This window comes from Hymenobacter arcticus (genome assembly GCF_054779975.1).
Genome location: NZ_BAAGXF010000008.1, coordinates 1 through 115,343, shown reverse-complemented (window position 1 = coordinate 115,343; position 115,343 = coordinate 1). Strand labels below are relative to the sequence as shown.

Sequence of the window (115,343 nt, the reverse complement as noted above, 5' to 3'; positions counted from 1 at the left end):
AGCCGGTGCCCTGAATTTCGGGTGAGGGCAGCGAGCCAAACGCGAAGCCCTGCACCGTGAGGCCCTTGTCAAATTTATAGGAGACGTTGAGGTTGATGCCCGCCGTGAAGCCGCGGCGCTCGATACCCAGGAACGGGCTGCGGCGCACGATGTACTGCACGTCGGGGCCGGCGCTAAGGTCCATTTTGGCCAGCGGCTTGGCCGAGAGGTACACATTGAACTGGTAAAAGGTGTTGGCCGCCACGTTGGCGAAGGTTTGGGCCGTGATGCTGGGGTCGCTGGGCACGCCGGCGGGCAGCGGCACGCTGGGGTTGGTGGTGCTGAAGCGGATTTGCTCGATGGCGTTGCCGGTGTGGCGCACCGAGGCGGCGGCATTGATGGTGGTGGTTTTGATAGCCGTGCTGTAACTCAGCTCGTACGAGTCGGTTAGCTCGGGGTCGAGGTTGGGGTTGCCGAAGGTGATATTCTTGGCATCGGAGCGGTCCACGAAGGGGTTGAGGTAGTCGATAAACGGCCGAGTGATGCGGCGGCTGTAGGCAAAGCGCAGGCTGTTGGCGTCGGTGAAGGCGTAGCGGGCGCTGCCGTTGGGCAGCAGCGTGAGGTAGCTGCGCGGCTCAAACGGCGTGGGCGTGGTGCGAAACTCGGCCCCGATGGCCGTGCGCTCCAGACGGGTGCCCAGGTTGGCGGTGAACTTCTTGCCCACGCCCAGCGAGTAGATGCCGTAGGCCGACTGCACATCCTGCGAGTAGCTGAAGTCGGTGGCGCGCCCGGCCAGCGGCACGAAGTCGGTGTTCTGGGTTAGCGTGAGGCCATCGACGGTGGCCACGGAGCCCGTGCGCCGGAAAATGGCCTTGAGGCCTACTTCCAGGGCGTTTTTATCGCCGAAGGGCTGGGTGAAGTCAGTTTGAAATGTGACCTCGTGGCCGGGGGTGCGGCCGCGGCTGCGCTCGCGGTAGCTGGCTTGGCTGGTTTCGAGGGCGATAGTGGAGTTGTTGTACTGGTCGAAATCGTAGCCGAAGGTGCCGTTGTTGAGCGCGTACTGGGCCAGCGTGCTCCACTCCTTGCGGGCCGTGGCGAAGGTGCGGGTGTAGGTGCCGGTGGCCTCCACGTTGAGGCCGCTAAACACGTTTTTGGTGTCGCGCAAAAACAGCTGGTTGGCCGCCGGGTCATACGAGGTGTAGCGGTTGAGCAGGTTCTGGGTGGTGTTGCCGCTGTAGCCGTTCGCCGAGCCGGCCAGCGAAAAGGTGTGGTGCTCGGCGGGGTCGTAGTCGAGGCCCACCGTGCCATAGTACCAACCGCCCTTGTTATAGGTGCTGCCTTGCTGGTTTAGCATATTGATACCTACAAACTTGGTGCCCACGAACGAAGAGTCCCGCCGGTCGCGGGTGAAATCGCCGGGGTTGTACCACGCCCCCGCGCTGGCCGAGGAGGTGAAGCCCACCTTGCCCTTCTTGAAGTTCAGCGACGAGTTGAAGTTGCTGTTGCGGTTGCCGCTACTGGCCCCCACGCGGCCGTTCAGGCCCTGGTCAACGCCCTTCTTGAGCACGATGTTGATGATGCCGGCCGTGCCTTCGCCATCGTATTTAGCTGATGGCGTGGTAATTACCTCCACGCTCTGAATTTGCTCGGCCGGAATGCTTTTGAGGGCCTCGGCCAGGTTGCGGGCCAGCGTGGGCGAGGGCTTGTTGTTGACCAACACCTTGAAGTTGCTGGAGCCGCGCATTTTCACGTTGCCGTCGCCATCCACGGCCAGCAGCGGGGCCTTGCGCAGCACGTCCTGGGCGGTGCCGCCGGCGTTACTCACGTCCTGGTCGGCATTATACACGAGGCGGTCGGCGCGCACTTCCACCACCGGCTTGCTGCCGATGATAACGGCCTCGCCCAGCGCCTGGGCGGCGGTGGGCAGCTGAAAATTGCCCACCGCCGTGGGGCCCATACCCACCGTGACGGTGCGGGTGCGGGTGCCGTAGCCCACGTAGCTGGCCCGCAGCCGGAAGGTGCCGGCCGCCAGCTTGGTGAGGCTAAACTTGCCCGCGTCGTCGGCGGCCACGCCGGTGATGGCTTTGTCGCCGGTGGCCGGCAGCAGCACCACCGTGGCGTAGGCCACCGGCTGGCGGCTCAGCGAGTCGAGCACCGTGCCGGTGAGCGCGCCGGTGGCGGCCGAGGCTGGAGCAGTTGGTGTTTGGGCCACGGCGGGCCGGGTAGCGAATACCAGCACCAGTAAGGAAAGCAGTAATTGAGTAGTTGTTTTCATAAATAAAGTTGACCGCACGTGTATGCTGCCAGAGATGCCCGAAAGGGCTGTTTGGTTGCTTGCCCCGCGCGGCGCGGTGCCAGAACGGCCCCGACTATCGGCACTGGGGCCCTTTCGTTACCGAGGGGATATGTTATTTTTTTGTTACTGGGGCCGACTACTTGCGCAGCCCCTCATACTCCATGCCCATGCCGAAGGAAACGTCGCCGGTAAGCCGCACATCCAGCACTGCCGGGCGCTCGCCCAGGTTGCGCACCAACGCCGCCGAGCCGGCCCCCAGCGCCAGCGTGAGGCGCTGGCCAGGTTCGAGGCGGCCCCGCTCCTGCACCGCACCGCCGGCCAGGCGCTCGGCCACGCTCACCGGCACGGGCCCCACATTGTGGGCCGCCAACCGGAAGGCGCCGCGCTGCTGCCCGCCCAGCACAAACTGCTTGCCGGCCTCAGTAACTGTTTGGGAAGTGATACCGCCGCAGGCCGCGCACAGCGCGGCACCGACTACTAGCAGGGAAAGAAACAGGGTACGCATGGCCAAGAGGGGGTAGCGGGTGAATGACTGGTCCAAAGGTCCCCCGCCCCACCAGACCCCGCGCTTCAGACTATGCCTTGCCCCGCCCCAACTTATGATTTGGGACGCATCACCTCACTGGGAGCCTGGTCCAGCAGCTTCTTAAACACGCGGTTAAACGTTGATTTAGAGTTGAATCCGCTTTCCAGGGCCACGCCCACCAGCGAGTAGTGGGCAAAGCGCGCATCGGCCAGCTTGCGGCGCGCTTCCTGCACCCGGTAGGTGTTCACAAAGTCGTTGAAGTTCTGCCCGCAGCCCGCGTTGATGACTTTGGAGAGCAGGCCGGGGTTGGTGCGCAGGCGCTGGGCCAGCTCGGTGAGCGTGAGCTCGGGCTCCAGCCAGGGCTGCTCGGCGGCCATGAGGGCCAGCAGCTTTTCGCGCCAGGCATGCAATTCGGGTGGCAGCGCGGGCGAGGTGGGCGGCGCCGACGGAGCAGTGGCGGCGGGAGTTTCCGCTGGCTCGGCGGCGGCAGCGGCCGGCGGGCTGCTCGCCGTTACTACGGGGGGTACACCGGCCGCTGCTGGGCCTCCCACGGCTGTGGCCGGTGGGGCCAGCTCTGCGCCGGCCTCATCGGGCAGGGCATCGGGGGTGAAGCGCAGCGGGCTGGTGGCCGCCGCGTAGTTGGCCTGAATACCCACCACAATGAGCCCATAGATGAGCACCCCGCGCAGGGCAAAAAGGTACCAAGCCGCGTCGTAGCTCAGGTCGAAGAGGTAGTTGAGCACCGAGCCGCCCAGGCCCAGCAGCAGTACCAGCGCCTGCAGGCCCAGCAGCTGCCGCAGCCCGGCAAAGCGAAAGCGCTCGGGGTCGGAAAAGTTGTCGTCGAGGTAGCGGGCGTAGCGGCGGTAGTCGGCCAGCATGCGCAGGCTGTAGCCCACCAGCAGGGCCACGCCCAGCCAGTTGAGGGGCTCAAACAGGTTGTCGCGCCAGGTAGCCGCTGCTCCTTTAGTACCAAAAAAATCGGGCAGCACTTCGTGGTGCAGCCCCCGCCGCCAGCCCAGGTCGAGCAGGGCAACGGCGGCAAACAGGCCCACCTGGGCCAGCCCCGGCAGCAAGTGCCGCCACGCGCGGGGTACCAGCCGAAACTCCTGGTTGGTGAGGCTGCGAAAGTAGAGGTAGTAGCCGGGCCCCATAAGCAGGCTCAGCTGCCAGGGCACGTAGAACATGATGGTAGAGTAGCCGTCGTGGCTATCGAACCAGCCGGCGTAGCCCAGCATCCACTGGCTCACAATGCAGGTGGGCAGCAGCAGCAGCAGGGCCAGTAGGGCATCGGGGGTACTGCCGCGCCGCAGGGCCCGGCCCAGCAGCCACAGCGTGGCCACCGCCCCCGGCACCACAAACGGCAACAGCAATGCGCTACGGGGGCCAAACTGAAACAGCATAGGGGCAAAAGTACGCCGCAGCTCCCTAGGCTTTCCCACTATATTCGCTTAGCTTTGGGCTACCCCGCCCCGCTTTTTCTGGCTCCCATGCACATCCTGCGCCACGTTGACCTCACCCGCATTTTCTTCGTCGATATCGAAACCGTGCCCGGCCACGCCACCCACGCCGAGCTGCCCGCCACCCACCAGCCGCTGTGGCAAACCTTCTGCGAGAAGCGCCACGCTAAGGAGCTGGCCGAGGGCCAGACGCACGCCGAGCTGTTCCGCAACGGCGGCCTCTACGCCGAGTTTGGCAAGGTAGTGTGCATTTCGGTGGGCTACTTCCGGCCGCTGAAGGACGAGACGCTGGAGTTCCGCACCAAGTCGTTTGCCGACGACGACGAGTGCGAAGTGCTGCGCAGCTTCGGGCAGTTTTTACAGCGCTACGCACCCTACGGCCCCGCCCGCTACGCCAAGCTCGACACGGCCAGTCCCGATGGCAGCTTTTTGTGCGCCCACAACGGGCGCGAGTTCGACTACGGGTACCTGGGCCGGCGCATGCTCATTTGCGGGCAGGCCATTCCGCCCATGCTCGACGTGGCCGGCCACAAGCCCTGGGACCTGCCCCACCTGCTCGACACGATGGACCTCTGGAAATTTGGCGACAACAAGGGCCACATTTCGCTGCCGCTGCTGGCCGGCTTGTTCGGCATCCCGTCGCCAAAGGACGATATCGACGGCTCGCAGGTGGGCCACACGTACTGGGTTGAGAAAAACTTGCCGCGCATCGTCACCTACTGCGAGAAGGATGTTATCGCCACGGCCCGCGTGTATTTGCACTACGCGGGGCTCAAAGAGCTGTGGCCCGAAGTGCAGCTTACCCAAATGCCCTGGCAGGCTAGCCCCAGCCCGGTATCACCTGGTTAATAGCTACTTATTGTTTTGTATTTAATGAAGGCTGCCTTGGGGTGGCCTTTTTTTGTGCACAGCACCCAGCTTAAATTCAAAAAAATACCCGATTACTACCATCCTACCGTTCCGTTCGTATCTTCGTGAAACCACTCTAAATAATCTCATTTTTTCTATGAAAAAGCACTTTTACTCACTAGTCACCCTGCTGGTTCTGCTCTTGCAAACCCTCAGCAGCCACGCCCAATACGCCACTGCCACCCAGGATGGCAACATCAATGGTGATGAGTACAGCGGCAACTTTTTTGCTGCCGCCAATGGCGGCAACTGGTACATGACCTGGGACGCCACCAACCTGTACGTGGCCAAAACCGGGGGCCGGAGTGAGGAGCCCATCATTGTTTACCTCGACCTCGACCCCAACCTGCCCGTGACGAGCGGCGGCAACGCCAATGGCAACGTACAGGGCGTTAGCGACTTCTTCGTAACGCCCACGCTGCCCTTCCGGGCCGATGCGCGGGTGTTGTTCAGGGGTAATACGGTTGAGGTGAGCCGCCTCAACGGGGCAGGTGGCTGGAGCACCCCCATCACTGCTGGCCTGGCTGTATCGAACACGGGCATCCAGCGCGAAGTGAAGCTGAGCTGGGCCACCCTCACGGGGGGCAGCGGCATTCCGGTGGCGTTTAACTGGCTGGGCTACGAGGTAAATGCCCAGGATGGCAACGGCAACTTTCGCTACGACCAGGCCCCGCTAAACCCGCTGTCGCAAGGTGGTAACGGCGGGACTACGCCGGCCGTTGAGTTTTACTACACGGTGGCCAACACGGCCAGCGGCAACGCCACTAAGCCGTTTGCGCTCAGAAGCTACACCTTTCCGGGCCGGGGCAATGTCAACAACTTTGGCAGTATTGAGGTGTGGGACTTCACGATGAATACCCCTGAGCAGCAAATCAGCCGGGGCGAAACGAAAGGCAACTGGCTGATTAACGGCAGCTTGGTAGTGGGCGATGGGTCAGTATTTTTTGGCAACGGCAGCAACGCCGACGTATTTGGCACTACCAACGTGGGCAACATCCGGGTGACGGGCGGCCTGCTGAGCATGAACACCACCGACAAGCCCCTGAACGTGCGTGAAAACGTGGACCTGCGCGGCGGGCAATTCTTTCTCTCGGGCCGCGAGGGCGGCGACCTCACCGTGGGCCAGGACTTTTTGGTGACCAACGGCGTGTCGTCGCCCGGCACGTTTCAGCCCAATGTGCGCACCGTTACGTTCACGGGCAATAACGCGCCGCACCTCATCCGGTCGACCAGCGCGGCGGCGGGTTACGTCATTCCCTTCAACTACCTCACGCTCAACAGCCCGGACGCGGCCGTTACGCTCAACAGCAACATCTTCGTTATCAACCAACTGAATTTTATAGGGGGCAACCTGGTAACGGGCGGCAACGTGGTGGACCTCGATGCCAACGCGCGGCTTACCAACGAGCAGCCGAGCAGCCACCTCATTGGCCAGGTTAGAATAACGCAGCCAGTGGGCGGTGGCGGCGCGGGCACCAAGGGTTTTGGCAACATCGGCTTCAGCCTCACGCCTCAAAACACCTCGGGGCCGGTGGGCAGCGTAACGGTGACGCGCACCACGGGCAGCACGCTCACGGGGGTGGGCGGCGGCGCGGGCAACAGCTCGCAGCGCTACTTTAAGCTGGACGGCCCTGGCCTGAACGCTACCAACCTCAGCGTGTTGCTGCAAGTGGGCTACCGCCTCGACGAACTGAACGGCATTGCGGAAAGCGACCTGGCCCTGTACGGCTCGGCCACCGGCACCCCGCCCTACACGCGCCTCACCACGCCGCCCTCGGCCAACACAACCGACCATACCATTTCCGCGACTCTCACGCAACTAGCTGATGGTGCGATGATTACGTTTAGCAGCGGGGCCACTCCCCTGCCGGTCACGCTGGTGAGCTTTACGGCCAAGGCTACGGCTCAGGGTGCGGCGTTGCTGCGCTGGGTCACGGCTACCGAGCTCCACAACCGGGGCTTTGGCATTGAGCGCCAGCTGGGTAGCGGCCGGGCGTGGCAGCCGGTGGGCTTCGTAGCCGCCACGGGCCAGCCGGTGGGCAGCACCTATGAGTTTACGGATAAAAGCCTGGCTACTATTGCCATGGCTAGCCCGCTGGCCTACTACCGCCTGCGCCAGGAAGACCAGGACGGCACCATCACCTACTCGCCGGTAGCCGTGGTAACCCGCCTGGCCGCGCTGGCCGCTGGCGAGTTGCAGCTGAGCCCCGTGCCCGTAACGGGCGATAACCTGTCGGTGACCCTGGCCGAAGCCGGGCAAGCTGGCCTCGAAGTAGCCGTAATCAACACCCAGGGCCAGCGCCTGCTGCACTTCACCACCCAGGCCAGCAGCGACGCCGCACTGAGCCTGCCGGTAGCGCGGCTTACGCCCGGCGTGTACATTGTAACGGTGCAGGTGCCGGGCCAGGCCGCCCGCCACGCCCGCTTCGTGAAGCTGTAAGCCCACGAGGCAGCGGTTGCTGAACAGATAAGCCGGGGGTAGCGGCGCGGCGGCTGGGTAACTCCGGCTGCCGCGCCGCTACCCCCGGCTTTCTTGCTTATGCTTGCAAGCCCTACACTAGGCACTCGCTTAGGCCCTTAGGGTGAATAACTTGTAATACTGCCTGAAAAGCAGTTGCTTTGTCTCTGAATTTCACAGGGCAAGCCAATTGCGGGTAGTATGAACGCACCTTTTTTCCGTTGGCTACCGCTGCTGGGGCTGGCGCTGTTTGCCGGGCTGGTGGTGTTGCTGATTCGGCCGCCGCGCCCGGTACCAGCCACGGCGCCGGCCACTGAGTTTTCGGCCGCCCGCGCCCTGGCCGAGGTGGCCGTGGTGGCCCGCCAGCCCCACCCGCTGGGCTCACCGGCCCAGGCCGCCGTGCGCGACTACCTGCTGCGCCGCTGCCGGGCGCTTGGCGTGGCCGCTACCATGCAGGATACCAGCATTTTAGTGGTTGACGACGGCCAGGTTACGGCCGCCCGCGTTCAAAACGTGGTAGCGCGGCTACCCGGCCGGCAGCCGGGCGGCAAGGCCGTGCTGGTGCTGGCCCACTACGATTCGCAGCCCCACGCGCCCGGCGCCGGCGACGATGGCGCGGGCGTGGCGGCCATGCTCGAAACCCTGCGGGCACTGCGCGCCGGCCCGCCGCTGGCCAACGACGTTATCTGGCTATTCAGCGATGGCGAGGAAGCTGGCTTGCTGGGGGCCCGCGCCTACGCCGCTGACACGGCCCGCCTGCGCCGCACGGTGGGCGTGGCCCTCAACTTTGAAGGCCGGGGTAACGCCGGGCCCAGCCTCACCTTCGAGGTGAGCCCCGACAATGGCTGGGTAATGCGCGAATACGCCCAGGCCGCGCCCGCGCCCATCGCGTCGTCGCTGTTTTACGAAGCCTACCGGCACCTGCCTAATAATACCGACTTCACGCCGCTGCGCCAAGCGGGCCTCACGGGGCTCAACTTCGCCTTCGTGGCCGGCTACCCGTTCTACCACAGTCCGGCCGATACGCCCGGCCACCTCAGCCTGGGCTCGCTGCAACACCACGGCTCCTACATGCTGAGCTTGGTGCGGCACTTCGGCAGCATTTCACTGGTCCACACCAAGGCCCCCGACGAAACGTTTTTCAACCCCCTGGGCACCTGGCTGATACACTACCCAGCCAGCTGGAACCTGGGCATTTCGGCTGTTACCATTCTATTGCTAGTCAGCACATTAACACTGGCTAAGTTTTGGGGTAGCCTGTGCTGGAGTAGCTTGTTGGGCGGGGCGCTGGCCTGGCTGGGCGGGCTACTGCTGGTGTTGGCGGCGGGCTGGGGCCTGCTGGCGCTGGTGGCCGCCACCTACCCGCAGTACAGCGCGTTCTACGACCACGCGGCCTACAATGCGCTGGCCTACCAGGCGGCGCTGCTGGCACTGGGCCTGGCCGTTTTTGCTGCCTACTATGGCTGGCTGAGCCGCTACGTGCGGCCTGGCGCGCTGGCGGGCGGGGCGCTACTGGTGGTGGCCCTGCTGCTGGGCCTGCTACAATGGCGGGCTCCCTCATCGGCTTTTTTGCTGAGCTGGCCGCTGCTGGCGGCCACGCTGGCCTGGGGCCTGCGGCTACGCCAAACGGCCAGCCGCACCCGGCCCCAAATGCCGGGACTGGCGGCGGGGCTGCTGGCACTACCGGCCGTGGCGCTGCTGGGCCAAGTGCTGTATTTACTGTTGATAATCTTTGGGTTGGGCGCACTGGTATTGATAGCGCTGGTGCTGCTAACGGTGCTGCTAGGGCTGCTGCTCCCGTTGCTACTGCCTGTGTTGAGCGGGCCCACGGCCGGGGGCCGGCGGCCCGCCATTGACTGGGGCCTACCGGGGCTGGCCCTAGCGGCGATGGTTGCGGCGCTGGCAACAGGCCACGCCACCCGCCAGCCCACGGCCGACCAGCCCCAGCAAACCCACCTTTTCTACGCCCTCGATGCCACCCGCGGCCAAGCCTACTGGTTATCGGCCGCCGCTCGGCCCGATGCCTGGACCAAGCAGGTGCTCACTCAGCCGCACTACGGCCCGCTGCCGACGCTCTACCCATCGGCTGCGCCCATTCTGTACCAGGCCGCGCCCCGGCTGACGCTAGCCGCCCCTACGTTTATCGTATTGGCCGACAGCCTGGTAGCCGGCCGGCGCTGGCTGCGGCTGCGCCTAACGCCCGGCCAGCCGGAGGTGAGCAGCCTGAGCCTGGTTATCAGCAATGCCCCTCAGCTGCGAGCATTGCGGGTGGCCGGCCACCCGCTGCCGGCCGCTAGCCTGCGACCGGCAGCGGGCCCGCTCACCATTTCCTTCTTTGCCCCGCGCCCAGCTGGCGAAGTATTCGTGGTAGCCCTGGCCGGACGCGGGCCGTTACAGCTGGCCGTTACCACGCGCCAGCTGGGGCTGCCACCTGGGCTTTTCTCCTTGCCGGCTACGGTGGTGCCCGCGCCGGGCTACAACAGCTTTACTACGCAGGTGCGGCAGGAATTCAAGCTATAGCAAAGAAGCCGTATTCTACATAAGTCTTTAATAGACTACCAGTTATCATCCGTGCCCTTGCCGCTCACGCGCTGCCGGATGGTGCTCACTTGCTGCCGGCCACTACGCTGAATGGCCTCGATAGTGGATTGCAGCACCGGCTGCGGGTAGCCGTTGGCGTCGAAGGTGAGGGCGTTGGGCTTCAGGTAGTTCTCGATGGGCGTGACGGCCCCCAGGCCTTTGCCGCTGTCGAAGGCAAAATCAGTGACCTGGTAGCGGAAGCGGCCGGGCTTCACCTCAATGGTGATGGTGCGCCAGAGCGGCACCTGCACGTTGGCTCCCAGGAAGCTTTGCATCACCAGCTCGCCGGTTTGGCCCACCAGGCGGCCACCCGCGGCATCATCGGTTTGCAGGGGCATTTTGGTGGTGCTGGGGGCGCTGGCAAACCATTGCTTGGCCCGCTTATACAGCTCGGCCGACGACACGCCGGGCACTTGCACCACCGCTTTGTACGACACCTTGCCAGTGGCCGAATCAACGGGCAGCGGGCTCACCCAGCCGTGCAGCTTGGGCAACTTTACCTGTGCCTGCGCGGGCACCGCGCCCAGCGCCGCCCCCAAACAAAGCATTATCAAAAGGATTTTCATACCCTTGGCTACGCAAAGCCCCTGCCAATAGTTGGTGGCCGGGGCCGGGCGGCGGGCCCCAAACGCAAGAAGGCCGCGCCACTAATGGCACGGCCTTCTACTGCGCTAGCGGGCTAGCTGCTACGCTACGGCTGCTTAATTCAGCGAAGCCACGTCGATTACGAAGCGGTACTTCACGTCGCCTTTCAGCATGCGCTCGTAGGCTTCATTAATGTGCTGAATATCAATTACCTCGATATCCGACATGATGTTGTGCTCGGCGCAAAAGTCCAGCATCTCCTGCGTTTCGGCGATGCCGCCGATGAGCGAGCCGGCCACGCGGCGACGCTTGGCAATGAGGTTGAAGGCGTGCAGCTGCGGGGCCTCGGTGGGCACACCCAGCAAAATCATCGTGCCATCGAGGCGCAACAGGTTCACATACGAGCCAAGGTCAATCTGGGCCGAGATGGTGTTGATGATGAAGTCGAAGTAGTTATTCACCGACTTAAACTGCTCCTTGTCCTTGGTTACCACAAACTTGTGGGCACCCAGGGCTTTGGCATCGGCTTCTTTGCCAGCCGAGGTGCTGAGCACCGTTACTTCGGCGCCGAGGGCTACGGCAAATTTCACGGCCATGTGGCCGAGGCCGCCGAGGCCCATTACGGCTACGCGGTGGCCGGCGCCCACTTTCCACTGGCGCAGGGGCGAGTAGGTGGTGATGCCTGCGCACAGAAGCGGGGCCACGCGGGCCAGGTCGAGCTTCTCACTCACCTTGAGGGTGTATTTCTCATCCACCACAATGCTCTGCGAGTAGCCGCCGTAGGTGGGCTGGCCGGTTTTGATTTCGCGGCTGTTGTAGGTACCCACCATGCCGGTGGTTTCGCAGTATTGCTCCAGGCCTTCTTTACACGACGAGCACTCGCGGCACGAGTCCACCATGCAGCCCACGCCGGCGAGGTCGCCTACTTTGAAGCCTTTTACGTGGTCGCCCACGGCCGACACGCGGCCCACGATTTCGTGGCCGGGTACCATCGGGAAAATCGAGCCGCCCCACTCATCGCGGATTTGGTGCAGGTCGGAGTGGCACACGCCGCAGAACAGGATATCAATTTGCACATCGTGGGCACCGGGGGCGCGGCGCTCCAGCTGGAAGGGCTCCAAGGGGATGCTAGCGGCGGGAGCCGCATAAGCTTTAGTAGTTGACATTAAACGCTTGGTCTAGAAATAGATAGTAGTTTCCTCACAAAAATGCCGCAGGAGCCCAGGGGACCACGGCGGCGCTTTTGCGTAGAGTAGGGGCTTAACCCGCCGCCCCTGGCTTTGTTTGGGGCTGGGCCAGCGCCTCGGCTACCAGCCCGCGCATCCGCCCCAGCGACTGCCGGGCAAACCGCCGCTGCAACGCCCGCCCGAACACCTTGAACCCCAGCCAGTAAAGCGGATTGCGGATGTGCCCTTTCCGCGACACGGCGTGAATGCGAAACTGCACCGCGCCGGTCGTCAGGTTTTTGTGAACCGAGAAGTTAATCTGGCCCTTCTCGAAGTGGCCTTCCAGCGTGCGGTAGCCGTAGCCCCACACCTGCTCGGAGCCATTGGGGCCGGGCTGCGCTTGCTCGTCGATAACGTCGGCCACCCGCACCCCGAAGTAAAAGTTGAACACCAGAAAGTGCGCCCGCAATACCATAACACGCTCATTCAAAGGCTTTTGCGGGTCAAAATAGCCCGTAATCAAGTTGGGCGGCGGGAAGGCGTAGCGGCGCAGCACGTCCTGGGCCGCGGCAAACGAGCCACTCGCCTCGGGTGGACCGGGGGCCTCGGCGGGCAGGTCGGTGGCGTAGTCGTCGAGCCGCCAGCCGGTAGCCGGGGTGTATTCCCGCTGGTCCTGGTAGTCGTAGTTGACCTTGGTGTGGGCGTAGGTAGCGAGCAGGTCGCGGTATTTTTCCCAGGCGGCCGGGGCGGCGGGCGGCGAGCCGGGCAGGGCAGTGAGGCTACTCATGGACAACGGTTTGGCTAACAGTACCATCCTCGGCGTGACGCGTGGTTTCGACCACTACCGGGCCTAGCGCCTGGCCGCCGATGGCTTGGGCCACGCGCTCGCAAAACTCCACCCAGGTGGCCTCCTGCATCAGCTTGCCGCCGCCAATGGTGTCGTAGGCAAAAGCCACCAGCCCATCGCGCGAGCGGGCCAGCGAGCGAATTTCGAAGCGCAGCGCATTGGGTTGGTCGTCAAGCCGATGTGCTTCGAAGCAGATGGTGCCGGCCTCGGGGTGGCCTTCCAGCGTCACCAGCTCGAAGCTGGTAGCACTCACCTTGGTCACGCGCACGCTGCCGTTCCAGGGGCCTAGTATTTTGATGTGAAACTCGTCGCCCACTTGCAGCGCGCCTTCCGCGCCCTGCGTGCGCTCAAAATCGGCTAGTAAGCCGGGCGAAAAGCTGGGTAGGTCGGCCTGCACCGCGGCCATGAGCTGCGCGGGCGACAGGCGCGGGCGCTCCACATCGAGGTAGTAGCGGCGCGTCAGCTCGGGGCCGGCGCCCTGCGCAGCGGGCTGCTCGGAGGCGTGAGAATCGGACATATTTCTAACTAATAAGTAATCAATAGCTTACCTAACGCATTGCGGCGCGTAGAAAGGTAGCGTGGCCCCTTCTTGTCGTTGCTTACGTAGCGCAATTAAAAAAGAAAGGTTGCCCAGGCGCGGTCCCGCGCCTGGGCAACCTTTAACCCGCTACTACTCACTTCTTTTCCACAACTAATGGCCTACTACCGCCCACCCGGCCCGCCGCCCGACCCCGAGCTGGTGCGCAGCCTCACTGCGCAGCAAAACGAGCTGCGCCAGCGCGTGCGCGCTGAACCCTTGGCCCATGAGCCGCGCCTGATTGCGGGCTGCGACTCGTCGTTTCCCACGCCCGACACCATTTTGTCGGTATTCGTAGTGCTGAAATTCCCATCGCTGGAGCTGGTGGAAAAAGTGTACAACTACGGCCCCGTGACTATGCCCTACGTGCCGGGTTTCCTCTCGTTCCGCGAAGCGCCCAACGTCATTCAGGCTTTCGCCAAGCTGACTACTAAGCCCGACGTGATTATGGTGGATGGCCACGGTATTGCGCACCCGCGCCGGGTGGGCATTGGCGCGCACCTGGGCGTGCTGCTCGACATGCCCACCTTCGGTGTGGCTAAGCAAAAGCTTACGGGCACCTTCCAAGAGCCCGCCCCCGAAAAAGGGAGCATCACCCCGCTCACCGATGCCAAAACGGGCGAGCTGATTGGCGAAGTTATCCGCAGCAAAGACAAGATATTACCGCTCTTCGTGAGCCCCGGCCACCGCTGCGACCAGGCCACCGCCACCCGCCTCACCCTGGCCTGCCTGCGCGGCTACAAGCTGCCCGAGCCCACCCGCCTGGCTGACTATTGGGCCGAGCAGTTCAAAAAAGAAGTGCGCTGAGTAGGGCGCGGGCCAGGTGGCCGCCCACTTCATCAGTTATCCCAAAATCCGGCCTTAGCTTTACTGTGAGCCGTTTTCGTCTGATGCGGCTTTCGTTATCAAGGCAGTTTTTATGTGGAATCGCGGCGCGGTACTGGTGGGGTTTTGGTTGGCCGTGGCGCTGTTGGTCCCGCGGGCCGGCACGGCGCAAAAGCTGCTGCCCAGCCCCGGCCCGCGCACCTGCGCCACCCAGGCCGCCGACAATTGGCAGCAGGCGGCCCTCCGGCGCAAGCAACCGGGCTATAGCTCAGCCAAGCTGGCGGGCGGGGCGGCCCCGCTGGCCCTGCGCACCGCGGCCGTTACCTACACGCTGCCGGTGGTGGTACACATTATTAATGACGGGGAGGCCGTGGGCACGGGCACTAACATCAGCCAGGCCCAGGTGCAATCACAGCTCGACGTGCTCAACGAGGACTACCGCAACCTGAACGCCGACGGAGCGCTGGTGCCCAGCCCCTTCCAGCCCTTGCGGGCCGATGCCCAGTTTCAGTTTGCCCTGGCCCAGCGCGACCCCAGCGGCGCCACCATGCCCGAGCCGGGCATCGACCGCGTAAACCGCAACGCCAAGGGCTTCGATGCCCCACCCTACACGCAGGCCTACATCGACGGCACCATCAAGCCGGGCACCGACTGGGACCCCGCGCAGTACGTCAACATCTGGGTGCTGAACCTGGGCGGGCGGTTGCTGGGCTACGCCCAATTTCCGGATAACACGGCCAACCTGAGCGGCCTGAGCCCCCTGGGTGGCACCGCCGAAACCGACGGCGTGGTGATTCTGTACTCGGCGTTTGGGCGCGTGGGCACCCTCACCACTGACTACAACAAGGGCCGCACGCTCACCCACGAGCTGGGCCACTGGCTGGGGCTGCGCCACATTTGGGGCGACGACAACTGCGGCGACGACTATTGCCTGGACACGCCCACCCAGCAAACCAGCAATACCGGCTGCCCCAGCTTTCCGCACGTCACGTGCTCGAATGGGCCCAATGGCGACATGTTCATGAACTACATGGACTACTCGAACGACGCCTGCTTGCAGCTGTTTTCGGCCGACCAAAAGAACCGGATGCAGGCCGTGATGGCCGTCGGCACCGCGCGGCGCGCCAGCCTGCTCGCTTCACCAGCACTGTGTACCAGCATATTAGCTGCCACTGCTGCCAACAGCGGGGCCGCCTGCCCCGGCAGCAGCACGCGCCTGCTGGCCACCGGCCCGGCCGGGGCCACTTACCTCTGGAACGGCCCCAATGGCTACACCAGCACCCAGCAAAACCCCACCCTCCCCGACCTCACGGCCACGATGGCCGGCACGTACACCGTCACTGTTTCCAACAACAGCGGGGCGTGCCCCGGCACAGCCCGCACCACCGTAGTGGTGAGCCCCGCGCCGCCCAAGCCCGCGCTGGCCCCGCGGCCGGCGGCCGTATGCGCCGGCGGGCAGGTTACGCTGTCGGCCACCAACCTCGCGGTGGCAGGCACGCTACCCAACGAAGATTTCAACGGCACCGCGCCCGGCTGGACGCTGGCCAGCACCGGCTTGGCCAGCACCGCCTGGCAGTACCGGACTGCGCCCTTCACCTACACCAGCCAGTACGTAGCGCTGGATAACTATTCGCTGGATGGCAGCCGCTTCGCGCTGGCCAACTCCGATATCGGCGGGGCGGGCTCCAGTACCAATACTACCCTCACCTCGCCCGCGTTCAGCACCACCGGCTACGGCACGCTGCTAGTCACCTTCCAGCACTACTACCGCAACGACCCCAGCGACCAAGCCACAGTGGAGGTTTCGACCAACGGCGGCACTAGCTGGACCGCCGTAGCCACCTACTTCGCCGACCAAGGCACGGCTACATCGCCCGCCCTGGCTACCATCGACCTGAGTGCCTATCTAAACCAGCCCCGCGTGCAGCTGCGCTGGCACTACGCCGCCAGCTGGGGTTACTTCTGGGCCCTTGATAACGTGGCAGTTACCGGCACCCCCGCCACCTACACCTACGCCTGGAGCCTGGTAAGCGGCGATGGCCTGCCGGCCGTCACCACCACGCCCACCCTCACGGTAACCCCCACGCAATCATCCGTTTACCGCCTCACCCTCAGCAGCCCCGGCCTGGCGTGCACTGCCAGCGACACCATCGGCGTGCGCCTGACCACCCCCACCTGGACCGGCGCCACCGGCAACGGCAACTGGTTTGACGCCGCCAACTGGGCCGGCTGCGTGCCCACCCGCACCACCGATGCCCTCATTCCGGCCGGGCGCACCACGCCCTACCCCACTATCGGCAGCGGCGTGGCCGAGGTGCGCACCCTCACCCAGCAGGGCGGCCTCACGCTGGCCGCCGGCGAGCTGGCCCTCTACGGCGACTACCTTGGCAGCGGCCCTCTCACCCAAACCGGCGGCACCGTGGCCACCCGCAGCACCGTAGCCCAAAGCCTGCGCCCCGCCACTTACCAAACCCTGCTCATCGGCGGTACCGGCCCCAAAACGATTGGCGCGGCCACCATTACGCAGGCCCTCACGCTGGCCGGCCCGGTGCTGACAACTGGCACTAATACACTGACTATAAGCCCAATCGCTACCATCAGCGAAACCGACGCCAGCTACGTGCTGGGCCACGTACAAACCACCCGCACCCTGGGCATCGACCCCGAGAATTTTGGTGGCCTGGGCCTGGTGCTGGCCCCGGCCTACGCACCGGGCGCTACTACCGTGGTGCGCACCACCGGCCAGCCCCAGGGCACGGCCGGCGCGGGCAGCATCGGCCGCTACTTCGATATTACGGCGGCCGCCAGCCGGGGCTTGCAGGGTACCACACTCACGCAGCAGTATTTGCCACATGAGCTTAATGGTTTAACTGAAAGTCAGTTAACCGCCTATCGCTCGACCGATGGCGGTGCTACCTGGAGCAACGAGGGCGCCACCCAGCGTGATGCCGCCGCCCGCACCGTAGCGCGCGCCTACGTCACCGACCTGCAAGGCCGCTGGACGCTGGCCAGCGCCACCGCGCCGCTCGCCCCAGCCACGCTTACCTACGCCATCAACGCGTTCCCGGTGCCCTTTGGCGACGATGGCCTGTCAATTCAGGTGACCACGGCCACCGCCGGGCCGCTCACCGTGCAGCTTTATGACGTGCTGGGCCGCGTCATCTACCACCACTCGGTGGCCACGGTAGAGGTGGGCACCAGCACTGTTAGCCTGCCCGGCTCGGGCCAGCTGCGGGCCGCCAAGTACGTGCTGCTGGTGCAGCAAGCCGCCCAAACCGCCCGCCTCAACGTGGTGCGCCAGTAGGGGCGGGTCGCACCCGCCCGCCGTTATTATCAGCCGGCCAAAAAAGCAAAAGCCCCGTTTCCAGCTTGGAAACGGGGCTTTTGCTTCAGCAGAGAAGGAGGGATTCGAACCCCCGGACCTGTAACAGTCAGCGGTTTTCAAGACCGCCGCAATCGACCACTCTGCCACTTCTCTAAAAAGTGAAATGGTAAAACGGCAATTAGATGAAGAGTGGAAGCCACTTCATCAGATTACTATTTCACCATTTCGTAGAGAGGGGGGGATTCGAACCCCCGATACCGTTGCCGGTATAACGGTTTTCGAAACCGTCGCATTCGACCACTCTGCCACCTCTCTAAAGGTCCCAAACCAGTGGTTGGGGCTGCAAAAGTAGGAACGAATCAGGAAGGAGAAATAAGGAAGGTAGAAAATTTATTTGAAATTCTGCTACTATGCTCAGTATCAAGCCCAAATTCCTTACTCCTCCTTCTTGCCTAAACCCAGCCGGCCGGTCACGGCATCGATGCTCACGTTCACCTCAAAGCCGATAATGAGCGTCATGCACACAAATTCCAGCCACACCATGAAGCCCACCAGCGCCCCAATGGAGCCGTAAAACGTGTTATAGGAGTTGAAGATGCGCACGTAGAGCGTGAACAGAAATGACACCAGAAAGATGAGCAACGTGGCCACCAGCGCCCCGTTCGAAACGAAGGGCCATTTGTCGTGCACCGGCGGCACGAAGTAGTAAATGACGCAGGTAGTGGTCAAAAAAAGCCCGATGAGCGAGCCATAGCGCAGCACCAGAATCATGAATTCGGTGGAGCTTTCGGGCACAATCTCGTAAAATACCAACGCGTCGATGATGAACGTGCCGAAAAAAATGCCAGCAATGGCAATCACCAAAATCAGAGCCAGCATGAAAGTTAAACCAGTGGCAATCAATCGTTTATGGAAATAGCCGCGGTGTTTGAACCACGGGTATTTCTTCTCAAACGCGTCGAGCAGCGCCATAATGCCGTTGCTGCTCAGCACCAGCGCCGTCACAAACCCGAACGACAGCAACCCGCCGTGCGGAATCCGCACAATGTCCTCGATGGTGCCCGCCGTGGCCGAGTACAGTTCGTGGGGCATAATATCGGCCAGAAATTGAAGTATGTCTATATCCAAGTTGGGCACCGGGATGTAGGGAATGAGCGTGAACAGGAAAATGATGGTCGGAAACAGCGCCAGCGTGAGGTTGAATGCCATGTAGGCGGCGCGCTTCTCCAGCGAGTCGTGGCGCAGCTCGTGCAGAATGCGCTCGCCTACCTCATAAAGCGAGATGCGGCCGCCGCGCATGCGCTGGCGCTTGCCCCAGGCCAGCAGCGTGCGGTAAGCGCGGTGGCGGCGCACATCAAGCACGGCGCGGCGGCGGGCGGGAGGAGCAAGCATCGGTAAATGAGTAAATGAGTAGCTGGGTAAATGAGCGAGCTGGCGAATGAGTTCAGGCGCTTCCCTTACTCATTTACTCAACTACTCATTTACCAAAAGCCGCCGGGGCGGGGGCATCGTCGGGCGTAGCGCGGCCGGCACCCAGCGGCAGGTCGGCGTCACCGTCGGCAAAGTACGGCGCTAGCTTGGCGCGCACACTTTCGGGGATGGGCACGGGACGGCCGGTGGCGGTGCTCACAAACACCATCAGCGTGTAGCCTACCGTGAGCAATTCCTCGTCCTCGTTGCGGATTTCGTACTCAAATTTCACCCGCGAGCCTTCGGCCAATTCGCGCAGCATGACCCGGATAGTCAGCAGGTCGTCGTAGCGGGCGGGGCGACGGAAGCGGGTTTGCAGCTCGCCCACCGGCATGCCCACCCCCTGCCCTTCCAGGTCTTTGTAGCGAATGCCCAGCTGCCGAAACGACTCGGTGCGGGCCACCTCAAAGTACGCTGCATAGTTGCCGTGGTACACGTAGCCCATCTGGTCAGTTTCGGCGTAGCGCACGCGGATTTGGATATCGGCTTGGTACATTTTTACGAGTAAAAGCGAGAGAGACTGGGAATACTTACTGCTAAAAGCTGCGCGCGGAGACTATTGAAAGAAGCCTAGAGCTAGCCTGCAAACTTGGCAAGCTGAGAAGCAGTGCAAGTTGCTTCAACTAGCAGAAAGCACTGTTCATCCAAAAATTTATTGTATTAAGTCAAAATTTTACAGCTGCTTCTTTTAGCCCGGTAGCTTTGCAAGCACACTCATACTAACTACTGCCGAGCCGTGAATCAAGCCCCAAACTTTCGCTATTACCTTGCCTTTCTGCTACTTACCTTGCTCGGCCTAACCGTGCATACCCAAAATGCTGCCGAGCCAGAAGAAGCGGAAAGCGTCGGGGCCGTTACGAAAGCTACGCCACCAAATAGCTCACCAATGCGCTTGTTATCAAGCAACTAGCCCGCCTGTGCTACCGGATACCCGCCCGCGTGAGCGCCGCCTGGTAGCGATGCGCATTCACGAGGTGCTGCTGCTCGTTGGCGGCGAAGGCGTGGTAGCCGCTGAAATCCTCCTTGGCGCAGAAGTAGAGGTAGTCGTTGGCTTCGGGGTGCAGCACGGCGTTGATGCTGGCAATGCTGGGCAGGTTGATGGGGCCGGGCGGTAGGCCCGCGTACTTATAGGTGTTGTAGGGCGAGTCTTTTTGCAGGTGCACGTTGAGCACGCGCTTGATGCCGAAATCACCGTTGGCGTACACCACGGTGGGGTCGGCTTGCAGCTTCATGCCGCGCTTGAGGCGGTTGAGGTACACGCCCGCAATGCGGGGGCGCTCATCGGCGTGCTGCTGCTGCTCGGCCTCCACAATGCTGGCCAGCGTGCTCACCTGCACGCGGGTGAGGCCCAGCTTCTCGCGGGCGGCGTCGCGCTCGGGCGTCCAGAATTTCTCGTACTCCGTTTTCATGCGCTGCATGAGGTTTTGGGCCGAGGTGTTCCAGTACAGCTCGTAGGTGTTGGGGATGAACATGGAAAGCACCGTGGTGGTGTCGAAGCCCAGGCTCTTGGTATAGTTGGGGCTGCTCAGCAGCGAGTCAATCTGCTTGGGTTTGGCATCAATCTGCTTGCTGAGCTTGCTGGCCAGCTCGTGGCGCAGGCGCACGTTGGTGAACGTGAGCTTGAGCGGCGTTTGCCGACCCGATTTCAACAAGTTGATTACCTGGCGGTTGGTAGCATTATGAATGAGTTCGTAGCGGCCGGGCTTCACCGCCCCGGGCTTGTTGTAGCCCATGAGCTTGCCCACGAGGTGCAGCGACAGCTTGTCGATAATAGCGCCCGTGTTCTCGGTGCTGCGCAGGGCCTTCTGCCAGTCGTCGCCCTTGTGGATGTACACGTACACTGGCCGGTCCTTGGTATCGACGTTGGCCGTGTAAAAAATCTGGAAGAAATAATACGAGAAGCAAACCAGAAATAGCCCCAATACCACGCTCACGGTGGCGAAGCGGTTGCGGCGCTTGATGGAGTCGGCGCGGTACTCGTGGGCAGACTTTTTGACAGGTTCGGACATAAAGCAAGGAAATAAATCGCTCAAAATTAACGCCCGGCCCGGCAGGGAAGCGTGCCCCGCAGAAACAACTGGCGGCACTTTTGCTTATAAGCCCTCACCAAAGGGTGCCGGGCGCGCGAAAACCGCCCGGCGTAGTACCTTTCCCGCCCCAACGGGCTGCCCTCAATTGGCCCCTTTTATTTATTTAGTCTTTTTTCTGCTTTATGGCCGCTACCCTGCTCCGCATCCATCCCGATAACCCGCCCCAAAACCGCATTCTGCAAGTTGTGGAAGTGCTGCGCAAAGGCGGGCTTATTATTTACCCCACCGATACGGTTTATGGCATTGGCTGCGATATCAACAACGCGAAAGCCGTGGAGAAGCTCTGCCGCATCAAGGGCTTGAAGCCGGAGAAAGCGAACCTCAGCTTTATCTGCCACGATTTGTCGCACATCAGCGACTACGCCCACGGCATCACCACGCCGGTGTTTAAAGTCATTAAAAAGGCGCTGCCCGGCCCCTTCACGTTCATCTTCGAAGCCAGCCCCAACGCTCCGCGCTACGGCGGCGTAAAGCGCAGCACCGTCGGCATCCGGGTGCCTGATAATCAGATTGTTCGCCAGATTGTAAAGGAATTTGGCACGCCCATCGTCAGCACTTCGGTGCGCGAAAGCGAGGAGACGCTGGAAGAATACGTGACCGACCCCGACCTGATTTTTGAAAAATACCGCTCGCTCGTGGACCTAGTTATTGACGGCGGCTTCGGCGGCAACGTGCCCAGCACCATCATCGACTGCACCAACGACGACTTTGACCTCGTGCGCTCGGGCCTGGGCGACATCGAGCAGTTCTTGTAAGCGGGAACTTGAGTTAAAAAGAACGTCATGCTTCGGCAAGCTCAGCATGACGTTCTTTTTAATTACTCACCCACTCATTTACCATTTTACCGCTTGTGCTTCCAGCGGCGGTGCGTCCACAAATACTGTTCGGGCGTGGCCCGAATATCCGCCTCCAGGTGCCGGATAAAGGCTTCGGTCACCGGGAAGCGCTGGGCTTCATCGGTCGAGTTGGCCCCGGCGGCCACGGCCCGGCCATCGGGTAACTCGGTGAATTTCACCTCGTAGTAGCCGCGCCGTACGCGCCGGATGCCCACGTAGAGCACGGCGCAATCGAGTTGCTGCGCCAGGCGGTCGGCGCTGGTGTAAAAGCCCGCATCTTGGTGCAGAAAGTCGGTCCAGTACGGGCGGTCGTCTTTACTGGCCGCTTGGTCGGTGAGCAGGCTGAGCGTGCGGCCCTGACCCCGGTGCTGCACGAGGTAGCGCAGCGTGGCCAGCATGGGCACGGCATCGGCCCCCAAACGGGTGCGCAGCCGCCGCATAAAATACTCGAAGAATCTATTGGTGAGCGGCTTATATACGCCCCCCGCCCGACCCGGAAACTCCAGGGCCGCGCCCGATAGTATCCACTCCCAGTTGCCGCGGTGCGAACCCAGCGAGAGCACCAACCGGTTATTGGCAAAGTGGCGCGTCATCAACTCGGGATTCACAAAGCGCATGCGCCGTTGCAATTCGGCCGGCGAAATGGCCCCCAGCTTAAGAATCTCAACCACCACCTGCGCAAAATGCCAGTAGAACTGCCGGCCAATGCGCCGCACTTCCGCCTCGCTTTTCTCGGGGAAAGAATTGCGCAGGTTTTCGAGCACCACCCCCCAGCGGTAGCGCACTACATAGCTTAGCAGCAAGTAGATACCGCCGGCCAGCGCGTGCAGCACTACTAGCGGCAGGTGAGCCAACGCCAGCAGCGGCCAGGCCAGGGGCCGATAATACCAAGGCGCAGGGGGGGGAGCACTCATCGGGGCACGGCCGCCCCGGCGGGGGCGTAGTCGGTGAGGCTGCGCTGGCCGTGCTGGCTCTGGGTGGCCAGCACTTTGTTGGTAGTCGCGTCGCGGGCCTCGATGGTGAGCGTAAACGAGCCGGCCGGAATGGGGCCTAGCGGAAGCTGGCCCACAATGGCGGTGGGCCGGCCACTCTGCACGGTTACGGCGGGCGCATCGGCATCGGCGGCAGTGCCGTCGGGGGCAGCCAGGTGATAATGCACCCGCACGGCCCGACCAGCGGCCACCTGATTTAACTCGGTGTAAAAGAATACGTTATCAGCCCCGCGGCCGTAGTAGCCGCTCGCCGCCCGCGTGAGCAGGTAGCCACCCCTGTTGAACACGCTTTCGGCATTGGCCTTGGCCGCGGGCCGCGCCAGGAACACGATGTCGCTGAATGCCGGACCTTTAGGTGCTTCCACTGCCAGGGGCAGCTCCACGGTAGCCTCACCGTTGGCGCTGTTGTACTGGTCGCGGATGTGGCCGCGCAGCGTGTAGCTGCCATCGGGCAAGCTCACGCGCTTGAGGAAGCTGAGCGGGTTTTTAATGGCAATGGTGGTGTCGCTGAGCACCGGCGGCTTCAGGGTCACGGTTTCCTGCCAGGCGGTGCTGCCGTCAGCTTTCAGGATAGTCAAATCAACCACCGCCGACGACTGAAATGACTTGGGCGCGCGCTGCCGGTAAGTGAGCGGCTGGGTGGGCACCGAAACCGAAATCTCAATTTCCCCGCCCTTCTTAATCTGGTCGAGGCTGCGGAAGCTGGCCACGCGCAGCAGCAGTTGCGGCGGCCCGGCGTAGGCGCTCAGCGTGGTGGCCAGGGCCAGTGAAAGGGATAAAGGCAGGATGCGCATAGGGACAAAAATAAGCGGTAAGCCTACACCAAGGCCAGTATCGTGCCGCTCACTGACTTGTAAAACGGAGTGGCACTCCGTTTCCGCCCGCGCAATTCGTTCAATGACTAACGGAGTGCCACTCCGTTTTACAGTTTTACCTTGCGCGCATGTCCGTTGTCCTTGCCGAGCTGCACTACCTGCCCTCCATTGCCTATTTCCAACAGCTGTTAACTGCCGATGCGCTGCTGCTCGATGCCCACGAACACTACCACAAGCAGACGTATCGCAACCGCTGCCTCATCCTCACGGCGCAGGGCCCACAGCCGCTCACGGTGCCGGTAGTAGATGGTGCCCGCGCTGCCAAGGTGCGCACCAGCGACATCGAAATCGACTACCGCCAGAACTGGCGGCACCGCCACCTGCGCACCATGCAAACTGCCTACGGCGCTTCGCCGTACTTTAGCTATTACGTTGATTATTTGCAGGATATCTACGGCCAGAAACATGCTCGGCTTTGGGACCTCAACCTGGCCCTGCTGCACCTACTGCTGCGTTGCCTGCGCTGGCCGCTACCCATTGAGCTCACGGCCGAGTACCTTGCTCCCACTCCTTCACTCAGTCACTCCTTCACTCCTTCACTCCTTGATAAAAGAGACTTCCTGACACCCAAGGGAAGCTCCAACGCGGGCGAACCTGACAGTCCGTCGTACCGGCCCTACCCGCAGGTATTTGGTACCGCATTTGTACCAGGGCTTAGCGTGCTGGACCTGCTGTTTATGCAGGGGCCGGCGACGGGGCAGTTTTTGTAGGGCAGGCAGTTAGCTAATTTACTTTCGCCCGAACCTTCGCCCGCAGGCGCTTGTTTTTCTCACATTCCGCATTCCCTCACTTATTCGCGTCGCGCAACTATTCGTTCCTATTTCGGTAGAACTACTATCTGCGTTTTATTTTTATCTTGCTTGCATGGAAGCTAAATTTTCAAACCGCGTCAAGGAGGTTATTTCCTTGAGCCGGGAGGAGGCCATCCGGCTGGGCCACGACTACATCGGCACCGAGCACCTGCTGCTGGGCATGATTCGCGAAGGCGAAGGCACGGCCTTGGGCTTGCTCAAAAAGCTGGGTGTGGCCACCGATGAGCTGAAGTTTGCCCTCGAGCAAGCCACGCGCAACACGGCCTCCACCCAGGGCACCAGCATCACGGGCTCGATTCCGCTGACCAAGCAGACCGAGAAGGTGCTGAAAATCACCTACCTCGAAGCCAAGATTTTCAAGTCGGAAATCATTGGTACCGAGCACCTGCTCCTCTCGATTTTGCGCGATGAGGACAATATTTCTTCCCAAATTCTTTCCAAATTCAACGTGAACTACGAAACCGTGCGCGACTCGCTCGACTACCACGGCGCCGCTCCGAACTCGACCGGCCCCAAGGCCGGCCCGGAGGCTGACGACGATGATGACCGCCTCTTTGGGCAAGGCCAGGGCGCTGGCGGCCGCGGCCAGGGTGCCCAGGGTGGTGCTGCTGGCGCTGGGGCCAAGCGCGCCGGCGAAAAATCTCGCACCCCGGTGCTCGATAACTTCGGCCGCGACTTGACCAAGATGGCAGAAGAAGACAAACTCGACCCCATTGTGGGCCGCGAAAAAGAGATTGAGCGCGTGGCCCAGGTGCTGAGCCGCCGCAAAAAGAACAACCCGATTCTCATTGGCGAGCCAGGCGTGGGTAAAACCGCCATCGCCGAGGGCTTGGCCCTGCGCATCATCCAGAAGAAGGTAAGCCGCGTGCTGTTCAACAAGCGCGTAGTGACCCTCGATTTGGCTTCGCTGGTGGCTGGTACCAAGTACCGTGGCCAGTTTGAGGAGCGCATGAAGGCCGTGATGAACGAGCTGGAAAAGTCGCCCGACGTGATTCTGTTTATCGACGAGCTGCACACGATTGTGGGTGCCGGCGGGGCTTCGGGCTCGCTCGATGCCAGCAACATGTTTAAGCCGGCCCTGGCCCGCGGCGAAATTCAATGCATCGGCGCCACTACGCTGGATGAGTACCGCCAGTATATTGAGAAGGATGGTGCTTTGGCCCGTCGTTTCCAGATGGTGATGGTAGACCCCACCACGCCCGAGGAAACCATTGAGATTCTGCACAACATCAAGGATAAGTACCAGGACCACCACCATGTGGTGTACACGGACAAGGCCATTGAGCAGTGCGTGAAGCTAAGCGACCGCTACATGAGCGACCGCTTCCTGCCGGACAAAGCCATCGACATTCTCGACGAGGCCGGTGCCCGCGTGCACATCAACAACATTGTGGTGCCCGAGGATATTCTCAAGCTCGAAGAGCAGATTGAGAACATCAAAGGTGAGAAGAACCGCGTGGTGAAATCGCAGAAATACGAGGAAGCCGCCAAGCTCCGCGACACCGAGAAGAAGCTCTTGGAGCAGCTCGAATCGGCGAAGAAGAGCTGGGAAGACGAAACCAAGAAGAAGCGCTACACGGTGAAAGAGGAAAACGTGGCCGAGGTAATCGCCATGATGACCGGCATCCCCGTGAACCGCGTGGCCCAGAACGAAAGCCAGAAGCTGCTCAACATGGGTGAGGAACTGCAAGGCAAAGTGATTGGCCAAGACAAGGCTATCAAGCAGTTGGTGAAAGCCATTCAGCGCACCCGCGTGGGCTTGAAAGACCCTAAGAAGCCGATTGGCTCGTTCGTATTTCTGGGCCCAACCGGCGTAGGTAAGACGGAGCTGGCCAAGGTGCTAGCTACCTATCTCTTCGACAAGGAAGACGCGCTGATTCGCGTGGATATGTCGGAGTACATGGAGAAATTCAGCGTATCGCGCCTGGTGGGCGCACCTCCCGGCTATGTGGGCTACGAAGAGGGCGGCCAGCTGACGGAGAAAATCCGCCGCAAGCCGTACTCGGTTATCCTGCTCGACGAGATTGAGAAGGCCCACCCCGACGTGTACAACCTGCTGCTGCAAGTGTTGGACGACGGTATCCTGACCGACGGCCTCGGCCGCAAGGTAGACTTCCGCAACACCATCATCATCATGACCTCCAACATTGGGGCGCGTGACTTGCAGGACTTCGGCGCTGGCATCGGCTTCGGCACAAAAGCCCGCCAGGACAATATGGACGAGCTAACCAAGGGTACGATTACCAACGCCCTGAAGAAGACGTTCTCGCCCGAGTTCCTCAACCGTTTGGATGACGTGATTGTCTTCAATTCGCTGGAGAAGAAAGACATCCACAAAATCATCGACATCAGCCTCGGCAAGCTGCTGAGTCGCGTATTGTCGCTGGGCTACAAAGTGGAGCTGACGGAGAAAGCTAAGGACTTCGTGGCTGATAAAGGCTACGACCCCAAGTACGGCGCCCGCCCGCTAAACCGAGCCATCCAGAAGTATATCGAAGACCCAATTGCCGAGGAAATCCTTAAAGCCCAGCTGCTGCACGGTGATATCATCACCGCCGACTATGTAGATGGTGCTGAGGAACTCAGCTTCACCATCGCCAAGAGCGACGAAGCGCCCAACCTGGCCAGCGATGAGCGACCGGAGGAAGCCCCTTCGGAGCCTGAGGCTGGCGAATCGAAGTAAGCTAGTTTAGTCCAAAGAAAAAGGCCGGTTTCGCAGTGCGGGGCCGGCCTTTTTTTTGTTTCTCCTAAATCCGAGATTCACCCTTTCTTCGCGGGCAACTCACTGCGTAACTGCTTTTTTTCTACTTTATTATGACGCGCCAAGTAGTGTTAGCCGCTGGCTTGGCAGCCGGGCTAGCGGCCTTTCCGATAGTATATCTGTGGCTCATCTGGCCGGGCATTCATGCGTTTGTTCCTACGCACTACAGCCTGGCAGGGCCCGACCATTTTGTGGGCCGAGCGTGGCTGCAAAATATTGCCTGGTACCCAGAGCTGGCCTTTGTGGTGCTCACGTTTTTACCCCAAGTGCATGAAGGGCAAAGTCTTTTTTGGAGCAGCTATCGGCAACGCATGGCCCGCTTGGTGGTGGTATTTGGTCTGGGGTTAGCCATTATCGCGTTTATGCGCAGTAGCGCCCATAATAGCCAGGATAGCCCGCGACCCTTTTCGTCACCGGCAGCGGTTCCTCGCCGCTAGCCGCCGTGCTTACTGCCGCCGCTTTTGATATCGTCGTTCTGGATGGCTTTACGCTGCTTACCGGGGCCACTTTGGTCGAAGCGGTAGGTAAATGAGAAATGGAACAAGTGCTGCAAGGAGCGGTTCTCCCTGTTTTCGGTGAAATACTGGGTGCCAGGCGCAGGCGGCGCACAACAAGGAGGCACCTCTTGCACTGCTACGCGGCACTGGTTTCTGGTACAATTTCTTTCTACAAACCTGGCACCGCTGCGCGGTGCTCTATTTCATAACTTAGGTTAATAATGTCTTCCTCAGTACCCCGTGTGCCATGACGGATACTATTGTCTTCCCTGCCTGGGTGCGCGTCACCAAGCTGCAGAGCTGCGCCGATGCCTTTTCCCCGGAGGCGATTGCCGTCGGCCGTTCTTTCGTGGGCTATGCGCCGCTCGCCCCGGCGAAAGGCCGCCGGTTTGAGCTGTTTGCGGACCAAGCCCGGCTTCGCAGGGTGTTGAGCACCTCTGAGGTACGTGAATGCCTGAGCCCCTGGATTTTTATGACCTTCAATAGCTTCTACTTAATCGAAGTAGTGGAGGCGCCCGCTGAGGCTGAAGAGCTGGTGGAGGAAATTGCGCTCGCCGGCTGAGCACCGGCCTTCCTAGTAATCTGCGGCGCGCAGCCTGGGTGCAAGCCGGACCTATTGCTGGTTCTAAATGCCCCGGGTGGCCTTGCGGCGGCCTACGAGTCAGCCGCAGGGCCGTTGCTTATCGCGCGATGCTCCTTGGCGTATTCGGAGGGTGAGCGGCCGTAAAGCTTGCGGAAGACTTCGCGGAAGTGCTTGCTGTCTTCGAAGCCCACCTGGCTGGCAATTTCGGAGACGCGCAGCTCGGAGGTGGCCAGCAGCTGGGCGGCCCGCTTCAGGCGCACATCGCGGATAAATTCGGCCACCGACTGCCCGGTGATGCCCTTGATGCGGCGATAGAACACCGACTGGCTCATGCCCATTTCGCGCACCAGCACGGGCACGCCGAAGTCCGGGTTGTCGAGGTTGGCCTCCACAATGCGCATGGCGCTTTCGAGCAGCTGCTTTTCGGCGTCGGGAATAGCTACCTGGGTGGGCTCCAGCAGCAGCTGGCGCTGGTAATACTCGCGCAGCTTACCCCGGTTGCTGAGCAGGGCCAAGGCTTTGGCGTGCAGCACCGGCGGGTTGAAGGGCTTGCCGCTGTAGTCGTCGGCCCCGGTTTCGAGGCCGGCCAGCTCGTGCATGGCGGCCGTGCGAGCCGTGAGGAGCATCACCGGAATGTGCTCGGTTTTGGGGTGCTGCTTGATTTGGCGGCACAATTCCAGCCCGTCGCGGCGCGGCATCATCACGTCGGAAATCACCAGGTCGGGCAGCAGGGCCAGGGCTTTTTCCCAGCCTTCCACCCCGTCGGCGGCCAGGGCCACTTCAAAATCGGGCGCAAAGAGCTGATGCAGGTAGTGGCGCACCTCATCGTTGTCTTCCACGATGAGCAGCAGGGCGGGGCTGGCGGCACCGGGCCCGGCAGGCTCAGCCGCCCTGTCCACTAGCGCCACCGGGGCCGCGGGCACCCCGAGCGGCGGCGCGGCGGCCAGCACATCGTCGGGCACGGCGGCTTCTATTTCGCTGAGGGCCAGGTGCGCCCGGCCAAATGGTAGGCGAAGCGTGAAGGTGGTGCCGGTGCCCAGAGCGCTGGTCACGGCAAGCTCGCCGGCGTGGCGCTCCAGGGCCTGCTTCACCAGGGCCAGGCCGATGCCGGTGCCGGGCACGGGCTGGTTGCGGGCCGAAGCCACCCGGAAATACGGGTCGAATATGCGGTGCAGGTCGGCGGGCGCCATGCCGATACCTTCATCTATCACCTTTATTTCCAGATAGTTAGCTAACAACTTATCTTTGCGGCGCAGGGCCGGGGCGGCAGGGTCGCCCACGGCGGCCACGGCCAGCCGCACGCGCCCGCCCGCCTCGGTGTACTTGAAGGCGTTGGCCAGCAGGTTAGTGAGCACGATTTCGAGCTTGTTGCGGTCGAAGTAGAGCGGCACCGCGGCGGCGGGAGCATCCAGGGTGTAGGCAATGCCTTTTTCCTCAGCTTTGAGCTTGAAAATCAGGAAAATCTCGGTGAGGAAACCCACCACGTCGCCGTGGCTGACGCGCAACGGGACGTGGCCGCCCTCAGCCCGGCGGAAATCCAGAAGCTGGTTTACCAGGTCGAGCAGCTTGCGGGTTTGCTTGTGCATGAGCGCCACTTTCTCGCCGGCCTGGCTGAGTTTTTCGGGGTGGCTCACCAGCTCCTCTAACGGGCCCAGGATGAGGGTGAGCGGGGTGCGTAGCTCGTGGCTGACGTTGGTGAAGAAGCTGAGCTTCAGGTCAGTTAATTCCTTTTCTTTTTCGACGCGGTATTCTTCCAGGGCCAGCTGGTTTTTCAGCTTTTGCTGGGCCATCTCGACGCGGCGGTACAGGGCCACCACCAACAGCGCGGCCAGACCGTAGAGCAAATAGGCCCACCAGGTGCCCCACCACGGCGGCAGCACCGTAATGCGCAGCGTGGCGGGCTGGGCCGACCACCGGCCCTCGCCGTTGCTGGCCTTCACCAGAAAGGTGTAGTCGCCGGGCGTGAGATTAGCGAAGCTGGCCGTGCGCTGGCCGGGGGCGGCCGGCACCCAGTCCTTGTTATAGCCTATCAGCTGGTAGGCGTAGCGGTGCTTGTGGGGGTTGGCGTAGTTCAGGGCCACGAACTCGATGGAGAAGTCGTTTTCGGCGGCTTTGATGACGACGGTTTGCGGGCTGGTGAGGGGCTTGGCCAGCACCACCCGGCCGTTCACGACTTCGCCCACGGCCACCGGTTTGTTGGCCAGGCGCAGGCTGGTGAGCTGCACCACCGGCGCCGACGGGTTGACCCGAATGGCGCGAGGCTGGAAATAAGTAAGGCCATTGATGCCCCCAAAATAGAGCGTGCCATCGGGCGCGGCCCAGGCCGCACCCACCTTGAAGGCGTTGCTTTGCAGGCCGTCGGCCACGTCGTAGCGCAGGTACTGGCGGGTGGCGGGCGTGAAGCGGTAGAGGCCGGTGCCGCCCAGCCAGAGGTTGCCGTCGGCATCGGCCAGCATGCTCTCGACGTCGCTCTCGGGCAGCCAGCGGCGGTAGCGCTCCACCACCTCCCGGCCCTGGGCGTCGCGCACCAGCCGGTGCAGGCCCCCGCCGATGGTACCAATCCAGAGCGTACCCTGGGCGTCGAGCAGCAGCGGCCACACGAAGCTCACGGCCAAGCCCGTGGGGCCGGTAGGATTGGCCCGAAACTGCCGCAGCAGCACCAGCGAATCGGGGGTGACGCGCAGCTTGAGCAGGCCCGCGTCGCGGGTGCTGGCCCACAGCACATCGGTGCGCCGGTCGTAGAGCAGGTAGGTAAACTGGCTGGTGGGCAGCTCATTACCTTGATAGGTGCGTAGCAGCCGGCCGTCGGCCCCAAACCGGCTCAGGCCCTGTAAAGAAGCCGCCCACACGGTGCCAAACCGGTCCTGGGCCAGGCTTTCGAAGTACGCGGCCCCGCCGCCGGGGCAGGGCGTGAGCTCAGCCTGCCCCGGCCCCCGGGGGAAGCGCAGGCGCCAGAGGCCCCGGTTGATGGTGGCCACCCACAGGGCGCTATCGGCCGTTTGGAGCAGGGCCGACACGTCGGTACCGGTCGACTTGCCGGGCTGCTCAGGCACGAAGTAGTTGCGGTAAGTGTGGCTGGCCAGGTTGTAGCACGACAGGCCGCCGCGGGTGCCAATCCAGAGGCGGTGGCGGGCCTGCTCCTCGTAAATAGCGTTGACAAAATTGTTGGCCAGCGTGGGCTGGGTTGCTACCTGGCGCTGCAGGTTGAAGAAGGGCTTCTGGCGCAGGTCTACCTTGTTGAGGCCGCCGGCCGAGGCCGCCAGCCACAGCACCTGGTCGCGGCCCTCAAACACCTGCTGCACCCGGTCGGAGTTGATGCTGGTCGGGTCGTTGTCGGCGGGCAGAAACTCGGCCGACTGGTCGAGGCGCAGCGGGGGGCCGGCCCCGGCCGCGGGGGCAGCCTCCCACAGGTGCAGGCCGTAGGTGGTAGCCACCCACAGCCGCCCAAACGAGTCGAGCAGTACCGACTCAATATCGGTGTAGGGCTGGGGCAGGGCCGTCGCCAACGGCCGCGCCGCCCGCTGCCGGGCGGCGCGGCTGAGCCACAGCACCTGGTGGTCGGTACCCACCCAAAGGTCGCCGTGGCGGTCGAGGCACAGCGCCCGAATGTTGGCGGCGGCCAGCGCCACCGGCACCGGGCGGGCCGCCGCCGCGCGGGTATCGAGCACCAGCAGGCCCGCCCCGGCGGTACCTAGCCACAGGCGGCCATTGGGGCCCAGCGCCAGGGCGCGGGCGTGGTAGTCGAGCACGGGGCGGGGGCCGGGCAGCGGCACCCGGTCCAGGGCCAGCAGGCGGCCTTGCGCATCGAGGCGCAGGGCAAACAGGCCGTGGGTTTCGGTGCCCACCCAGAGCCAGCCGCCCGGCCCGCCGGCAATCGACACCACCGTGGCCTGGGCCAGCAGGCGGCCGGCGGGGGTGGCGGGCCCGGCCACGAAGTTGAAGCGGTTGTGGCTGGCGTCGTAGTGGCTCAGGCCGGCACTTTCTACCCCGGCCCAGAGGGTGCCGTCGGGGCCCAGGTGCAGCGTCCGCACCCGGTTAGCCGGCATGGCGTTGAGGGGGTTCACGGGCAGGGCGTAGTGGCGCAGCTCGTAGCCATCGTAGCGGTCGATGCCCTTATTGGTACCAATCCAGAGGAAGCCGGCGCGGTCCTGGGCCACGGCCAGGGCGTCGGAATGCGCGAGGCCTTGGTTGACGGTAAGGTGCTCGAAGCGGAAAGCCGCCGGGCGCGGGGGCGCGGGGGCGGCCACCGCCAGGGCCGCCAGTAGCCAGAGCCCACCGGCCAGCAGCAGCCCGGTCCGGCGCGGCCCGGGCACGCACCCGGCGCACATAAGCAGAAAAGTCAGAATTGGGCTCAACTATACTGATTATTACGGCACTAGCCTTAACACGCACAAAGTAAGCCCGAAATGCCCGGCGCCAAGCAGCGTTGGCCGCGCCCGGCCGACGGCCTACCCCCCGCTTTTTGGCTGAAAAACCCCCGGCCGGCCGCTGGCGGGATTAGTACTTTTAGGACTCCAAATCTACCCACGGGTTTTGCGTTGTGCGCTGGCAATCAGGCAGTGCCGCTGAGACTTTTCTCGCAGCCGACAATACAAACGATTGCACTGTTTTTCCTCTTTCCTTTTCCATTTTTAACCCATTCCCACCCACTGTATGGTACCTCACGTTACCTCCTGTCCGCGGCCGAAGACTGCTTTGCGCCGCCCCTTTTTCTGGGTCCTGCTGGCTTGCCTGGGCGGCGGCCTCGCGCCGCAGGCCCAGGCCCAGACCACTGAACCGTATAACTGGAACAGCATCGCCATTGGCGGCGGCGGGTTCGTGTCGGGCCTCGTCATGAGCAAGACCCAGGCGGGCCTCTACTACGCCCGCACCGACGTGGGCGGGGCCTACCGCTACGATACCGCCGCCGCCAAGTGGGTGCCGCTTATGGACGGCGCCTCGGAACTGGAGCAGGGCATGTTTGGAGTAGAGTCGCTGGCGCTGGACCCGCAGAACTCCAGCACGCTCTACGCCTTTTGCGGCATCAGCTACTTCAATAATGGCCGCACGTATATCATGCGCTCAACCGACTACGGGGCCACGTTCACGACCATCGACGTGACGGCGCAGTTCAAGGCGCACGGCAACGGCATGGGCCGCGGCAACGGCGAAAAGCTGCAGGTAGACCCCAGCAGCAGCAGCACCCTCTACTGCGGCACCCGCTACAACGGCATCTGGAAGAGCACCAACTCGGGCACCACCTGGACCAACCTCACCAGCCTGCCCGTGACGGTGACGCCCAACGGCAACGGCCTGAGCTTCGTGCTGGTGGATAACACCAGCGCCGCCGCGGGCGGGGCCTCGCAGCGGGTGTTTGCGGGCGTGTCGCGCAACAGCGGCGCGGGCGCCAACTTCTACCGCAGCGACGACGCCGGGGCCACGTTCACGGCCGTGACCAACCCCAACCTGGGGGCCAGCATGATGCCGCAGCGCGCCGTGCAGGCGGGCGGCAGCCTCTACATCAGCTACGGCAACGGCTCGGGGCCCTACGGCACCACCTTTGCCGCTACCGCCACCCTGCCGGCCTCCAACGAGGCCTACGACGCGGGCCAAATCTGGAAATACGACATCGCCGCCGGCACCTGGACCAACCTCACGCCCACCACCGGCACCAACCGGGCTTTCGGCGGCATCAGCGTGGACCGCAACAACCCCAACCGCATCATCATCTCGACCTGCAACAGCTACTTGCAGCAGGGGCCCACGTCGAGCAGCCCCTACGGCGACCGGTTTTTCCTGACCACCGACGGCGGCACCACCTGGACCGACGTGGTGGCCCGCGGCTACACCTTCGACCCCAACGGCATTACCTGGATACCGGGCCAGTCCATTCACTGGGCGGCCAGCATCGAGTTTGACCCCTTCGTGCCCAACCGCGTGCTCGTGGATTCGGGCAATGGCGTGTATGCCAACGATGACATTACCGCCCCGGCCGGCATGTGGAAGTTCTTCGTGAAGGGCCTCGAAGAAACCGTGGCCCAGAACCTGGTGAGCCTGCCCAACGGCGGGCCCCTACTCTCAACCATTCTGGACTACGACGGTTTCCGGCAAACCGACGTGGCGCAGTACGCGCCCATCTACCAGCCCCGCATCGGGAGCACCAACGGCCTGGACTTCGCCAAGCTTAGCCCCGCCAACGTGGTGCGGGTGGGCAGCCGCAGCAGCTCGACGGCCGCCTCGGTGCTGCTCTACTCCACCGATATGGGCCTGACCTGGACGCGCACGGCCACCATGAACGGCTCGAATGGGCAGCTGGCCCTCTCGGCCGATGGCGGCGTGCTGCTGCACAGCCCCAGCAACGGAGCGTCGGCCAGCTTCCCGGTGGCCGACAACACCTTCGTGTACCGCACCACCGACAACGGGGCCACCTGGACCAAGGCCACCGGCGTGCCCACTACCCTCACCAGCTCGCGCCCCGTGGCCGACGCCGTAAACCCCAGCAAGTTTTACCTGCACAACACCAATACCGGCGAGATGCTGGTGAGCACCGACGGCGGCGTATCGTTTGCGGTGGCCGGCAACGTGGGGGCCACCGGCGGCTCCAAGATTATCCGGGCCGTGCAGGGCCGCGAGGGGCACCTGTGGGTAGCCCTCTACGGCGGCGGCCTCACGCGCTCCGTCAACTCGGGCACCACCTTTACCAAGCTCGCCAACGTGACGCGATGCGACGCGGTGGGCTTCGGCAAGGCCGCGCCGGGCAGCACCTACGAGGCCATCTATATCTACGGCGTCGTGGGCGGAGTAGTGGGCATTTTCCGCTCCAACGACCAGGGCGTGAGCTGGGTACGGGTCAATGACGAGGCCCACGAGTACGGCGGCCCCGCCAACGGGCAGTTTGTGATGGGCGACCTCAACACCTACGGCCGCGTGTACATGAGCACCGCCGGCCGGGGCATCATTTACGGCATGCCGGCCACCGCGCTTGCCAGCCGCCCCGCCACCAGCGGCCCCGCCGCCCTGCAAGCTTACCCCAACCCCACCGGCAGCGCCCTCACGCTGCGCCTGCCCCCGGAGCTGGTGGGCGGCACCGTTTCCGTGATTAACACCCTGGGGGCCGTGGTGCGCATCACCACCGCTTCCCGCGCCGATTACACGTTGAATTTGAGCCAGTTGCCCGCCGGCCTGTACGTGGTGCGGGTAGCCAGCGGCGCGCAAAGCGCCACGGTGCGCGTGGTGAAGCAGTAGGCTTCTGAGGGAGGCGCTGGCGCTTGTTCGCTGATGCTGTAGGTGGTCGCCCTCCGCGGGGGACCCCACCCCCGGCCCCTCCCCTCCGGGAGAGGGGAGCCTGATGTAATTGACAATGAGCAGTGAACAGTGAAAAATTACTCATTGCTCACTGCTCATTGACGCCTGGCTCCCCTCTCCCGGAGGGGAGGGGCCGGGGGTGGGGTCCCCCGTGGAGGGCGACTACTCCCCAACCCGATATAAACGTAACGACCTCACAATCTTACACTTACAATTTTTCATTCAATCTCCTTTTCCACCCAACCCCCACTCCCATGAAAAAGTATGTAATGGCCCTGTTGACGACCGCCGCGCTGGCTGGTTGCAGCAAAGAACAAGTTGCCGCGCCCACGGTAGCCACCGCCGCCCCCACCACCCAGGATGCCCAGTCCTGCGATGGCGGCTCCATCAATTCGGGGCAGTTTTTTATGATGAACGATGAGTGGGGCGCCAGCAAGGCTGGGGCCGGCTCGCAGTGCATCTACTTCAACAACATCAACGACTGGGGCGTGACGGCCTCGCACACCAACACCTCGACCGGCATCAAATCGTACCCGGCCGTGGTGTACGGCTGCCACTACACCGGGTGCTCATCGGGCACGGCGCTGCCCAAGCAAATCAGCGCCCTCGGCAACGCGCACACTAACTGGTCGCAATCATCGTCAGGCAACGCCTACGACGCGGCCTACGACATCTGGTTCGACCCCTCGGCCGTTACCGGCAACCGCGCCGCGAAGTATGAGTTGATGGTGTGGCTAACGTGGAAAAACACCAAGCCCATCGCGGCCAGTTACGACGCCAGCGGCAACGCTATCCCGTTTGCTAGCAATGTGAGCCTGAGCGGCAAAACATGGAATGTGTACCGGCGCGACAACGTGTTCTCTTTCCTGCCCACCAGCCAAACTAACTCAGTCAGCATCGACTTGAAGCCCATTATCAGCTACTGCGTGGCCCGCGGCTGGATGGGTACTTCCAACTACATGACAAGCATACAGGCCGGCTGGGAAATCATCGACGGCGGCACGTTTAAGAGTACCGCCTACGGCGTGAGCGGCATCTGAGCACTTATTGAAAACAACTAGCCAGCCCACCAGCCGACCTTTGGGCCGGTGGGTGGGCTGGTTTGTTTTGCCCCTCTAAACGACTCACATCCTTTTCCACTCTTCATTGAATACCAATAGTTTGAGCGACTTATTCTCTAACCTGACGAAACTGCGGGCGCGGCAGCTATTCAGCACGCTGTTGCTGGCCGGGCTGAGCCTCGGCGGCGGCCTGGCTACGTGGGCGGCGGCCCCGCCGCAACCCGCGCCAATGCCGCGCCTCGTGAAGCAGAATGGCCGCTACGCCCTCTTTGTCGATGGCGCGCCCTTCCTGATGTTGGGCGCGCAGGTGCACAACTCCAGCGCCTGGCCGGCGGTGCTGCCCACCGTGGTGTGGCCCGCCATGCAGGCCCTGCACGCCAACACAGTGGAAATGCCCGTGTACTGGGAGCAGCTGGAGCCGGAGCCGGGCCGGTTCGACTTTTCGGTGGTGGATGGGCTGGTGGCGCAGGCCCGCGCCCACCACGTACGCCTGGTGCTGCTGTGGTTTGGCACCTGGAAAAACGGCAGCAACCACTACCTGCCCGCCTGGATGAAGCGCCAGCTACAGCTGTACCCCAACGTGGTGGGCGCGGCCGGCCAGCCCCTCGACTCGCCCTCACCCCACGCGCCGGCCACGCTGGCGGCCGATATCAAGGCTTTTACCGCCTTTATGGGGCACCTCAAGCGCATCGACCCGGTGCGCACCGTTATCATGGTGCAGGTCGAGAATGAGCCGGGCACCTGGGGCGGCGTGCGCGACTTTTCGCCCGTCGCCCAGCTGCTGTTTGAGGCCCCGGTGCCGGCCGGGCTGCTGGCGGCGCTCGGCAAGCCGGCCGGGGCGGGCAGTTGGAAAACGGTGTTTGGGGAAGATGCCGACGAGTTTTTTCATGCCTGGTTTATTGGGCGCTTCGTGGGGCAGGTGGCGGCGGCGGGCAAGGCCGTGTACCCGCTTCCCCTCTACACCAACGCCGCCCTGCGCGACCCGCTGCGGCCCAGCCGTCCGCCCAGCTACGAGAGCGGCGGCCCCACCGACAACGTGCTGGCCATCTGGAAGGCGGCCGCCCCCGCCCTCGACCTGCTGGCCCCCGACATCTACATGACCGACGATGCCCGCTACCGCCGGGTGCTGGAGCTCTACCAGCGGCCCGATAATGCCCTGCTGGTGCCCGAAACCGGCAGCCAGTCCGCCAACGCCCGCTACTTCTACGCCGCGCTGGGCCTGGGCGCCATTGGCTTCGCGCCGTTCGGCCTCGACCTGGCCAACTTTGCCGATTCGTCGCCCGGCGCGCCCGCCCTCACGGCTGCCAACCTGGCGGCCTTCGCCCTCAACTACCGGGCCTTTGCCCCGATGGCCCGCGAGGTGGCCCGCCTCAACTTCGCGGGCAAGCTGCAAGCCGTGGCCGAAGCGCCGCCTACCCCCTCTGCCGCTCCCGACGTAGCGGCCGGCCCGGCGGCCACCGCCACCGCCACGCCGGCCCCGGCGGTGGCCCAGCTCGCGCCGCCGCTGCACTTCGCCGGCTGGGATGCCACCGTGGCCTACGGACCGCGCGAGGGCACCGGGGCCAACGCTCAGCCCATCGGGCGCGCCATGCTGGCCCAGCTCGGCCCCGATGAGTTTCTGGTAACCGGGGCCTACGCCCGCGTCAATTTTCGGCCGGCCGGGGCCGCCGCGGGCAAGCCCTGGCAGTTTATGCGGGTGGAGGAAGGGCAGTACGAAAACGGTGTTTTCAAGCCCCTCCGCATTTGGAATGGGGACGAGACGGACTGGGGCCTGCAGTTCAGCTCGGTGCCGCAGGTGCTGCGGGTGCGGCTGTACACGCGATAGGGTTTGAGTTTCAGATTTGTGGGAATTATTTCGTTCTGGCGGGTGCCTCACCCCCTGACCCCCTCTCCGAAAAGGAGAGGGGGCACCGGCTCTGCGTGGACGTTAGCGGACGGCTGGCTCCCCCTCTCCTTTCCGGAGAGGGGGCCGGGGGGTGAGGCGCCCGCCAGAACGACAAGATATTGACTGACAATTTTTTATCGTCTCACGCAACGCGCTTTCACCTCTCACCTCAAGCACCCCCAACCCGCCCCGACGAATAACCCCCCGCTTTTAAACCCCTTTTTCCCCCTGGCACTTGGTAGGGGCAGGGTACTTTTAGCCACGCTAATTTCACATGACTGCTTTCCGCTATTTCTGCCTGTTGCTGCTCGCGCTGGCCGGCCCCGTGGGGGCCCAGCCCACGCCCCAGGAATGGGAAAACCCCCTGCTTTTTGAGCAAAACAAGGAGCCGGCGCGCGCCAGCTTTATGCTCTACGACGCGCCCGCCGACGTGGCCGCCGCCGACCCCACCCGCTCGCCCTACTACCAGAGCCTGAACGGCCCCTGGAAGTTCAGCTACGTGGGCCGGCCCGCCGACAAGCCCCTGGACTTTGCCCGGCCCGACTTCGACGATGCCGCCTGGAAGACCATTGCGGTGCCGTCGAACTGGGAAATCCAGGGCTTTGGGGTGCCGATTTACACCAATATCACCTACCCTTTCCCGCGCAACCCGCCCTTTATTGATGGGCGCGACAACCCGGTGGGCTCCTACCGGCGCACGTTTGCGGTGCCGGCCGGCTGGGCGGGGCGCGAGGTGCTGCTGCACTTTGGCTCCATCTCGGGCTACGCGGTGGTGTGGGTGAACGGCCAGCGCGTGGGCATGACCAAGGCCTCGAAGTCGCCGGCCGAGTTTGACGTGACCAAGTACCTGAAGCCGGGCCCCAACCAGCTGGCCGTGCAGGTAACGCGCTGGCACGATGGCAGCTACCTCGAAGACCAGGATTTCTGGCGGCTCAGCGGCATCGAGCGCGACGTGTACCTGTGCGCCCTGCCGCCCCAAACGGTGTGGGACTTCTTCCTGAAAAGCGACCTCGACGCCACGTACCGCCACGGGCAGTTTGGAGCCGACGTGGTGCTGCGCAGCTTCGGGCCGGAGGCGGCCGCCCGCGCCGCCCGCCTCACCGTGGAGGTGCGCGATGCCGCCGGCCGCCTCGTGCTGCGCCAGCAGCAGCCGGTGGCTGCTTTCGGGGCCAGCCCTACCCAGCACGTCACCTTCGGCGGCACGCTCAAAAACGTGCGCCCCTGGAGCGCCGAGCAGCCCAACCTCTACCAGTGCCTGCTCACGCTGGCCGATGCCCAGGGCCACCCGCTGGCCCTGGCGGGGGCCGCCATCGGCTTCCGCAAGGTGGAGCTTAAAAATGCCCAGCTGCTGGTGAATGGCCGCGCCGTGGAAGTGCACGGCGTGAACCGCCACGAGCACGACCAGTACACGGGGCACGTCATCGGCGAAGCCGCTATGCGCCAGGATATTGAGCTGATGAAGCAGTTCAATATCAACGCCGTGCGCACCAGCCACTACCCCAACGCCGAGCTGTGGTACCGGCTCTGTGACGAGTACGGGCTCTACGTGGTGGACGAGGCCAATATTGAGAGCCACGGCATGGGCGACGAGCCCTGGGGCCTCGACAAAACCCAGCACCCTGCCTACCTGCCGCATTGGGCCCCGGCCCATCGCGACCGCATTGAGCGGCTGCTGGAGCGCGACAAAAACCACCCCTCGGTTATCCTCTGGAGCATGGGCAACGAGTGCGGCAACGGCCCAATATTTCACGAGATGTACCGCTGGCTGAAGCAGCGCGACCCCAGCCGCCTGGTCACCTTCGAGCAGGCCGGCGCCGACTGGGACACCGACATAATAGCCCCCATGTACCCCGGCCTGGACTCGCTGCAGCGCTACGCCACCGCCCCCAACCGGACGCGGCCCCTCATCATGTGCGAGTACGCGCACGCCATGGGCAACGGCAGCGGTAACTTTCAGGAGTACTGGGACATCATTCGCAGCAGTCCGCACATGCAGGGCGGCTTCATCTGGGACTGGGTGGACCAGGGCCTGCGGCAAACCGACGCCGGCGGCCGCGCCTGGTGGGCCTACGGCGGCGACCTGGGCGGCTACGACCGCCAGAACGACGAGAACGGTGTGGCCGACGGCCTGCTGGGTTCCGACCGTACCCCGCACCCTGGCCTGTGGGAAGTGAAAAAGGTGTACCAGGATATCCGCTTTAGCGCCGCCCAGCCCGCCACGGGTCGCCTTACGGTGCATAACGGCTTCTCCTTTAACACTCTGGCTGACTACACTTTCCGCTGGGAGCTGCTGAAAAACGGAGTGGTGACCAAGGCCGGCACTTTTGCCGCTGAGTTGGCCGCTGAACAGCAAAAAGAGGTGCGGCTACCGCTGGGGCCGCTGCCCGCCGGGCCCGGTACCGAGTACGTGCTCCAGGTATTTGCCCGTACCAAAGCGGCTACCCCCGCAGTGCCGGCCGGCCACGAAGTAGCCCGCGAGCAGTTTGTGCTCACGCCCGAGCCAGATTACTTCGCGCCGCCCGCCGTTGCCAGCGCTGCCACTACCGCCACGGCCGCCGGCGAGTTGCGCGTGACGCGTGCCGGCGACCGGCTCACCTTCGCGGCGGGTGAGGTGCGCGGCGAGTTTGATACCAAAGCCGGCCGCCTCACCCGCTACGAGCGGCGGGGGCAGCACGTCATCGACCAGTTTCCGGAGCCCTATTTCTGGCGCGCGCCCACCGACAACGACTTTGGCAACGGAATGCCCGAGCGCTTGGGCGTGTGGCGCACGGCCCACGCCCACCGCCTGGTGCAGCGCGTGGCCGTGGGCGCGCAAACCGCCGCCGGCCTGCCCATTGCGGTAGACTACCTGCTGGCCGACTTGGGCGTGCCCTACACCGTGGCCTACCTCATTGCCCCCGACGGCGCGGTGCGCGTAACGGCCGCCATCGACCTGACCGGCAAGCAGTTGCCCGAGATGCCTCGCTTCGGTATGCGCCTGGAGCTGCCCGGTCGCTTTGGCCAGCTGGCCTACTACGGCCGGGGGCCCTGGGAAAACTACGCCGACCGCCACACGGCGGCCTTCCTGGGCGTGTACCACGACTCGGTGAGTAATCAGCTCACTACCAACTACATCCGGCCCCAGGAGAGCGGCTACCGCACCGGCGTGCGCTGGCTGGCCCTCACCGATGCCGCCGGGCAGGGCCTACGCATCGAAGGGGCTCAGCCGCTGGGTTTCAGTGCGCTACCCACCCGCACCGAGTTTCTGGACCCCGGCCTCACCAAAAAGCAGCAGCACACCAACGACGTGCGCCGCTTCGATTTCGTGTGTCTGCAACTGGACCTGAAGCAGCGCGGCGTGGGCGGCGACAATAGCTGGGGGGCCCTGCCCCACGAGCCCTTCCGCCTGCTCGACAAAACCTATTCCTACACCTACACCATGCGCCTGCTGGGCAGCCCGCCCGGCAGCGCCCCGGCCGGCGCACTCGGCGCGGCCACAAGCCCGGCCGCTAACTTATCTAAGTAATTCTAAATAAATGATTTACTAGAACGTCATGCTGAACGCAGTAAAGCATCTCTACCGCCTTACTCGCACCGTTCAACGAAGCGGTAGAGATGCTTCACTGCGTTCAGCATGACGTTCTGATAAGTTGAAAAGCTTATCTCCCTACTCCCCCTGCCCTACCCACCTGCCCGGATACTCCGCCGGCGGCTTTCCCACCCACCGTTTTCCCAGCTCTTTTCGCATGAAAGTGCTTGTTCCCTCCTCCGGTGGCACTGCCCCGCGGCCCCGCGCCGACTGGGACGAGGCCGCCCTGCTCGCCGCGCTGCGCCAGGACGACGAGCTGGCCTTCGCCGAAATTTACCGCCGGCACTGGGCCGAGCTGTTGCAGGTGGCGCGCTGCAAGCTGGCCTCGCCGATGGTGGCGGAAGAGCTGATTCAGGACCTGTTTACGGGCATCTGGCACAAGCGGCACGAGCAGGCCATCCAGAAGCTGGGGCCTTACCTGCAGTCGGCCCTGCGCTACCAGATTATTGATTTTATCCGCGCGGGCACGGTGCGGGCCGATTACCTATCGTACTGCCAGTTTCACGCCCTGGCGGCCGACCACAACACGGAAGAAGCCCTCGCGGCCAACGACTTATCGGCGGCGCTGGCCGGGGCCCTGGGTCGCCTGCCCACGGTGCCCAGGGAGGTATTTCAGCTCAGCCGCTTCGAGCATCAAACGGTGGGAGAAATAGCGGGGCGGCTGCGCATGTCGCCCAAAATGGTGGAATATCACCTCACGAAAGCCCTCAAAATTTTGCGGGCCGGCCTGCGGGAGTTTATCGTGGGAGCCGTGCTGCTGGCTTGGTTTCGGGGGTAGGGGCCAGGTCGAAAGGAACTGAACTGACAAATCCTAGCAATTCAGAACAAGCGCAAAAACGTCTGTCATTGCGAGCAGCGCGAAGCAATCGCACCAGAACGTTGTCGTGCGGGTATCGTTCGAAGACGATTGCCGCGCTCCACTGCGTTACGCTCGCAATGACAGGCGTTCTTGAGTAATTCCAACAATTTTTTCAAAAAAGTAAGCACTCACTTTAGGGTCGTCGCGCCGTTGGCCGACATACAGGTAGCCGGGCATAACCGCCGGTGCCGCGCCATGACCCAGGCAGAATTTCAGGACCTATTGCAGCGCTACGGGCGGGGCGAATGCTCGGCGGCCGAGACGCAGCAGGTGGAAGCCTGGTACGCGGCCATGCGCCGGGGCCAGCCCACTAGCTGGCGTGCCGAGGAGCAGGCCCGGCTGGGTGAAACTCTGTGGCGCGGCATCGAGGCCCGCCGCCAGCGCGGCGGCCGCGGTCCGGCGTGGGTGCCGTTGCGCTGGGCCGCCGCCGCGCTGCTCGTGCTGAGCCTGGGGGTGGGGCTGCTATGGCGCGGTCAGCAGCGGGCCAGCCGGCCCACGCTGACCTGGGTAACGCGCCAAAACCCGGCCGGGCCCACCCAGCAGCTTACGCTGCCCGATGGCAGCCAAGTGTGGCTGCGCCCCGGTGGCACCCTACGCTACCAGACGGCTTTCGGGGGGCCGCGCCGGGAGGTGTACCTCACGGGCGAGGCATTTTTTGACGTGCGTCACGATGCCGCCAAGCCTTTTCAGGTGTATACCAACTCGCTGGTAACTACTGTGTTGGGTACCGCCTTCTGGGTGCGGGCCCCGGCCGGGCAGCCCGAGGCCCTGGTGCGCGTGCAGCGCGGCAAGGTGCGCGTGAGCGCCCGCACGGCCACGGCGCCCACCTTTACCAATGCCGAGGCCAACCCCACCAGCGTGGTGCTGCTGCCCAACCAGCAGGCCGTGTGCTCGGCGCGGCCGGGCCGGGCGCGGCAGCTGCGCAAAACCCTGGCCGACCAGCCCGTAGCCCTGCGGCCCAGCCAGCAGCTATTCACCAACGAGCCGGTGGGCCAGGTGCTGGCGGCCCTCAGCCAGGAGTACGGCATTGCCATCGCCTACGACCCGGCGGTGCTGCGCAACTGCACCGTGAACCTGGCTTTCACCCACGAAACGCTTTACCAGCGCCTCGACCTGCTGTGCCAGGCCCTGGATGCTTCCTACGAGCGCACCGACGAGCAGATTCTCTTCCGCAGCACCGGCTGCGCCCGCTAGCCGGCGGTTGGTAGAATTTTGGCTGCTTAATAGCACGTAAAATTCTGATTATCATTATTTTAACTCAATCTACCACCCAGGCTGGCTTACGCGCGGCCGCTTACTCAACCTGCCTATGTAAGCTAAATCTGCTTGGTTAAGTCTTGTTTTCTCTTTTATTCTTCCACATTTCCCACCCGCCATATGAAAGCTCACCTACTTCGTTCACCTTCTTTTCGTTTGCCCTGCCTGCTGCTGGCGGGGGCGCTGCTGGCCGCCCCGGCCGCCGCACGTCCGGCCGAGGCGCAGGAGCCCATGAGCCAGCGCATTACGCTGCAGCTTAATGAGCAGGAAATGAGCACCGTGCTGGCCCGGCTGGAGCAGAAAACCGGCGTGCATTTCCTGTATAGCCCGCAGCTGATAAAGGCTAACCGCCGCGTATCGGTGAAGGCCGTGGATGAGCCGCTGTCCAGCATTCTGGCGTCGCTGCTGACGCCGCTGGGCGTGCGGTTTGAGCAGGTGAGCAGCGGCATTTTGCTCAAGCCCGTTGTGACGGCCGAGGCAGCCGGCGTGCCGGGGGCGGCGGCCTTCCCCGTGAAGGGCCGGGTGGTGGACAAAGCCACCGGCCAGGGCCTGCCCGGCGTGACGGTGCTGGTGAAAGGTACCACCACCGGGGCCAGCACCGACGCCGAAGGCAATTTTAGCCTGAGCGCGCCCGATGGCAACGCCACGCTGGTTGTTTCCTACATCGGCTACGCCACCCAGGAAGTGCCGGTCAACAACGCACAAACGGTTGCGGTAACGCTGGTTACCGATAACAAGGCCCTGGATGAGGTGGTGGTGGTGGGCTACGGCACGCTGCGCCGCGAAGACGTGACGGGGGCCATCTCGTCGGTGAAGGCCGCCGATATTCGTACCGAGGGGGCCAACACGCTCACCCGCTCGCTGCAAGGCCGGGTGGCGGGCGTGCAGATTGAGAGCGGCGGCGGCGCCCCTGGCTCGGGGCTGCGCGTGCTGGTGCGCGGGGCGGGCTCATTCAACAGTACCAACCCGCTTTATGTGGTGGATGGCGTGTGGGTGGGTGATATCAACTACTTGCAGCCCAGCGACATTGCGTCTATCGACGTGTTGAAGGATGCTTCGGCCGCCTCCATCTACGGGGCGCAGGGGGCCAACGGGGTGGTGCTGATTACCACCAAATCGGGCAAGAAGGGGCCGGTGCAGTTTACGGCCAACGCCTACGTCGGCGTGCAGAAACTCACCAAAAACATTGAGGTGCTGAATGCGCAGGAGTGGGCCACCGTCAGCAACGCGGCGCATGTGAACGCGAACCTGAAGCCGCTGGATATCGCCAAAGACCCGGCGGCGCTGGGGGCGGGCACCGACTGGCAGAAGGAAATCTACCAGACGGCCCCCACCCAGAACTACACCCTGGGGGCCAGCGGCGGCGGCGACAACTACAATTTCAGCATCTCGGGCGGGTACTTCGACCAGAAGGGCATTGTGAAAACCACTGATTACAACCGCTTTAACCTGCGCATTAAGTCCGACTTCACCAAGGGCCGCCTCAAGGTGGGCGAGAGCATTATCATGGCCCAGGAGTACTGGCACTACACGGCCGGGGGCTGGGGGGGGCAGGGGGGCAACCCCACCGGCTCGGCCCTGAAGATGATTCCGGCCTTCGGCATCTATGACCCTACCGCGGTGGGGGGCTTCAGCGGGGCTTCGGGGCCGGTGGTAAACATTGCCAACCCGGTGGCCATGCTGAACCTGGAAGTGCCCGAAAACCGCAGCTACAATGCCATCATCAACGCGTATGCCGAAATCAGCATCCTCGATGGCCTGAAGTACAAGTACAACCTGGGCTATACGCCCGGCTTCGGCGCGTACTACGACTACACGTATCCCTACCAGGTGGGCTCGCTGTTCACCAACCCCTACGCCACCCTCAGCGAAAACCGGAGCCAGTCGAACACCTGGCTGCACGAAAACACCCTGACCTACGCCAAGGTCTTTGGCAAGCACAGCCTGAACGTGCTGGGGGGCTACACCTACCAGAACGGCATGTACCGGTACCTGGGCGCGGCCAAAAGCAACATCCCGCTGGGCCTGAACGTGATTGACGCCGGCAACCTGAATCCGGTAGCGAACAGCAACGCCAGCGAAAGCACGACAATTTCCTACCTGGGCCGCCTGGTCTACTCCTTCGACGACCGGTACGTATTCACCGGCACCATCCGCCGCGACGGGTCGTCGCGCTTCGGGCCCAGCTATCGCTACGGCAACTTCACGTCGGTAGCGCTGGCCTGGAACGTGGCCAACGAGGCGTTTTTTCAGCCCTTGCGGGCCGTGGTTTCTACCCTGAAAGTGCGGGGCAGCTACGGTACCCTGGGCAACCAGAACTTTGGTAACTACCTGTACTACGCCACCATCGTGCCCAACACCAACTACGTTATCGGCAACGGGCAAACGCTGTGGGGCGGGGCTACGCAAATCAGCCTGGCCAACCCCAACATCAAGTGGGAGGAAACCCGGTCGTCCAACGTGGGCATCGACTTCGGCTTTTTCAATAACAAGCTCACGCTCACCACCGACTACTTTGTGCGTAGCAGCAAGGATGCCATCATTCCGGTGCCCATTGCGGGCTCCAATGGCTCGATTGCCAACCCGGTGGTGAACGCGGGCACCATCTCGAACCGCGGGTTTGAGGCGGCCCTCAACTACACCAACACTCAGGGCGGCTTCACTTACACCCTGCTGGGCACGGCCACGGCCATCCGCAGCAAGGTAGATGAGCTTTCCTCGGGCTCGCAGCAGATTTTTGGGGGCCAGCCCACCTTCCAGGGGGCGCAGGCTACGGTGGGCCAGGCGGGCATTCCGCTGGGCGCGTTCTACCTGATTAAGGCCGATGGCATCTTCCAGACGCAGGCGGAGGTGGATGCCTACGCGAAGGAAGGCAAGAAAATTCAGCCCAATGCCAAGCCGGGCGATATCCGGTTTGTGGACTACAACAACGACGGCCAAATCAGCCAGAGCGACCGGCAGCTGCTGGGCAACCCTACGCCCAAGCTGGCCTACGGCTTCGGTGGCAACTTTGCCTGGAAGGGCTTCGACCTGAGCGTGTACTTTCAGGGCACCTACGGCAACCAGATTTACAACGGCGTGCGCCAAGACCTGGAGGGCATGAACCTGGAGCAGAACTACGGCCGGGCCACCCTCAACGCCTGGACGCCCACCAATACCAACACCGACGTGCCGCGGGCCGTCATCAACGACCCCAACGGCAACGGCCAGACTTCCAGCCGCTTCCTGGAAAGCGGCTCCTACCTGCGCTTCAAAACGCTGCAGTTTGGCTACACCATTCCGGCCTCGGCCATCAGCGCGCTGAGCATCACCTCGTGCCGGGTGTACGTGAGCGCCGACAACCTGTTTACCACCACCAAATACCTGGGCTACAACCCCGACCTGGGCCGCTCGGAAGGCGGCACCAACATCCTGGACCGGGGCGTGGATCGGGGCTACGGCGCCTACCCGCTCTCGCGCACGCTGCTGGCCGGCGTGCAGGTTGCTTTCTAATTATTCTCGCTACTCAACCCACCCATTACCATGAAACGCACGTTGTATTTTGCGCTCCTCTCCGGGCTGGCTTGCTCCTGCACCAGCAAGCTGGAGCAGCTGAACCCCAACCAGCTCACCGCCGATACCTACTGGAAAACGGAAGCCGACATCCAGGGCGGCATTGCGGGCACCTACAAAACCTTCAAAGCGCCCTTCAACGGCTACTACGGCTACAAGGGCGTGCAGCTGGTGAACGGCCGCGGCGATGACTTCTTTATCCGCAACGACTCGCGGGACATGTACCAGTCTACCACGTTTACTAACACGGCCACTACGGGGCAGGCCGATGCGCTCTGGAGCGGCTGCTACCGCGGCATTCTGCGGGCCAATGAGGTGATTGAGAAAGTACCCGGCATAGCCATCTCGGATGCGCTTAAAAAGCAATATCTGGCGGAAGCCAAATTTCTGCGCGCCCTCAACTACTACTACCTCATCATCAACTTCCGGGAAGTGCCGCTGATATTGACCGTGCCCACGGACCGGGCCCAGTACTCCAACCCCAAGGCCAAGGCCACGGAGGTATGGGCGCAGATTGAGGCCGACTTTACGGAGGCCAAAGCGGGCTTGCCGGTGGTGTGGCCGTCGCAGTTTACGGGCCGGGCCACCCAAGGCGCCGCCATTGGCTTTTTGGCTAAGTCGTACGTCTACGAGGAGAAGTGGGCCGCGGCCGAGGGCGAGTTTAAGCTGATAGCGCAGCCGTCGGGCCAGGCCAAGGCTCCTTACGGCTACGACCTGCTGGCCAACTACGAGGACAACTTCTTGAAAGACAAGGACAACAATATGGAGTCGTTGTTCGAGATTCAGATGCAGAACGTGGGCGGCAGCGACCTGGGCGGCAGTGAAAATGGCACCAGCAACGAAACCCAGGGCTCGACTACGGCCCAGGCCATGGCCCCGTCCGAAGCCGGGGGCTGGTACCAGGGCTACCCTACCCAGAAGGTTTTCAACGAGTTTCAGAAGGAGAAAACCCCCGATGGCAAACTCGACCCGCGCATGTACGCCACGCTGATTTGGGAATACCCAGGGGCCACTTTTTACCAGAAGCCCTACAGCCTCACTACTTTCCCGAACCCCTTCGGCAAAGTTTCGCGGGTGCGGAAATACCAGAACTACACGCAGGTAAACGAGTACAACACGACCGGCGTGAGCGCCATGATTTCCGACATCAACGAGAAAGCCCTGCGCTACGCGGATGTGCTGCTGCTCTACGCCGAAACCCTCACCAAGCTCGGCCGCCCGGCCGAGGCTACCCCATTGGTGAACCGCATTCGCACCCGCGCCACGCTGGCCGCCCTGCCCGCGGGCTACACCGCGGCGCAGATGCTGGCCGAAATCCAGCACCAGCGCATGATTGAGCTGTTTCGGGAAGGCCAGCGCTTTTACGATTTGCGCCGCTGGGGCATCCTGGAGCAGGAAATCAAGAACAGCGACAAGGAGGGCAAGGACTTTTTCGTGCTGGCCAAGCACGCCTACTTCCCCATCCCGCAGAGCGAGATTAACACCAACGCCAACATCGTGCAGGACCCGAACTGGTAGTTGCTACCAGGGCCGGTGGCTTAGTTTAGGGGCGGGACACTGGCTGGGGCGGCTCCCGGCCGGTGCCCCGCCACCTTATTTGCGTGGTATGCGTCTTCTGGAGCCGTTACGTTTGCGGGTCGCCCTCCGCGTTCACCCCATCCCCTAGCCCCTTCCCCGATGGGGAAGGGGGACTAGCTCTAGCTATAGTAGTCTGATAAATAATAATTTATAACTATAAACTAGTCCCCGCTCCCCATCGGGGAGGGGGCTAGGGGGTGGGGTTACGCGGAGGGCGCCCCCCCAGCACAAACAACTAAAGAATTCCCCAACTTTCATCTGTACACATGGTGCGTAGTACCCTACGAATAACGCTGCTGCTGGCCCTGCTGAGCCTGTTGCGAATGCCCGCCCAGGCGCAGCAAACAATCACGCAATACCTGTCGGGCATTGATAAGGACCACACCGTGCAGTGGGATTTTTACTGCACCAAGGGCCAGAACAGCGGCAAGTGGAGCAAAATCGCGGTGCCCTCGAACTGGGAAACCCAGGGCTTCGGCACCTACAACTACTACCGCGACGAGGTGAACCCCGACGAGCAGGGCCTGTATAAGCACGCGTTTCGGGTGCCGGCCGCCGGCCGGGGCCGGCACGTTTTTATCGTGTTTGAGGCCAGCATGACCGATACCGAGGTGAAGGTGAACGGGCAGCTGGCGGGCCCCGTGCACCAGGGCGGCTTTTACCGTTTTAAGTACGACATTACCGATAAGCTGAAGCCGGCGGGGCAGGACAACTTGCTGGAAGTCACGGTGAGCAAGCGCTCGGCCAACGCCTCGGTGAACCTGGCCGAGCGCAAGGCCGACTTCTGGCTCTTCGGCGGGATTTACCGGCCCGTGTACCTGGAGATTGTGCCTCCCGCCTACTTCGACCACCTGGCCCTGGCGGCCCAGGCAAACGGCGCGCTGCGCGTGGATGCCTTTGCCGTGAACGCCACGGCCAGCCAGACCATCACCGGCCAGGTGCAGGAGCTGAGCGGCAAGGCCGTGGGCGCGCCGTTTGCGGTAAAAGCGGTGCCCGGCGCAGAAAAAACCACCCTGCGGGCGCAACTCAGCGGCATTCGGGCCTGGAACCCGGAAGCGCCCAAACTCTACAACCTGGTGCTGACGCTGGCCGATGCCAAAGGCCCCGTGCACCGCGTGACGCAGCGCTTCGGCTTCCGCACCATGGAGCTGCGGCCGCAGGACGGCATTTACGTGAACGGCAGCCGGGTGATTCTTAAGGGAGTGAACCGGCACAGCGAATGGCCCGAATCGGGCCGGGCACTGAGCAAGGAAATCAGCCTGCTCGACGTGAAGCTGATGAAGGAAATGAACATGAACGCGGTGCGGATGTCGCACTACCCGCCCGACGCGCATTTCCTGGACGTGTGTGACTCGCTGGGCCTGTTTGTGCTGGATGAGCTGACCGGCTGGCAGGCGCAGTACGACACCATTGTGGGCCACAAGCTGGTGCGCGAGCTGGTGGTACGCGACGTGAACCACCCCAGCATCATCTTCTGGGACAACGGCAACGAGGGTGGCTTCAACCGCGCCCTCGATGGCGACTACGCCCTCTACGACCCGCAGAAACGGCCCGTGCTGCACCCCTGGGAGCGGTTTAACGGCACCGACACCAAGCACTACCCCGACTTCAACTACATCACCAACTCGGTGCTGTATGGCAAGGAAGTCTTCTTCCCCACCGAGTTTATGCACGGCCTCTACGACGGCGGCCACGGCGCGGGCCTGGAAGATTTTTGGAACGCCATGCGCCAGCACCCCTACTTCGGCGGCGGCTTTTTGTGGTCGTTTCACGACGAGGCCGTGGTGCGCACCGACCAGAACGGCCGGCTCGACGCGGCCGGCAACTCGGCCCCCGACGGCATTCTGGGGCCACACCGCGAGAAGGAAGCCAGCTTCTTTACCATCAAGGAGTTGTGGTCGCCGGTGGTGCTGGACCGCAAGTTCCTGGCCCCCGGCTTCGATGGCCGCCTGCTCATTGAAAACCGCTACGACTTCACCAACCTCCGCCAGTGCCGCTTCACCTGGAAGCTCGTGACCTTCCCGGCCCCCGGCGCGGCCACCACCGCGCCCCGCACCGATGCCAGCGGCACCGCAACCGCCCCCGCGCTGGCCCCCGGCGAGAAGGGCCTGCTCACGCTGGCGCTGCCCGCCACCTGGCACCGCAGCGACGCGCTCTACCTCACCGCCACCGGCCCCGACCAGCGCGAAATCTTCACCTGGACGCTGCCCATCGCCTACCCCAGCGCCACCCGCAAGCTGGCCCCGGCTGCGGCGGCTTCAGCCGCGCCGGCGGCGGCCGAGGAAGGCAACACCTTGACTATAAGCACCGATGGCATTCGCTATGCCTTTGATAAAACCACCGGCTACCTGTTAAAAGTGACTACTGCCAAGGGCGACGTGTCGCTGGGCGGCGGCCCGGTGCTGGCCGGCGCAAAGCAGTCGCTGAAAAGCTTCCGGCACTACGCGGCCGGCGCGGCGCAGGTGGTGGAGGCTAACTACGAGGGAGAGGGCTTTCTGCACGCCAAATGGACGGTGGCCGCCGGGCAGCCGGCCCACCTCGAATACCAGTATTCGCAAAAGGGCGAGGCCGATTTTCTGGGTCTCACCTTCACCTACCCCGAGGAAAAGCTAACGGGCATGAAGTGGCTGGGCCGCGGCCCCTACCGCGTCTGGAAAAACCGCCTCAAGGGCCAGCAGTTCGGCGTGTGGCACAAGGCCTACAACGACGCCCGCACCGGCGAAACCTGGCAGTACCCCGAGTTCAAAGGCTACCACGCCGACCTGTACTGGGCAGTGGTCGAAAACAAGGAATCGCCCTTCACGGTGTATACCGACGACCAGAACGTGTTTCTGCAAATGGGCAAGCCCGCCCGGCCCGTGGGCGCGCAGAACGAGAACACCTCCTCGGCCTTCCCCACCGAGGGCAACCTGAGCTTTCTGAACGCCATCGCGCCCATCGGCACCAAGTTTCAGGCTCCGGCCCAGCTGGGGCCGCAGAGCCAGAAGAATTTCATGCGCAACTACACGCCCACCAGCGGCAGCCTGTGGTTTGATTTTCGGTAACCCGTGCCGGGCACTAACCCAGCGTAATTGCCAAGTCTGTGCATCTGCCCCGGTCCGCCGGCCGACCGGTTGACGAGCGCGCCGCCTGCCTAGTCGTGCAGCCATCGTTTACGCGTCAACCGGTCGGCCGGCTTCGCCGGCGGACCGGCGCGGGTACCCTGACCTGGGAACCAACCCGGAAACCGCCGTAACCTTGCCCGTAAGCTGTCCCACCCCTTCCTGTCCTGACTTCAAAACGATACGATGCCACCCACCCCTTCCCTCCTTTTCCTCCTCGCCCTCGCCACCCCACTTGCGGCCGCGGCCCAAAAGCCCCAGGTGCACAAGCAGCCCGACGGCATTACCTTCACGCTGCCCGCGCCCAACGACCACGCCGCCCGCACGGTGCGCCTGCAAGTGGTGTCGGAGCACATCATTCACGTGCGGGCCAGCGTGCTCGACTCGGTTTCGTCCGAGGCCAGCCTGATGGTGGTGGCCCAGCCCACCGCGCCGGTGCGCTGGCAGTACCAGGAGAAAAAGGGCCTGGGCGTGCTGAGCACCGCCAGCCTGCGCGCCACCGTGACGCTGGCCACCGGCGAAGTCGCGTTTACCGACGCCCAGGGCCGCCCCCTGCTGCGCGAGCGGCCCAACGGCGGCAAAGACTTCGCGCCCGTCACGCTCGATGGCCAGACGTTTTACCAGGTGAGCCAAACGTTTGAGTCACCGGCCGATGAGGGGCTCTACGGCCTGGGGCAGCACCAGAATGGCTCCATGAACTACCGCGGCCAGCAGGTGGAGCTGGCCCAGAACAACACCGATGTGGCGGTGCCCTTCCTGGTGTCGAGCCGCAACTACGGCATCTTGTGGGACAACTACTCCATCACGAAGGTGGGCGACACCCGCGACTACCAGCCGCTGTCCAGCCTCAAGCTGTATTCGAAGGAAGGCACCCAGGGCTGGCTCACGGCCACCTATCGCGACAAAACCAGCCAGCAGGTGGTGGCCCAGCGGCCCGAGTCGGTTATCAGCTACGAGTACCTGGAGGACATGAAAAGCTTCCCCGAAACCGTGAAGCTGGGCCAGGTGCTGGCCACCTGGGAGGGCGCCATGGAGCCGGGCACCACGGGCCTGCACCACTTTTTGCTGAAAAATGCGGGCTATGCCAAGCTGTATATTGATGGCAAAGAGGTAGTTAACAAATGGCGGCAGGCCTGGAACCCCGGCACCTCGCTGGTGGCCCTGAACCTGGAAAAAGGCCGCAAATACACCCTCAAGCTGGAATGGGACCCCGACGGTGGCGAGTCGTACCTGGGCCTGAAGTGGCTGGGGCCGCTGGAAGGCCAGCGCGCCAACGAGTTCGGCTTCGCCTCGGAGGCCGGGCGCGGCATCGACTACTATTTCGTGCAGGGCAACTCGCTCGATGAGGTGGTGGGCGGCTACCGGCAACTCACGGGCAAGGCCCCCATCATGCCCAAGTGGGCAGTGGGCTTTTGGCAGAGCCGCGAGCGCTACAAAACCCAGCAGGAGCTGCTGGACGTGGCCGCCGAGTTTCGCAAGCGCCGCATTCCGCTCGATAACATCGTGCTCGACTGGTCGTACTGGAAGCCCGCCGAGTGGGGCAGCCAGGAGTTTGACCCCGCCCGCTTCCCCAACGCCGAGGCCATGATAAAGCAGCTGCACGACCAGCACACGCACTTCATGATTTCGGTGTGGGCCAAGTTCAACGAGGGCATTCCGGCCTTCAACGCCTTCAACGCCCAGGGCTTCCTCTACCCGCGCAACATCGCCAACCGCACCAAGGACTGGATTGCGCCCGGCTACACGTCGTCGTTCTACGACGCCCTGAACCCGCGCGCCCGCACCGCCTTCTGGAACCTGATGAATACCAAGCTCTTCGCCAAGGGCATCGACGCCTGGTGGATGGACGCCTCGGAGCCCGATATTCACTCGAATACCAACGTGGCCACCCGCAAGGAGCTGATGACGCCCACCGCGCTGGGCTCCTCCACGCGCTATTTCAACGCCTTTCCGCTGCAAAACGCCAGGGGCATTTACGAGGGCCAGCGCGGCACCGCGCCCAACCAGCGGGTGTTTTTGCTCACGCGCTCGGGCTACGCGGGCTCGCAGCGCTACGCGGCGGCCATCTGGAGCGGCGACATTGCCTCGCGCTGGGAAGACTTTAAGGGCCAGATTCCGGCCGGCCTCAACTTCTCGCTCAGCGGCATCCCGTACTGGACCACCGACATCGGCGGCTTTGCCGTGGAGCACCGCTACGAGCAGCCCCAAATGGCGCCCAAGGACCTGGAAGAATGGCGCGAGCTCAACACCCGCTGGTACCAGTTTGGGGCGTTTTGCCCGCTGTTTCGGGTGCACGGGCAGTTCCCGTTCCGGGAGATTTTCAACATTGCCCCGGCCGGCCACCCGGCCTACGAAAGCATGCTGTACTACAACCAGCTGCGCTACCGGCTGATGCCCTACACCTACTCGCTGGCCGGCCAGGTGCACCACCAAGATGCCACCATCATGCGCGGCCTGGTCATGGATTTTGGCCAGGACCCGGCCGTGCGCAACATCGGCAACCAGTTTATGTACGGCCCCAGCCTGCTGGTGAGCCCCGTGACCGACTACCAGGCCCGCACCCGGCAGCTGTACCTGCCGGCCGGCACGGGCTGGTTTAACTTCCACACCAGCCAGTACCAAGCTGGTGGCCAGACCATTACCGAGCCAGCGCCACTGGAGCGCATGCCGCTCTTCGTGCGCGAAGGGGCTATTCTGCCCTTCGGCCCCGAGCTGCAATACGCCGATGAGAAGCCCGCCGACCCCCTCACGCTCTACGTGTACACCGGCCGCGATGGCCAGTTTTCGCTCTACGAGGACGAAAACGTGAACTACAACTACGAAAAAGGGGCCTTCGCCACCATCCCGCTGAGCTGGAACGAGCAGGCCAAAACCCTCACCATCGGCGCGCGCCAGGGCACGTTTCCGGGCATGGTGGCCAGCCGCACGTTCAACGTGGTGTGGGTGAGCAAGGGCAAGCCCGCGCCAGTCGATTTCAAGCGCGCCGCCGATAAAACGGTGACCTACGCGGGGCAAGCGGTGGCGGTGAAGATGGAGTAGGGGCTTGGCTTATCTTCCTAAGCTATTAAGTTCTACATCACCCTCCGCGTAACCCCACCCCCTAGCCCCTTCTCCGCTTAATGCGCGGAATCCTCCGGGAGAGGGGGGAACTATTTCTAGCTTTAAAAGACTAGAAATTAGATTTTTAGAACTAGTTTCCCCTCTCCCGGAGGATTCCGCGCATTAAGCGGAGAAGGGGCTAGGGGGTGGGGTTACCCCCGAACAACGACCACACGATGAAACTCCCCTACCTCTCCCTCCTGCTGGCCCTGCCCCTCCACGCCCAAACGTCGGCCATTCACCTCAACCAAGTCGGCTTTTACCCCGCCGCGCCCAAAGTCGCCGTCATCACCAACGCGCCCGCTGGCAAATTCACACTGAAAACGGCCGACCTGGCCAAGACCGTTTTCACCGGCGAGCTGGGCCCGGCGCAGACAGACGAGTTGGCCGCGCAGCAAACGCGGGTGGCTGATTTTTCGGCCTTTCGGGGTACCGGCACATTTGTGCTGGCGGTGCCGGGCCAGGGCAATTCGGCCCCGTTCCGCATTCAACCCAAGGTGCACGAGGGGGTGGCGAAAGCCGCCCTGCGCGGCTACTACTACCAGCGGGCGTCCACGGCGCTGCTGCCGGCGCAGGCGGGGCAGTGGGCGCGGCCGGCGGGCCACCCCGATACGCAGGTGCTCGTGCACCCGTCGGCGGCCAGCGCGGCGCGGCCGGCGGGCACGGTCATTGCCGCGCCCCGGGGCTGGTACGATGCGGGCGACTACAACAAGTACATCGTGAATTCGGGCATTACGATGGGCACGCTGTTTTCGCTCTACGAAGACTTCCCGGCCTATTGCAACCAGCTCTCGCTCAACATTCCCGAAAGCCAAAACTACCTGCCCGACCTGCTCGACGAAGCCCTCTGGAACCTGCGCTGGATGCTCACCATGCAGGACCCGCACGACGGCGGCGTGTACCACAAGCTGACCAACGCCAATTTCGACGGCATGGTGATGCCCGCCGCCGCCCGCGCCCCGCGCTATGTGGTGGCCAAAAGCACCGCCGCCGCCCTCGATTTCGCCGCCGTTACGGCCCAGGCCAGCCGCATTTTCCGGCAGTTTGAGCAGCAGACGCCCGGCCTGGCCGACTCGTGCCTGCGGGCCTCAAAAACCGCCTGGGCCTGGGCGCAGGCCCATCCCGCCGTGCTTTACGAGCAGGACGCGCTGAACAAGACGTTTCAGCCGGCCATCGCCACCGGCACTTATGGCGACGGCACCGTGGCCGATGAGTTCATCTGGGCCGCCGCCGAACTCTACGCCACCACCAAGGACGATGGCTACTACACCGCCGTCAACCTCTACCCCGACGCCGACACGCCCCTGCCCGGCTGGGGCAACGTGCGCACCCTGGCCTACTACACCCTGGCCCGCCTCGGCAGCCAGGCCACGCCGCTGACCCAAAAAGACCTCCCGGCGCTAAAAACCCGCCTCCTGGCCGCCGCCGATAAGCTGCTGCAGGGCGCGGCCGCCTCGCCCTACCAAACGGTGATGGGCCAGTCGGCACGCGATTTCGGCTGGGGCAGCAATGCTAACGCAGCCAACCAGGGCATCGCCCTCGTGCAGGCCTACCGCATCAGCGGCCGCCGCCCCTACCTGCTGGCGGCCCTCGGCAACCTCGACTACCTGCTGGGCCGCAACGCCCCCGGCTACTGCTTCGTGACGGGCCTCGGCAGCCAGTCGCCCCAGCACCCGCACCACCGCCCCTCCGAGGCCGATGGCCTGGCCGCGCCCGTGCCCGGCCTGCTGGCCGGCGGCCCCAACCCCGGCCAGCAGGACAAATGCGCCTACCCCTCGGCCCTATCCGCCCTCTCCTACTCCGACAACGTGTGCTCCTACGCCTCTAACGAAATTGCCATCAACTGGAACGCCCCGCTGGTGTACCTGGCCGGCGCCCTGGAGGCGCTGCAAGCGCCTGGCGGCCTGGCGGCGGGAGCAAAGTGAAAGATGTAAAATTTTTATAATGAGTACGTTGTGCAGCAAGCGAAGATAGGGCATTACGACCGCTTTGTCTTGAAAGAGCTTCTGTGGGCAGAGCCAAGGCCGGTTGAAAGTTGCGCAGTAATGGTTAAAAAATGATGACTCCTTTTGAGCACTCCGCTTTTACCTTACTACTCGTTCATTTGCTGTTCCCTCTTTACTGAAAAGGGGCAGCAGATGAGGCTGACGTGGGGATGAAACGGTAGCGCCGCTTCGCCCCGCTCCGCCCAATCGCCTCTTCCCACCTCTTCCTAACACATGCCCCGCCCCGCTCTTCCCACCCTACTGCTAGCCTTGCTGGCCGGCCCCGCCGCCAACGCCCAACGCCCCGGCCTCTACCACCTGAAATCGCCCGATGGCAAGCTGGACATCACCGTCCAAACCGGCGCCGACCTCACCTGGGCCGTGCGGCACGAAGCCACGCCGGTACTGGCCCCCTCGGCCCTGGGCCTCACGCTGGGCACGGGCGAGGTGCTGGGCAAAAACCCGGTGGTGAGCCGCGCCACCCCGGCCACCAGCAACACCACGTTTGCCACGCCGGTGTACAAGAAAAGCCAGGTCGTGGACCACTACAACCAGCTCATGCTGAGCCTAAAGGGTAACTACGGCGTGATTTTTCGGGCTTATGACGATGGCGTAGCCTACCGCTTTTTCACCACCCGCAAGGGCCCGCTCACGGTGCGCAACGAAACGGCCAGCTTCAACTTTGCACCCGAAGCCCCGGCGCTAATCCCCTTCGTGCGCGACCTGCGCGACCCCAAAGACTTCTACATCTCGTCGTTTGAGGCGCTCTACACGCCGCTGAAAGTGGGCGACGCGGGCCAGAAGCAGGACACGCTGGCCTTTTTGCCAGCGCTGGTGGGGCTGGCTGATGGCAAAAAAGCCGTGGTGCTGGAATCGGACGTGGAAAACTACCCCGGCATGTTTCTCAAGGGCGGCTCGGCGGCTGCGCCGGGCCTGCACGGCGAGTTTGCGCCCTACCCGGCCGAGGAGCGCAACGGCGGCTTCCACAACATGCAACTCATGGTGGCCAAGCGGGCCAACTACCTGGCCCAGACTGCGGGTACGCGCACTTTTCCGTGGCGCGCCGTGGCGGTGAGCACCGCTGATAAAGACCTGCTCAACAGCGACTTGGTGTATAAGCTGGCTGCGCCCTCGCGCATCAAGGACACCTCGTGGATAAAACCCGGCAAGGTGGCCTGGGACTGGTGGAACGACTGGAACATCTCGCACGTCGATTTCCGGGCCGGCATCAACACCCCCACCTACAAGTACTACATCGACTTCGCGGCGGCTAACAAGCTGGAATACATTATTATGGACGAGGGCTGGTCGGAGGAAACCGACATTCTCAAGCCGTCGCCGGCCGTCGATTTGGCCGCCCTCATCGCCTACGGCCAGCAAAAGGGCGTGGGCATTCTGCTATGGGCCAACTGGCGGGCCATCGATGAGAAGCTGGACGCCGCCTACGCCCAGTACGCCAAAATGGGCGTCAAAGGCTTCAAAATCGACTTTCTTGACCGCGACGACCAGAAGATGGTGGCCTCCTCGTATGAGCTGGCCCGCAAGGCGGCCGACTACCACCTGCTCGTCGATTTTCACGGCATGCACAAGCCCGACGGCTTGCAGCGCACCTACCCCAACGTGCTCAACTACGAGGGCGTGAAGGGCCTGGAAAACAACAAGTGGACACCCAACGACGACGTGCCGCGCTACGACGCCAGCATCCCGTTCATCCGCATGATGGCCGGGCCCATGGACTACACGCCGGGGGCCATGCGCAACGCCACCCGCGCCGAGTTTCGGCCCAACAATTCCAAGCCCATGAGCCAGGGCACGCGCTGCCACCAGCTAGCCACCTACGTGGTGTTTGAAATGCCCCTGGCCATGCTCAGCGACAACCCCACAGCCTATAAAAAGGAGCAGGAAAGCACCGATTTCATCGCCGCCGTGCCCACCGTGTTCGACCAGACCGTGGCCCTCGCCGGGCAGGTGGGCGAGTACGCGGCCCTGGCCCGCCGCCGGGGCACCACCTGGTACGTGGGCGCCCTCAGCAACTGGAACCCCCACGACCTCACCCTCGACCTCTCCTTCCTGGGCCCCGGCCGCTACGAGGCCGTCATCTTCCGCGACGGTATCAATGCCGACCGCGACGCTACCGACTATCAGCGCGAAGTTGTGCCCGTCGCGGCCTCGGACCAGCTGAAAATCAAGCTCAGCAACGGCGGCGGCTGGGCCGCCCGCATTTACCCGGCCAAGTAGGCCGTTGGGTAGCAGTAACAAAATGTATTCGAAAAGTGGGGGCCGTGGTTCGACGCCCACACTAGCTGGAAAAACAAGTACGCCGCTGGCAGCTGGGAGGCGGGCGCGCCCCGGCCCCGCTTCCTGGGCAGCACCACGGTGCCGGTGCTGCTCACTGACTTCTGGCATTTGGCCGACAGCGTGTACCTCACATCCTACCTGGCTGGTGGGGCCCTGCTAAGCTGCTGGCTCTACGCCCGTGGCGTATGGTGGTGGGTGGTGGCCCTGGCTGCGGTGAAGGCGGGGGGCGGTGGCCTGTTTCAGGTTTGCTACTGGCTATTTAGAATAAATAAATAAGCTCCTATATTCGTCCATCCGGCCGCTGGCAAAGCCGAGAGAGAAACCAGAGCCATAAAAAAAGCCCAGGCCTTGCGGTCTGGGCTTTTTTTATGCGAGTTATTGTGCTACTGGCAATAGGCTGGGTTGAGGTACCCCTCTTCCATCCCATCTAAGTAGCCCCGGTAGTAGTCCTCTTGGCCAGAGCCACCCGAATTTTGATAGTTTCGCTCTGCTTGCGGATGGTAGTAATTCGAGTAGTAAGACTCAAACCGGGTACCGTCAATGCACTTGTTCTGTTGCGTTTCCCGAAACCCCTGGTTGTAGCCATCTTCATAGGTCTGGGCGGCACGACGGTATGTGCCAGTAGTGCCGACCGCTGAGGTTGCAGTTGGGGCGCTTACGCCTAATCCCAAGGCCGCGACCGTTAGGATAGTAAGTAGCTTTCTCATAAGAGTGGTGGAAAAGGAGGTGAGTATTAGCGACCTTGTTACTGGCAGCTAACCCAAATGACGGAAAGCCGTTTCGCTTTTCCAAATTATATTTTCTCTCATGAACTTCTATGCCTTCGGCTAGCTCTTGCCCGTCATGCAGCTCTACTGGGTACTCAAACACGGTACTTACCTAGCCAACCGCTGGGAAGCAGATGATGACGGCGTCAGCCTCTACCACTGCACCGATGAGGGCCGCGGCTTCTTTGTTAAGGTCGGGGTGGATAATGGCCAGGAGCAGTCACTAGTGTTGCGCAGCTTCGTGAGTAGTGTGCCGTTGGAGGATTACAGCCACTACGTGCGACTGCCGGAGGGGTGGGCATGAAAAAGCCCCGCTGGTAGGCGGGGCCTTTTTATACACTTATGTGTTGCTATAAAGCTTGAATTTGGTACGGCACACCATACTGCTGAAAAAGCTTTTGCCTGAATTCGTACATTGTGCTGCAAGTTTCCATGACTTTTATTGCCTCGTCCCTGTACTGTTCAAGCAAAACAATACCTTCCGGAGTCAAATAGTGATAAAGCTTACGCGGCCTGATACCGTTTGTAAAAGCAGGATTCACTGCTCGAAGTGCAGGCAATACTGATTTATCAAACCTTCCGTAAATAATTTCGCGTAATATTTTCCCAACAAAAATAGGTTTAATGTATACTATTGGGTCAAATTTCTCATCCGATAACCGATTTATTTCCGAGAAAAAAGGAATATCATTAGGGAACATTGGCTCATAATCAAGAGGGTTCCCAGAAACAATGGCATTTATTTGCCCAATTGTTATTTTGAAACCACTATGGAGCTCAATAACCTCACTTTCTTTTTTGCGTTTGAGGTCACGCGCTTTTAGTGCTAACTCATCAGCACCTTGAATGAGCATGCCAGCCAGCAGCAGTTGTTGCTCTTTGGACTGTTGCGACACCTCTCTCTTAGGCTTGGCAGAACTTTTTGTTGCTTTTTCCTCTACAGCAACATTATCGGGCTTTTTCATGCAGCAAAAGGTTTAAATGTAAAGAATTTTTTTAAGTGGTTGCACTAGTTCTTCAACGAGCTCACCATTTTCCAGGGCAACGCCAAATTTATTAATCATATCAGCTGCTGCTGGTGAATGATTTCTCGCTAGAGCCCAAGCATTACGACTTTTTGGCAAGTAAAAAGCACACTGAGAATAGACTACACTAGGATGCACTTGATTGTCATCGGCAAACCGTTTTACAAATGCCTCATCGTGTAGCAGCCTCTTTACCATGTCGACTTTTTCGCGTGAGAACAAATACTCTCCTGCAAAATTATTAACTTCTTTCTCGTGTTCTTGGACTGACAAATCCTTATTGCTATCATCAGTTACATGGTACTGATTTTCTTTGATTTCATCCCAGTCAAATAGAACGTGGTATAATTCATGGAATAAGGCAAACCATAATGTAGGATAAAAACCAACATAGTCAGTTACTATAACGCATGGTTTACCATCGTGATTAAAAGTGGCTCCTCGCAACTGCAACGTTGGTAATGAAGGCTGCAGAACTACTGTTACCCCTACCTGATACAATAGCCTAATTACTTCAGATAACCCACGCTCCTCATTAGTTGTGTACCAGCGCAGACGAGGGAATAATTTAACTAGAGCGTCCCTATCATAACGGTATGGATTAGCTATTTCCTCAAAACAAGCTTGAGCAGCACTAATCCAAACAGCACGTGTCAATTCATTATCTAGCTCTCTAGTTCCTACGCAAAAAGCCACATCAACTATCGGCTTTTTATACTCAAGGATTGATTTCAGCCCTAGTCGAGCAACAAGACGTTTTTCAATATGAGCAAAGTCAGTAATATTATTAATCCACTTTGCCTTACGCAAAACTGCTAAATCAAAATTTGATTTTATAAACTCAACTTTACTGGCCGATATAGTAGCTGTAGGAAAGTTCTTCTCTACTTCATCCAGATAAAGATTAACAATCTTCTCCCGAGATAACTGTAAGAAACTAGCCAGTTTGCTGATAATAGTAATATCTATCGTCTTCTGGTTTCCATCAAGAATACCGTTCAACGCGCGTAGCTGGACCCCTATAATGTTAGTGGCAGCTGTGGATGAGATGCCAAGCTCTTTTATCTTCTTATCGAAGCGCTCTCGCAGACTATCTGAGTGGAATAGTCCGCCCAGCAAAGCGTCGACTTCTCTATACTTATTGTCCATCGTTTTGCAGGGGTTTGATGCAGGATTGCATTGGCAAATGTAGTGCGTTTCCGCAACGCTACAAGTCTTTTGCATAAAAAAAATGCAGCATTGCATCACAAATTTCGTTAGCTAATCATTTCCAGTATGTTTAGCATTACGTGAAATCGCAGGCTCACCTACCACCGCTACCTCACCCGCTGGCCCCGCCGCCTCGCCTTCGTCCTAGCCATCGCGCTGTTGCTAACTGCCGTTTGGTACGGCTAGCGAGCCTGGTAGGCACGTTAGTTAAGGCAAAAAGAGTGTTTCCACCAGAGCCCAATTGCTGGGCGAACCATAACGGGCTCGGTAGGTAGATAAGCACTATCGCGGCGTGCCCGGCTGCGCGCTACGAGCGACAGCCCCTGTATTGTAGACTTGTTGGGTGAGGAGAAATAAGCCATTGTTTTACCGATGTTTTACCAGAAAACATAAAAAGGCCCCTAGCAATGCTGCTAGGGGCCTTTCAGTGGAGATGCAGGAACTTTACCCTGCCGATTCGGCTAGACGCCTTCCACTATCAAAACCCTTCTTAGAATGCCTGCAACCAGGTTTTCTTGTTTCGGTTGTCTGGATTAGTCGGGCTAAAGTATGTTCTAATCGGGTATTTTGTCCCCCGGCTGTCCCCTGAGCGGGGGACAACCTGTAGCTTTGAGTAGGCTCTCCTCCCCTACTTCATGGCCACCGTCTCGTTTCTACTCAAAGAACCCAACGCTACCAAACCTACACCCATCTTCGCCTTCTTGAGCTTCGACGGCAAGCGAGTGAAGATTTCGCTAGGCCTAAGCATTCTGCCCAAGCAGTGGCTGAAGGCCGACCAGCGGGCGCAGGTACGGGGTTATGCCGATAATGGGACGCTGAATGACGCCCTGGAACTGATGGAGGAGCAACTGCTCCAATGCTACAAAGAGCACCGCGCGCAGGGTTTGCTGCCCAGCCCAGAGGGACTACGAGCCGCCATTGCCCCTGAGCAGGCAGTCGTACCCGTGCCTCAGAAGGTAGCCACTTCCTTTTGGGGCTACTTCGACGAGTTTATCGCCGTTACCCGTGCCCAGGCTAAGATTGGCTCAGCCAAGGTGTACGCTACCGTGGCCCGGCACTTGCGCGAGTACGAGCAGAGCAGTGGCTATGCCGTCGACTTCGACACGATTACCCTCAGCTTCGGCGACCGCTACGCTACCCACCTGCTGCACAAGGTGCGGCTCACCGACAATACGGTAGCCAAACAGATTCTTACGCTCAAACGCTTTCTGCGCTGGGCCCGGGACCGCGGCTACACGGCAGCTACTGGTTTCGACCGCCTGAGCTGGAAACGGCAGGAGCCCGACATCATGACGCTTACGGCCGAAGAGGTAGCGGCCCTGGAGCAGCTGGTGCTGCCCGCCGGCGGCTATCTCGACAACGCCCGTGCCTTGTTTCTGCTGAGCTGCTACACGGGCCTGCGCTTCTCGGACCTGGTAAGCATCCGGGCCGAGCACCTACGGGGGCAGACACTGCGGATGACCACGCAGAAAACCCGCGAAACGGTGACGGTACCGCTGCGGGCGGAAGCGCTGGCTACTGTCGAGCAACTGCTGTCTGGCAAGGTGCGGGCCATTACCAACCAGAAGCTGAATGACTATCTAAAAGAGTTGGGCCAGTTAGCCAGCATAGACGCACCAACGGAGGTCATTCGCTTTCGGGGCGGCGTGCGCGAGAGCACCACGGTGGCTAAGTGGGAGCGGCTGGGCTGCCACACCGGCCGGCGCACCTTCGTTACGCTGAGCCTAGAGCGGGGCCTGCGGCCGGAGACGATTATGAAAGTGACGGGGCACCGCGGCTGGAAATCCTTTCAGCGCTACGTCAACGTGACGAGTGACGCGGTGGAGCGGGAGTTTAGGCAGTCGTGGGAGCAGGAGCTAAAAAGTAATTAACCCACTTCTTGCCAGTCTCGCCAGAAGGCTTGTTCACTCGGATAGTCTACGTAGGTACTCTCTTCTATCTCTTCAGCGCGTAGAATAACGACATGAGTGGTTTGGGGCATATATCGCCGCTCAATGGTCAGCGTGTATGTTCTACCCTTAAAAAAGGGAGGTACGCCGGTTGCAGCTTGGTAGGTAGCAGTTACTTGATGGATAGATTTACTCATAGTGCAAGATAGCTACCAGTATAGGATTCATTAATGGACTAAAACCGCTGGCCTACTAGGCGCACCGTGGCAACGTCTTCAATGAAGGCTACGGCCCGCGCCGCCAGCTGCGCCGGGAAGTCGCCGCCCACCAGCGCGCCGAAGCGCAGCGCCGCATCTTGCCGCAAGGCCTGGCGCTGGTGCGGCCGACGCCGGAGGGAGCTTATACGGGGTAGCTACGGCCACTAAAGGCTACCGGTAGATGTCGCTTCGGGGTGAGGCTATCTTCGCGGCCATGAAGAAACTCTTATTCTTAGGGGCTTGCCTGGTGACGCTAGCTTCTCAGCCAGTAATGGCGCAGACGGGTGGGGCAGAGATTGTGGTAGTACAAGTGTCTTTTGGGGTGGGCGCTGGCCTCATATCCATCAGCCGTGGGGAGGGCAAGACAGAACTAGTAGAAGTTAGGAAGCAGAAAAACCAAGGCTTTGAAGGTGAAGCCTATCAGTAGGTAATTTCTAAGCTATATCAAGAGGGTTACACCATAAAAAGCACCTTTAGCGATGGTGTGAGAAATCAGTCTACTATAGTATTTGTAAAGGGACAGTAGCTCGCAACATTCGACAATAGCAGCTTGGGTTGGCATCGACTCGGGCGGCGGTGCGAGAGGCATTAGTTTTGAAGGATGCTGCTGACGCTCTTACTCTCCGGGTATATTCCGCCGGGCCAAGACTTTTGGAATTTTTTCTTTGGGTCCCTTATTGTCTCGGCCGTCGCAATGTTCGGGCTATTGGCGCGGGGCATTTATGTGCTGCGCCAACATCATGACCAAGCGGTACAGCGTGGCTTATTATTGATTATGGCAGCTATTGTGTTGCCGTTCGTTGTTTATCTAGGCTTACTACAATTGATATAGCAGCCCCGGCCGTATTGGGTCTGGTATTCTTTGGCGGTCATAGCACGGGCTGCCCGGCATCGCGGTAAGGCGGTTCCAGCTGAGGTTTGGGTGTCGGGTGGTTGGGTATATTCGCGGCCATGAAAAAACTCTTATTCTTGGGGGCGTGCTTGGTGGCGTTGGCCTCTTCGCCGACGCTGGCGCAGACGAGCGGGCCGGATATCGTGGTGGTGAAAGTGGCGGAGTTTCAGAACAACACCCAGATAGCCATTGCGCACGGAGAGGGCAAAGCCGAAGTGATGGAGTTGGAGGGGGGCGCGGGACCCAATGCGATGAGCCAGTCGGCCAAGCGGGTGGAGCAGGTGCTAGCGAAGCTTTATGCGCAGGGGTACGTGCTCAAGAGCACTTACTCGGGCTATGGCGGCAACATGAGCACACTGGTGTTCCTGAAGGAATAGGTAGCAGTTGTTACCGCTACCAGTAGGTAGTCGGCTATTTCGCTATCCGATGCATCGGAATCATCGTAGGGGCTCATCAAGAGAATAAAGTGGTAGCCATACTTTCGCAGGCATGTATATGGTCCTGAGAGTGGTGTTTGGCTTGGTTAGTCTGGCCGGAATGATAGCAGCCTCCATACTTGTGATGTATATGGCGCTCAATCGGTCCGGTGACGTATTAGTGGATGGGCTTTATGAGGAGAAGCGCGCGTGGGCTAGAAAGTGGCTCGTTCGCATCGTAATCGGGTTGGTTATTGCCTCAGCCCTGGTGGTAATAGATGGCGAATTGAACCTTGAAGTGCTTCTCGCCTACCGTCGTCCCCCCGCGAGTACTGTTCCATCAGTCAGCAGAGGTGCGGTAGGCTAGGGTAGTTGGCTACCGACACGTGTGGGTCGTCGTAGGGGCTCATCGGCTACTTTTGGGCTATGCTGATTGTCTATGTTCCGCATGGCTCAACGACTGCTTCTCCGTGGCCTGCAATCGGAATGCTCTTTACGGGGGCCTTTATCCTGATTTATTATGCGCTATTCTATCGGAAGGCGCGACGAGTCGCAGCAAAAGAGGAGGCACGCATTGCGCGTATTAAGGCCGCGAGACAACCGGGTCGAAGACGTTAGGCTATCGTCGTGGGAATAGGCTGGCAGGAGCGAATGCCGCACTGGCCATTGCAGTAGGGCGCAGACGGGTGCTCGGGCGGTGGGGCTATCTTCGCGGCCATGAAAAAACTGATATTCTTAGGGGCGTGCCTGTGGGCACTTGGGTCAACTCCAGTAATGGCTCAGACGGGTGGGCCGCAGGTAATAGTGGTACGTATCAATACCCTTCATTTGGCAATTATTTATCCCGATGGAAAAAGCGAAGTGATACCGGTGGAAGGCCCAGGATTGACGGAAAAAAAGCTTGTTGAATCGGGTGTGACTTACCAGCGCGTGATTACGAAGCTGGTGCAGGATGGATATGCCTTAAAAAGTACTTTTAGTGGCGTATCGGGTACCGTGAGCACCTTGGTATTTGTGAAGGGCCAATAGCCCGCAGCGCTTCCACGACTGCGGGCTGTTAGCATCGACGCGGGAGGCGGTGCGTAGGGCCATAGGCTAGATTGAATAGTTACTGTGGTTTTGGTAATCGTTAGGCCTACTTTGGGGCAATGCTGCGGACAATCGAACATGAGTTATTGTATGGCTCTGGCGCTCATGTCGGGGTACTGCTCGGAGCGTTGATAGCAGGTGTGCTAGGCGTTTGGTTGCTACTATTAAGGTTATCGACCAAATTGATAGCAAGCAAAAGGCCACTGGTAGAAGTCTCGGGAGTAGCCCTGATGACGGGATTAATCGCGTTCGCGCTGTATATCCTAGTAGTAGTGCTTGCAAACCTCTCGACATCATCAGAATTCTGAGTGTTTGTGGTGGGAGTGACCAGGCGCAGCTGGTCGAGGTAGTTGGCTATTTCCGCCGCCGACACGTGCGGGTCATCGTAGGGGCTTATGCGTAGTTTTGGGGTATGCTACTGACACTATTGCTTACGCCGGTTCAGGTTTCAAAGCAGACAGCTTATGTGCTAATAGCAGTCGGCCTACTGGTCGCAGTCGGCTTGCCGGTGTTATTTAACTGGCTTCTTAAGCGGGTCTTTTTGGGCAATTGGCTCAAGTTTTTCTTGACACTCATGCTGGCAGGCACTGCGTTCGGCGTAATTGGCTTGTGTGTAGTTGGGTGAGGGAGGTTGAGCTAGTACTGGGTAGTTTTGGAAAATGGTAGTAGAATTGCTGTTGGGCTATGTGTCTTTTGCTAAGCGAAACCCAGCTGATACAGCCTCCGCGAGCGTCCTACTCACGTTTGGGGGCGGTGGCCTGCTCGTGCTGAGGCGGGGTCGAACGCTGCTGCGGAGAGGGCAGACTTGGCAGGGTAGCGGGCTGCTGGTTTGTGGGGTGCTGCTGCTGTGGATAACCTGGTGGGTATGCAGCCGACTTCCTTAATATGTCGCATGCACTAGGCCGCTTGAGGTGGTGCCGACCAGCGCGGGCGGTCGCCTCGGCCTCAGCCAGCTTGAGGCCGAGCACCTGGGCGAAGCGAGGGCCATCGGCCGAGCGGATTTCCCGGCGCCCGGCCACGGCCATCTGAAGTGAGCAGCATCTATCAAAAAATGAGGCTGTTGATGCGGCTGCGATAATCCAGAGCCTGGTAGATATTGGCTGATTGTCGGCCCGCTGGCAGATGTACGATGGCCCCGCCGGCCGTGGGGATGCCCGCCTGCCCCAGCAGGATGCGGTAGAGGCTGATTTGCAGTGAGTACACGTTGTGCTCGTGGTCAGCCAAGTCGCTGAATGGGCCCTGCATCATGCGCCAGATGGGGTCCCGGTCGGAGTTGATGGCCTTGTTGGTTTTCCAATCCAGCACATAGAGCTGCTGGGTAGGTAGATGCCAGCCCAGAAAATCCAGCGTGCCGCACAGGCCGGTTGCCTCGTCGAAGATGCGCAGCTCCTGCGCCACGGGCACGAATTCCTGCAGGCGGCCAGCGTGCAGGCCCAGAAACTTCTGGCAGCGCAACTGCACCTCCTTATCTGGCTCCCATACCGCGGTGGCCGGCGCCTGGTAGTAGGCCTCAATGAACTCGTGGGTTTTGGTGCCGACCCATTGGCTGCGGTCCCACTCGGCGAGTACTTGCTGCACGGTGAGGCCCCGCTTGGCGGCCGTGCGGGGCGCCTGACCCTCGCGGTCAAACTCCTGCTTGTAGTCCTTAATCCAGGTGCTGAACGAAGTCAGTTTGCGTTCACCCAGAAAGTAGTGGTGCGGCTCGGCTTCGAAGCGAAAACGGGGGTCAGCAAATACTTGAAGATGTTCTTTTATCCAATCGGGAAGCATGCGGCAATTTCAGTAGGGGCCTCCCCTACTAGTACTGGCTCTACTGGCGTTTAGCAAAGACCAGCGCATTCAGGTTAATGTTCGAGCCCGTAAGGGTACCATCCCCGCCCAACTGACCCAACAGCAGAACCGCGAGCGCAGGGCCGGCTGACCATCATCAGCGCCGAGCGTCCTGCCAGCTACTACGAAACGCCCCACGAGGACGGGACTTCTACTAGCTTCTGCTATTGGCCTGCTGCTGCGCCTTACGCAGCCACTGCTGGGCTTCTTCAATGTCGCTAAACAGATGCATTTTGAGCTGGCCTTCAAGCCCCAGGGCCATGGACTGCGCAGAGCTGGCCGCCAGAGATTCGGGGCTCACGACGTTGGCAAAGTGAGTGAGGCCGATGGCAATGGCGCGCGGGGCCCAGTTGGTTACAATCCACTCCACAGCGTGGTCCCAAGGGCCGATGACCTGTCGGTTGTCATTGAGTAGGTATGCGCACCGGTTTTCGGCCAGCGGCAGCAGGCAGGCGTCGGCGCCTGCTACGATGCCGACGTACGTTTGGTAGCCTATCCAATCGTTATAGACCCAGTGGTTGGCCGCATCGTAGGAAATACGCAGATAGACTTTGCCGAAGCCATTGGTCAGGTCGGTGGGCATAGGAATAGAAGAAGGAATTGGCCTGCAAGCTACGCCGCAGGTCTATTGCCGCTAGTTTCTTTGGGCTGCGGTCCCACTCGGAGAGGATAGGCACCGGCTCTACGGGCGCTTCGTAAAGATCAGCGTGTTCAGGTTAATATTCGAGCCTGTGAGGATGCCACCCCCGCCGTACGTGCTCGTTAGCGCGTAGCCCTCCTGATAGAGTTGAGCTATCAGTTGACGCGTGATTTCGGCAGGGGCTCCGTCCACTAGCAGGTCGCGCCGCTTAAACGTGCGCCGCTCAGGCTTGGCGCCAGCGCGCGCAATATCGAGTAGTAGGTAGTCGTACGACTCGGTCACCTTCACCACTACTACGTCGGTACTGCCCGTCTGGGCACTGGCGGGCGTCGAAGCCAAGGCCATGAGACATGCGCCAACATACAGGAGCTTTTTCATAGCTCAAATATCACTGCGGTTTGGGTAGTCGTCAAGACCAATAGCGTCGGCGGCCCCACCGTGTACTACTGCGCCAGCGGCAACACGGTCAAGTATCACGCTTCGCCGGGGTGCCGGGGGCTGGCGCGGTGTGGGGCCAGTGTGCTACCCATTAGCATGCGCGAAGCCACGCAGTCGATGGACCCGTGTAAGTGGTGCTACTAAATCAGCTTGGCCCAGATATCCATAAAAAAGCCCCTTAACAAAGGGCTTTTTTAGTTTCAGTCCTTAGTATAATATCGGCGGCGTAATACAAGGAGATAACCATCAAGGGTGCTTTCGGCCATCTTTATATAATCCTTGTTCTCTTCAGAAAACGGATCATCACCATTTATAACCCCTTCTATCTCACGGGCTATTTCTACTGAAAATGCACTTTCTAAATACCGCATCGCAGCACGTCCAGATAGCCTGTAAATTTTCCAGCCTGCTGCTTTAACTCGTTTATCTCGAAGGTCCTCCTTCTTTTTAATGAGAGACTTTTTTCCGCCAAGCTCTATAATTATTTTGCGAAGAGGGTCAGCAAAGTCTGTAAAATAGTCAAAGACAGGAAACTTGGGAAATAAGGGTAGACCTAATGCTCTTATCTGAAGCCAAGTATCATCTTCAATAGGCAAAAAATCCCATGTCACAATGTTGGGGTCAACGGAGTGTCCTGTTTTGGCTGCCTCCTTTATGCTAGGTAAGTAGTGTTCATAGGCCGCTCGAATAACCAAGTGTTTCGACTGCCAATCATGTGCTTTGGCGTAGCGGCCATGAAAATCCAAGCTGTTTCCTTGCCGAGTCTTGGCCAGCATTGCAGCATACTCTTCATCTGAGATACTGATGAAGGACTCATCTTCTTCTATCATAAGCTAATCGAAATTTTAGTCTTTAGCTAGTAACTCCTCTGTTGGCAACTGAATAGAAGTGAGCCGCCAGGATAGGCCATCACGGTGCATCGTCAGGGCCACCGTTTGCTTGTGCGTTTCCTTATCGAGCACTTTTAGTGTGTAGCGGTCAGTTGAATTGAAAGAGCCTTCTAAGTCAGCCTTGCTGTCAAGCGACTCACTAGTTTCTTCTTTGGTTGGCTCCCCGTCTCTAGCAAATGCCTTTGTCCGATCACCTCTAATCAGGGCTACTAAGTGCGTCGGCGTTACAGCTGCGTCCACCATCGTCTCGACCATCTTACCAGCGAACAGCATTCCCAGCCCACCAAAAGGATTACTCTTCAACTCGCTGTCGTTGGTCAGCTTCTGCTGCATCATGGAAGTGAGCTGTTCCTTCAAGCTTTCCTTCACTGCTGGTACGTCCACCCGCTCACGAATACCTTCTACATCGCCCGCATCGGCGGCAATCTTAATGTCGCGCAAGGCACGTTGTGGTCCAGTGTAAAGCCAGAAGCCTCCAGCCAGCACGGCTACAAGTAGTAAAATGGGAAGTAAGCTTTTCTTCATGCGTGGGTGTAGAAGTAAATGAGTTGCTAAACATAGCGAATAATTTGATAAACGTTATTATCACCGTAGTTTCGTAGCCCTGCTTTCCTCTGTACTCAGCACACTTTATGAATAAACCCTTACGCCACCTCTGCTTTCTACTGTTCCCAGCGCTGATACAAGCCTGCTCACCCGGCACTGCTTACACAAGTGACTCGTCTGGTGCTGGCAGCCCAACTGCTTCCGTTGAGCGCCCTCAAACGGCAGCTGAGCTACGCGCCGAGCTGCTGGCCCAGGAGCAACGCGCACCCGAAGAGTATTTGCAAGTAGAGGCTACCTACCACCGCAATTTCATCAACCAGCTCGTGCTCGAAGGCGACATTGCCAGCTCGGCTACCCTGGCCACCTATAAAGACCCGGTGCTCTCCGTCACGTGGGTATCCAAAACTGATACAGAGCTTGAAACGGTGCAGTATCCCGTGTATGAGGTGGTACGCTCCCAGGGCTCCACGCACTTCAAACTCAAGACCAGTGCGCCGGGCTACGTAGCCAGCGTGCGCGTAGGCATCGCGGGGGCTACGCCAGTCGAGTAACTAAACTAACAGGAAAGCTCTTTATTACTATGATAAAACACCTATTCTTAGCGCTGCTATTTGGCGGTACCCTTTCTGCCCACGCTCAAATGTCGAACCTCGTCAACGGGCTCGGGCTAGCCGGTAGACTCGCCACCCAGCGCAGCACGCCCCAGCAGAAGGCCGCGCTTTTCGTGCTGCCTGCCACTTACCAGGCGCATACGTTTCCGCAGAAGCGCACTCCTACCAAGAAAGTACCCCGCGCCGACCAAGGAGGCACGGAAATAGCGGCCCTTGAGCAGCTACTAGCTGGACGCTTCGCAGCCCTGCAAGCCGACTCTACTATGCTGCTGCTCGATGGGACACAGGAAAAGGAGTTCAGCCGCCTACGCAGCAACCTGGAAGCGTTCAATCCCTTTTGGAACACAGATTCCTATTCTGAGGAGATGAATCTCTATCGCAGTCATGATGCCAATCGGCAGCGCCTAGCCCGACAGGCAGCCAAGTAGCATGCTTGCTTAGCCCTATGCTCGAAAGCCCCGCTCACTACGGGGCTTTTTTCTTGCCTGTAGAGAGTGTGAGGATCGAACTTACGAGCCAGTTGCCCGACTACGGTTTAGCAAACCGTTCCTTTTTCATGCTTAAACTGGTACGCTTTACCTCCGATGGGGCTTGTGCGGGGTAGCAATAGATCAGAGAAAATCATCCGTAATTAGCAGCCTCATCTACCGCTGACTATGCTGACCTATACTGCCTTCGACAGTCTACTGTACAAGTGGAAAACGGACAACTCCCCACGCCTACAATCTTTTGAGCCATTCTACTTAGATCAGTGGCTCAATAACTTGAATTTCTCCAAGCGCGTTCTGCAACAGGAAATACGAGAGAACTTATTGAATCTGGACGATAAGGGCAGGCTTCATTACCTCGAAGAAATGCGAGCTCGGCTCGATGCCGTAGTCGACACAGTCGCTAATCTTCCAACCTTGAAGCCAACTAAGCTACGGCAAGCTCTACAGCGTGGTGTAGCATTTTCATTCGGTGATACTTACAAGCAAGCAATTGATTCTCTAAGCACTCAAAGAGAGGACACCTCCAGCCCACAACGTGATGAAGTAGCAGCGCTACCCTTTCAGAATGAAGCTATTCAGGCTGACTTTGCAGAGGTATACCAGTTTATCACCCAACGATTAGCGACGGTGAAACAAGAGTTACTTAGTAGTGCATCTGGCAGCAAACAACCGTCTAAAAATAAGGTGCAGCCCGCTCTTACCTGGAATGCTGGACCGAAAGATTTACTGGATTTGCTTCTTACGCTTCAGGAGAAGAACCATATCATTATCAACGAGACTGATATTACCAAGCTTAGCCAAGCCGTCACTTCCCTGTTTCAGTTGTCACACACAGATGGACCTCCTGAGTCTGAAGACTGGCAAATCTTCAGGCCCTACCTCGCAACCACTCACTCAGAGCGCAATCCAGATAAGTCAAGAACGGAAACGTATACAAAGCGCGCAAAAAAGTCGCTCTACAAGGGCGTAGAACCCTTTAAAGGGTAGCAAGACGTTCTTGTAACGCCAAGAACGAGGGAATGGAAGAAAACCTTTGTCGAGTCAAACAGACGTCTGTAGTCGACTAAATCTTTTCTCCATTCGTCTGGTAATCGCTTACTGGACACTCACCTACTTACCCATGCGTCAACACCTATCCCAATCTACATGCCTCCAATGCGCTGAACCGCTTATTGGACGCGCCGACAAGAAATTTTGCGACAGTTCGTGTAAAGCAAAACATCACCGGGCTGCCTTACATTCTTCAGCTACTCTCGGTCTACCTTCCCTATCGTTATCGGATACAATGTTAGCCCAAGCATTGGCCACTTACTCTCCTTGGCAAGTACTAAACAACTACTTCCAGGATGGTGAGGGCGCTAATTATTGCGATGATTATACAAAGCGCTACGATCAAGTCTACGAATCTCAGCTACAAGGTGACCCTTTACATGAAGCGTATGCTGCAATCATGCTGCAATTTTTTTGTTGCCAGTTCGACGATATAACGCTGGTGGGCTATGGCAATGCTGTTGAGGAGCTTACGGAAACAGTGAATGCTTACCTACAACATCCAGGTCTACTTACCCCAGGTCACATAGCTCATCACCGGCTGGCTGATTTATACATGTTGTATTCGCTTTTTCAAGCATTGCACAGAGCGTCTCTAGCGTTTCATGCAAAGGGTATCTATCCGCCGCGCAAAGAGTCCGAAATGCCTTGTAACTACGACTATATGTCCGAAAGGCAGCTACAGTATATGTGGGCGAACCTGCTAGGCGTGAGGTAAACGCTTAGCTACGGCTATAAGCGTCTTTGTAAACGCTTGTTATTCTGCTGTCGAAGCGGGGGGCTGCTCGCTTATAACCAGATTGGTGGCCGGGTTTATCTGAAAAAAGTGGCTATGCTAGGGGCTGGGATGTGGGGTGGGCGGAGCGGGAAGTGGTCTGCTTGTTGGGGCAGCCGAGACTCTAGCAGAAGATGGGCGCTGTAGGTTGCCGATGGCCCTGCTGCTTGCCTTAGCGCACTCAGTGCTGGCGTCCCCCCTCGGCCTACTTATCGGCATGGTAATCGTCTGACAGACGCTCATGTTCGGCATCTGTCAACTGTTCTACGGTATCAGGGTCGAGTATATCTTCAAAAGCAGACGGCAGCGAATCAAGGATTTGGCGAACAGAAGGGTCTTTTTCAGCTAAATGCTCAAAAACAGCCATGATTACAGTGCGCGTCTGCTTTTGCTGCTCTACCGCAGCATTGTACCTAGCCCATTCTTCTTCACGCTCTTTTTTATAAGCCTCGCGGTCGAATGTGGGTGGCAGAAATTGGCGCTTTGACCCATCTTCTGGAAAGGCATTCGCAAATGGTTCTACCAATTCGCCTTGCTTGGATGCAAGCATTTCGCCTTTTCCCATCACCAACCATTCCATACGCACTTCCGGGAATGCAGTGAGCATTTTTTGCAGTGCAGCAAATGATGGAGCACTCTGACGAGCACCGACAATCTCTCCTAGACTTTGGTTACTGATGCCAACAGCCTTTGCGAAAGCCGATTTGTTACCCTTGTGGAAGTGTTCCACCATCTGCGCAATACGCTCACTTACAGACCCAATTTCCATATTTCAAAGTTTTATGGGAAAATTATACCGAATTGTTGGTCCATTGTCAAACTATCCCGTACTATTGCATGTCGTTAGACAAACAATTACGTGGAATCTCCCACAAATGTAGAACAATGGAGCCTAAAACCAACATCAGTACCCTACTCGCACCGGGCGATGTAGGAACCATTGCCAAAAAGCTTGGCCTCTCAACATGCGCTGCTAGTGCTGCTATTAAACGGTCACCCAGCGGTACGTGAGGCACTCAAGATTGCTGAGGCTTCAGGTGCATTAGCAGCTGCCCAAACCCTAGCCACTCTCGCCAGCTAGGTAGATCATTCACTTATTATTAACTACTTACCTCCCTCTCATAAGGGCAGGATGGTTCCTTACTGCCCTTTCAAAATGGCTATTATCATTACCCAAGGCGTTGAATACCAACAGCTGCTAGACGACTTGCGCGCCCTCATTCGTCACGAAATGCAGAGTCAGCCAGCCGCTACGTCAGTTCAGCAGCCAGCGAGTGATGACCTGCTGACCATCAAAGAGGCTGCTACCCTACTTGATGTGTGCGTGGCCACCGTGCACGAGTACAAGCGCCGTGGTCTTCTGGTCTACCAAAAGCTCGGTGGGCGCGCCTATATCAAACGCTCCGATGTGCTGGCTGCTGGCACGCAGCACCAGCGGACGGCCAAGCCAGCCCGTACTAGGGGCGGGTAAGACGTCTGCATAAACACCTCATTTATCGGATTTTAAACTTTACTGGCAAGCCCAGTACGGCCACGCCTTTGCCCATTCTTCTCTCCTCATCCTTTCAAAAGTCACTACCAATGAACACAACTAAAATCCAGGCACTTTACCCCTTCTTCTGCGACTGCCTGCGCACCAAAGCGGCCCAGCCCCAGCGCTGCCTGCTGGATATGATGGAGACCAAGCTGATTGCCGACCAGCTACTCGAAGGCCCCCGCCGCTTCTCGGTAGCGGTGCGCGACCAGGCCAACCCCGTGAAGCGCTTTGACCGGCTGGGCATGCTTACGGATGAGTTGCTGTACGAACTCGTTCCGGCCCGTACGTGGGCGTGGGCTGAGAAGCAACTCCCCGCTGACCCAGGCGACGAAATGCGCTGGGCTATTGAGCGCACGGGACTGCTGGTGCGCCTGCACGCCCACACCCCCGTAACCGGGCAGCCCGGGCAACCGGTGCCCGAGGTCGAGCCGTCCGTCTGGCTGCCACGGCAAGCCTCTGCTACCGAGGCGGCTCCCTTGCTGCGTGGCTTGCGGGCCTTCCAAGCCAAGCGTCGCAAACGCGCCCGCCGGTTGCTGGCTCAACTCATAATTTTTCACTGGCAGCAACAGGCTACCCTTGCCGAAGTCAAATCGAATTACAACTAGTTCAAGCTGCTTAGCTATGGTACACGAACCTAAAATGAACGCCAGCTACTGGCTTCGTCAAGCTCGTCTCAATTCAGCAGGTATAGCTCCCCTCTCCCTTCGGGTTTCAATCAATGGTGTACGTACCGAGCTATATCCAGGGGTGACTTGCCCCCCAGCCTACTGGTCGAAAAGCCTACATCAGTTAGTTCTACCTACCGATAAGGCTGATTGGGTACTACCTACCTTTTCAGCCGAGGAAGTGGAGCGCCTGAATGATGAGCTGTATCAGTTCGAGCGTGAGGTTGGCGAGGTTTACAAGCGGTTGCAGCGGCCTGACCCACGCGGGCCAGTAGTTGTATTTACAGCTGCTGAGTTGTTGGCTGAGGTACGCGGACATGATGCAGCCCCCACAACTAAGGCTCAACGGCAGGCGCTTATACTAAAGCGCCCGCTACTCGAAACGGCCCGCTTATTTGTAAATGCGCTTCAGGACGTGCCTCAGGCCAACCGACTGGCTGATGGCACACTCGAAACGTACGAGTGCCGCCTGAACATGCTTAAGCGGTATGTAGAAACGGAATATGCGAAAAGCTTGCCCGCGGCCGATGTGGACGTGCCGTGGTGCCGGCGCTACGAGCGCTGGTTGCTGAGCCCCACTGGCGGTTTGGGGGGGACGGCCATGCGCAAGCATATCAACTTTTTGCAGCTCACACTCGACTACGCCGTAGCGGAGGGCTGGCTGCCAACCAAAATGCTTCACGGCTATAAGTATCAAACACGGATAGACACCCCTCTTGCGCTGTCCCTGCCAGCTGCGGAGGTAGCCAAGCTGGCCGCGGCGCTACCCGACTTGATTCCTTCTGAAAAACAAGCCGTTACGGGGTGGCTTTTTTGCTGCTACACGGGCCTGAGCTGGGTGGACTACCGTCACTTTTGCGCTAGCCCTGGCAGCTACCTATTCACCGAGCGAGCCGGCAGCCAAGGGGAAGTCGCCACCCACTGGCTGCGCATGGTGCGCCAAAAAATGAAGCGCCGCAAGCCGCAGGGTTTCTCAGTCCCTCTTTTCGACGAAGCCGCTGAAATACTGCTGGCCTGGCGCGGCCGGCTACCCCACACCAATGACGTGAACGCCAACAAGCTTTTGCACCGAGTAGAGGCCGAGCTAGAACTCACGCAGTCCCTCACCACGAAGCTGGCCCGCGCTACTTTTTCGCAGCTCAAGCGCGATGAGGGTTACTCTGACGAGACCGTAGCCGCTATGATGGGCCACTCGGTGGCCGTGATGAACAAGCACTATAGCCGGGTATCTGAGCACCGCATCGCGCTGGAGATGAGTCAGCTTAGTGCACCTCCCAGTACGGGCCCGTTGGCTCCACCGAGTACCCCACCCACAGCCGCACAGTTTCCCATCATTGTCGGGCCTGGCTGCGCCATAGTCGCGCAGGTACTGCCTATCGCGCCACGGCTCGCTGCGACGCGTCGGCGGCCGCCCGCCGCTACTCAGTGGCAGCGCCCAGCAGCAGTTACGAGCCGTGACGGGGCTGAAGCTGAGCAAGGCCCCCGCGTGGTACAGATGTGGGCCGCGACCAACGAGGACGGAAGGGAGGTGGCCTGTGGGTAATTTCTCAAAATCCCTGGTGCGCCGCCTCAGTGGCCACCCACCGCGCACAGCCGCCAGCACCGGCCTACCCGCCAATGAAGGGCAAAAAGCCTTGCCCGATGGGCGCAAACTGTGGGTGCAGCGCGTGCACCGGGCCGATTGGCATCGACTGCCCACTGGGGCCCAGCTCATACTCATCCGTACGGCGCGCCAGCACGAGCCCTGGCAGCAGGCCGTCGAGATGGCCACGGTGCTCGATAACCAGCTAAGCCATCCCGCCGCGCCCTGCCTGGCCCTGGTGTGGGGCTGGCTGCCCAAGGGCGAGCCAGACAAGCGGCCCGCCACCATCCTGCGCTTGCAGGAGCTGCGCCTGATCCTGCGCTACGAACTGCGCGCTACCAGCTGCCCCGACGTGGTAGCGGATATTCTTCCTAGCCTGAATTAGTGATGCTCGTTTCTTTCTATCCCCACTCGCTCAAGCCCAAGGCCAGCCAGGCGCTGGAATTAGCTGAGGTGCTGGCCGGCATTCGTGACGGGCGCTGGTCGGCCGAGGTCGAGGCCGTGCGGGCTGCGGCGGCCGACAGCAAGGCATACGCCGCCGCTAAAAAGGTGCTGCCTGGCTTCACGGTGTCCGGCACCTTCGCCCACCGCAAGGCCGAGCACCTCGCTCAGCACTCGGGCTTCCTTTGCTTGGATATCGACGCCAAGGCCAACCCCGGCGCCGACTTGGTAGCGGCCCGCCAGGCAGTCGAGGCCGACTCATATACCTACGCTTGTTTTATGAGTGTAGGCGGGGCCGGCTGGGCAGCTGTAGTGCCGATTCCGCCCAATGACCACAAGAGCAGCTTCCGAGCCCTGGCTGCCTATTACCTGAGCGCCTATGGGCTGGTGGTGGACCCATCCTGCAAGGACGCCAGCCGCCTGCGCTTTATCAGCTACGACCCGGCCCTGTACCTGAATGAGGCTGCCGCTACGTTCGAGGAGACGCTGGCTGAGGCCGCCGGCCAGCCGGCACGCCTGGCGCCCGCGGCAGCCCTGGCGGCGCCCGACCTGCGCTCGGCTGATACCGAGGCGACGCTGATAGCCATTGGCGTCAAGATGATTCGGCAAGCCACCGACGGCGGCAAACATCACGCCGTACGCAACGCGGCCCACACGGTCGGGGGCTACGTAGGCTCAGGATTTGTCGACGCGAGCAAGGCCTACGAGGCCTTGCTCGCCGAGGTGCTGGCTAAAGAGAACGTGGCCGACCTAAAGACAGCGGAAAAAGCCCTGCGCTCGGGCCTCTATGTGACGGGCCCAACCAAGCCGCTACTGCCCGAGTGGCTACAACTCAAAGTGCGGCGCGAGTTGCGCGAGACCGTGCAGGCCTACGGCACTGTGGTAACCCTAGCCCAGGGTATCGCCACTAGGGCCCATGTGCCGCTGGCCGGCGTACAGGCGGCGGTGGAGGCCATTGCCGAAGAGCAAAAGGCATCTGCTACGCTACTCACCTTCTGGCACCTAGTCGACGGTGGCAAACGAGATGCCCCGCCGAAGCTGGTACTCAGCCCCGATATGTATCTGGCGTGGCTAGCCCGCGAGGGCTTCCGCAAGTACCGCACGGGCGAGGCCAGTTACCTTACCGTGCGAGTGACAGCTAATATCGTGCACCGCCAGGACAGCGGGCAAGTGCGTGACTTTGTAAACGCCTACCTGGCCAGCCTACCCTACGAGTTCGATGGCGTGTACCACTTCCAGCTCAAGGACCTGGTACGGGGGCAGGATACGAAGTACTTCGATGCCCGTTTTCTGCAAAACCTGCCGAGCCTCGAACAACCGTTCCTGCGCGACACGCGTGAGCTGGCTTACTTCTTTTTCTCTAACTGCTGGGTACGGATAAGCGCCGACGAGCGCAGGGCGTCACCTTACGACGAGCTACCCGGTCTCATCTGGGCCGAGCAGGTGCGAACCCACGCGCTGGTGCTCATCAGTCAAGATGCTGCTGAGCAGTGTGACTTTCATCCGTTCACGGCCAATGTGAGCGGCAGGGAGCCCGCGCGGCTAGCCCTGTTGCAGAACGCGCTGGGCTACATGCTCCACGGCTACAAGGAAGAGCTCAGCGCGCGCTGCGTCATCTTCCTCGATGAGGTGGCTACCACCGGTAAGCCGGATGGCCGCACCGGCAAGAGCTTGCTCATCAAGGCCGTGGGGGAGCTGGTAAAAGTGATCCTGATTCCTGGCGCCACCTTCCGCTTCGAAGATGCCTTTCGCTTTTCGAGAGTGGACCTTGACACGCGCCTGCTCTACTTCGACGAGTGGGACGGGCGGCGGCTACCGTTCAAGAAGCTCTTCACCGAGATTACGACGGAGCTAGCCGTCAATAAAAAGAACGCGCCGGAGTTCGTTATTCCCTTCGCTGACAGCCCCAAGTTTGCGATGACGACGAACGACGTGATTCTGGGCGACGGCAGCAGTCACGAGGGCCGCAAGCTCGAAATACCACTGGCGCCCCACTACTCGGCTCACCATACCCCCAAAGACGAGTTTGGAGTGGGCTTTTTCAAGGAAGGCTGGGACGTGGCCGAGTACAACCGTTTCTTCAACCTGGCGCTGTTCTGGGTGCAAGGCTTTCTAGCTAGTGGCCGGCAGTTGCAGCAGCTGCCCAGTGCCACGCTGGCGGCCCGTAAGCTGGAGCAGGAGACTAGCCCTGAGTTTATGGAGTTCGCGGCGGAGCTGGCGGCCCATGGCTTAAACGAAACGGAGCCCGAAATATGGGCAGCCGATGCCTTTGGCCGCTACCAAACGGAGACGGGTGACCGGCGCGCCACAGCGCAGCGCTTCAACGGCTGGCTGGTAAAGCTGGGGTTCACAAAGGCGAAGTGCTATGCCCGAGGGCATCGCTACAATCAAATCTATTTTATTAAGCCGAATGGCACTGCCTCCAAGTTTTCAGAATCAAACTTGGAGGCAGCATAATCATCTTAAAATCAAAAGTGTATCTATCATTTTTGGGCCTAAAAAAGCACTTATACTCTTTCAGCCTATGTGTTTTATAAATTTTGTATTTTCTTTATTTATAAGTACGTGTGAAATAAGAAAAATGCAAATCAACATACGTAATTGACTTTGTCCCATTGTAAGCACTGAAAAACCAGCTAAAAAGTGCCATATCGTTTTGGAAACGCACTTTTTATTGCCTCCAAGTTTAGAAATTAAAAGTTGGAGGCAGTCACTTTTTGGCCATTATGCTAAGCACCATGCAGCCCGCTACCACCGGACCAGTGGGTAGCACTGCTTCTACTACCCCAGTGACCGACTGCACCACGGTACAAGCTGAGCTACTTGCTAAAGACAAAGGTGCCCATACTGCCCGCATAGGTGTTCACGGAACCCTTCAGTGTGTAGCCCTGCTGGTAGAGACCGGCAAGCACTTTCTGCAATGCTTCTCCAGCCACTTCCTGATTTTGCTCTCCTCCCTTTGCATGTACTGTTGCGGAGATAAAGGCTGTTCCGATTGTCGGCCCCGTACTGGGAACGGCGTACGAGATTGCCGAGAAGGCGCTGGCCATCACGTCGGCCGCTGCGGGGGCTGCTGCGATAGCAGGTATCCAGCTGGCCGATGGTGGTATAGCTGAGGGGCCATCCCACGCGCAGGGGGGCATTCACCTCTACCGAGCTGGCCGCCCTACCGGCATTGAGATTGAGGGCGGCGAGCCGGTGCTCACCCGCCGGGTTAGTCAGTCACCGTTACTGCTGAGCCTGGCCAGCACGGTCAACCAGCTGGCTGGTGGTCGGCCCTTGGTGCCCAACTTTCCCCAGCCACGCATGGCTATGGGCGGGGTAGCGCAACCACTTATCCTCGACCAGCTGCGGGGCCCAGCTGCGGCACCGATTGATTACGATAAGCTAGTCCGCGCCTTTCAGGGAGTCAACCTATCGGTGAGCGTGCGTGATACTGATGCCGCAGCAGGCCGAAAGAAATTTACAGATAACCTATCTAACGGTTGAGCAATCTAGCCTTCTTATGCTGTATCATCAGATAATCATACCTGCCAGCCAGCACGAAAACACAAATATGAGTGCGCAAATTTAACATGAATACCTACCTGTTATAATTAATTACATTTCGTGCAAGGTCTTTACAGGATAGAAGTGTTTCGTAAAATCTGCCAGTGCTTGCTTTTGAAGATAAGTTAATTCAAGCAGATCGATTGCGCCTAAGTGAATAGCCTTACCAACAATATAGCCAATATCTGCTCTTGTAGCAGAATCAACGTCGTTTCTTGAAATATTCGGAATAAATCTTCTTGATTCTAAGTTAATACGGATAGAATCTATCGTAAAGGCTGAAGCTAGAATTGGAACTTTAAATGCAAAATCCTTTAGTAAAACACCTCTTATGAATAACTCTTCTTTTTTAGAATTAGTTAAATACCTAAAAACGTTTTTGATTGCAGGGCCAAAATCTATGTACATATCATTTTTAATATGCTCGTAGACATTAAGGCTCATCGCAAAGGCCCTTGTTTTACAATGACTAGAATGTCCTATTGAAACTAAATCATCATGACTAAGACCATTGATAATTGTAGTATAATATTCAATGTCTTGGTCACCCATCCCATTTTGATATCTAGCAGTAACAAGCACAGAAATCCAATCTAATTCCCTATCCATTCTCTCTATAACATCGTTTGTATCATCACTTGTAAACTTCAGCCCACTTAAAAAGTCATCTTCATTTCGGTTCGAAACCAACGGAATATTATAGTAAGATATTTTTCCATTTGCAATGTAATCTGACAGCAAAAGCTCGTCAAGGTTTTCTATTTGAATTAAGCCATCTTCTGGCGTATAGAGATGTAGAGTACCCTGAAATGTAATATCATCGAAACTACTTATAAATCCTTGATTACGTTTAATTACAGCAAATCCAGTAGCATTATGAATATACTTACTTAGGTCGATACGTAATAAACCAGCACCGAGTGGCTTATTGTTAATAATATTATTTGAAACACTATCAATTGATTTGTTGAATCTATTAATAATTTCAAGCTCAATCCCATCAGTTAAAAAATGAGCTTTTAAGAACTCAAGAATTTTACTCTCATCGTTCGCAAAAGCCTCTACAAAATGATTATACTCCAAAGAAACTTCTGTTCCTTCAAAGACAACATCTTCGCTTTCAGTAAGTGAAGTCCACTCATTTCCCTGCTCAAGTTCTATAGTATACTTATTTATAGATTGATAATGCCTGGTAATAACCTTTATATTTCGTGACAACATAAAACATGCGAGAAATCCTATGCCAAAATTTCCTATTGGCTTATAATCAAAATCTTTAAGCAAAAAACTATCCGAATTATAATAAGACACTCCTATGTTCAGGAAATGATTTTTTACAATATCTAATGTCATTCCTGTTCCATTATCTTTAATTACTACTTCATTCTTTTCTTTATCAATGACAACTTTAACTTTAGGTCTATACCCATCTGTACCAAACTCAGCTATTGCTAATTCGGCCTCATGTCGTATTCGGCAAGAATCAATAGAATTTTGAATTAATTCTCTCAGCCCTAGTTCTTTACTTCCATAAATATTCTCACCCATTAACAGAGAGCTAATTGCTTTAAAATTAAGGGTCATTTTATAATCTGAAAACGTATACCCTTCAGTTTGTATATTAACTTCTGGATTTACATCATAAATTAGGTTGTACTGAGTTGACATTCCATTTGCAAGAGCAACAACATTCGTCAGTTCCAACTTAACCCATCCTATGTAAGAAAGAAGCTTTCGATGAGTACTAGCATTAGTAGCTTTTCCATGGAAAACCACCTTCTTTAAGTTCGTTTTTTGATCATATTCAATTTTATTATCATTTGATATAATAAAATGCTGTCTCCATTCAGAATCACTGATTCCAACAGGTGCAATCATTTTATACAGATTATATGGAGTGCGGTTACTATCAATATCTAGAATATCAGCAAGCCGCAATATACATGCAATGAATTGAGGATTAAAATAATAACTACCCTTAATCTCATTAGCACGCAAATTTCTTTTCAACCAGTCAACGCCTTGTGTATGACTTTCACAGATTAATGCCAATTCATTGACAAAGTTCAGCGAACTTAAATTTGGAATTCTCAGCTTATCTGACAGATTATTTTTAATATATCTTGAAGATAATGATGCATGAATTCTTCTTACATATTCTTGCAATACTAATTCAGGATCAGAGACTATTTTCTGTAATGACGAAAATTTAGTGTCGCAAAATTTAAAATTGTCAGACTTTATTAATTTTATATCTTCTTCACTTACTGCCATACCCACATCATGCAATAAGGCTGACAGAACAAGTAACGCAATTTCTAATTCACTAAGATTTTCATAATTACCAACAATCTTTGCCATATACTGTATAATTCTGAAGGAATGTCCAGAATTATGGAGCGTGTAATTAGGAAATACATATTGAATTCTAGTATTCAAAAGCTCCTTAATTTCTTCATAAACCTCTCTTATTGTATTAACAAAAGGACTATCCAAATTTTTCAGATGTTTTACCAAATCCAAATCATCAATTTTAACGCTTGCGTCAATAATCATTTTTTAGTGTTTTAATTGTCAGATTTTTATTAACTACAAGTTAGACTATAGCAGGTAATGGTTACACTGCCATCTCAATTCTTGCTAATACCAAGCGAGGGAAAAGCTTGACTGTTGTGGATAAGATTGGGGGGCGATAAGTGACAAGTGTTTCATGCCCTCGAAGGTAGAGAGGTAAAGTTATCTACGGTACCTAAACTGGTGAGGCAATATATCATCTAGTTTGATAACCTCAAAGCCTAACGCGAGCAGTTACAGTCCCGGCAGCGCCCGTTGCAACTGCTGCTGAAAGCTGGCCACGTCAGACCGAAAGTCAGGGTCATCGAGTAGCCCCCTTAGCGGTAGCCAGTGCACTAGGTCCGGGTCGCCAGTAGGCGAGCGCACCTGGAAAGCCAGGAGCATATACTGCCAGCCAGCTCGTTGCCGGCGCACCTGCACAGCAAACCGTAGGGCCACCCCCGCATGCAGGCCGCGCAGATAGCCTTGGTAAAGCTGCGTCGAATCCGCCTGTACTTGCAGTTCAGCCCATGTTGAGCAGGTGCTGGTAAGCCAGGCGCGCAAGTGCTCCGCCTGCGCCAAGCCCGGGGCCCGCGGCTGCGCCGTGGGGCCGCTGAACACCACGGTGCCCGTGGGGTAGTTGATGGGCCAGAAGCTTGCGGTCGGCCGCGTGGGCTCGGCCGTGGGGCGCTGGGCAGCAGCGGGGCCCGCTATGAGCAGGAATAAGAGTAGCCAAGCTTTCACAGAGCCAAGCTACGGACAATAACCATTCGACTCCCAACGGAGCAGCCCCTTGCCATTGACTATAAAAAAAGCCCCCGACCAACCGGCCGGGGGCTTTTCAATTGTCTTAATTGCACTACTTATTTCACCATCAAGCGGAGCGCTTGGGTGCCAGTGCGCACCACATACACACCGCTGGCGATACCTGCTGGCAGCTTCAATTCAGCGGCTCCCGTAGCATCGGCAGTCGTCGTCAAAACGGTGCGGCCTAGGGCATCGATGACCTGAATCCGAGCGCTGGCGCCAGCCCCAATCAGGGTTGTGATAGCGTTAGTCGTCGGATTGGGGAATAGGGCCAGACCAGCAGCGGCGGATGTCAGCGCGACCGTCTGAACGGCCGAGTAGGAGCTGGTACCATCGTGGTCTACGCTACGCAGGCGGTAGTAGAGCAGCGGGGCGCCGGTCGCCTGGGCCTGGGCATCAAGGGCGGTGTACGTGCGGGGCGTGGTGCTACTGCCCGCGGCGGGTACCGATTGCAACGGCGCAAACGTGCGCCCATCAAGCGAGCGCTCCACAACGAAATGGTCACTGTTCACCTCGCTGGCCGTTTGCCAGGCCAGCTGCACGGTGCGGCCACTAGCCTGAGCAGTGAACTTGGTCAGCGTAACGGGCAGCGGAGCTGGAGTGAGCGGGAAGGCCGTAGCCAACTGGATGTCGTCTACCACGAGGGCGGGCGAGCTACCGCCCTGCCGTAGCGCGAGCGTGCCGATATCGGAGGGCGACGTGGTGCCGCTCACGCTCACATCGGGATCGGCCGATAAACGGTAAGCACTGCTGCTTTGGGGGTCGGGATTAACGTAAAGCTCGGTAGTAGTGCCAGTTTCATCAAAGTTGTACTTAACCAGCAAGAGGTACGGCGTATTAAGGGAATAAGTAGCCGTGGTGTAAAAGGCTGCTCCGTTGTCGCTGACGCCGAATTGGATAGCATTACCCGTAGCTGCCTGACGCACGAATACGCGGGGGCGGAAATTGCCGCTGAGCGTAGTGGGACCCAGGTGCAGAAAGTAATCGCCGGCGGTGCTAACGCTGCTTACGGTTACGACGAAGGAGAGGTATACTGCCGTGCGGGGGTAGACAGTGGGAAACTGCCGGCTCACGTCCTCGCCGCTGGTGCGTAGCGCGGCCGCGTTGCCTTTGCCGTCGCTGTAGCCGGGGTAGGTAGGGCCATTGGCCGTGACGGCGATGGCGGCGCTGCCTGCGCCGCTGTGGGCCGTCCAGCCGTTGGCCGTGAGGGCCGTGCCGGCAGCATATTCAAAGTCCTCACGCAATAGCAGCGTGGGCGGCAGCGCCGGGGTGGTGAGGGTCAGCGAGTCGGCCGCGCTCGTCAGGTAATTCTGCGCGTAGGGCGTACCATCCAGGTCCGTATAGTCGTAGACGGCAAACGAATAGGGCGTGTTGGGGCGCAGACCACGCACGGTGACTGTATCCTGGGCGGCGGACAGCACGACGTAGGAAGCGGTGCCTAGCAACTGACCCTGGCCGAAGCTGGGGTTGGCTGCGTAAGCGGTAGCATCGCGCGGCTTCACGGCAACGGGGCCATTGAGGCGAGCCAGCACCAAGTGCTTGACGCCGGGCTGGCCCCCGCTTAGGGTCAGTAGCACACGGGTGGGGCGCTGGTTGCTGGCGGTAATAGTGGAAGGGGTAGCCGGCTCGGCATCAAGGGGCTGAGGCAGCGTAGTGAACGTAAACTGCTCGCCGTAGCTGGTACCCAGGGCATTGGTGGCGTAAGCCCGCACATAGTAGATGCTATCGGGGAGCAGGCCGGTGAGCTGGGCGGTGAAGATGCCCAGGCCGTTGCCGGCCGCTACTGAGCCGCTGCTCAGGGTCGGGTCGGGCTCATAGCCGAAGACCACGCCGCGGGCGGTAACGGGGCTGCCACCATCTTCCAGGACGTTGCCCCCGGCGGTAGCGAAAGTTTTGCCCACGTTGGTGGGGGCCGTGCTGGCCACGACGGCTGGATAAATCGGGGTGGTGCCGGTACCCGCAACTGCCACGTCCTGCTCGGGCAGGCCGCTGGTCGTGAGCGCTACCTGAGCATTATAGGGCTGGGCGGCCAGGGGGGCGAAACGCACATCGATAGTAGTAGCGGGTATATTACCGTTGGCGTCAGGGGTAAGCTGAATGGGGCAGCATGCAAAGGCGGTGGCCCCGGTACGGATTTCAAAGCCGGTGGGGGGGGTGATGATAAGCGGCCCGCTGAGCGTGGTGGCCGACACGGTGAACGACTTGACAGTAGAAGTACTACCCACGGCCAAGCTACCAAAATCGGGCAAGCCGGTAACCGATGGGGTAAAGGCGGCAGCGGCGGAAATAATCGTGAGCTGGACCTGGGTACTGGTACCTTCTACGCTGCCGCAGCTGCTGGTAGCCCGCGCCACCAAGTAGTACGTGCCAGCGCTGGGGAAGTCGCTTCCCTTGGGCTGGTAGGTGGCAGCGGTGGCCCCGCTGACAGCCGTGCCGTAGGGGCCGCCAGCGCTGGTGCCGTAGTACCAGGCGTAGGTGGATGGCACGCTGGCCGTGGCCGTGATAGCGGTACCATTGGTATTAGTGGTGAACGTTTGGGCGGTGGTAGAGCTAAGATTGACCGAGTTGGTAGTAGGGGCCAGCGTGACCGTGAGGTTGGTGCTGTTGTCATTGGCGCTGGCCAGTGTGCCGCTGACGACGCGGATGCGGTAAACTGTACCGCTGGGCGTATTTTTGGGGATACTGGCTGCGATGGGTGAACTGGTGCCCGAGCCGATGAGATTTTGGGTTAGGTCGGTGGGGAAAAAGCCACTGGCGTCAGAGAGCTGGGCGGCGAAGGTGCTGCCGTCAGCCACATTACTACTGCTAAAGGCCACGTTGAAGGTAGCGCTACCGGCGATGCTGGTAATGCAGTAGGGGCTGGAATAGGCGCCGCTCGTAGTGCTAACGGCCGCGGTCGGTGTGGGTGTGGTACCGCCACCCGCCGTAACGACCACGTTATCGAGACTGACCTTCGGCCGGCTGCCGGCGGTACCATTGTTCGACGTTATCACGAAGAAGCGAACTTTAGCCGATGGATTATTCGTGAAAGCGGCGGGCAGCGCAATATTGGTCAGGGAGCCCGAAGCAGCCACATTGTTGGTGATAACTACGCTGGAGCCGGGCAGGTCTACGAAGCTGCCACTGGTGCCCGTATTGGTTTGCAGCTTGAAAGTAGACTGGCGGTCGCCGGTTGAGTTATTTACCTCGGCATAGTCTAAGCTAATCGTCCCAGCAGTGCTGTTGGAAAAGTCAAGGTACAGGTCAAAGGCCGAGGCATTCTGCCCACCGGTCGCGCCGGTCGCGAGCAGCACAATGGCAGCATTCCCTTTTTGAACGCCACCCGCGGTATTGGTAACAAATACGGTATTTGTAGTCGGCAGCGTGGGGTTTGGCGAGGCTACGCCGAAGCGGTTAGCCCCGATGCCACTAGCAAAGTTGTTGGTCCAGCCGCTGATGTTCTCGAAGCTCTCGGTGTAGGTGCCACTGGCCAGCGGATAAGGCGTCTGACCCCAGCTTTGGTACGCATTAAGAAGAAGCAAGCAGACAAGCAAAGCCGGCCACTGCCCAAGCTTCCAAGCAATTTTATAAATAGTTATCATGTAGACTAGTACTGAGAAGCTTGAACTAATTAACTGGGCCATTATCTACCTTGGCCTCCACAATGGACTGCACACTCACAGGCAAGGCGGAAAGCAGGTCATAGCCGGTGGCGGTTTCGATAGCATCGACGCTGGTGCGGAAGGTGCCCCAGTCGGGGCTCAGGCTGTTTTCGTTGGGCATATCGACGGCGATAATGCGCGTGTTGGCGTCCACGCGGGCCACATCGTTGTCGCCGACGAGCAGGAGCACGACGACCTTCCAGGTACGCTTGGGCACTTGGATGCGGCCTTGGTCGATAGTTTCGTAATAGCCGCTGGAACCGGTACCGCCCTTGCCGTAACTGCCGCAGATGACATATGCCTCGTAATTGGGTAGAAAGGTGCGGGTATAGTTTTCCAGCGCCGCCCAGGTTCGCTGGTTGTTGTTGGGAGCCTGGGGCATCATGTTGGACATGAAGAAGGTGGCCGAGTTATCCGCTTTCGAATTGGTACGGTCAGCGCTGGGGCAGTTGTGGCCCCGGTCGAAGCCGGTACCGGAGTAACTGGTAGACTGCACCTGATAGAAGCCAACGGGTAGACTGGGGTCGTTCCGGAAGTCATCCTGGCGGTCAGCGCTGCCGCGGTTACTGGCGTCGAGGTGCCAACTGACCCAGTTGGGCTTGCCCTGGGAGTTGTTGTAGCCGACTACGTACTGCGATTTAGTCAGCAGGTAGTTATCGGGGAAATCGGTGTCGGGCGTGGCCCCGCTGGGATTGCCGAAGGCCAGGTTATCGTTGTCGGGGTAGGCGGGCACCTGCCCATAGGCCGTTACGGTGAAGTCGTCGAGGTTGAGGCGGGCGCTGCCGCCGCTGACCTTGCGAATCTCAAACTTGACGTTGCCGGGAATGGCAACGGTGAAAGCAGCCGTTTGCAGCGTAGTCGTGGTGCTGAAGACGGTGCGGCCCACCTTCGACCAGTTGTTGCAGCCGCAGCTCTGCGCCTGCGCCCACAGCTCCCAGCCGCTACTGGCGTCGGTGCCATAGGCGGCATGCCGGATAGTGACAACTTGCGAGCCGCCCGGCAGGTAGAAATTCATGGTCAGCTTGCCGTTGTTCTCGACGCGGGCAGCCTGGGCCCCGGCCTTGTGGTCGTTGGCATCAGTACCGAGCAGTGCATCAGTAAAGGTCCAGTCACCGGTGCTGAGCGCAACGGTGCCGGTGGCGTAGTCAGGCTTGGTACCCGACTCGAAAGCTTCTTGCGTGGGCGCTACCGTTTGCGCGGCAACCAGTCCAGCCTGTAAGGCGAGTAAGGGCAGAAGCAACAGCGCACAGTAGTGGCGTAAAGTATTCTTCATGAAAGCGTAAAAACGTGGAAAATGCTAGCGAAAATCAGTGCCGGTTTATAAGCACTATACAAAGAACGCTTAGGACTGTCCAAGTCCGCCTTACATGCTAAATAATTGATTGATTGCTATTTATAACGAATAACCTCAAAGAATGAATCTGCAATGGCAATAGTATTATCAGTGTGTTATGAATTGAATTGCTCCTGAACCCGCATAGTGTGGGTAATACTTTGCCTTTCAATATCTTGAGGTTATCCAAGAAACATTTGCACCTTAAGCATAAAACAAACTACTCTACTTGTGCCTTCGATAAAACAGTTTAGCAGTCTACCATTTTTTAATTACTCTTCCTTGACTTCCCTCCTACTCTACCCCTGTCGTGTTGACATATTGGTTAGTTTCGAGAAGTGCCGCTCAGTAGAATAGGCCCTACATTTGGCCTCTCTGCTGTAAAACAGTAGGGTAAATATTCGAAAATAAAAAACCCTGTCGAGCATCGATGGGGCTTTTTCGGCCGCAGCCTCTCTATTGCCGCTGCCTTAGTATCACTTCTTGCAGGGCCGGCGGCCCATCCCCTCCGCCTCAGGCACCGTCACTGCGCTCACGCCATGCGTGCAGCGATTAAGGCCCGCGCAGTTGTCGATGCGATGATAGGCGTAAGCAGAGCCTCCCCCACACACGTAGACGGTAGGCGCCGTCGTCGGACGGGTAGCAGGGTAGTGCGTAGCATGGTGCCGTGGGTAGGTGGTCTGCGCTGGAGACAACAGTGGCACAGCCAGTAAAACAGCTAGTAGCCATTGTTTCATAGGACCGAATATACCATTTCGTCGCGCTTGGGTAGCTACACCGTTCTTTGCAGGGATGTGTTACTTTTTTCGCCTGGTACCTCTGCTAACCTTGTTGCTTCTGCTGGCTCGGTCCGGTCACGCCCAAGCCGTCCAGTCAGCGGCCGTCGTGCACCTGCCCTTTGACTTAGTAGGGGGACTAGTTGTGGTGCGCAACCTCACAATAAACGGCCAGCAGGGAGACTTCGTGCTCGACACGGGCTGCGCGTACGGCCTAGTGGTGGAGCAAGCAGCTTTTGCCGGCCACTTACACCCCTCTCCTACCCGCGGGCTAGGTGCTACGGGCTCGGTGGCCCAACAGCAACTCGCTGTAACGGGTTTTCAATTCGGGGCCGCCCACTACACGGGATTCACCGCGGTGGCAATCTCACTGGCCGCTATCCGGCCTACCGTAGGGCCGAAGCTACTCGGGCTGCTAGGCTATGAACTATTGCGGGCATATGAAGTTGTCGTAGACTACCCCCATAAGCGCCTGAGTTGCTACCCGCTACATCCAGCCCGACGTATTCCATTTGAGCGACGGGATTCATTAGCGTTTACTATGGTGCTAGGCAAACCGATAGCCAAAGGGTACATAGGCAAGACTCCAGTCCAGCTGTTACTCGACACGGGCGCGATGAGCAACAATCTGGATACAAAGTTCAGCCAAGCACTGGCCCCGGCGGTGCGCCCTCGAGTGCTGGGCCCTGACCGCGTGATTGGCTCCAGTAGCCAGCAGGCTGCGCAGCGGGCTATCTTGTCAGAGCTGCAGTTGCCGCCCACCGCCTGGCAGGGATTACCCATGGTGCTGGCACCCTTCGCCCAGCCCAGCAATGGCCGCGTACTGCCCTACCAGGGCATCCTTGGCTTCCCATTTCTAAGTCAGGACGGCATCGTAAGCTTTCACTACGGTCGCCGGCAATTCTACTCTTTAGCACCAAAGAGCCGATGACCTTCTACGCCTTCCGCCTGCTCTCGCCGGTCGTACAACTCCACTGGGTGCTCCAGCACGGCACTTTCCTAGCTAACCGCTGGGAAGCTGATGATGACGGGGTCAATCTCTACCACTGCGCTGATGAATGCCGTGGCTTTTTTGTCGAGGTCGGAGTGGACTATGGCCAAGAGCAGCCGATAGTGCTGCGCAGCTTCGTGAGTAGCGTGCCGTTGGAGGATTACAGCTACTGGATTGAGTTACCGGAGGGGTGGGCATGAAAAAGGCCCTAGCTATGCAGCTGGGGCCTTCTCTTTTTCCTTTGGGTTGTCGCGATTAGGAAAGTAATGCTTAAAGGCAACATAAACTGTCCCCGTCAAAAAAAGCTCAATAGCACCCAGCTTAACGGAATCGAAGACGGTATCGGCCCTCAGCAGCATAACCAAGACTACTATAAAAGCTATGGCAACAATGAGTGAAAATACAAACTTCCAAAGCACGTTGTTCAGGTCATCATAAACCTGAACTTTCCTCTTATCAAGACCGGGCATATCTTCTATCGTTCAGCTTATAAAACTCAACCACGTGACATGCCTCTAAGGCAAACTCAAATTTATCTTGTTCAAGAAGCTCACAATTACGGCACTTAACCTCTTTTGGTAGCTCTGCAGCACTGTTCGCTGTGACTATTAAGCGACCCTCGTTAGGGCACTCTACTCCGACCTTTTTGATAAAAGTACCCTCCCTAACTGCCAGTTCACAGAGAAACTTGGCCATAAAGAACGGAAGGCCATAAAAGGCTCTTACATTCTCTACATAAATTCTGTCAGGGTCAGTGTGTTCAAGGACATTAAGCTTGTTTTGGACAAACCTTCCAATAAAAGAACTATCAATTATTTCTGAGAATTTCATTGATAACGTTCCAGGTTTGGTCCGGGTCTTCGGGGTAGATGTTCATGCTGAACTCTCCCTTTGAGGGGTCAACGGTAAAACTACGGCTGAAGTGGTCTTCTTCTTTAAGTGGCCTGAACGACATCTTATTCAGAGGACGTTTTATTATATCCGCGTAAGTGTCTGGCATATCTGCCTTTACGGTGAATTTCTCATCCATCGACTCAGTTGCAGTCGACTTGTCTTTTTTATATCTAACGCTTGTAGCATCGATTGTGTTCGCCGCCCACATGGCTTTTACGCCCTTGTTCAGGTCACATATTTCGACGGCACAATGCCGTTTAAACTCAGTTAGAATCTCAGGAATGAAGACGTCTTCTGTGTTGCGCTTGTTTATGTCAATCAGTTTTCTCTGCTTATCGATAGGCAAATACGCGGAGGCGCTCCGCTCCATTATTGTTGTCTGTATCATCAAAATCCGCCCCTTCACTACTATTCTAGTGGGCTGATAAAAATGCACCGTAAACTCTTGGTATGGGTTGAGTAGCGCTACATCATACTCAACTATTGGAAAGCAGAAGAATACATAGTTTCCATCGTCGCCATGAAACTCACTTGAGACTCTCATTGGTAGGCCCGAGGTGTCGAACGTGCTTCGGTTAAATTTTACCCCAAGCTTAAATATGTACGTGTGCTGTTTGGTATGGCCAATTTTATCAATAGCGAATTGCCGGATAACATCAGCAGAATACTTTGCCGCTATCTCAGGAAGCTTTTCGGCTTGCGTCGAGCCGTCGACGTCAAACTGGCCTTTTAAAATCTTGACTGGGTATAGTTTAAGAAGCCTCTCTAGCAGTTCGGAAGCGGAATTCATAGATTGAGTTAGTACTTGAAGAGAATAGCGGGCTTTTAAAAATAAAAGCCCGTGCGCCTGGCAGGGCGCAACGGGCTTATCCCCTAGCCGCGATTCGGCCAGTGGTAAAGTCTGAAGCAGCGTCTGCCAACGCGCACCTGTGAAAGGTGCTCAAATATACACGGGTATTCTAATGGCGATTGTCTACCAGCAAATTACCTTGCGCCCCATGCTCACCCACCGCCGCCACCGTTACATCACCCGCTGGCCCCGCCGCCTCGCCTTCGCCCTGGCCATCGTGCTGCTGCTAGCTGCCGCTTGGTGCGGCTGGCGAACATGGGAGGCAGCTACGCGGCCGCATGAGCCAGCTGGACAACTAGCGAGCTTGTCTACTTCACCCACCACGCCCTGAACTACTCCCCGCGGCCCCACCCCTTCCTGCGCGTGGTCAAGCTCAATGCTCACGTCGCCATTTTCCAGCACCGTGTACGCAGCTAGTAGCTCTGACCCAACTGAAAGCCGGCGTAGCCGTCGAGGGCGCCATTACTGGAACTAGTCTTAAGATATTTTCAGTTTTGTCCCCTAAACCGTCCCCCTAAAATGAAAAAACCCTGTCTCCAGCAAGGAAACAGGGTTTTCAGTGGAGATGCAGGGATTCGAACCCTGGTCCAGACAAGGAAGCCAACGTGCTTTCTACGTGTGTATCTATGCTTGAATTTTCGAAGCGTTCCAGGCGCACATCAGGCCCTTGAAACTCCCTTAGCTGCAGTTGATTTTCGCCTCCGAATCACAGCTCTTCGAGGGCTAGTTTCTACTTACGACGCGCCGAACTCCCAGGTGTAAAAACTTACCCGGGCGGCACGATGGCAGTGCTTAGTTCTAAACTAGGCAGCCATGGCGTACGAATAGTCGCCGATTGTTGTTTGATAGATTTTTTGGCGGGAGAGCTTCCATCAACTCCCGACACGCTTACCCGCGACTTGCGCAAGCTGTCAATTCCGGTCATCCCCAAGTTAGAAAGAACGAGTCCTGCTGCACGTAGGGTAAGCGTTAGCTTGCCGAGGCGCGTAGCAGGGCACAAAGATACGGGATTACCGAGCAAATGTTTTGCGGGCGGGTTTTGTTGCTGGGGTAGGGTAAACTTCGGCTTGCCGCCGGCCGCGCCGAAAGCCCTAACGGCCGGCAAGCTAAAGCTTACCCTACATCGGCATCGGGGGTATCTTTGCCAGCGTATCGACTATGGAAAATTTCGTTGTTTCGGCCCGGAAGTATCGTCCGGCCACCTTTCGGAGCGTGGTGGGGCAGCAGCACGTCACGACCACCCTGCAAAACGCCATTCAGAGCCAGCACTTAGCGCAGGCGTTCCTGTTTTGTGGGCCGCGGGGCGTAGGCAAAACCACCTGCGCCCGCATCCTGGCCAAAACTATCAACTGCACCAACCTCACGCCCGAGGCCGAGGCCTGCGGCGTGTGCACCTCGTGCGTGGCCTTTCAGGAAAACGCCTCTTTCAACGTGCACGAGCTGGATGCGGCGTCGAATAACTCGGTGGAGGATATTCGCTCCTTGGTGGAGCAGGTGCGCTACGCGCCGCAGCAGGGGCGCTACAAGATTTATATTATCGACGAGGTGCACATGCTCTCGAACGCGGCTTTCAACGCCTTTTTGAAGACGCTGGAGGAGCCGCCGAGCTACGCCATTTTTATTCTGGCTACCACCGAGCGCCACAAGATTATCCCCACCATCCTGTCGCGCTGCCAGATTTTTGATTTCAACCGCATCCGGGTCGATGACATTCGGGAGCACCTGCGCTATGTAGCTACCAGCGAAGGGGTTACGGCCGACGACGATGCCCTGCACCTGCTGGCCCAAAAGGCCGACGGCGGCCTGCGCGACGCGCTCTCGATGTTTGACCAGCAAGTGACCTTTGCCGGCAACAACCTGACGTATAAGGAGGTAGTACAAAACCTGCACATCCTGGACTACGATTATTATTTCCGGCTGGTAGATGCCCTGCTGCACGAAAACCTGTCGGCCGCGCTGCTGCTGCTCGACTCGGTGATGCAGCAAGGGTTTGACTTACACAACTTTGTGATGGGTACGGCCGAGCATTTGCGCGGCCTGCTGGTGTGCAAAGACCCCGTAACAGTGCAGCTGCTGGAGGTGTCGGACAATATTCGGCAGCAGTACGTGCGGCAGGCGCAGGCCGCGCCGCTGCCGTTCCTGCTCTCGGCCCTAAACCTGGTGAGCCAGTGCGACCGCGAGTTCAAGCAGGCCAAAAACCAGCGCCTGCACGTGGAGCTGACGCTTATGAAGCTGGCGTATCTTAATGGGGCCGTGCAGTTTGTGCGCGACTTAACCTCTAGCTCTAACGACGAGGCCAAAAAAAAAACTAGCAGCCTAAGCCAATCCGCCGCCGCGCCGGCCCCAGCGGCTACGGGCGGCACCAGCTACGCAGCCCCTGCCGCCGCGCAGGACCAGCCAGTAGCTAATGCGCTGGCCCCCACGCCACCCCAAGCACCAGGCACCAATGCCCCCGCGCCTCTCGTGCACGCCCCCGCGCCCGCCGATGGCCCCGAACCACTACCCGTGGAAAACGGCGTAACCGAACTGCACCCCACGCCCAGCATCGAGGCCGAACCCAGCGAGCCCGTGACGACAACGCGCCACCAGGTGCGCGACACCGCGCCGCACATCGAAACCGGCCGGCCCAGTATGCAGGGCCTGGAGCCCACCCAGCGCCCCACCGACGTGCGGCCCGGCACCATTGCCGCCCCCAGCATTCCGGCCCTGCCCAAGCTGCCGAGCCTGGCCAACCGCCTGCCTGGCCTGCGCGATATGGGCGCGCCCGCCGCCCCGGCCACGCGCCCAGCGGCTACGGCAGCCGAGCCGGTCGCCGCTCCCACTGGCCCCATGCCACCGATTGCGCCCGAGCTGCTCCAAAAAATCTGGCAGCAGCTGGCCGATGAGCGCCGGGCCCAGGACAAGATGAGCGAGTACACGGTGCTCAACCGCGCCGTATCGGCCGATGCCGGGCACGTTATCACGCTCACGGTGGATAATCCGGTGCAAATCGCGCAGTTCAGTGATTTTAAGGCCGAGTTTATGACTGAGCTGCGGCAGCGTACTGGCTACCCCGGCCTCACGGTGCAGGCGGAGGTAGCCACGGCCGCCCCCACTGGCCGCAAGCTCTACACCTCCAATGATAAGTTTGCCTACCTGGCCGAGAAGTACCCCGCTTTGCAGGAGATGAAGCAGCGGCTTGGGCTGGATGCGGATTTTTAATCAGTTATCAAAAAGAACGTCATGCTGAGCTTGCCGAAGCATCTCGCTCGCGCCGATGGATTACCAACCCTAACGGCGCGAGCGAGATGCTTCGGCAAGCTCAGCATGACGTTCTTTTTGCGCTTCGTCCTTGCAGCCTACGTCTTCGCTGCCTGCCGCCCCGCCCCACCGCCGCCATACTTACGCGTGAGCGTAGTAGGCGACATCCTCCTCGCCCGCGCCGTGCCCGCGGCCCTGGCCCGCGACAGCGCCGCCCTGCGCCGCACCACGCGGGCCTTGTGGGCCGGCAGCCGCTACGTAATCGGTAACCTCGAATGCCCGCTGACTGATACCGCCAAGCCGGCGGCCAAACCGATTGTTTTTCAGGCTAATCCGCGGTGGGCAGGGTGGCTGCGTAGCCTGGGGCTCACGCACGTTTCGCTGGCCAATAACCACACCCTCGACCAGCACCTGCCGGGCCTGCGCACCACTGCCCACGCCGGGCGCGCCGCCCGGCTGGGCCTGCTGGGCTACCAGCCCGACTCGCTGGCCGGCTGCCTGCCCACGGTGCTGGGGGCCGATAGCAGCGTGGCTTTTTTCGCCTATTCGACTCTCACCCAAGGCATTGCCGGCGAAGGCTGCGTGTGCGGCCGCGACTTTTCGGCGCTTTGCGAGCGGGTGGCTACCTACAAAACACTGTTTCCCGAGCGGGCCGTGCTGGTGTACCTGCACTGGGGTACCGAGTACGCGGCGCAGCCCAGCGCCGAGCAGCGCCAACAGGCCCACGACCTGGTGGATGCGGGCGCGGCGGCCGTGGTGGGCGCCCACCCGCACGTGGTGCAGCCGGTAGAGTTCTACCGCGGCCGGCCGATTATATACAGTCTGGGCAACTTTCTGTTTGACCAGCGCGGGGGTGCGGCTGCGCTGGCCGTGCAGGCGGATTTCAACTTGCAGAACGGGCGCGTGGCGGCTACCTACCTACGGCCGCTGCGCCTGGTGGGGGCCGTGCCCCAGGCCGCCGCCGCGGCCGCCCGCCAGGCGTTGGCCCAGCGGTTACGCCCGCACGATGGCAGCGCCCAAGTGCTTGATAATAAAGAAACTAGCTGGCTGCTGCAAGCCACTGCGCCGGCTATGGCTGCCGATTCGCTGCCCGCCTACTTGGTGCCGCACCTCATGCTGAATGGCCCGGCCGGCGCGCGCACCGCCGTGCGGCTGCGCTACCTGCCCCACCTGCGCCAGTACCAGGTGCGCGCCCGCACCGGCGACGCTGAAACGCGGCTGGCGCTGGGCTTTCCGGTGTATAGGCTCACGCAGGGCGACGTGAACAACGACGACCGGCCCGACTTGCTGGTGGGCCCCGTGAAGCGCACGCCACTGGATAAGGCAGTGCGGCAGCGGCTTTTTGTATATAGCCTCGATAGTGCCGGGCAATTGCGGCCACGCTGGCGCGGGTCGCGGCTGATGTTCAACATCTTGTATTTCAAGACAATATCTAAGCATAACCGTACGTACGTGCAAACCATTGAGCAGGAGCCGAGTGGTCGCTGCTGCATTGCACTGTATCATTGGCAGGGCTTTGGGCTGGTGCTTGACCGGTTTTTGGCGCGGGGGCTGGCGCGGGCCGGGGCCTACCGGGCGTTTGTGCAAGCCAACTAGCCGGGCTACTTACTCACTGTTTTCCTTTCTTCATGACAAACAGACCCTTACTTCTCGTGCTGGGCGTGCTGGCCTTCGTGCTGGTCAGCCTGGGCGTGTACCAATGGCAGCGCAAGGGTAGCAAGCCTGCCCTGCCAGCCACCACGGGGCTAGCAGCCACCACTACGCCCACGTACTCGGGCACCGCCCACGACAACGGTTTTGACGAGCTAGTGCCCGTGGTGCTGACGGAAGATAAGACGCAGCTAACCAGGCTTTACCAACGACCCGACATTGCGGAATTCTACAAATACGGGGAGGGGGCCGATAGTTTTTCGCAGGAAGAAGGCCAGCATCATGCCACGCCGCCACCGTTTGATTTCAACCAGAGCCTGGCTGGCAAATCGTACCTCGACCTGCTGCTGCTGCGCAACGAGCTGTACGCCCGCAACGGCTACTGCTTTATGAACAGCACGGCCCGCTCATACTTCGATACCAAAAAATGGTACCGCCCGGTGTGGGTGGGCGATACCTACAATGAGAAGGGTGAAGTAGTGGCCAAGGCCGTGCCCATTCCGGTGCCGCTCAACCAGCAGGAAGCAGCGTTTGCAGCGAAGATTCACACCCAGGAGCTAAGCTTGCTGGCGCACCGCGTGGCCCCGCAGGGCGGCTTCCCCATGCTGGGTCTCGACTACGTGGTGAACCAGCGCGAAGAGCCGCTGACGCCGGCCATGCGCCCGGTGCTGGCCCGCAACAACTTCGCGTTTGTGCCCACTAAGGAGGAGCAGCTCTTTTATCTCTACGACCAGAACGAGTACAGCTACACGCCCAACTTCGTTACTACCGACCTCATTCTTCAGCTGTTACACAAGTACCTGAACGGTATTCTGAGCGATGTGGAGGAAACCCGCCTCGGGCCCGTGGTGGCCCAGATGCTGCGCCAGGGCAGCACCCAGGCCCAGGCCCTAGCCACCCAAAGCCAGAACCCCCAGGCCCGCGATGCCGCCGAATGGGCCGCCGCCTACTACGCCATCGGCCACCGCCTGCTCACGGGCAGCACCGCACCCGTGGCCGGGGCCTACGCCGGCCAGGTAGCCACTGAGGTGAGCCGCAGCACCGCGGCCGACGACAAAGGCTCCCGTTTTCTGCAAGACTCACTTTTTCAGTATCAGGCCCTGAAGCCGCGCGGCCAGTACACCCGCAACGACACCACGCGGCGCTACTTCCGCACGGTGAAGTGGCTGAACACGGCCCCCGTTTTTCTGGATTCGGATGCCGGGCTGCTGCACGCCGTAGCGCTGGCTAAAGCCTTGGCTAGCAATGCGGAGGCTACCAAGGGCTTTACTAACCTCACGCACGTGCTCGACGTGCTGGTGGGCGACGAGGACAACCGCTCGCTCACCAACCTGCTGCAGCTGCTGAAAACGGACTACGCCGGGCAGTCGCTCGACCAGCTGGCCGCGCCCGCCACGCTGGCCCGCCTGCGCCGGCAGCTGGTAGCCGCCGGTACCGACCGCATCCGGCCCAAGGGCGCCACCAATAAGGCGGTGGAAGCGCTGGCCCGCCCCACGTTGCTGTTCACGGCCGGGCGCTATACGTTTGATGCCGAGATACTTTCGCGTCTTACCAACGTACTGCGCCCAACGCCCAAGGCCGAACCCCTGCGCCCCTTTCCCAAAGGCCTCGATGCATTCGCGGCCTTTGGCAACCGCACGGCCGAGGACGTTTTACTTAATCACTACAAAGAAGCTACCCACTGGCCGGCTTACCCGGACACGCTGCGGGCCGTGCAAAAGCAGTTTGCTACCTATCAAAGCTGGGACCAGAATCTGTACACCAAAACCATGCAGGTGCTGATGGGCCTGAACGCGCCCAACCCCGATACCAACCTACCCTACTTTGCCCGCACGCCGGCCTGGCAGCGGCGCAACCTCAGCACCGCCCTCGCTGGCTGGGCCGAGCTCAAGCACGACCTGCTGCTCTACTCCGAGCAGCCCATGGGGGCCGAAATGGGCGGCGGCGGCGGCGGCCCGCCCCCACCCGACCACCTTGGTTACGTAGAGCCCAACCTGCCCTTCTGGGACCGGGCGCTCTCGCTGCTGGCCTTCCAAAACCAGGCCCTGCACCGCCTCAACGCCAATACGCCCCACCTCGACAGCCTCAACAGCGGCATCCGGCAGCTCGTGACCAAGCTGCACCGCCTGGCGCGAAAGGAGGTGGCGCACGAAAAACTAACGACCGACGAAATGAACAGCCTGTCATCGGTAGGTGGTGAGGTAGAAGCACTTACGATGCAGGCGCTCAAGATGGCCGCCTACGACCCGCTACCCGACCGCGAGCGCCACATTGGCCTGGTAGCCGACGTGTATGCCTTCAACGAAGACGTGCTGGAAGAAGCAGTCGGCGCGGCCGATGCCCTCTACGTGGTGGTCGAAATTAACGGCCTGCCCGTGCTGGCGCGCGGCGCCACGCTCAGCTACTATGAGTTTACGAGCAGGACTCGCCTCACCGATGAGGAATGGCGCGCCCAGCTGGCCCGGCAGCCGCAGGCCCGCCCCACTTGGCTGCGCGACCTCATCGTGCCGGTACCAGCTTTGAATAAGAGCGTCGGTAAAAACCAGTAGGCTGTAGCGTGGACTCTGCGAGTCCGCGCGTGGCATCGTTGTGTAACTATTGAACAACGACGCCACGCGCGGACTCTGCGAGTCCGCGCTACCTACAACACCTGCCCTAGCCCAAACAGCACCGTAAACACCAACGTGCTTAGCGCCATTTGCTTCAGCAGCGGGTCGAGGCGCATCGACTCCTGGCGCGCCCATACCTGGTAGCCATTGAAAGCGAATAGCGGCAGGCTCAGCACAAACAGCCATTGCCAAGGCGAATGGTAGGTGAGCGCTACGTACACCACCGCGCCCCCGATGCCCAGCAGCAGCAGCAGCCAGTGGTAGCGGCGCGCATGGCGCGGCCCCAGCCGCACCGGCACCGTGATTTTGCCCGCCAGCTCATCCGACGCAATGTCGCGGATGTTGTTGACATTCAGCACCGCCGTAGCGAAGCAGCCCAGCGCGGCGGCGGGCAGCAGCACAACCACTGGCAGGCTGCGCGCCTGCAAAAAGTAGGTGCCGCACACACCTACTAACCCAAAAAACAGGAATACCGAGATATCGCCCAGACCCGCGTAGCCGTAGGGGTTGCTGCCCGCCGTGTAGTTCACGGCTGCCCAAATGGCGGCCAGCCCCAATACAAAAAACGCCAGCAGCACCCACGCGCCCGCCAGGCCCAGGGCCAGCAGCAGCAGCGCCACACCGCTCACCAGCGCCGCCGCCCCAAAGCCCCACATAGCGCGCTTCATCTCGACCGGCGTGATGGCCCCGCTCTGCACGGCGCGCAGCGGGCCCTGGCGGTGCACGCTATCGGCCCCGTTTTGGGAATCGCCGTAGTCGTTGGCGAGGTTGCTCAGGATTTGGAGCAGGATGGTGGTAAAGGCGGCCATCGCCACCACTGGGCCATTAAACTGACCGGCCGCCTTGGCCAGGAAGCCGCCGGTGAGGATGCTGGCCAGTGCCAGCGGCAGCGTGCGGGGGCGAAACGCCGAAATCCAGGGTGACATGCCGTTTGCTTACTTATTGAGTACTAAAAACCACCTGTCATTGCGAGCGCAACGCAGTGGAGCGTGGCAATCGCCCCCGAACAACCCAGTTGAGTGTCGTTCGGGGGCGATTGCCACGCTCCACTGCGTTGCGCTCGCAATGACGGATGAGGTTGTTTACTTCGTGATGGCCGACACCAGCTCGGGGTCGCTCGGCTTCACCTTGGATGGGTAAAAAGCCACGACGTGGCCTTTTTCATCAACCAAGTATTTGCAGAAATTCCAGCTCGGCGCGTCGCTTACTACCCCGTTCTTATCCTTGTCAGCCAAGAACTTATAAAGCGGCGTGGCATCGTCGCCCTTCACGGCTACGGTCGAAAACAGCGGGAACGTTACGCCGTAGTTCTTCTCGCAAAACGAAGCCACTTCCTCGTTCGAGGCCAGCTCCTGGTTAAAGCTGTTGGACGGAAAGCCCAGCACGACTACTTTACCGGCGTATTTCTTCGACAACTCTTCCAGCTCCTTATACTGCGGGGTGAAGCCGCACTTGGAAGCGGTGTTCACGATGAGGATTTTCTTGCCCTTATACTTGCTCAGCTTCACGTCTTTGCCATCGATAGTCTTCACGGTGAAGTCGTAAACGGTGCCGGCAGCGGCGGTTTCGGTGGGGTGCATGGGCGCGGGGCGGTGGGTGGTGAAAGCCAGGCTGAGGGTAGTGGCCGCAGCCAGGGCAAGGGCAGTAAATTTCATGACGAAGTCGGCAGTTAGGTAGAGGAAAGCTGCTGATAACCAACAGCCCGGCCAGAGGTTCAAAAAGGGTGCCACCCTAAGCTAAGGTTAGGATTAGGGCTTGGTGCCGGGCGCTGGGGTCGTGGGGCCAGGCGGCACCGTTACCGGGGCGGGCTGCGCACCGGTATTGAGCAAATCAACCAGGTTGAGGGGGGCCAGCTCGGTAGTGTCGCCGGGCTGCACAGTCCGCACCGTGTCGCGGATGGCCCGCACGATGTACTTATTGGCGGGCCCTTTGAGACTCACCGAGTAGTTGAGGTTATCGCGCTGGTTGGCCGTAATCAGGCCCTTATTCTGCATGATATCGGCAATGAAGCGGAAATACCAGCGCGTGGCCCCGCGCAGCTCGCCGTAGATATTGAACGATTCGCGGTAGTACTTAGGCTTGGGGATGATGCTGGCCAGGTAAATGCACTCGCCCAAGTTGAGCTCACTGGGTCGCTTGGCGTAGTAAAACAGCGCCGCCTCGCCAATGCCGTACACGCCGCGCTTGCCACTGGGCCAGCGGTAGGCCGTGGGGCCCCACTCCACCATGTTGAGGTAAATCTCAAACATGCGCTGCTTGGTGAGCGAATGCGTGCGGTCAACGAGCCAATTCTCTATCAGCCATACCATTAGCATTTCCTCGGCTTTGCGGCCAACCGTTTTTTCGCGGCTCAGAAACACGTTCTTTACCAGCTGCATACTTAGCGTACTGCCGCCGCGGGCGAAGCGCTTTTCCTTAATGTCGGCGATGGCCGCATTTACAAAGGCTTTTTCCATAAAGCCCTTGTGCTTAAAGAACTGCGGGTCTTCAGTCGTTTGGATAACGGCCGGCATGTAGGGCGACACCTCGTTGAAGGGCGTGAAGTCGGGGTTGCTCGGCCCCACCTGGAAGGTGCGCAGCGAATCGCCCTTGTCGTTGTAGGCTGTGAAGGGGAATTCCCCTTCCAGCATCCGCAGGTCTTCCTTACCAAAGTGCGTGATGGTGAAGTCTTTACTAGGCACCAGCGACGAAGCCAGGTGCAGGCTGTCCACCTGCTTCAGGTCCACATCAGCCTTAAGGTGGTAGGCGAGCGTGCCGGTGCCCGCCGTGCCGGCCACCACATCGAACATGCCCTCGGGCAGCGAGTTGAAAAACGCGTTGGTGGGCGTGGGGTCCGAGTCTACCTTCAGGCTCACGGCCAGCTTAGGCTTGAGGCGCACCGCAATTTCGGGGTGAAAAACGAGCTGGTTGAGCACCGCCCGCGTGCCAGGGTCGAGCGCTACCGTGCCCCGGCCCAGCGTGGCCACGAAGTCGAGCTGGCCGCGGTGCACCACAATATCCTGCGACGACAGCCGCTTGTGGAAAAAGCTGAAATTGCGGGCCGCCACCGAGCCGCGCACCGTGAGCTGGCCGCCTGTCTTGTCATCGGCCACAAAGTCTTTGCCGGTCAGCTGCACCCTGATAGTATCGAACGACACCAGCGCCCCGAAGCGGCGCGCCACGTAAGGCACTTGCACCGGGCCACTTACCCCGAATAGCCGCACGTTCATGGCGTAGTCGCCGGGCTCAACGGTACCGCTCACGCCCAGCTCGTTCACCACCGAATCGACGTTGGCCGTGAGGCGGCCTTCCACCTCGCCATCGTTGATGCTGAGGCGCGGCATCGTGAGCTGCACGTGGTGGTGGGGGCTGCCGTAGCTCACCACAAACTGCCGAAAACTGGCCTCGCCGGGCACGTTGCCAAACCCCGCGTCGAGCACCTGGTTGAGCAGCAGGCCGTAGTTGCGGCCCAGGGCCGTGTCGCGAGCCACCGGAATGGCGCTTTTTTTCTTGAGTAGAAACGAGAAGTTGGTGCCACCACGGGCATCCTTGTGCGCCGTGAGGTGAGCACGGTCAATTTGCAGCTCGCTGAACACCGGCCGGCCCGCAAACAGCGAGCGCAGGCTGAGGCCGGCCACCAGGCGGCGGGCCGTGAGCAGCGTATCGCCAGCGGCCGCCTTGCCAGCTAAGGCCGTGGGTACCAGACTCATACCCCCAATCTCCACGGTGCGAAGGCCCGTAAAGTGGGCGGCACCCAGCGTGAGGGTCACGGGATACTTGCGCTCGACGCGCGTTTTCACCTCGCCCAGGGCGTAGTTGAGCAGCTGCTGGCGCTTCCATAAAAAGACCCCCAAGGCAAGCAGCACTACCGCCAGCAGGCCGCCCAGGGTATAGATAATTCGTTTTTTGGCAACAGCTGATACGCGCATTGGCGCAAAGGTAAGATTATCGTTTCTGGTTTGTTTGTTTTCCGGCAGGGAGGTGGCAGGAAGGGGCGCAGCTTTTGCAGTTGGCGCTCACCCGGCCAGCGGCCCTCAGTAGCTTTGTGGGCCCCAATGCCCGGCTCCCCTCCCCATGCTCACTGCCCTTTCGCCCCTCGACGGCCGCTACCAGCGCCAAACTGCCCCACTTGGCCCCTACTTTTCGGAGCTGGCCCTGATGCGCTACCGCGTGCAGGTGGAAGTCGAGTATTTCATTGCCCTTTGCCAGCTACCGCTGCCCCAGTTGGCGGCCGTGCCCGCCAGCGTGTTCCCGGTCCTGCGCGGGCTGTATGAGCAGTTTGGCGAGGCCGAGGCCCAGGCCATCAAAACCCACGAAGCCGTGACCAACCACGATGTGAAAGCCGTGGAATACTACCTGCGCGACGAGTTTACCAAGCTCGGGCTCGACCAGTTTCTGGAGTTTATTCACTTTGGCCTGACTTCGCAGGACATCAATAACACGGCCATCCCGCTGAGCCTCAAAGAGGCGATGAACGACGTGCTGCTGCCCCGCTTCACGCAGATGCTGAGCCAGTTGACAGACCTGGCTGCCGGCTGGAACGATATTCCTATGCTGGCCCGCACCCACGGCCAGCCCGCCTCCCCCACCCGCCTGGGCAAAGAGCTAACGGTATTCGTAGCGCGGCTCGAAGGCCAGCTGGCCTTGCTGAGCCAGGTGCCCTACGCGGCCAAGTTTGGCGGGGCTACCGGCGGCTTCAACGCCCACTTTGTGGCCTACCCCGGCACCAATTGGCACGCCTTCGCTCAGGGCTTTGTGAACGATACGCTGGGGCTGCACCGCACCTTCCCCACCACCCAAATTGAGCCCTACGACAACTTGGCGGCCTTTTGCGACGGCTGGAAGCGCCTCAACACCATCCTCATCGACCTGTGCCGCGACGTGTGGCAATATATTTCGCTGGGCTACTTCAAGCAGACGCTGAAGGCCGGTGAAGTGGGCTCGTCGGCCATGCCGCACAAGGTCAATCCTATCGACTTCGAAAACGCCGAGGGAAACCTGGGCCTGGCCAACGCCCTGCTGGAGCACTTTGCCGCCAAGCTGCCGATTTCCCGTTTACAGCGCGACCTCACCGACTCGACGGTGCTGCGCAACCTGGGCGTGCCGCTGGGCCACCTGCTCATTGCGCTGGGTGCCATCGGGCGCGGCCTGGGCAAGCTGGCCCTCGACGAAAGTGCCTTGCAGCGCGACCTGGAGGCCAACTGGGCCGTGCTGGCCGAACCCATCCAGACGATACTGCGCCGCGAAAACTACCCCGACCCCTACAACGCCCTCAAGCAGCTCACGCGCACCGGCGGGGCCATTTCGGCCGCTACCATCGCCGGCTTTGTGGAGGAGCTTGAGGTGCCAGAGAGCGTGAAAGCCGAGCTGCGTGCCCTCACGCCGAACAGCTACGTAGGGCGCTAATTTTCAATTAAATAAACCGCTCAACCCGTCAGCTTAACCACCCGGATATTACCAGTGGATTATTCACGCGTTTTTCAGTAACTAGCAAGCGCAAACTGATTTTCACCCATCGGCTTGCGCTTGCTGCTTATGAATAACAACGAGCTTATCGAAGCCAAAGTGCGGGAGATTGCGGCCACCGCCGACGCCTACCCCGGCATCATCATCGTCGCCAATTTGCAGGTAGACCGGGTGGAATATATGTCCAGCCTGGGCCTGCAACTACTGCATACCAGTTTGCCCACGCTGCACGCCATGGGCGCCCAGTACCACGAGCGGTTTTTCAACCCGCAGGAAGCGCACGAATTTGTGCCCAAGCTCTACGGGCTGATGCAGCGGAACGACTTCAACCAGACAATATCGTTTTTTCAGCAGGTACGCACCGGGCCGGCGCAGGCCTTCGAGTGGTACCTAACTGCCACGCGCCTGCTTCTGCGCGACGTGGCGGGCCAGCCGCTGCTCGTTGTGTCGGCCGCCCACTCCATCGACCCCAAGCACCACCTCACGCATAAAGTGCAGCGGCTACTGGACGAGAACACTTTTCTACGCACCCACCACGGCCGGTTTGCCACCCTCACCACCCGCGAGCGCGAGGTGCTGCGCGCCCTGGCCCTGGGCCACTCGGCCCCCGAAATTGCGAGTCACCTGTTCATTTCGCCCCAAACTGCCGAAACGCACCGCCGTAACCTGCGCCGCAAGCTAGGCGCTGAGTCAGCCTTCGAGCTGGGCCAATACGCCCGGGCCTTCGACTTAATATAATTGCCGTGGGCAGCCGCTGCTATGCAGTAGGCTGATACTCAAAAAAATACCTGCAAGCAGGTATTGCATCAGGCTAAGTCAGCGAAGACCTTTACCGCTGTCATCACCCTTCTTCTTCTAACCCCCTCCGCTATGCTGATACCCGTACTGTTCGCTGCTGCTCCGCACTGTTTTGGGTTTCGGCCCAGCTTCCGCCACCTTAATTAGGCCCACTGCGCCTAGCGTACCTCACTCCCTAGCTGCGCGGGCTACCTCCGCCCCGAGGCACGATACCAAGCCAGCGCACCCCGCCTTTCTGACTTATTAAAACAAGCGGCCAACTTCCAGCTGGCCCCGGCTATTCTTGCCTGCGTGCAGGGAGATGGCCGGGGCCAGCTATTTTTGTTGCTTGCCAATCTTCCTCCTTGTTGCGTGTCGCACTTACTCCACGATATCCCCGTTCGCCCCGACTGCCGGTTTTTTCGCGGCGACCTTCCCTGCCGCCCCAACAAAGAGCACGGCTACACGTGTGGCGATTGCCCAGTGTATGAGCCGGTTACCAAGCGCATTCTCCTTATCAAGCTAGGGGCTATTGGCGACGTAATCCGCACCACGCCCCTGCTGCGGCGGCTGCGGCAAGAGCACCCGGGCTGCTACATCACGTGGCTCACGCTCACGCCCGCCATCCTGCCGCAACGCGAGGTAGAGGAGATTTTGAAGTTCGACTACGCCAGCGCCTTGCAGCTGCAAGCTCGGCATTTCGATATCGCCATCAACCTCGATAAGGAGAAAGAAGCCTGCGCGCTGTTACTCAACGTGCAGGCCGACAGCAAGTTTGGTTACACCCTGCGTCCCTACGACGGCGTGCCGTGGCCCATCAACAACCTGGCCGACCACAAGTACCTTACCGGCGTGTTCGACCAGCTCAGTATTGGCAACACCAAGCCCTACGTGCAGGAAATATTTGAGCTGTGCGGCTTCGACTTCCGGGGCGAAGAATACGTGTTTGACACCCACGACGACAAGGGCTACGACTGGTCGGCGCTGCCGCCCGCCAGCGCGGGCCCGCGCATCGGCCTCAACACCGGCTGCGGCGACCGCTGGACCACCCGCCTCTGGAGCACCGAAAAGTGGATAACGCTCATTCAGAAGCTGCAAGCCGCCGGCTACGCGCCCGTGCTGCTCGGTGGCGAGGCCGAAGCCCCCCGCAACCTGGAGCTGCAAGCCGCTACCGGCGCGGCTTACCTGGGCACTTTTCCGCTGCCCCAGTTCATCAACCTCATGCACCAGATGGCTGGCATCGTGACGCAAGTAACTATGGGCATGCACATTAGCATTGCCCTGCGCAAGCCCACCATCCTCATGAACAACATCTTCAATCCCCACGAATTCGACCTCTACGGCCGCGGCCAAATCGTGGGGCCCAACAAGCAGTGCGTGTGCTTCTACCGCGGCAGCTGCCGCCTAGGCACCAGCTGCATGGAAGACCTGCCCGCCGAAAAGGCCTTTACCGCCGTGCGGGAGAGTGTGCCGCTGGGGTAATTTCTGCCAGTACTGCGCCCCGCCCAGCTGCCCCACATGAGTAGGGCAGCTGGGCGGGGCGCAGTACTGGCAGCTCTTAATAATTGGCAGCTCTTTAGCTTATACCAGCCACTTCCTTGAGCGCAGCTACCATCACCTCCCAGGAGAATTTCTTGGCTTCTCGCCGCACGCCAGTTGCAAACGCTTCTTCGCGGTCATTCGCATAAAAATCAACTAGTGCCTCAGCGATGGCCGGGGCCGTGGGCGGCACCACGTAGCCCACCACGCCGGCCGGAATCAGCTCGGCCAGCCCGCCCACATCAGTCACCAGCATGGGCCGCCCAAAATGGTACGCCACCTGCGACACGCCACTTTGGGTAGCATTTTTGTAGGGCTGCATAATCATATCGGCCGCGCAGAAGTAATTGGCCACCTGCTCGTTAGGAATAAAGTCGGTGGCGCGCACCAACCGACTTTCCAGGCCAAGCCGCTGAATAATAGCCTCATACGGCGCGGCATCTTCGTAAAATTCACCCGCCACAATCAGCTTCACCGGCAGCGCGGCCACCCGCGCGTCGGCCAGCGCTTCCAGCAAAATATCCAGCCCCTTATACGCCCGGATAAACCCAAAGAACAGCACGTAGCGAAACGTCGGCGACAATCCCAGCGCCGCCAACGCCTCGGCCTTCGGCTTGGCCGGACCAAAGCTATCATACAGGGGATGAGGCCGATACAGCGCTGGCTTCTTGCTAAATCCCAGTAGCTGCAAATCGGCCAGCACGCTGCGGCTCATGGTCACAAAGCCATCGCAGGCGCTCAAAAAGTAGCGCGTGAGCGGCCCATCGCCCGGCCGCCGCTCGTGCGGAATCACGTTATCGGTAATCGCCACTATCCGCGTGTGGCCGTTGCCACGCACCAGCCGCGCCACCGTGCCCAGCGCCGGCCCCATAAACGGCAGCCAAAACCGAAACACCACTAAATCAGGCTGTTCGCGCCGCATGCGCCGCCCCACCGCCAGCCACGACAACGGGTTCACCGAGTTCAGACTTACTTCAATATCGAGGTCAGCCGGTGCTTCTTCGGTGCTAAACTGCGTCTGCCCCGGAAATAAAAACCCCGGGTATTGCAGCGAAAATGTGACGAGTCGCACTTCATCGCCCGTCGCCCGAAAAGCCCGCGCCAACCGCTCATTATAAGTGGCCAGCCCGCCGCGCAACGGGTAAGCTGGCCCAATAATTACAATTTTCATTTAATAGCTATCAATTAACACGCAAAAAAGTCCTTTAACATTTCGCAGTCTCAGACCTGTTAAATGTTAATTGATACCTGTTAACTGAAATTACCGCAGTGTTTCGCGCACCAGATAGTCGTTGCGGCGCGGCCCGTTCAACTGCACCATCTCAGCCAGGAAACCGGCCAGAAACAGCTGTACGCCAATGATAACGGCCACCAGCGCCATAAAAAACAGGGGCTGGTCCGTCACGTTGCGCGCCCGCAGGTTGTGCAGCGACAGCCACACCTTTTCGCCCGTCAGCCACAGCGTCAGTATCATGCCGATGAAGAACGAGAGCGTCCCCAGCGTCCCAAAAAAGTGCATGGGTCGCCGCCGAAACCGACTCACAAACGTGATGCTAGCCAGGTCCAAGAAGCCAAACACGAAGCGCTCCAGCCCAAACTTGGTCACGCCGTATTTGCGCTCCTGGTGCTGCACCACCTTCTCGCCTATCTTCTTGAATCCGTTCCACTTAGCTATCACCGGAATGTAGCGATGCATCTCACCGTACACCTCAATGGCTTTCACCACGCGCTGGTCGTAGGCCTTGAGGCCACAGTTGAAATCGTGCAATTGAATGCCCGAAATTACCCGCGTCGCGCCATTGAACAGCTTGGTCGGAATCGTCTTTGAAAGCGGGTCAAAGCGCTTCTGCTTCCAGCCGCTCACTAGGTCATAACCATCCTCCGTCACCATGCGGTACAATTCTGGCAGCTCCTCAGGTGAGTCTTGCAGGTCAGCGTCCATGGTGCACACCACGCGCCCGCGCGCCGCCTCAAAACCCACGTTCAACGCCGCCGACTTGCCGTAGTTGCGGTTGAAGCGGATGCCGCGCAGGGCCATATCCTGTCCCGCCAGCGCCTCAATCACCGCCCACGAGTCGTCCGTCGAGCCATCATCAATCAAAATAACTTCGTACGACAACCCGCACGCCGTCAGCACCCGCGCAATCCAGCGCGTTAGTTCGGGTAGCGATTCCTCCTCGTTCAGCAAGGGAATCACGATGGAAATCTCCACCGGAAAAGCAGCCGGCTTATTCAAATTCGGGATGGTTACGCTTAGTAAAAATAGATATAATAAGCCCCAAAATAACCCCTATTGTTAAACCAGTACTTAATGATGAAATAAATGCTTTGCCGAAGCCGCTCTTCATTTCTTCAAAGCGAACCGTACTTTTCGCAATTTGGTCTTCTGGAACCCGGTTACGCTCCATAAATTCCACCATACTAGCCTGCATTTTATCAACAAACTCAGGGTCAATGTAATGCACGTATAAATAATTGAAAATTGCTGAAAATGCACTCCAGATAATCATTATAAGTAGCGTGATAACCACTCCCTTACTGTAACTCATTAGGTTGGCATTTCCTTTCTTGAATGCCCGATGCGCCAGTATAATTATTGTTACACTTACCAGAATAGATGCGGCAAGTGTAACCGAACCATAGCTTAGAAAGCCTAACCCGATTTGCCGCAGTAGAAAATCGACGATTACCCAAATTAATCCTAGAAACAGCCCAAAGCGTAAGCCAACACTAGTTGATGTAACTAACTCGTTAGTAGTTGTTTCCATAAAACAGGGGGTCTAAGTAAGCAGAACAGCCTGCTACTTGCGCAAAAATAGGCCACTCGGCACTGCTCCTATCATCCCTAGTATGATAGTCCAAGTGAAAGTACCCCTAGCTAAGTCGATAAATGTTAGGTTGGCCGCCTGTTGCAGTTCTTGCTGCTCAAATATCGCGTTGCGCTTAGCTTTATCACGGATTTGCTGTTGCACACGCGTTATTTCTATGAGTTCGGCTCGGCTGGGCGCCAATGCTTTCTCTCCTAGCACCTGCCCCAGTCCCCAAGTACTAACCGCCGCAATAGTTGCCGCCAGTACAACTACTAAGCTACCCACAGCCAACGTTCGTTTTGCGCCCGGCCGTGTCGGGGCCATTTTTCGTCTTAATAGCCACTGGCTATATGCCGCCGCAAATGGCACTACCAACAGCCCCATTATTTGTTTAGGACTAAATGGATTATTACCAGATAGTTGCAAGAACAATAGCCAAGCCGCGCATAGCACGCCGGCCCCCGCGCCAAAGCGCAGGCCCAGCCTTACTATCAGCGCCGAAGCAGGGGGGGAAGCTGGCGCTAGCTTAATCGTTGGGTTTGTAGGTTGCATAAGCTCTCAATCGGCCCGCAAGATACGCCCGGCCGTTTCGCCAGCTTTTGCCCACTCAGGCCATCACGGTACGGGCCCCCATCCGCTGCCGCCCAAACCGCAGCAGCAACCCCTCGGCCAACAGGCAGCCTAGCGCCGCCAGCAGGCAGTAGCGCCACAATGGCTGCCCCGTTTGGCCCGCTCGAAAACGCGCCAGCGTTTCTGGCTGCGCCCCGTTTTCCAGTACCTGCACATTCGGCTGATTTGGCCCAATAAATTGGCGCAGTTCCGCCGCCGAATAGGCCGCCAGCTCCGATTCTTGCTTCGCCGCATTAAAAGCCAGGATTGTAAGCACTTTGCCTTGGCGCTGCAATGTGTAAAACCCCGGTTCGCTCAGGCCAGCGGGCACATCAAGGTGCAACTGCCCCCCCTGCACCCGTTGCCTCGGAATATATGTAGCGCTATCGTGCACCAAACGGTAGCTCGCCCCATTTGCTGTTAGCTGGCCTTCCCCATCTGGCACTGCCAAGGCCAGCGCCGGCGTTGAAAGCCGGTAAGCTGGCAAGTGGTCAGTATGGTAGCTGAGCATAGCCAGCCTGTACAGCACGGGCACAAACAGAGAGTGGTTCGAAAAATCGGAATACGTTTGAGCAAAGGGGGCCGCAAAAACGTACACCCGGCCCGCTCCACTGCCAAACTCCGTCAAAAACCCATCACCATCGCGAAGCCGCAGAATATCCGTGCCTGCTTGTCCTATGCGCAGCACTGGTGCCACCTGCGGCATTGCTACGCGCGGTGACTGCGCCCCAAATACGTCCTTGAAAAATGGGTCACGGGCACTGGGCATCAGCACCTCCTGGCGTACCGGCGTACTAGTTGCTACTGGTTGCCATTGCTCTCCGCCAATCCCCAATCCCTTCAACAACTCATGGTAGGTTGTATGAGCAGTTGGATTAGCTGTCGGCACTATCACCACGGTCCCTCCCCGCCGCACTACCCCAACCAGCGCCTCGCGTAAGCTCGCTTCAACCTGAAGCACCTCCCGTACCAACACCAAGTTAGCCCGTTTCAAAAGCCCGTAGTTAACTACCTGCGGCTTCATAAAGGCATAGGTAAAAAGCGGCTCATTTGCATAAGCTGAGCGCGTGGCCGGCTCATCCCCAATCTCTACCACATTGATTACCGCCGCTGGCTGCAAAGTAAAATAATAAGCGTTATCAAAATTCACGGGGGCGTCCTGCGTAATAATTCGCCCACGTGCCAGCTTTGCATCTGGCAATTGAATCTGCGCTACTACCTCAGTAGCCAGCCCAGCGCCCACCGACACTTGAAATGTGGCCGCTTGCTGGTCGCCCAGCATTACTTTCACAGGGCAATTAGCTATAGCCACCGCGCCGCCGTTACGCAGCTTAACGTGCAGATCCAGATTAGTTTGTGCGCGTATAAAGGCGTCGTTCAGCCACACACTATCCACGTAGATATTAGCGGTTGGTTTAGCCACCAACGGTACTAAAACCACATTTTGCCGCGTCTGCGCTTGCTGCAAAACCTGCGGTTGCATCTCACTTTTCTGGAAATCACTAAATACATAAAGAGGTCCCTGCTGCTCCGCCTGTAAAGCTTGCCGCATACCAGCACTACCCCAGCCGTGTACCCCAGTTCGCTGGTCATTCACTGCTGCTAAATAAGCAGTTTCCTGCATAATGCCTTTGCTTTGGCCAACCAACTTAAACCGAGCAGTAGTTCCATAGCTCCTTCCCAAAGCTTCGCCACTCTTCACAGCCTCTTGGCGCAACTGGCCCTGAACTTGGCCAAGCGCTTGCATACTACCCGATTTATCAACAAGGACATTTACCAACCCGTCACTCGTTGCTACTGGTTGTCTATCAGCTGGAATAATTGGCTGGCAAAACAATAGTACTAACGCTACAACTGCCAACACCCGCACCAGCAACACAAGTAATTCTTGTAATTGCCGTCGCCGCATAGTAGTCAATTCCACTTCCCGGATAAACCCCGTATTAGTGAAAAGTACTCGCTGAGGTTTCCTCAACTGCAACAAGTGAATAGCAATTGGCACCGCAACCACCAATATTCCCCACAAAAATCCCGGATATAATAGCTGCATTATGCTGTAAGTCTGCCTAACATCAAGTGTGAAGAGAGAACAGTAAAATTACCCTATTTATTCAATGCAAGCTACAGAAAGCACCACAACCGTCCTTCGTTCAATTAATCTGTTGAAAAACCTTTTTCCTAATTCTCTTATAAACGCAAGAGCCCTCCTGCTAATCGCTGGTGAAAGCGAAACAGGAGGGCTCACGTGTAAAGTTGG

85 protein-coding genes, 3 tRNA genes and 1 other RNA gene (1 of these 89 running past the window's edge) are annotated in these 115,343 nt (G+C 59.6%); 46 read left to right on the top strand and 43 right to left on the bottom strand.

The window, feature by feature from the left end:
- From ACYVGC_RS14735 to ACYVGC_RS14725, 3 genes are all read right to left on the bottom strand, one after another.
- Positions 1–2,254 carry the 5' portion of a TonB-dependent receptor gene (locus tag ACYVGC_RS14735; RefSeq protein ID WP_460584603.1) on the bottom strand. Its footprint begins 275 nt before the window's first position, so 2,254 of the gene's 2,529 nt are visible here — the first part of the coding sequence; it begins with the start codon at positions 2,252–2,254; its stop codon lies beyond the left edge, outside the window.
- A gap of 157 nt (positions 2,255–2,411) precedes the next feature.
- Positions 2,412–2,780 carry a hypothetical protein gene (locus ACYVGC_RS14730; protein WP_460584602.1) on the bottom strand — a complete coding sequence of 123 codons (369 nt, stop codon included), beginning with the start codon at positions 2,778–2,780 and terminating at the stop codon, positions 2,412–2,414.
- 92 nt (positions 2,781–2,872) lie between these two features.
- Positions 2,873–4,201, bottom strand: coding sequence for a helix-turn-helix domain-containing protein (locus ACYVGC_RS14725; protein WP_460584601.1), 1,329 nt, complete (start codon positions 4,199–4,201; stop codon positions 2,873–2,875).
- Positions 4,202–4,255: 54 nt separating this feature from the next.
- On the opposite strand from ACYVGC_RS14725, the gene ACYVGC_RS14720 reads away from it, so the two are divergent.
- The 3 genes from ACYVGC_RS14720 to ACYVGC_RS14710 all read left to right on the top strand — a co-directional run bounded on the left by ACYVGC_RS14720 (position 4,256) and on the right by ACYVGC_RS14710 (position 10,145).
- The gene (locus tag ACYVGC_RS14720) at positions 4,256–5,107 is read left to right on the top strand and encodes a 3'-5' exonuclease family protein (RefSeq protein WP_460584600.1); all 852 of its coding nucleotides are present in this window, start codon (positions 4,256–4,258) and stop codon (positions 5,105–5,107) included.
- Positions 5,108–5,264: 157 nt separating this feature from the next.
- Positions 5,265–7,607: a T9SS type A sorting domain-containing protein gene (locus tag ACYVGC_RS14715; RefSeq protein WP_460584599.1), complete on the top strand. Its 2,343-nt coding sequence runs from the start codon at positions 5,265–5,267 to the stop codon at positions 7,605–7,607.
- Between the two features lie 219 nt (positions 7,608–7,826).
- Entirely contained in the window at positions 7,827–10,145 is a 2,319-nt protein-coding gene (locus ACYVGC_RS14710; protein WP_460584598.1) for a zinc-binding metallopeptidase family protein, read from the top strand.
- Positions 10,146–10,180: 35 nt separating this feature from the next.
- Here the strand turns inward: ACYVGC_RS14710 and ACYVGC_RS14705 are convergent, their stop codons facing one another.
- The 4 genes from ACYVGC_RS14705 to ACYVGC_RS14690 all read right to left on the bottom strand — a co-directional run bounded on the left by ACYVGC_RS14705 (position 10,181) and on the right by ACYVGC_RS14690 (position 13,320).
- On the bottom strand, positions 10,181–10,771 hold the full coding sequence (locus ACYVGC_RS14705; protein WP_460584597.1) for a DUF4468 domain-containing protein: 591 nt from the start codon (positions 10,769–10,771) through the stop codon (positions 10,181–10,183).
- Between the two features lie 135 nt (positions 10,772–10,906).
- Positions 10,907–11,956, bottom strand: a complete 1,050-nt coding sequence (locus ACYVGC_RS14700; RefSeq protein WP_460584596.1) for an NAD(P)-dependent alcohol dehydrogenase — start codon at positions 11,954–11,956, stop codon at positions 10,907–10,909.
- A gap of 94 nt (positions 11,957–12,050) precedes the next feature.
- Positions 12,051–12,743, bottom strand: a complete 693-nt coding sequence (locus ACYVGC_RS14695; RefSeq protein ID WP_460584595.1) for a DUF1990 domain-containing protein — start codon at positions 12,741–12,743, stop codon at positions 12,051–12,053.
- Positions 12,736–13,320 (bottom strand): DUF1990 family protein, encoded by a 585-nt coding sequence (locus ACYVGC_RS14690; protein WP_460584594.1) that lies wholly within the window; start codon positions 13,318–13,320, stop codon positions 12,736–12,738. Before ACYVGC_RS14690 ends, ACYVGC_RS14695 begins: the two co-directional genes overlap by 8 nt.
- A gap of 177 nt (positions 13,321–13,497) precedes the next feature.
- On the opposite strand from ACYVGC_RS14690, the gene nfi reads away from it, so the two are divergent.
- Entirely contained in the window at positions 13,498–14,187 is a 690-nt protein-coding gene (gene nfi, locus ACYVGC_RS14685; protein ID WP_460584593.1) for an endonuclease V, read from the top strand.
- A 112-nt stretch (positions 14,188–14,299) separates the two neighbouring features.
- On the top strand, positions 14,300–17,509 hold the full coding sequence (locus ACYVGC_RS14680) for a M43 family zinc metalloprotease (protein ID WP_460584592.1): 3,210 nt from the start codon (positions 14,300–14,302) through the stop codon (positions 17,507–17,509).
- Positions 17,510–17,598: 89 nt separating this feature from the next.
- Here ACYVGC_RS14680 and ACYVGC_RS14675 read toward each other — a convergent pair.
- The 5 genes from ACYVGC_RS14675 to mltG all read right to left on the bottom strand — a co-directional run bounded on the left by ACYVGC_RS14675 (position 17,599) and on the right by mltG (position 21,009).
- Positions 17,599–17,683 (bottom strand) — tRNA-Ser (locus ACYVGC_RS14675).
- 75 nt (positions 17,684–17,758) lie between these two features.
- Positions 17,759–17,845, bottom strand: a tRNA-Ser gene (locus ACYVGC_RS14670).
- A 120-nt stretch (positions 17,846–17,965) separates the two neighbouring features.
- Complete coding sequence (locus ACYVGC_RS14665; RefSeq protein WP_460584591.1) at positions 17,966–18,922, bottom strand: YihY/virulence factor BrkB family protein; 957 nt, start codon at positions 18,920–18,922, stop codon at positions 17,966–17,968.
- Positions 18,923–19,007: 85 nt separating this feature from the next.
- Positions 19,008–19,496: an acyl-CoA thioesterase gene (locus ACYVGC_RS14660; RefSeq protein WP_460584590.1), complete on the bottom strand. Its 489-nt coding sequence runs from the start codon at positions 19,494–19,496 to the stop codon at positions 19,008–19,010.
- A 424-nt stretch (positions 19,497–19,920) separates the two neighbouring features.
- Complete coding sequence (gene mltG, locus ACYVGC_RS14655) at positions 19,921–21,009, bottom strand: endolytic transglycosylase MltG (protein ID WP_460584589.1); 1,089 nt, start codon at positions 21,007–21,009, stop codon at positions 19,921–19,923.
- Between the two features lie 203 nt (positions 21,010–21,212).
- On the opposite strand from mltG, the gene ACYVGC_RS14650 reads away from it, so the two are divergent.
- The gene (locus ACYVGC_RS14650) at positions 21,213–21,845 is read left to right on the top strand and encodes an L-threonylcarbamoyladenylate synthase (RefSeq protein ID WP_460584588.1); all 633 of its coding nucleotides are present in this window, start codon (positions 21,213–21,215) and stop codon (positions 21,843–21,845) included.
- Between the two features lie 86 nt (positions 21,846–21,931).
- Here ACYVGC_RS14650 and ACYVGC_RS14645 read toward each other — a convergent pair whose 3' ends face one another.
- Positions 21,932–22,840, bottom strand: coding sequence for a lysophospholipid acyltransferase family protein (locus ACYVGC_RS14645; protein ID WP_460584587.1), 909 nt, complete (start codon positions 22,838–22,840; stop codon positions 21,932–21,934).
- Positions 22,837–23,712, bottom strand: coding sequence for a hypothetical protein (locus tag ACYVGC_RS14640; protein WP_460584586.1), 876 nt, complete (start codon positions 23,710–23,712; stop codon positions 22,837–22,839). The genes ACYVGC_RS14645 and ACYVGC_RS14640 overlap by 4 nt, the downstream gene beginning before the upstream one ends.
- Before the next feature lie 149 nt (positions 23,713–23,861).
- On the opposite strand from ACYVGC_RS14640, the gene ACYVGC_RS14635 reads away from it, so the two are divergent.
- The 3 genes from ACYVGC_RS14635 to ACYVGC_RS14625 all read left to right on the top strand — a co-directional run bounded on the left by ACYVGC_RS14635 (position 23,862) and on the right by ACYVGC_RS14625 (position 28,425).
- A complete protein-coding gene (locus tag ACYVGC_RS14635; protein ID WP_460584585.1) occupies positions 23,862–24,503 on the top strand; it encodes a WbqC family protein in 642 nt (213 codons plus the stop codon).
- A 154-nt stretch (positions 24,504–24,657) separates the two neighbouring features.
- Complete coding sequence (locus ACYVGC_RS14630; protein ID WP_460584584.1) at positions 24,658–27,288, top strand: ATP-dependent Clp protease ATP-binding subunit; 2,631 nt, start codon at positions 24,658–24,660, stop codon at positions 27,286–27,288.
- Between the two features lie 822 nt (positions 27,289–28,110).
- On the top strand, positions 28,111–28,425 hold the full coding sequence (locus ACYVGC_RS14625; RefSeq protein ID WP_460584583.1) for a hypothetical protein: 315 nt from the start codon (positions 28,111–28,113) through the stop codon (positions 28,423–28,425).
- Between the two features lie 92 nt (positions 28,426–28,517).
- On the opposite strand, the gene ACYVGC_RS14620 is transcribed toward ACYVGC_RS14625, so the two are convergent.
- Positions 28,518–32,774, bottom strand: a complete 4,257-nt coding sequence (locus ACYVGC_RS14620) for a two-component regulator propeller domain-containing protein (protein WP_460584582.1) — start codon at positions 32,772–32,774, stop codon at positions 28,518–28,520.
- A gap of 367 nt (positions 32,775–33,141) precedes the next feature.
- Between ACYVGC_RS14620 and ACYVGC_RS14615 the strand changes: the two genes are divergently transcribed.
- The 14 genes from ACYVGC_RS14615 (at position 33,142) to ACYVGC_RS14550 (ending at position 61,044) form a co-directional block, all read left to right on the top strand.
- On the top strand, positions 33,142–35,670 hold the full coding sequence (locus tag ACYVGC_RS14615) for a T9SS type A sorting domain-containing protein (RefSeq protein ID WP_460584581.1): 2,529 nt from the start codon (positions 33,142–33,144) through the stop codon (positions 35,668–35,670).
- Positions 35,671–35,984: 314 nt separating this feature from the next.
- A complete protein-coding gene (locus ACYVGC_RS14610) occupies positions 35,985–36,770 on the top strand; it encodes a GH12 family glycosyl hydrolase domain-containing protein (RefSeq protein WP_460584580.1) in 786 nt (261 codons plus the stop codon).
- A 121-nt stretch (positions 36,771–36,891) separates the two neighbouring features.
- A complete protein-coding gene (locus ACYVGC_RS14605; protein ID WP_460584579.1) occupies positions 36,892–38,616 on the top strand; it encodes a DUF5597 domain-containing protein in 1,725 nt (574 codons plus the stop codon).
- Positions 38,617–38,950: 334 nt separating this feature from the next.
- Positions 38,951–42,181 carry a beta-galactosidase, LacZ type gene (gene lacZ / locus ACYVGC_RS14600; protein WP_460584578.1) on the top strand — a complete coding sequence of 1,077 codons (3,231 nt, stop codon included), beginning with the start codon at positions 38,951–38,953 and terminating at the stop codon, positions 42,179–42,181.
- A gap of 220 nt (positions 42,182–42,401) precedes the next feature.
- On the top strand, positions 42,402–43,022 hold the full coding sequence (locus ACYVGC_RS14595; RefSeq protein WP_460584577.1) for an RNA polymerase sigma factor: 621 nt from the start codon (positions 42,402–42,404) through the stop codon (positions 43,020–43,022).
- Between the two features lie 276 nt (positions 43,023–43,298).
- On the top strand, positions 43,299–44,297 hold the full coding sequence (locus tag ACYVGC_RS14590; RefSeq protein WP_460584576.1) for a FecR family protein: 999 nt from the start codon (positions 43,299–43,301) through the stop codon (positions 44,295–44,297).
- A gap of 219 nt (positions 44,298–44,516) precedes the next feature.
- Entirely contained in the window at positions 44,517–47,852 is a 3,336-nt protein-coding gene (locus ACYVGC_RS14585) for a TonB-dependent receptor (protein ID WP_460584575.1), read from the top strand.
- Between the two features lie 30 nt (positions 47,853–47,882).
- Complete coding sequence (locus ACYVGC_RS14580) at positions 47,883–49,430, top strand: RagB/SusD family nutrient uptake outer membrane protein (RefSeq protein WP_460584574.1); 1,548 nt, start codon at positions 47,883–47,885, stop codon at positions 49,428–49,430.
- A 326-nt stretch (positions 49,431–49,756) separates the two neighbouring features.
- A complete protein-coding gene (locus ACYVGC_RS14575) occupies positions 49,757–52,534 on the top strand; it encodes a glycoside hydrolase family 2 protein (protein WP_460584573.1) in 2,778 nt (925 codons plus the stop codon).
- Between the two features lie 243 nt (positions 52,535–52,777).
- Complete coding sequence (locus tag ACYVGC_RS14570) at positions 52,778–55,630, top strand: TIM-barrel domain-containing protein (RefSeq protein WP_460584572.1); 2,853 nt, start codon at positions 52,778–52,780, stop codon at positions 55,628–55,630.
- Between the two features lie 236 nt (positions 55,631–55,866).
- Positions 55,867–57,615 carry a glycoside hydrolase family 9 protein gene (locus ACYVGC_RS14565; protein ID WP_460584571.1) on the top strand — a complete coding sequence of 583 codons (1,749 nt, stop codon included), beginning with the start codon at positions 55,867–55,869 and terminating at the stop codon, positions 57,613–57,615.
- A 294-nt stretch (positions 57,616–57,909) separates the two neighbouring features.
- Positions 57,910–59,913 carry a glycoside hydrolase family 97 protein gene (locus ACYVGC_RS14560; RefSeq protein ID WP_460584570.1) on the top strand — a complete coding sequence of 668 codons (2,004 nt, stop codon included), beginning with the start codon at positions 57,910–57,912 and terminating at the stop codon, positions 59,911–59,913.
- Between the two features lie 138 nt (positions 59,914–60,051).
- Positions 60,052–60,249 (top strand): hypothetical protein, encoded by a 198-nt coding sequence (locus ACYVGC_RS14555; RefSeq protein WP_460584569.1) that lies wholly within the window; start codon positions 60,052–60,054, stop codon positions 60,247–60,249.
- A 567-nt stretch (positions 60,250–60,816) separates the two neighbouring features.
- Positions 60,817–61,044 carry a hypothetical protein gene (locus ACYVGC_RS14550; protein WP_460584568.1) on the top strand — a complete coding sequence of 76 codons (228 nt, stop codon included), beginning with the start codon at positions 60,817–60,819 and terminating at the stop codon, positions 61,042–61,044.
- 46 nt (positions 61,045–61,090) lie between these two features.
- Here ACYVGC_RS14550 and ACYVGC_RS14545 read toward each other — a convergent pair whose 3' ends face one another.
- The gene (locus ACYVGC_RS14545) at positions 61,091–61,705 is read right to left on the bottom strand and encodes a P63C domain-containing protein (RefSeq protein ID WP_460584567.1); all 615 of its coding nucleotides are present in this window, start codon (positions 61,703–61,705) and stop codon (positions 61,091–61,093) included.
- A gap of 12 nt (positions 61,706–61,717) precedes the next feature.
- Positions 61,718–62,989 carry an ImmA/IrrE family metallo-endopeptidase gene (locus ACYVGC_RS14540; protein WP_460584566.1) on the bottom strand — a complete coding sequence of 424 codons (1,272 nt, stop codon included), beginning with the start codon at positions 62,987–62,989 and terminating at the stop codon, positions 61,718–61,720.
- A gap of 620 nt (positions 62,990–63,609) precedes the next feature.
- Here ACYVGC_RS14540 and ACYVGC_RS14535 point away from each other — a divergent pair.
- Positions 63,610–64,845 carry a site-specific integrase gene (locus ACYVGC_RS14535; RefSeq protein ID WP_460584565.1) on the top strand — a complete coding sequence of 412 codons (1,236 nt, stop codon included), beginning with the start codon at positions 63,610–63,612 and terminating at the stop codon, positions 64,843–64,845.
- On the opposite strand, the gene ACYVGC_RS14530 is transcribed toward ACYVGC_RS14535, so the two are convergent.
- Positions 64,842–65,060, bottom strand: coding sequence for a hypothetical protein (locus tag ACYVGC_RS14530; protein ID WP_460584564.1), 219 nt, complete (start codon positions 65,058–65,060; stop codon positions 64,842–64,844). The two genes, ACYVGC_RS14535 and ACYVGC_RS14530, sit on opposite strands and share 4 nt — an antisense overlap.
- Before the next feature lie 38 nt (positions 65,061–65,098).
- Positions 65,099–65,227, bottom strand: coding sequence for a hypothetical protein (locus ACYVGC_RS14525; RefSeq protein ID WP_460584563.1), 129 nt, complete (start codon positions 65,225–65,227; stop codon positions 65,099–65,101).
- A gap of 107 nt (positions 65,228–65,334) precedes the next feature.
- Between ACYVGC_RS14525 and ACYVGC_RS14520 the strand changes: the two genes are divergently transcribed.
- The 4 genes from ACYVGC_RS14520 to ACYVGC_RS14505 all read left to right on the top strand — a co-directional run bounded on the left by ACYVGC_RS14520 (position 65,335) and on the right by ACYVGC_RS14505 (position 67,457).
- Positions 65,335–65,547, top strand: a complete 213-nt coding sequence (locus ACYVGC_RS14520; protein ID WP_460584562.1) for a hypothetical protein — start codon at positions 65,335–65,337, stop codon at positions 65,545–65,547.
- A 174-nt stretch (positions 65,548–65,721) separates the two neighbouring features.
- Entirely contained in the window at positions 65,722–65,952 is a 231-nt protein-coding gene (locus ACYVGC_RS14515; RefSeq protein WP_460584561.1) for a hypothetical protein, read from the top strand.
- A 119-nt stretch (positions 65,953–66,071) separates the two neighbouring features.
- On the top strand, positions 66,072–66,389 hold the full coding sequence (locus ACYVGC_RS14510) for a hypothetical protein (protein ID WP_460584560.1): 318 nt from the start codon (positions 66,072–66,074) through the stop codon (positions 66,387–66,389).
- Positions 66,390–67,145: 756 nt separating this feature from the next.
- Positions 67,146–67,457, top strand: a complete 312-nt coding sequence (locus ACYVGC_RS14505) for a hypothetical protein (RefSeq protein WP_460584559.1) — start codon at positions 67,146–67,148, stop codon at positions 67,455–67,457.
- A 794-nt stretch (positions 67,458–68,251) separates the two neighbouring features.
- On the opposite strand, the gene ACYVGC_RS14500 is transcribed toward ACYVGC_RS14505, so the two are convergent.
- The 6 genes from ACYVGC_RS14500 to ACYVGC_RS14475 all read right to left on the bottom strand — a co-directional run bounded on the left by ACYVGC_RS14500 (position 68,252) and on the right by ACYVGC_RS14475 (position 71,840).
- Positions 68,252–68,542, bottom strand: a complete 291-nt coding sequence (locus tag ACYVGC_RS14500; protein ID WP_460584558.1) for a hypothetical protein — start codon at positions 68,540–68,542, stop codon at positions 68,252–68,254.
- Between the two features lie 19 nt (positions 68,543–68,561).
- Complete coding sequence (locus ACYVGC_RS14495; RefSeq protein ID WP_460584557.1) at positions 68,562–69,287, bottom strand: hypothetical protein; 726 nt, start codon at positions 69,285–69,287, stop codon at positions 68,562–68,564.
- Positions 69,288–69,501: 214 nt separating this feature from the next.
- Positions 69,502–69,930, bottom strand: coding sequence for an STAS/SEC14 domain-containing protein (locus tag ACYVGC_RS14490; protein WP_460584556.1), 429 nt, complete (start codon positions 69,928–69,930; stop codon positions 69,502–69,504).
- A 99-nt stretch (positions 69,931–70,029) separates the two neighbouring features.
- Positions 70,030–70,365 carry a hypothetical protein gene (locus ACYVGC_RS14485; protein WP_460584555.1) on the bottom strand — a complete coding sequence of 112 codons (336 nt, stop codon included), beginning with the start codon at positions 70,363–70,365 and terminating at the stop codon, positions 70,030–70,032.
- Positions 70,366–70,625: 260 nt separating this feature from the next.
- Positions 70,626–71,255, bottom strand: a complete 630-nt coding sequence (locus ACYVGC_RS14480) for a DUF559 domain-containing protein (RefSeq protein WP_460584554.1) — start codon at positions 71,253–71,255, stop codon at positions 70,626–70,628.
- A gap of 15 nt (positions 71,256–71,270) precedes the next feature.
- A complete protein-coding gene (locus ACYVGC_RS14475) occupies positions 71,271–71,840 on the bottom strand; it encodes a DUF2939 domain-containing protein (protein WP_460584553.1) in 570 nt (189 codons plus the stop codon).
- 107 nt (positions 71,841–71,947) lie between these two features.
- On the opposite strand from ACYVGC_RS14475, the gene ACYVGC_RS14470 reads away from it, so the two are divergent.
- Positions 71,948–72,412 (top strand): hypothetical protein, encoded by a 465-nt coding sequence (locus tag ACYVGC_RS14470; protein ID WP_460584552.1) that lies wholly within the window; start codon positions 71,948–71,950, stop codon positions 72,410–72,412.
- Between the two features lie 29 nt (positions 72,413–72,441).
- The gene (locus ACYVGC_RS14465; protein ID WP_460584551.1) at positions 72,442–72,900 is read left to right on the top strand and encodes a hypothetical protein; all 459 of its coding nucleotides are present in this window, start codon (positions 72,442–72,444) and stop codon (positions 72,898–72,900) included.
- A 60-nt stretch (positions 72,901–72,960) separates the two neighbouring features.
- Here ACYVGC_RS14465 and ACYVGC_RS14460 read toward each other — a convergent pair.
- Positions 72,961–73,049, bottom strand: a tRNA-Ser gene (locus tag ACYVGC_RS14460).
- A gap of 79 nt (positions 73,050–73,128) precedes the next feature.
- Between ACYVGC_RS14460 and ACYVGC_RS14455 the strand changes: the two genes are divergently transcribed.
- Both ACYVGC_RS14455 and ACYVGC_RS14450 read left to right on the top strand, forming a co-directional pair.
- Positions 73,129–73,950 (top strand): hypothetical protein, encoded by an 822-nt coding sequence (locus ACYVGC_RS14455; protein WP_460584550.1) that lies wholly within the window; start codon positions 73,129–73,131, stop codon positions 73,948–73,950.
- A 298-nt stretch (positions 73,951–74,248) separates the two neighbouring features.
- Positions 74,249–74,731 carry a hypothetical protein gene (locus tag ACYVGC_RS14450; protein WP_460584549.1) on the top strand — a complete coding sequence of 161 codons (483 nt, stop codon included), beginning with the start codon at positions 74,249–74,251 and terminating at the stop codon, positions 74,729–74,731.
- A gap of 262 nt (positions 74,732–74,993) precedes the next feature.
- Here ACYVGC_RS14450 and ACYVGC_RS14445 read toward each other — a convergent pair whose 3' ends face one another.
- On the bottom strand, positions 74,994–75,557 hold the full coding sequence (locus ACYVGC_RS14445; RefSeq protein ID WP_460584548.1) for a hypothetical protein: 564 nt from the start codon (positions 75,555–75,557) through the stop codon (positions 74,994–74,996).
- A 387-nt stretch (positions 75,558–75,944) separates the two neighbouring features.
- Between ACYVGC_RS14445 and ACYVGC_RS14440 the strand changes: the two genes are divergently transcribed.
- Together ACYVGC_RS14440 and ACYVGC_RS14435 are read left to right on the top strand one after the other, a co-directional pair.
- On the top strand, positions 75,945–76,259 hold the full coding sequence (locus ACYVGC_RS14440) for a helix-turn-helix domain-containing protein (protein WP_460584547.1): 315 nt from the start codon (positions 75,945–75,947) through the stop codon (positions 76,257–76,259).
- A 110-nt stretch (positions 76,260–76,369) separates the two neighbouring features.
- On the top strand, positions 76,370–76,930 hold the full coding sequence (locus ACYVGC_RS14435) for a hypothetical protein (RefSeq protein WP_460584546.1): 561 nt from the start codon (positions 76,370–76,372) through the stop codon (positions 76,928–76,930).
- Positions 76,931–77,159: 229 nt separating this feature from the next.
- On the opposite strand, the gene ACYVGC_RS14430 is transcribed toward ACYVGC_RS14435, so the two are convergent.
- Positions 77,160–77,309 (bottom strand): hypothetical protein, encoded by a 150-nt coding sequence (locus ACYVGC_RS14430; RefSeq protein WP_460584545.1) that lies wholly within the window; start codon positions 77,307–77,309, stop codon positions 77,160–77,162.
- 96 nt (positions 77,310–77,405) lie between these two features.
- Here ACYVGC_RS14430 and ACYVGC_RS14425 point away from each other — a divergent pair, with 96 nt between their 5' ends.
- The 3 genes from ACYVGC_RS14425 to ACYVGC_RS14415 are packed head-to-tail and all read left to right on the top strand — an operon-like array spanning position 77,406 to position 81,470.
- Entirely contained in the window at positions 77,406–78,533 is a 1,128-nt protein-coding gene (locus ACYVGC_RS14425) for a phage integrase SAM-like domain-containing protein (protein WP_460584544.1), read from the top strand.
- 16 nt (positions 78,534–78,549) lie between these two features.
- Positions 78,550–78,957 carry a hypothetical protein gene (locus ACYVGC_RS14420; RefSeq protein ID WP_460584543.1) on the top strand — a complete coding sequence of 136 codons (408 nt, stop codon included), beginning with the start codon at positions 78,550–78,552 and terminating at the stop codon, positions 78,955–78,957.
- Positions 78,958–78,959: 2 nt separating this feature from the next.
- Complete coding sequence (locus ACYVGC_RS14415; RefSeq protein WP_460584542.1) at positions 78,960–81,470, top strand: BT4734/BF3469 family protein; 2,511 nt, start codon at positions 78,960–78,962, stop codon at positions 81,468–81,470.
- Between the two features lie 1,143 nt (positions 81,471–82,613).
- Here ACYVGC_RS14415 and ACYVGC_RS14410 read toward each other — a convergent pair.
- From ACYVGC_RS14410 to ACYVGC_RS14395, 4 genes are all read right to left on the bottom strand, one after another.
- Positions 82,614–85,118: an HD domain-containing protein gene (locus ACYVGC_RS14410; RefSeq protein WP_460584541.1), complete on the bottom strand. Its 2,505-nt coding sequence runs from the start codon at positions 85,116–85,118 to the stop codon at positions 82,614–82,616.
- A gap of 252 nt (positions 85,119–85,370) precedes the next feature.
- A complete protein-coding gene (locus tag ACYVGC_RS14405; protein ID WP_460584540.1) occupies positions 85,371–85,859 on the bottom strand; it encodes a hypothetical protein in 489 nt (162 codons plus the stop codon).
- A gap of 119 nt (positions 85,860–85,978) precedes the next feature.
- Positions 85,979–89,443, bottom strand: coding sequence for a T9SS type A sorting domain-containing protein (locus tag ACYVGC_RS14400; RefSeq protein WP_460584539.1), 3,465 nt, complete (start codon positions 89,441–89,443; stop codon positions 85,979–85,981).
- Between the two features lie 85 nt (positions 89,444–89,528).
- Positions 89,529–90,836, bottom strand: coding sequence for a DNA/RNA non-specific endonuclease (locus ACYVGC_RS14395; protein ID WP_460584538.1), 1,308 nt, complete (start codon positions 90,834–90,836; stop codon positions 89,529–89,531).
- 852 nt (positions 90,837–91,688) lie between these two features.
- Between ACYVGC_RS14395 and ACYVGC_RS14390 the strand changes: the two genes are divergently transcribed.
- Together ACYVGC_RS14390 and ACYVGC_RS14385 are read left to right on the top strand one after the other, a co-directional pair.
- Positions 91,689–92,603, top strand: a complete 915-nt coding sequence (locus ACYVGC_RS14390; protein WP_460584537.1) for a retropepsin-like aspartic protease — start codon at positions 91,689–91,691, stop codon at positions 92,601–92,603.
- Positions 92,600–92,863 carry a hypothetical protein gene (locus ACYVGC_RS14385; protein ID WP_460584536.1) on the top strand — a complete coding sequence of 88 codons (264 nt, stop codon included), beginning with the start codon at positions 92,600–92,602 and terminating at the stop codon, positions 92,861–92,863. The genes ACYVGC_RS14390 and ACYVGC_RS14385 overlap by 4 nt, the downstream gene beginning before the upstream one ends.
- A gap of 12 nt (positions 92,864–92,875) precedes the next feature.
- Here ACYVGC_RS14385 and ACYVGC_RS14380 read toward each other — a convergent pair whose 3' ends face one another.
- Both ACYVGC_RS14380 and ACYVGC_RS14375 read right to left on the bottom strand, forming a co-directional pair.
- On the bottom strand, positions 92,876–93,133 hold the full coding sequence (locus ACYVGC_RS14380; protein WP_460584535.1) for a hypothetical protein: 258 nt from the start codon (positions 93,131–93,133) through the stop codon (positions 92,876–92,878).
- Between the two features lie 338 nt (positions 93,134–93,471).
- Positions 93,472–94,347 (bottom strand): hypothetical protein, encoded by an 876-nt coding sequence (locus ACYVGC_RS14375; RefSeq protein ID WP_460584534.1) that lies wholly within the window; start codon positions 94,345–94,347, stop codon positions 93,472–93,474.
- Between the two features lie 208 nt (positions 94,348–94,555).
- Between ACYVGC_RS14375 and ACYVGC_RS14370 the strand changes: the two genes are divergently transcribed.
- On the top strand, positions 94,556–94,738 hold the full coding sequence (locus ACYVGC_RS14370) for a hypothetical protein (protein WP_460584533.1): 183 nt from the start codon (positions 94,556–94,558) through the stop codon (positions 94,736–94,738).
- A 226-nt stretch (positions 94,739–94,964) separates the two neighbouring features.
- Here ACYVGC_RS14370 and ssrA read toward each other — a convergent pair.
- Positions 94,965–95,336, bottom strand: a transfer-messenger RNA (tmRNA) gene (gene ssrA / locus ACYVGC_RS14365).
- Between the two features lie 229 nt (positions 95,337–95,565).
- On the opposite strand from ssrA, the gene ACYVGC_RS14360 reads away from it, so the two are divergent.
- The 3 genes from ACYVGC_RS14360 (at position 95,566) to ACYVGC_RS14350 (ending at position 101,846) form a co-directional block, all read left to right on the top strand.
- On the top strand, positions 95,566–97,608 hold the full coding sequence (locus ACYVGC_RS14360; RefSeq protein ID WP_460584532.1) for a DNA polymerase III subunit gamma/tau: 2,043 nt from the start codon (positions 95,566–95,568) through the stop codon (positions 97,606–97,608).
- Between the two features lie 105 nt (positions 97,609–97,713).
- Positions 97,714–99,243 carry a CapA family protein gene (locus ACYVGC_RS14355; protein WP_460584531.1) on the top strand — a complete coding sequence of 510 codons (1,530 nt, stop codon included), beginning with the start codon at positions 97,714–97,716 and terminating at the stop codon, positions 99,241–99,243.
- A 32-nt stretch (positions 99,244–99,275) separates the two neighbouring features.
- Positions 99,276–101,846, top strand: coding sequence for a DUF3160 domain-containing protein (locus tag ACYVGC_RS14350; RefSeq protein WP_460584530.1), 2,571 nt, complete (start codon positions 99,276–99,278; stop codon positions 101,844–101,846).
- Between the two features lie 92 nt (positions 101,847–101,938).
- Here the strand turns inward: ACYVGC_RS14350 and ACYVGC_RS14345 are convergent, their stop codons facing one another.
- From ACYVGC_RS14345 to ACYVGC_RS14335, 3 genes are all read right to left on the bottom strand, one after another.
- Positions 101,939–102,832: a prenyltransferase gene (locus tag ACYVGC_RS14345; RefSeq protein ID WP_460584529.1), complete on the bottom strand. Its 894-nt coding sequence runs from the start codon at positions 102,830–102,832 to the stop codon at positions 101,939–101,941.
- A gap of 156 nt (positions 102,833–102,988) precedes the next feature.
- The gene (locus ACYVGC_RS14340) at positions 102,989–103,561 is read right to left on the bottom strand and encodes a glutathione peroxidase (protein WP_460584528.1); all 573 of its coding nucleotides are present in this window, start codon (positions 103,559–103,561) and stop codon (positions 102,989–102,991) included.
- Between the two features lie 93 nt (positions 103,562–103,654).
- A complete protein-coding gene (locus ACYVGC_RS14335; protein ID WP_460584527.1) occupies positions 103,655–105,814 on the bottom strand; it encodes a transglycosylase domain-containing protein in 2,160 nt (719 codons plus the stop codon).
- A 145-nt stretch (positions 105,815–105,959) separates the two neighbouring features.
- Here ACYVGC_RS14335 and purB point away from each other — a divergent pair, with 145 nt between their 5' ends.
- From purB to ACYVGC_RS14320, 3 genes are all read left to right on the top strand, one after another.
- Positions 105,960–107,291, top strand: a complete 1,332-nt coding sequence (gene purB, locus ACYVGC_RS14330) for an adenylosuccinate lyase (protein WP_460584526.1) — start codon at positions 105,960–105,962, stop codon at positions 107,289–107,291.
- A 129-nt stretch (positions 107,292–107,420) separates the two neighbouring features.
- Positions 107,421–108,089: a helix-turn-helix transcriptional regulator gene (locus tag ACYVGC_RS14325; RefSeq protein ID WP_460584525.1), complete on the top strand. Its 669-nt coding sequence runs from the start codon at positions 107,421–107,423 to the stop codon at positions 108,087–108,089.
- 411 nt (positions 108,090–108,500) lie between these two features.
- Complete coding sequence (locus ACYVGC_RS14320) at positions 108,501–109,610, top strand: glycosyltransferase family 9 protein (protein WP_460584524.1); 1,110 nt, start codon at positions 108,501–108,503, stop codon at positions 109,608–109,610.
- A gap of 94 nt (positions 109,611–109,704) precedes the next feature.
- Here ACYVGC_RS14320 and ACYVGC_RS14315 read toward each other — a convergent pair whose 3' ends face one another.
- The 5 genes from ACYVGC_RS14315 to ACYVGC_RS14295 form a co-directional block, all read right to left on the bottom strand.
- The gene (locus ACYVGC_RS14315) at positions 109,705–110,838 is read right to left on the bottom strand and encodes a glycosyltransferase family protein (RefSeq protein ID WP_460584523.1); all 1,134 of its coding nucleotides are present in this window, start codon (positions 110,836–110,838) and stop codon (positions 109,705–109,707) included.
- 90 nt (positions 110,839–110,928) lie between these two features.
- On the bottom strand, positions 110,929–111,903 hold the full coding sequence (locus tag ACYVGC_RS14310; RefSeq protein ID WP_460584522.1) for a glycosyltransferase family 2 protein: 975 nt from the start codon (positions 111,901–111,903) through the stop codon (positions 110,929–110,931).
- On the bottom strand, positions 111,896–112,435 hold the full coding sequence (locus tag ACYVGC_RS14305) for a DUF4199 domain-containing protein (RefSeq protein WP_460584521.1): 540 nt from the start codon (positions 112,433–112,435) through the stop codon (positions 111,896–111,898). The genes ACYVGC_RS14310 and ACYVGC_RS14305 overlap by 8 nt, the downstream gene beginning before the upstream one ends.
- Positions 112,436–112,468: 33 nt before the next feature.
- A complete protein-coding gene (locus ACYVGC_RS14300; protein ID WP_460584520.1) occupies positions 112,469–113,029 on the bottom strand; it encodes a DUF4199 domain-containing protein in 561 nt (186 codons plus the stop codon).
- Between the two features lie 55 nt (positions 113,030–113,084).
- Entirely contained in the window at positions 113,085–115,136 is a 2,052-nt protein-coding gene (locus tag ACYVGC_RS14295; protein ID WP_460584519.1) for a BatA domain-containing protein, read from the bottom strand.
- Between the last annotated feature and the right edge of the window lie 207 nt (positions 115,137–115,343).

Bases quoted from the DNA above. Each gene is read 5' to 3' on its own strand.
- ACYVGC_RS14730 (WP_460584602.1), bottom strand. From the start codon at position 2,780: ATGCGTACCCTGTTTCTTTCCCTGCTAGTAGTCGGTGCCGCGCTGTGC.
- ACYVGC_RS14725 (WP_460584601.1), bottom strand. From the start codon at position 4,201: ATGCTGTTTCAGTTTGGCCCCCGTAGCGCATTGCTGTTGCCGTTTGTG.
- ACYVGC_RS14715 (WP_460584599.1), top strand. From the start codon at position 5,265: ATGAAAAAGCACTTTTACTCACTAGTCACCCTGCTGGTTCTGCTCTTG.
- ACYVGC_RS14710 (WP_460584598.1), top strand. From the start codon at position 7,827: ATGAACGCACCTTTTTTCCGTTGGCTACCGCTGCTGGGGCTGGCGCTG.
- ACYVGC_RS14705 (WP_460584597.1), bottom strand. From the start codon at position 10,771: ATGAAAATCCTTTTGATAATGCTTTGTTTGGGGGCGGCGCTGGGCGCG.
- ACYVGC_RS14700 (WP_460584596.1), bottom strand. From the start codon at position 11,956: ATGTCAACTACTAAAGCTTATGCGGCTCCCGCCGCTAGCATCCCCTTG.
- ACYVGC_RS14695 (WP_460584595.1), bottom strand. From the start codon at position 12,743: ATGAGTAGCCTCACTGCCCTGCCCGGCTCGCCGCCCGCCGCCCCGGCC.
- ACYVGC_RS14690 (WP_460584594.1), bottom strand. From the start codon at position 13,320: ATGTCCGATTCTCACGCCTCCGAGCAGCCCGCTGCGCAGGGCGCCGGC.
- nfi (WP_460584593.1), top strand. From the start codon at position 13,498: ATGGCCTACTACCGCCCACCCGGCCCGCCGCCCGACCCCGAGCTGGTG.
- ACYVGC_RS14680 (WP_460584592.1), top strand. From the start codon at position 14,300: ATGTGGAATCGCGGCGCGGTACTGGTGGGGTTTTGGTTGGCCGTGGCG.
- ACYVGC_RS14665 (WP_460584591.1), bottom strand. From the start codon at position 18,922: ATGCTTGCTCCTCCCGCCCGCCGCCGCGCCGTGCTTGATGTGCGCCGC.
- ACYVGC_RS14660 (WP_460584590.1), bottom strand. From the start codon at position 19,496: ATGTACCAAGCCGATATCCAAATCCGCGTGCGCTACGCCGAAACTGAC.
- mltG (WP_460584589.1), bottom strand. From the start codon at position 21,009: ATGTCCGAACCTGTCAAAAAGTCTGCCCACGAGTACCGCGCCGACTCC.
- ACYVGC_RS14650 (WP_460584588.1), top strand. From the start codon at position 21,213: ATGGCCGCTACCCTGCTCCGCATCCATCCCGATAACCCGCCCCAAAAC.
- ACYVGC_RS14645 (WP_460584587.1), bottom strand. From the start codon at position 22,840: ATGAGTGCTCCCCCCCCTGCGCCTTGGTATTATCGGCCCCTGGCCTGG.
- ACYVGC_RS14640 (WP_460584586.1), bottom strand. From the start codon at position 23,712: ATGCGCATCCTGCCTTTATCCCTTTCACTGGCCCTGGCCACCACGCTG.
- ACYVGC_RS14635 (WP_460584585.1), top strand. From the start codon at position 23,862: ATGTCCGTTGTCCTTGCCGAGCTGCACTACCTGCCCTCCATTGCCTAT.
- ACYVGC_RS14630 (WP_460584584.1), top strand. From the start codon at position 24,658: ATGGAAGCTAAATTTTCAAACCGCGTCAAGGAGGTTATTTCCTTGAGC.
- ACYVGC_RS14625 (WP_460584583.1), top strand. From the start codon at position 28,111: ATGACGGATACTATTGTCTTCCCTGCCTGGGTGCGCGTCACCAAGCTG.
- ACYVGC_RS14620 (WP_460584582.1), bottom strand. From the start codon at position 32,774: ATGTGCGCCGGGTGCGTGCCCGGGCCGCGCCGGACCGGGCTGCTGCTG.
- ACYVGC_RS14610 (WP_460584580.1), top strand. From the start codon at position 35,985: ATGAAAAAGTATGTAATGGCCCTGTTGACGACCGCCGCGCTGGCTGGT.
- lacZ (WP_460584578.1), top strand. From the start codon at position 38,951: ATGACTGCTTTCCGCTATTTCTGCCTGTTGCTGCTCGCGCTGGCCGGC.
- ACYVGC_RS14595 (WP_460584577.1), top strand. From the start codon at position 42,402: ATGAAAGTGCTTGTTCCCTCCTCCGGTGGCACTGCCCCGCGGCCCCGC.
- ACYVGC_RS14590 (WP_460584576.1), top strand. From the start codon at position 43,299: ATGACCCAGGCAGAATTTCAGGACCTATTGCAGCGCTACGGGCGGGGC.
- ACYVGC_RS14580 (WP_460584574.1), top strand. From the start codon at position 47,883: ATGAAACGCACGTTGTATTTTGCGCTCCTCTCCGGGCTGGCTTGCTCC.
- ACYVGC_RS14575 (WP_460584573.1), top strand. From the start codon at position 49,757: ATGGTGCGTAGTACCCTACGAATAACGCTGCTGCTGGCCCTGCTGAGC.
- ACYVGC_RS14570 (WP_460584572.1), top strand. From the start codon at position 52,778: ATGCCACCCACCCCTTCCCTCCTTTTCCTCCTCGCCCTCGCCACCCCA.
- ACYVGC_RS14565 (WP_460584571.1), top strand. From the start codon at position 55,867: ATGAAACTCCCCTACCTCTCCCTCCTGCTGGCCCTGCCCCTCCACGCC.
- ACYVGC_RS14560 (WP_460584570.1), top strand. From the start codon at position 57,910: ATGCCCCGCCCCGCTCTTCCCACCCTACTGCTAGCCTTGCTGGCCGGC.
- ACYVGC_RS14550 (WP_460584568.1), top strand. From the start codon at position 60,817: ATGCAGCTCTACTGGGTACTCAAACACGGTACTTACCTAGCCAACCGC.
- ACYVGC_RS14545 (WP_460584567.1), bottom strand. From the start codon at position 61,705: ATGAAAAAGCCCGATAATGTTGCTGTAGAGGAAAAAGCAACAAAAAGT.
- ACYVGC_RS14540 (WP_460584566.1), bottom strand. From the start codon at position 62,989: ATGCAAAAGACTTGTAGCGTTGCGGAAACGCACTACATTTGCCAATGC.
- ACYVGC_RS14535 (WP_460584565.1), top strand. From the start codon at position 63,610: ATGGCCACCGTCTCGTTTCTACTCAAAGAACCCAACGCTACCAAACCT.
- ACYVGC_RS14530 (WP_460584564.1), bottom strand. From the start codon at position 65,060: ATGAGTAAATCTATCCATCAAGTAACTGCTACCTACCAAGCTGCAACC.
- ACYVGC_RS14520 (WP_460584562.1), top strand. From the start codon at position 65,335: ATGAAGAAACTCTTATTCTTAGGGGCTTGCCTGGTGACGCTAGCTTCT.
- ACYVGC_RS14515 (WP_460584561.1), top strand. From the start codon at position 65,722: ATGCTGCTGACGCTCTTACTCTCCGGGTATATTCCGCCGGGCCAAGAC.
- ACYVGC_RS14510 (WP_460584560.1), top strand. From the start codon at position 66,072: ATGAAAAAACTCTTATTCTTGGGGGCGTGCTTGGTGGCGTTGGCCTCT.
- ACYVGC_RS14505 (WP_460584559.1), top strand. From the start codon at position 67,146: ATGAAAAAACTGATATTCTTAGGGGCGTGCCTGTGGGCACTTGGGTCA.
- ACYVGC_RS14500 (WP_460584558.1), bottom strand. From the start codon at position 68,542: ATGGCCGTGGCCGGGCGCCGGGAAATCCGCTCGGCCGATGGCCCTCGC.
- ACYVGC_RS14495 (WP_460584557.1), bottom strand. From the start codon at position 69,287: ATGCTTCCCGATTGGATAAAAGAACATCTTCAAGTATTTGCTGACCCC.
- ACYVGC_RS14490 (WP_460584556.1), bottom strand. From the start codon at position 69,930: ATGCCCACCGACCTGACCAATGGCTTCGGCAAAGTCTATCTGCGTATT.
- ACYVGC_RS14485 (WP_460584555.1), bottom strand. From the start codon at position 70,365: ATGAAAAAGCTCCTGTATGTTGGCGCATGTCTCATGGCCTTGGCTTCG.
- ACYVGC_RS14480 (WP_460584554.1), bottom strand. From the start codon at position 71,255: ATGATAGAAGAAGATGAGTCCTTCATCAGTATCTCAGATGAAGAGTAT.
- ACYVGC_RS14475 (WP_460584553.1), bottom strand. From the start codon at position 71,840: ATGAAGAAAAGCTTACTTCCCATTTTACTACTTGTAGCCGTGCTGGCT.
- ACYVGC_RS14470 (WP_460584552.1), top strand. From the start codon at position 71,948: ATGAATAAACCCTTACGCCACCTCTGCTTTCTACTGTTCCCAGCGCTG.
- ACYVGC_RS14465 (WP_460584551.1), top strand. From the start codon at position 72,442: ATGATAAAACACCTATTCTTAGCGCTGCTATTTGGCGGTACCCTTTCT.
- ACYVGC_RS14455 (WP_460584550.1), top strand. From the start codon at position 73,129: ATGCTGACCTATACTGCCTTCGACAGTCTACTGTACAAGTGGAAAACG.
- ACYVGC_RS14450 (WP_460584549.1), top strand. From the start codon at position 74,249: ATGTTAGCCCAAGCATTGGCCACTTACTCTCCTTGGCAAGTACTAAAC.
- ACYVGC_RS14445 (WP_460584548.1), bottom strand. From the start codon at position 75,557: ATGGAAATTGGGTCTGTAAGTGAGCGTATTGCGCAGATGGTGGAACAC.
- ACYVGC_RS14440 (WP_460584547.1), top strand. From the start codon at position 75,945: ATGGCTATTATCATTACCCAAGGCGTTGAATACCAACAGCTGCTAGAC.
- ACYVGC_RS14435 (WP_460584546.1), top strand. From the start codon at position 76,370: ATGAACACAACTAAAATCCAGGCACTTTACCCCTTCTTCTGCGACTGC.
- ACYVGC_RS14430 (WP_460584545.1), bottom strand. From the start codon at position 77,309: ATGTCCGCGTACCTCAGCCAACAACTCAGCAGCTGTAAATACAACTAC.
- ACYVGC_RS14415 (WP_460584542.1), top strand. From the start codon at position 78,960: ATGCTCGTTTCTTTCTATCCCCACTCGCTCAAGCCCAAGGCCAGCCAG.
- ACYVGC_RS14410 (WP_460584541.1), bottom strand. From the start codon at position 85,118: ATGATTATTGACGCAAGCGTTAAAATTGATGATTTGGATTTGGTAAAA.
- ACYVGC_RS14395 (WP_460584538.1), bottom strand. From the start codon at position 90,836: ATGAAGAATACTTTACGCCACTACTGTGCGCTGTTGCTTCTGCCCTTA.
- ACYVGC_RS14390 (WP_460584537.1), top strand. From the start codon at position 91,689: ATGTGTTACTTTTTTCGCCTGGTACCTCTGCTAACCTTGTTGCTTCTG.
- ACYVGC_RS14385 (WP_460584536.1), top strand. From the start codon at position 92,600: ATGACCTTCTACGCCTTCCGCCTGCTCTCGCCGGTCGTACAACTCCAC.
- ACYVGC_RS14380 (WP_460584535.1), bottom strand. From the start codon at position 93,133: ATGCCCGGTCTTGATAAGAGGAAAGTTCAGGTTTATGATGACCTGAAC.
- ACYVGC_RS14375 (WP_460584534.1), bottom strand. From the start codon at position 94,347: ATGAATTCCGCTTCCGAACTGCTAGAGAGGCTTCTTAAACTATACCCA.
- ACYVGC_RS14370 (WP_460584533.1), top strand. From the start codon at position 94,556: ATGCTCACCCACCGCCGCCACCGTTACATCACCCGCTGGCCCCGCCGC.
- ACYVGC_RS14360 (WP_460584532.1), top strand. From the start codon at position 95,566: ATGGAAAATTTCGTTGTTTCGGCCCGGAAGTATCGTCCGGCCACCTTT.
- ACYVGC_RS14355 (WP_460584531.1), top strand. From the start codon at position 97,714: ATGACGTTCTTTTTGCGCTTCGTCCTTGCAGCCTACGTCTTCGCTGCC.
- ACYVGC_RS14350 (WP_460584530.1), top strand. From the start codon at position 99,276: ATGACAAACAGACCCTTACTTCTCGTGCTGGGCGTGCTGGCCTTCGTG.
- ACYVGC_RS14345 (WP_460584529.1), bottom strand. From the start codon at position 102,832: ATGTCACCCTGGATTTCGGCGTTTCGCCCCCGCACGCTGCCGCTGGCA.
- ACYVGC_RS14340 (WP_460584528.1), bottom strand. From the start codon at position 103,561: ATGAAATTTACTGCCCTTGCCCTGGCTGCGGCCACTACCCTCAGCCTG.
- ACYVGC_RS14335 (WP_460584527.1), bottom strand. From the start codon at position 105,814: ATGCGCGTATCAGCTGTTGCCAAAAAACGAATTATCTATACCCTGGGC.
- purB (WP_460584526.1), top strand. From the start codon at position 105,960: ATGCTCACTGCCCTTTCGCCCCTCGACGGCCGCTACCAGCGCCAAACT.
- ACYVGC_RS14325 (WP_460584525.1), top strand. From the start codon at position 107,421: ATGAATAACAACGAGCTTATCGAAGCCAAAGTGCGGGAGATTGCGGCC.
- ACYVGC_RS14315 (WP_460584523.1), bottom strand. From the start codon at position 110,838: ATGAAAATTGTAATTATTGGGCCAGCTTACCCGTTGCGCGGCGGGCTG.
- ACYVGC_RS14305 (WP_460584521.1), bottom strand. From the start codon at position 112,435: ATGGAAACAACTACTAACGAGTTAGTTACATCAACTAGTGTTGGCTTA.
- ACYVGC_RS14300 (WP_460584520.1), bottom strand. From the start codon at position 113,029: ATGCAACCTACAAACCCAACGATTAAGCTAGCGCCAGCTTCCCCCCCT.
- ACYVGC_RS14295 (WP_460584519.1), bottom strand. From the start codon at position 115,136: ATGCAGCTATTATATCCGGGATTTTTGTGGGGAATATTGGTGGTTGCG.